Raw genomic sequence first — 115343 nt, forward strand, 5'->3', positions numbered from 1 at the left:
TCTTATATAAAATGGCAACTGGGTGACGAAAAGAAGTAATATTTTACCATTTATTGAAATTCTCTCATCCCGGCCGAAACATGATATCACGTGATATTCGCAACAAAATACACGATAAAAGGAGTTTCTTACGGTGCAGGAAGAATGGAACCCATTGATGAAAAATCGTTGCATCATCTGGTTAGTCACGGGAATTTGCTTAACGGTCATCTTTCAATTTCCGCTGCAAAGCGTCGCTTCATCCGCAGACAAATACGCCAATTTTGCCGAGCTTGCCGAACATGAAACAGAAGGAGAAGATTATCAAATCGAATATACAGACATGGGCACCGAACTGTTGATTCTTTCGCCGCACGGCGGAGGAATCGAAGGAGGTGTCAGTGAACTTGTCCGCGCCTTCAGCGCCGATTATTCCACTTACTTATTCGAAGGAATCAAACCCTCGCAAAACTGGGATCTTCACATCACAAGCAACAATTTTGATGAACCGCAGGCCGTCAAAGCGGTCAATGAGCACAACTATACGCTGGCTTTTCATGGATATCATGACATCGTTGAACATACGCTTGTGGGGGGAACGGATACCGGAGGGGCGAAAGCGATTGTCAGAGCGCTGCAGACCAAAGGTTTTTCAGCGGAGCTGGTCAGCTCAAGCCACCGGCTTGCAGGGGGAAATCCTGAAAATATCAATAATCAATGCAAAACAGGTCAAAGCATTCAATTGGAAATCAGCACGCCTCAACGAGAGGCTTTTTTTTCGGAGTTCGGCCTGTGGACGCGGGCAAGTTCTAAAAATGAGACGTTCCAAGCGTATGTCTCAGCTGTTAAAGAAGTTTTGGAAACACGGTATAAATAAGATTGTCTATTTGGGTCACATTAAAACTAAAGACATTTAAGAGGGTGAGTATGTTGATCTATATATACAACTGTTACGGCGGTACTCATTCATCTGCGCTTGCCGCCGCTTATCATCTGAAAAAGCTCCCATTCAGCAGAAAACCGACGAAAAATGAAATTTTAAGTACCGACTGTTTTAATCAATTAAGTCCGAAGGAAATGGGGAAATTAATTTTTCACGGTCTTGATGAAGAAGGCCACCAGGTGTACACGATCGGCCGAGGGTCATCAAAAGCGGTTATTCCAGCAATGCTTGGCGTTTTCGAGCTGTTTGAAAAAAACGGAAAACTGCAGGAAAAAGTCATTTTTTCGAACACGTCTCCGACTGTGCCTATTGCGATGACATTCGGCGGTTTATTTTCAAGGAGGCTGAAAATCGATCCGATCGGGGTTCCTTTGCTGGTGCTCGGAGCGCAGCAGGCATACCGAGACATCATCAAACTGGTACAGCAAACAAAAGACCGTTCAAAAACGACTTCTTCGGTGATCGAAGTGCTGGATAACAATTTCATAAAAAAATGAACATCTAAACAGCTTCCGGTATGCTGAGTCTTTCGGCTTCCATGTCGGAAGTGTTTTTTTATTTTCTTGATATAGTAATTGCTTTTTGAAAAGGACATTTTCTAAAAAATTGAATATAAGATAGAGGATATTGTTGAAATAGGACGAATCTATAACCTTAGAATTACTTTTCATAAATTTACTTCTTTGTAAATTTGAAGGGGAGGGATCGGGGATTTCCCTTCCACTTTGCTAGAGAATACTATCTAAAAAGAAGAAACGGGGGGTTAAAAAGACGGCTGCAATCGTTATGAGAAGCAGCGATTTTATATTGGGAAATTCAATCTGCGACACTTTAAATGATAGAAGTGTAGTTTTAAAAATGAAAATCAACGTGATTAGAGACGGAAAATTAGAATGATGTTATTTTTTTAGAATAACGAATGAGCCGTCTGTCTCAATCTAAATTAGGAGGCGCCTATGAAAAAAATGTTTTCTATTTTTCAAAATAAAAATTATGCGCTGCTGTTCTTCGCATCCTTTACCTCACAAATGGGAGGGATCATCGGACTCACTGCCCTCTTGTTTTACCTGCTAGACCGTTTTTCCAATCAGCCTGCATATGCCACAATGACCGAGCTGATGCTGTCATTGCCTACATTGGCTGTATTTTTTCTCGTCGGTGTTTTCGCAGATAAGTTTGACCGGCAGAAAATCGCCAAAAACTGCGACTGGATTTGTATGGGACTATCCATTGTATTACTGCTGTCTCTCTATCTTGAATGGATGCCGTTTACATTTGCCGTTCTTTTTTTAAGAAACGCCGTTAAAAGTTTTTTCACCCCTGCCCAAACTTCTCTTATTCAAGGAATATTATCTGAAAACGAATATTCTCTGGCCGTCGGATTGAATCAAATGGTAGCCAGTTTATTTATGCTGTTCGGAAACGGGCTTGGCGTATTTTGTTATTGGACGCTTGGAGTTGAAGGAGCTGTTATGGTTGATGCAGCCAGCTTCGCACTGAGCGGGCTTTTGATTCAAGCCTGCCGGATCTCCGATGCCGTCCGCATGCCAAATGGAAAACATTCCATTAGACAGTTGAATATCGCTGGTATATGGAAAGATTTCACACTTGGTTTCACTTATATTCTCAACCATAAATTGCTGCTTGCCCTCGTGTCCGGATTCGTCCTTTTCGGAGTTGTCAATGGGGGGCTCTCGGTCATGCAGGTGTTTATACTAAAATACAAGCTTGCACCTGGAAACTATGAAGAGATGTCGATTGTACTCGGCATTGTTTTCGGTGCGGGGTTTTTGGCGGGAAGCATCGCCGCATCTTTGCTTTCTCAAAAATTGAAGCTTTATCAACTTTTGATCCTGGCGCTGATTGTTTGCGGATGTGCCACGATTTCCGGCTCCCTGGTTAAAAGTTTGTGGCTGTATATGGCCTGCTCCTGCTTTATCGCGGTTTCGCTTCCAAGCATCAACGTTGCCATCGGAGGATGGATACCAAACATCGTCAATCCGAAAATGATGGGAAGGGTGCAGGGGTGGATTCACCCGCTTATGATGCTCTCACAGTCGCTAACCCTTCTGTTTATTGCGTGGCTTTACCCGGCATGGATCGCGCTTGAAAGCCTGTATTGGCTAGTCGGGGGAAGCCTGATTGCTGTTGGCGTTTTCTACATGATCATCCTTCCGAAGTTTTTAGCACTGAACCGGACGGCTGACGTATCTGTCGATTAACGGCTTATTCACCAAAAAATATCTGCAACGAAAGGGAATGATAGAAATGAAATTATTTTGCCTGCCTTACGCCGGCGGATCCGAATCCGCATTTTATTCCTGGAAAGGCCATATGCAGCCCGACATTGAGATTTGTCCGATTCAGCTGAAGGGAAGGGGTCGGCGTTTCAATGAGCCTTGTTACGAAAGCCTTGAAGAAGCGGTTCATGACATTTTTGAGCAGGTTCAAGCTGAACGAAAAGGTGACGACTACGCTCTTTTCGGGCACAGTATGGGAAGCCTTTTGGCATATGAACTTTACTATCAAATGAGCGGGGCGGGAGCTGAAAAACCGGTTCACATTTTTTTCTCAGGCTATAAAGCGCCAAACAGGATCAGAAAGAAAGAAAAACTCCATACTTTGTCCAATCCTATTTTTAAGAAAAAAATTGTCGAGCTCGGGGGAACACCTGAGGAGCTCATCAATCATGAAGAGCTATTTGAATTGTTTATCCCCATTCTCAAAAACGACTTCAAAATGGTAGAAAACTATATCTATCAAAAAAGAAACAGCAAAATAGATTGCGACATCACCGTTCTCAACGGAAAAGAAGACGCCATGACCAAGGAAGATGTATCCGATTGGAAACATCATACTTCAGGAAACTTTACAGCCTATTACTTTGACGGGAATCATTTCTTTTTGCACCATCACGTTGAAAAGATCACCGACATCATCAATCATTCACTGACAGCCAGCCGGACGTTTTAACCTACGATTTCGGCGAGATTCAAGACCGGGTCTAATCTCTTATTCCTTCTTCCGCCGCTTCAAAAATTACTTTTATTATAATCGGAACAGTGTTTTTTTAGGTCTTTTGGTCTGGTTGGTGTTTATCTTGTCTCATAAATACATGTTTAAACAATGTAAAATATAAAATATCCAATTCATAAAAAATTAACCATTATTAAACAATATTCCCATGGAAAATAATGATTATTTTTGATAATCTGTTTTCACAAGACGGAGGTTCAATAAAAAATCGGTAAAAGAGCAACTACAGACCAATATTATGGTGAATATTTTATCAAAAAGGAGAATTTTTATATGGTTGCTAAACATTCATTAGAAAATGGGGTATTTCACAAAATGACAGAGAATGAAAAAGAACTGATCCTACATTTTAACAACACAAAAACCGATTATCCAAAAAACAAGACGCTTCATGAGCTTTTTGAAGAACAGGCCATGAAGACGCCTGACCATACGGCTCTTGTGTTCGGTGCTCAGCGCATGACCTACAGAGAGCTGAATGAGAAAGCAAACCAAACCGCGAGACTTCTCAGGGAAAAAGGGATCGGCAAAGGCTCGATTGCCGCGATCATCGCGGACCGCTCCTTTGAAATGATCATCGGCATCATCGGTATTTTAAAAGCGGGAGGTGCGTATCTGCCGATTGACCCTGAAACGCCGAAAGATAGAATGGCCTTCATGCTCAGCGACACGAAAGCCGCGGTGCTGCTAACGCAAGGAAAAGCGGCAGACGGAATCGATTGTGAGGCCGACATCGTTCAGCTGGACAAAGAGGCTTCAGACGGATTCAGTAAAGAACCGCTCAGTTCTGTCAATGATTCCGGCGATACCGCCTATATCATCTACACATCAGGTTCTACAGGAACGCCAAAAGGCGTCGTCACCCCGCACTACAGTGTCATAAGGGTCGTTCAAAATACCAATTATATCGATATCACAGAAGACGACGTGATCCTCCAGCTGTCCAATTATTCGTTTGACGGATCGGTGTTCGACATCTTCGGTGCTTTATTAAACGGAGCGTCGCTGGTCCTGATTGAGAAGGAAGCGTTATTGAACATCAATAGACTTGGAAGCGCTATCAATAAGGAGAAGGTCAGCGTGATGTTCATTACGACGGCATTGTTCAACATGATTGCCGACATTCATGTCGACTGTCTGTCGAATTTGCGAAAAATCCTTTTCGGCGGGGAAAGAGCGTCGATTCCGCATGTGAGAAAAGTGCTGAATCATGTCGGCCGGGATAAATTGATTCATGTTTACGGCCCGACGGAAAGCACGGTGTATGCGACGTATTATTTCATCAACGAGATAGACGATGAAGCGGAAACAATCCCGATTGGCAGCCCGCTGGCGAATACGTCGGTTTTGATCATGGACGAAGCCGGCAAGCTCCTTCCGATTGGGGTTCCCGGAGAGCTGTGCATCGCAGGCGACGGTTTAAGCAAAGGATATTTAAACCAGGAGGAACTGACAGCGGAAAAATTCATCCCGCATCCGTTCATTCCGGGAGAAAGGCTGTACAAGACGGGCGATTTAGCGAAATGGCTGCCTGACGGCAACATCGAATTCATCGGCCGAATCGACCACCAGGTGAAAATCCGCGGTTTCAGGATCGAACTTGGCGAAATCGAAAGCCGGCTGGAGATGCATGAAGACATCAATGAGACGATCGTCATCGTCAGGGAAGACGAAGAAAGCCGCCCGTACATTTGCGCCTATATCACGGCGACTCGCGAGATTTCCCTTGATGAGCTGAAAGGATTTTTAGGTGAAAAGCTTCCGAAATACATGATTCCCGCATATTTTGTCAAATTGGACAAGCTGCCACTCACCAAAAACGGGAAAGTCGACAGAAAAGCTCTGCCGGAGCCAGACAGAACGGCGGGGGCGGAAAGCGAATATGAAGCGCCGCAAAATGAAACGGAAGAAAAATTAGCTGCCATTTGGTGCGATGTTTTGCATATTGAAAAAGCAGGCATTCATGATCATTTTGCACAAATGGGCGGACATTCATTGCATGCGATGGAGCTCATCGCAAAAATAAAGGAAAAAATGAATGTTGAAATTCCGCTGCATCAGCTATTTAAGCTTGCGACCATAAAGGAATTGAGCGCTTTTATCGAAGCTAATCAACAAGAAGACAAGGGAGACGGCTTCGTGACAAGGGCTGCCGATCCGGAAAATATCCATGAAACATTCCCGCTTACAGGCATTCAGCTGGCTTATTTGGTTGGCAGGGATGAGACGTTCGAAATCGGCGGAGTCGCTACGAATTTAACTGTCGAATTTGAAGCTGATGTCGATTTGAATCGATTTCAGCTGACACTGCAAAAACTGATTGACAGGCATCCGATTCTCCGCACGATCGTATTTGAAAACGGAACGCAAAAAATTCTCGAAGCAACACAACGTTATACGATCGAAACTCAGGATTTAAGAGGTTTCACAGAAGAAGAAATCAACGCCAGAATTTTAGAACAGCGGGAGAAGATGACATCAAAAATCATTGATCCAAGTGTATGGCCTTTGTTTGAACTCAAAACGTTTATGCTGCCTGGAGAGAAAAAATATTTTTTCCTCAATGTGGACCCGCTCATTTGCGATGACAGCAGTATGAAACGATTAATCAGAGAGTTTAAACAACTATATGAAAACCCCGGCCTCCAACTGCCTTCACTAGAATACAGCTTCAGAGATTATGTTTTGGCCTCAATCGATTTTAAGCAAACAAGCAGATATCAAAAAGATCAACAATATTGGCTGGATAAACTGGATCATTTTCCAAGTGCGCCTGAGCTGCCTCTTAAATCTGATCCAGCCCATGTATCGAAACCTTCGTTCAAGAAGTTTTCAACGTTTTTGGATGGACATACATGGAATGAATTAAAAAAGAAAGCCCGGCATCATCATCTCACGCCGACTTCCGTCCTTTGTGCTGCATATGCCTATATACTAGCTTATTGGAGCCGGCAAAATCATTTTGCTATTAATTTAACCGTATTTAACAGAATCCCGTTTCATCCGGATGTCAAGAACATGATCGGAGATTTTACCTCTTTAATGCTGCTGGATATCCATGCCGAAGAAAACATGAGCTCTTTCTGGAGATTTGCTTTAAATGTTCAGGACACGCTTTTGGAAGCACTGGAACACAGACATTATGACGGGGTTGATGTGATCAGAAACATCGCCAAAAAGAATGGCATGAATAAAAAAGCGGTCATGCCGATCGTATTCACAAGCGTGCTGAGTGAAAATCCCGACGACTCATTTGACAGTCTTGTCGATTTTGACAACATTCATTTCTTTAGCACGAGAACGTCGCAAGTATATATTGACAACCAAGTTTATGAAATAAACGGCGGCCTTTATATTACATGGGACTATGTGGAGCAAATTTTTGAACATGAAGTAATTGAATCGATGTTTGACCAGTATATCGCTGTCATCCAGAAAGCCGTATCTGGCGAGGACGTTTCAACCATCCAAATGAATGAAAAAAGCCGCCAAATGATCAGCGCCTATAATGACACAGACCAATCTTTCGATACCAAGCCCTTGCACGAATTGTTTACCGGCCAGGTTAAAGATGGACCTGACAGAATGGCCCTCAAGCATCATGATGAGGTGATGACCTATCAGGAGCTTGACGAAAAATCCAACCAGGTCGCAAGATTTCTCATTGGAAAAGGGGTTGAAAAGGGCGACTATATCGGTGTCATCGGCAAAAGAAGTCTGGGGACGATTGTCAATTTATTGGCTGTATTGAAGACTGGAGCAGCTTATATCCCTCTCGATCCGGATTATCCGGAAGAAAGAAAGGCGTATATCCAATCAAAAAGCAACTGCAAATTCTTCATCAGCCATGACGTGTATGACAAAGAACATATCGAGCGCTTCTCAAAAGCGCCGGTTGACCGAAAAGTCGATTTGGATGACATGGCATATGTCATCTTTACGTCAGGAAGCACAGGCAAGCCAAAAGGCGTTCAGATTACGCATGGTGCCGCAGCGAATACCATTCTCGATATCAATGAAAAATTCAACGTCACAGAACAAGATAACATAATGGGCATTTCCTCATTGTGCTTTGATTTATCTGTGTATGACGTGTTTGGCGCTTTAAGCAGCGGGGCCTCACTTGTCATCATTGATGACCAAAGGGATGTATTCAGTCTGAAAGAGACAGTCGAAAAAGAACGGATTACGATTTGGAATTCTGTTCCGGCGATTATGGGAATGACGGCTGATTTATACAAGGAAAGCGAGCTCAATCATCATCTCAGACTCGTCCTGCTAAGCGGAGACTGGATACCGCTTCAGCTGCCTGAAACAATCAGAAAGACGTTTAAAAACGCAGAAGTAATTAGCTTGGGAGGCGCAACAGAAGGGTCCATCTGGTCGATCTACTATCCGATTCAAAAAGTAGAGGAAGACTGGAAAAGCATTCCTTATGGAAAACCGCTGGCCAATCAAAAAATATACGTATTGAACCAGAATAAGCAATTATGCCCCGTCGGTGTCGAAGGAGAGCTGTACATAGGCGGAGCTGGGGTAGCAAGCGGGTATATTCATGATCAAGAAAAAACGGATCATTCATTTATCCAGCATCAGGAATTAGGTTACATCTATAAAACGGGTGACTATGGCGTCTTGAAAGAGGACGGTTATGTAGAGTTTCTCGGAAGAAAAGACAGCCAGGTGAAGATCAGAGGCTACAGAGTGGAAATGGGGGAAATTGAAAACACCCTCTTAAACCATCGCGAGATCACGAAGGCATCGGTTATTGATTATACAAGCCCGGACGGAATCAAAAACTTATACGCTTTTGTTGTAGCCGAGAACGCGATCAGCCAATTAGATGTAAAGGAATTTTTGCAAAAAACGCTGCCTGACTATATGATTCCTGCGAAATTCGTGCAAATTGAGGAAATCCCGTTAACTGTAAACGGAAAAGTCGATAAGCGCACGCTCCATGACTTGGCTGAACAACATACCGCAGATGAAGGTCAACGAGGCGGACCGATGCTGCCGGAGAATGAAACACAAGCCATGCTTCTGGAGATTTGGAAAGATATATTTGGCCTGGACAGCATCAATCTTGATGTCAGCTATTATGAAATCGGCGGAGATTCACTCAAAGCGATATCCATCATCACGGAAATCAACAAACGAATGAATGTTGAGATGCCGATCAGCGAAATCTTTAAAAATGATACAATCATCGCTTTGGACCACTATTTGAAAAACAGAGAAGAAAGCGATATGGAACATCCGATTCAAAAGGCTCGCGAAAAAGAGTATTATCCGACATCCCCTGCCCAACAAAGAATGTATATGCTGTCGATGCTGGAAAATGAAAGGGGAGCTTACCATATTCCGATGGCCCTTCTTGTCGAAGGCCGGATCAACGCCATACAGCTCGAAAACGCATTGAAGACATTTTTGCAAAGACATGAAATATTGCGAACCGGGTTTGAAATCCAAAACAATGAACTCATCCAAAAAATTTATGAGAATGTCGACTTCCGCCTGGAATACGAGTGCTTAGACGCTTCGATTACAGATCAGCGTGCTTTAATGGAGATTACAAGCACGTACTGTAAAGAATCTATCAAGCCCTTTGATTTAAGCCGGCCGCCTCTTATGAGGGCCAAGCTGATCAAAATCGACGATATGAGGCATATACTGGTCATAAATTTCCACCACATCATCAGTGACGGGGTTTCTCAAGGCATCCTGATGAATGAAATATTGGAACTTTACAGCAATGTGCCATTGCCGGAAGTAAATGTGCAATATAAAGATTATGTGGAATGGAATCATACATTTAATCAATCAGACGCGATGAAAAAGCAGGAAGCCTATTGGCTTGACGTTTATCGCGATATACCGTCAAAGCTGGACTTTCCTTATGACTATAAACGTCATCATATTGACACGTTTGAAGGAAGCAGCGTGTTTTTGGACATGGAGCGGGAAATGTCAGATCATATAAGGAAGCTGGCGAAACATACCGGAACAACTCTTTATACGGTGATGCTGAGCGCATATTATGTGCTTTTAAATAAATATACAAATCAAACAGATATCGTTGTCGGAACCGCTGCTGCGGGAAGGCTGCATCCTGATCTGCAAGATGTATTCGGCGTTTTTGTTAATACACTTGCTTTGCGGAACGAGGTTGATACTTCCAACAGTTTTAAAGAATTTTTGCAGCAGACGAAAGAGCGTACGATAGCGGCCTTTGACAATTCCGAGTATCCGTTTGATGATTTGATCCGCAAACTCAATGGTGTACGGGAGTCTAACCGCAATCCTTTATTCGATACAATGTTTGTTCTGGAAGATGCCAGGATGTTTACCAAACAGAAAGGCGATGTCAAGCTAAGTCCGATCATCTTTGAACTGGACAATGCAAAATTTGACATGATCTTTAATGTGTTGGATTTTGAAGAAAAGATCGTATTGAACATTGAATATTCGACAAGTCTTTTCAAGGAAGAGACGATTCAAAAGATAGCGGAAGATTATTTCAGGATTTTAGAGGAAGTTTCAGAAAACCTTGATGTTGCTTTACATCAAATCGACATGATATCCCGTCAAGAAAAACGGATACTTTTAGAGTCCTGTAACGATACAAAGACGGCATATCCAAAAGGAAAAGCAATCCACCAGCTGTTTGAGGAACAGGCAAAACGAATACCAGATCACACTGCAGTTGTTTTTGAAAATCAAAAACTGACGTACCGACAGTTGAATGAAAAAGCAAATCAAGCGGCAAGGCTGTTGCGAGAAAAAGGTGTCAAGCCGGATACGTTTGTCGGGATCATGATGGAGCGTTCGTCCGATATGATCGCAGCGATTCTCGGTGTGCTGAAAGCAGGCGGCGCCTATTTACCGATTGATCCTGAGTATCCTCTGGAGCGTATGAAATACATGGCTTTTGACAGTGAAGTCAAAGTCATCATCTCTGACGTTCCGCTTGCCGAGGAGCTTACGGCGGAATCGATCGAGTTGATTCATATGGATGATGAGAGGATTGCCAGGCAGGATCGGTCAGACATTGACAATGTCAATCAAAGCGGCGACCTTGCATATGTCATCTATACGTCGGGTTCAACGGGAAAGCCAAAAGGCGTGATGATCGAACATCAATCATTGATCAACTTGTGCAGCTGGCATCAATCCTGTTTTGAAGTCGGACAAAACGACAACAGCTCGATTTATGCGAGCATCAGTTTCGACGCTTTTGTCTGGGAGCTGTTCCCTTATATAACAGCGGGAGCCACCGTTCATGTCCTCAATCAGGAGACAAGGCTGGATATTGAAAAGCTGAACCGGTATTTTCATGATCATCATATTACGATCAGCTTTTTGCCGACACCAGTCTGCGAACAATTTACAGCGCTTGACAATCATTCGTTAAGAACGCTGTTAACGGGCGGAGATAAATTAAACGTCTTTAAAGAAAAAAGCTATCAAATCGTTAACAATTACGGACCGACGGAGAATACAGTCGTCGCTACAAGTTTTCCAATAGACAAATCGCATCAAAATATTCCAATCGGAAAACCGATCGATAACGTCAAAGTGTATATATTGAACAAAGACCTGCAGCTTTGTCCGCTCGGAGCCAGCGGCGAGCTCTGCATCGCCGGGGAAGGGCTGGCCCGAGGGTATGTCAACAGACCGGAATTGACTCGGGAAAAATTCATCGAAAATCCGTTTGTACCTGGGGAAAGAATGTACCGTACAGGTGATCTTGCCAAAATGCTGCCGGATGGAAACATTCAGTTTTTGGGACGGATTGACCAGCAGGTTAAGATTCGCGGCTATCGGATCGAACCCGGCGAGATCGAGAACCGGCTGCTTAAATATGAAAAGATTGAAGAAGCGGCGGTCATCGCAAGAGAAGACGGAGATCATGACCCGTATCTTTGCGCATATGTAACGGTTAAAAAGGAAGTTGAACCGGAGAAGATCAGAACGTTTTTAAAGAAAAGCCTTCCGGATTATATGATTCCCCAGCACTTTGTCCAGCTTGATGGGCTGCCGCTTACCGTGAATGGAAAAGTGGATAAGAAAAGCCTTCCGGTTCCTGAACGGAGCGTCACAATGGATCGCCGCTATGAAGCGCCGCGGGATCAGATGGAAGAAAAACTTGTTTCCATATGGGAAGAGGCTTTAGGGATCAATAAAATTGGGATCAACAGCCATTTCTTTGAAGCCGGCGGGCATTCGCTTAAAGCCGCCGCTTTAGTATCAACCATTCATAAAGAACTGAATGTCAAGCTGCCTTTAAGACAAATATTCGAAACCCCGACGATTAAAGGGCTGAGGGAATTTATCGGTGCGGCGAAGGAAAGTGTTTTTACATCGATAGGAAAAACGGAAGAAAAACTATATTACCGATTGTCTTCAGCGCAAAAAAGGCTCTATATCCTTTCTCAAGCAGGCAGTCATGTTGCATATAACATGCCTTTTGCCATGACGCTCGAAGGCGATTTTGATATCCGCCGATTTGAGAATACATTAAAAAACATGGTCAAAAGACATGAATCATTTCGAACTTCATTTGTCATGATCGACGGTGAGGTGATGCAGCAGATTGAAAACGAGATCGATTTTCAAGTCGCATACAGTGACATCGGCAAAGAAAGCGCCGAAGAAAAAATCAAAAGCTTCATCAGGCCGTTTCATTTGGAAAAAGCACCGCTTTTAAGGGCGGAGGTCGTCAAAGTGAATGAACGTGAGCACTTGCTGATGTTCGATATGCACCATATCATTTCCGATGGCGTGTCCACCGACATCTTCGTTCAAGAGCTGGGAGCGCTGTATGAAGGGAAATCACTGGAGCCGTTCGATATTCAATATAAAGATTACGCACAATGGGAAAATAGCCATGCCCGCAGCGATGAGCTGAAAAGACAGGAAGCATACTGGCTGAAGACGTATAAAGGCGATATCCCGGTCCTTGATCTCCCGACAGATCATAAAAGGCCGCTGACGAAAAGCTCTGAAGGTGACACCGTCACTGCAGCAATCGAAAGTGAAACATTCCGCAAGCTTCAGCATATGGCGAAAGAAAACGGCGTTACGATGTACATGCTTCTGTTGGCCGGTTATACAGCACTGCTTTCCAAATATACAGGTCAGGAAGATATCATCGTCGGGACCCCGGCTGCAGGGAGAAATCATGAGGATATTCAACATCTCATCGGCATGTTTGTCAATACCTTGGCGATCAGAAACCATCCGGAAGGGAAAAAGACGTTCAGACATTATTTGCAAGAGGTAAAAGAAAACACGCTTCAAGCTTATGAAAACCAGGATTATCCGTTTGAAGAGCTTGTCGAAAAAGTAAACATCAAACGCGACATGGCCCGAAACCCGCTCTTTGATACGATGCTCGTGTACCATAACACAGACGTAAAGCCGTTTGAAGCAAAAGGGCTGAGAAGCAGGCTGGTGGAGATCAAGCGCGGCATTTCCAAGTTTGACATCACAGTGACTGCGAGTGAAGCGGCAGACGGATTAAGATTGGAAGTTGAGTATTCAACGACGCTATTCAACAAGGAAAGAATGGAAAGACTATCTGAACACCTGATCAGCCTGTTGGAACAAGCGGCGGATCATCCGGACGTTGCCATCAATCAGATAGATGTCCTGACAAAGGATGAAAGACATCGGGTTCTGTATGATTTTAACCGAACAGACGGTGTGTTCTGCAAAGAGATGACGATACCGGAACTGTTTGAAAAGCAGGCGGAAAAAACGCCTGATTATCCGGCGGTTGCCTTCGGGGATGAAACGATTTCTTACAGGGAGCTGAATGAAAGGGCGAACAGCCTGGCTTTCACCTTGCGTCAAAAAGGAGTAGGCCCTGATGTGATAGCAGGGATTCTCACAGAACGGTCAATCGAAATGATCGTCGGTATGATGGGTATTTTGAAAGCTGGCGGCGCCTATCTGCCAATCGATCCGGCGTATCCGCAGGAAAGAATAAGCTACATGTTAAAAGACAGCGATGTCAGCGTATTATGCGCGGCAGGCAATGTGGACCCGGTTGAAGCATATGCCGGAGACATCATCCGGATTGAGCAAACCGGGCAAAATGACCACGTGGAAAACCTTAAACATGACATCAAGCCGCAGCATTTGGCATATGTCATCTATACATCAGGATCCACTGGAAAACCGAAAGGCGTCATGATCGAGCATCACAGTGTGAACAATCTTGTTCATGGATTAAATGAAAGAATTTATCAGCATCTCGATTCCCATTTAAATGTAGCACTGGTTGCACCTTATATATTTGATGCCTCTGTCAAACAAATATTCGCAGCGCTTCTCTTCGGGCATACACTTTGCATCGTCCCGCGCGAGACAGCCTGGGACGCCATGAGTTTAATTGAGTACTATTCGCAAAACAACATCCATGTATCTGACATGACGCCTGCTCATTTAAACATGCTGGCTTATTTGGACAAATCGGAGCACGAATTCGATCTGAAGGAATTGATTGTCGGCGGAGATGCATTAACACCTGATGTCATAGGCGGCCTATTTCATAAATTCCCGAATCTGTCATGCAACATCACGAATGTATACGGTCCGACAGAGTGCTGTGTGGATGCTGCTTCATACAAAATAGAATATGGAAAAGTGCCGCAAACACCGTCCATTCCGATCGGCAGACCGCTTCTCAATACAAGCATCTATATTGTGGACAAAGAACTCCGCCCTCTGCCGGTCGGGATTGCCGGAGAACTATGCATAGCAGGTGAAGGGGTTGCCAGGGGGTATGTAAACAGACCTGAGCTTACGGCGGAAAAGTTTGTCGACCATCCGTTTGAGCCAGGCAAAAAAATGTACAAAACCGGAGATTTGGCGATGTGGCTTCCGGATGGACAGATTGAGTTTTTAGGACGGGCCGATCATCAAGTGAAAATCCGCGGCTATCGCATAGAGCTCGGCGAAGTGGAACAGCAGCTCTTGACACATGAGAAAATCAAAGAAGCGGCGGTGATCGCCGAAAAGGATCAAAACGGCAACAGCTATTTATGCGCCTATATCGCCTCTGACAAGGAATTGCCTGCAGCTGATGTACGACAATTTCTTGAAAGGGAAATGCCTGATTATATGATTCCGTCCTATTTTGTGAAGCTTGACCGGCTCCCGCGCACCCCAAGCGGTAAAGTGGACAGAAGCGCACTGCCTGAGGCGGACGGCAATTCAATAGAAGGAACTCGGTACGAGCCGCCCCGCAATGAAATCGAACGAAAACTCGTGCAAGTCTGGAGAGAGATTCTCGGTGCCGAGGACATCGGGATCAGCCACCATTTCTTTGCGGCAGGGGGAGACTCGATCAAGGCGCTCCAGATCGTATCCAGGCTGGCAAAAATGAACCTGAAACTTGAGATGAAGGCGCTGTTCGCCAATCCGAAAATAAAAGATCTCAGCCGATTGATCACAGAAGAAACAAGACATCGCAAACATAACAAACCCGTTACAGGTGAGACGGAACTGCTTCCTATCCAAAAGAGATATTTTACGAACAACAAAGAGGAGCTTGACCATTTCAACCAGTCATTTATGCTCTTTAGAAAAGACGGCTATGACGAAAACTTCGTCAGAACAGCCTTCAATAAAATACTGGAGCAGCATGACGCGTTAAGGATGATCTATGAAGAAAAAGGTGGGGACTTCATTCAATACAACAGAGGCTATCGTGAAAACTTGTTCGACCTGGATGTTTATGATGTAAGAAGCCTTGGCAATCAAGCGGAAAAGGTGTTCGAGCTGGCGACAGGCATTCAAAAAAGATCATCGATTAGAAAAGGAAAACTCGTTCATCTCGGCATCTTCCGGGCTGATGAGGGCGATCACCTGCTCATTGCGATCCATCATCTTGTCGTTGACGGCGTATCGTGGAGAATTTTGTTCGAGGATTTTGAAACATTGTACCTTCAGGCATTGAAAGGCGAACCTCTCGACATCGGATATAAAACGGATTCATACCAAGAGTTCGCCCGACAATTGAAGAAGTATGCCCAAAGCCGCAGGCTGTTAAAGGAAAGGGAGTATTGGCAAAAGGCTCTGGCAGCTGATGTTCCATTCATTCCTGCTGAAAAGCTTGAGCGAGACACGTTTGAACACAGCACCACTTTGAGCATCAGAATCGGCCCAGACGTGACAGCGAAACTTTTGCGAAACGCAAACAAAGCCTACAACACGGAAATCAACGATCTTTTGCTGACGGCATTAATCGCCGCAGTCAGGGATATCACCGGAGAAAACAAATTGAAGGTCATGATGGAAGGGCACGGCAGGGAGGATATCTTAGACGGTGTTGACATCACGAGAACGATCGGCTGGTTTACGACGGTTTATCCGGTCTTTATCGATTTGGGAGAAGAAAAAGAAATATCGCAAAATATCAAAATGGTCAAAGAAACGTTGAGAAAAATACCGAATAAAGGGATCGGCTACGGTGTTTTAAAATACATGACAGAAGAGCTTCAGAAAATACAAACACAGGCTCCGCTTTCTTTTAACTATTTTGGAGAAATGAAAAATGACATGAATAGAAAAGTATTTTCCCAGTCGCCATTTTCACCGGGAGAAAGCATCGGCGGAAAAATCGTAAGACACTGCGCCATCGACATGAATGCGATCTCTTTAAACGGCGAATTGACAATCTATACGACGTTCAACCAGGACCAATACCAAACAAACACAATCGAACAACTCAATCAATCATTCAAAGAAAACCTGGAAAAGATCGTCGATCATTGCGTTGATAAAGAAGGATCGGACATGACGCCTTCCGATTATGGCGATGTCTCGCTTAGTCTTGAAGAGCTGGAGCGAATTAAAGATAAGTACAGCGCTTTTCAAATCGAAAAGATCTATCCGCTGGCCAACATGCAAAAAGGAATGCTATTTCATAACGCTATGGATCAGACATCAGGGGCATACCTCCAGCAAATGGTCATCGAATTAAAAGGACGTGTCCATCCGGACATTTTAGAAGAAAGCTTTCACGAGATCGTGAAAAGGCATGAAATCTTAAGGGCGTCTTTTGAATATGAAATCACAGCCGAACCGAGACAAATCATAGCTAGAGAACGGAAAACGCCTTTCACATCAATAGATCTGACAGGAGAAAATCGGACCCGCCAGCATAGGTTCATAGAAACATATTTAAAAGAAGATCAAGAAAAAGGCTTTGATCTGAGCAGTGAAGCCCTCATGAGGATTTGTTTGATCAAAATGAATGATGAATCGTATCGGCTGATTTGGAGTCATCACCACATCCTGCTGGACGGCTGGTGTCTGGGTATTGTTATGAGCGAGCTGTTCAGCCTATATGGAAAAATAATGAAAGATGAATCCCGCCAATTAAAAGAGCCAAAGCCATATGGAGACTATATCAAATGGCTGGAAAAACAAGATCAAGAAGAAGCTGCGGCATACTGGAAGGAATATCTGAAAGGGTATGAGACGCGGGCGGAACTTCCGGTGTTCAATCGCAGCGCAACGTCAGAAGAATATGGCGGCAAAGAAAAAGTCATATCGTTTTCAAAAGAACTGACAGCAAAAATCGCACGGATCGCCAAGACGCATCATGTCACCATCAATACGGTTCTTCAAGGAATTTGGGGCTTGATTCTCGCCAAATACAACAATACCGATGAAGTTGTATTCGGAACCGTCGTTTCGGGACGGGAGGCTCCAGTTGACGGCATCGAAGAGATGGTCGGCTTGTTTATTCATACAATACCGACCCGGATCAGCTTTGAAGGCGCGAGAAGCTTTAAAGAGGTGTTAAAGAAAACACAAGCCGAGACTATCGAAAGCAATCGATACAGCTATATGAATTTATCGGAAATTCAGGATCTGAGTGAAATGAAAAGAGAGCTGATCACTCATGTCATGGCCTTTCAAAATTATGCGTTTGATGAAGAGCTGTTCAGAAGCCAATCCGGGGAAACCGGTTTTGAACTGGAAGGTGTTCATGGAAAAGAGCGGACCAACTATGATTTTAATCTGACCGGCGTTTTAGAAGATGAGCAGCTGAAGCTCAAATTGACATTTAACGAAAATGTGTATGACAACACCATCATCGAAACATTAGAAAAGCATATCATCACCGTCGCAGAACAAGTGGCGGAAGATGAGACACAAACATTACGAGACATCAACCTTGTGTCAAAAGAAGAACAACACAGGATTTTACACACATTCAACGATACAAAAACGGATTACCCGAAAGACAAGCCGCTTCATGAGCTTTTTGAGGAACAGGCCATGAAGACGCCTGACCATACGGCTCTTGTGTTCGGTGCTCAGCGCATGACCTACAGAGAGCTGAATGAGAAAGCAAACCAAACCGCGAGACTCCTCAGAGAAAAAGGGATCGGTAGAGGCTCGATTGCCGCGCTCATCGCGGACCGCTCCTTTGAAATGATCATTGGCATCATCGGGATTTTAAAAGCGGGAGGCACGTATTTGCCGATCGATCCTGAAACGCCTAGGGACAGAATCGATTATATGTTGAAAAATAGCGGTGCGGCATTGTTAGTAACAACAGATTCGCTTCTTCAACCTTTTGATATCAAAACCGTTGATTTGTGTTCGGGCGAGTTGCACTTACTAAGCGAAGAGAATCTTCCGCGTGTGAATCGCTCAAGCGATACAGCGTACATCGTCTACACGTCCGGCTCAACCGGAACGCCAAAAGGAGTGGTCATCCAGCATTACAGTGCGGTAAGAGTCGTTAAAAATACCAATTATATCGACATCACAGAAGATGACGCCATCCTCCAGCTGTCCAACTATTCGTTTGACGGATCGGTGTTCGACATCTTCGGAGCGCTCTTAAACGGAGCCTCACTCGTCCTGATCGAAAAAGAGACGGTCTTGGATACACATGAGCTGGCCGAAGTGATAAAAAAAGAACAAGTAAGTGTGATGTTCATTACGACGGCGCTGTTCAATACGCTCGCCGACATCAATATCGGCTCCCTTGCCAAGCTGCGGAAAATCCTCTTCGGCGGGGAAAGAGCGTCGATTCCGCATGTGAGAAAAGTGCTGGATCATGTCGGCCGGGATAAATTGATTCATGTTTACGGCCCAACGGAAAGCACGGTATATGCGACATATTATTTCATCAACGAGATAGACGATGAGGCGGAAACGATTCCGATCGGCAGCCCGCTGGCGAATACGTCAGTCTTGATCATGGATGAAGCCGGCAAGCTCCTGCCGATTGGGGTTCCCGGAGAGCTGTGCATCGCAGGAGATGGTTTAAGCAAAGGATATTTAAACCGCGAGGAACTGACGGCGGAAAAATTCATCCCGCATCCGTTTATGCCGGGAGAAAGATTGTACAAGACGGGCGATTTAGCGAAATGGCTACCTGACGGCAACATCGAATTCATCGGCCGGATCGACCATCAGGTGAAAATCCGCGGCTTCAGGATCGAACTCGGCGAAATCGAAAGCCGGCTGGAGCTGCATGAAGACATCAATGAGACGATCGTCATCGTCAGGGAAGACGAAGAGAGCCGCCCGTACATTTGCGCCTATATTACGGCAAATCGCGAGATTTCCCTTGATGAGCTGAAAGGATTTTTAGGTGAAAAGCTTCCGGATTACATGATCCCCGCCTATTTTGTGAAAATGGACAAGCTGCCGCTCACCAAAAACGGGAAAGTCGACAGAAAAGCCCTGCCTGAGCCGGACGGAAGCGCAGGAACTGAAGCAGAGTACGAAGCGCCAAGAAACTATGTTGAACAGCGCATCATTTCCATCTTGGAGGACGTACTCGGAACAGAGCGGATGGGTATTTCCTGCCATTTCTTCGACAAGGGGGGGAATTCGCTGAAAGCGATGCAAGCTGTCCATTCCATTAACAAAACGTTTGGCATTGATATGAGGATCAGCACGTTCTTTAAACATCCGACTGCCAAATCATTAGCGCGTTTTGTATTAACCGCTGAAGCCGAATCGGCTGTTAGTGAGGAGTACGCGGAAGAGGAAGTGTGATGGAATTGCACTGTACAATCTATCATTTGAAATGATAGATTGTACAGCTGCCCCATTTTCTGCAAAAAACCGATTCTGATATTGGCAGCAAGTCTGACGAATGGAGTGAGATGAGTATGAGCATAATGGACTTCATAAATGATTTGAAAAAGAAAAATATCACCTTATACCATAACAAGGGAAAAATCAAAATCATCGGTCCTCAAGAATTATTGACAGCTGACTTAAAACAGCAAATCAAGCGGTATAAAGAAGACATCATCGCAGCGCTGGAAGCGGGCGAAACAGACATTGAGCGAAGCTTTCCGAAAGCGGCGCCGTCTAAAAGCGGAACCTACCCGTTGTCAAGGGAACAAAAAAGGATGTTCATTTTAAATCAGCTTGATGACAGCAAAACGGCCTATAACATGCCGCTGGCGGTAAAAATAAGCGGTGAAGTTCAAATCAGCCGACTTGAACAGGCATGGAAAGCGCTCATCAAACGGCATGAATCGTTAAGAACTTCTTTTGTTATGCTCGATGGCGAACCGGTGCAGAAAATCGAACAGGAAGCCGAGTTCCGACTTGAATACAGCGAGTTGGGGGATCAAAGCATTCAGGAGAAAATCAGCCGTTTCATCAAACCTTTTCAATTAGAACAAGCCCCGCTTTTAAGAGCGGAAATCGTAAAAGTGGATGAAGCTGAGCATATGATGATGGTTGATATGCATCATATCATTTCAGACGGTGTCTCTATCGGAATATTAATGAAAGAATTCGCCGCCTGCTGTGAAGGCAAAGAATTGTCTCCGCCGGCGGTTCAGTATAAAGATTATTCAGAGTGGCAGAGAGACATCGAGCAGCAGAGCCGGTTGAAGAAGCAGGAAGCGTATTGGCTCAATACCTTCCGGGGAGACATTCCGGTATTGAATATGCCGCTCGATTTTCCGAGACCGAAAATCCGAAGCTTTCAAGGAAACAGAACAGTTGTTGAATTGGATCAGGGCACCACAAAAAAACTGAAGACGATCGCCGCCAAAAACGGCGTCACAATGTACATGCTTCTTTTGGCAGGCTACACCATTCTGCTGTCAAAATACACCGGACAGGAGGATATCATTGTCGGCTCGCCGATTGCCGGAAGACCGCATGCCGATTTAAACGGGACAATCGGGATGTTTGTCGGCACCCTTGCACTGAGAAACCGGCCAAAAGGGAACATGACATTTAGCGAATATGTCCAAACGGTTAAAAACAATACGCTGAACGCCTATGAAAATCAAGATTATCAATTTGATGCATTGATCGAACATCTGGGCTTGACACAGGACATGAGCAGAAACCCGCTGTTTGACACGATGTTTGATCTGCAGCATGCGGATGATTTCGCATCTGAAGCCGGCGGGGGGCATTTTGAAACGTATGATATTCCATTTCATGTCGCGAAATTCGATGTAAGCCTGACGGTATTTTTGCATGGAGACAACCTGAAATTCGATTTCCAATATTGCACTGATCTGTATAAAAAAGAAACGGTTGAAAGAATGGCCGGACATTTTTTGAATGTTTTAAAAGACGCTGCTCATCACCCTGAACTGGCGTTAAGCGAGATTAGGATGATGTCGGAAGAGGAGAAAGACATCATCTTACATACATTCAATCATGAGAAAACAGATGGTCCGAAAAACAAGACACTCAGCCGGCTGTTTGAAGAGCGGGCTGAAAAAACACCCGATCGCCCCGCTGTTATATTCGAAGATCAGCAATTGACATATCGAGAGCTGAACGAAAAAGCCAACCAATTGGCCTGGCTTTTAAGAGAGAAGGGCGTAAAGCCGGATACAATTGTCGCGATCATGACAGACCGATCACTCGAGATGATCATCGGAATTATCGGAATTTTAAAAGCCGGCGGAGCCTATTTGCCGATTGATCCGGATTATCCCGAGGACAGAGTCAAATATATGCTGGAAGACAGCGGAGCTGATACGGTCGTCATCCAGGAGCACTTAAAGACGAAAATAGACGGCCATCAAATGATAACCATCGAAGACATCCGATCTTTCGGCAAAGAAAATCCTCCAGATGTCAACAATGCTTCTGATTTAGCATATGTGATTTATACATCGGGCTCTACAGGCAGGCCGAAAGGTGTCATGACGACTCACCGCAATGTCGTCAACTATGTTGATGCTTTTACGAAAAGGATTCCTTTAAGCGAACATGATACAGTCCTGCAAGTCGTATCCTTTTCATTTGATGCATTTTCTGAAGAAGTCTACCCTATTTTATCCCGCTCAGGGCGCTTGGTGATCAGCAGAAAAGTAAGCGATCTGAACATTGATGAACTGGTGAAAACGATCAATAAGCATCGTATCACACTTGTCAGCTGCTCCCCGCTTCTATTAAATGAAATCGATAAAAGTCAGCACTTAACCTTTCATCCGCAGATGAAATTTATCAGTGGGGGCGACGTATTAAAATTCGAGTACGTCGAAAATATCATCAAAGGCGCTGACGTTTACAATTCCTACGGTCCAACGGAAGCGACAGTTTGCGCTACCTATTATCAACTAAGCAGCGCAGACCGCAAAAAAACGAGCATTCCTATCGGCAAGCCTTTAAGCAATTATAAAGTATACATTGCAGATCAATACGGCCGGCCGCAGCCGATTGGAGTACCGGGCGAACTGCTGATCGGCGGCGAAGGGATCGCAAGGGGATATTTGAATCATGAAACATTGACGGAAGCGGCCTTTGTGCTGGACGAAGCAGGCGAGATAGTATATCGAACAGGCGATTTAGCAAGATGGCTGCCTGACGGAAACATCGAATTTTTAGGCAGAATCGACAACCAAGTCAAAATTCGCGGCTATCGGATCGAACTGGAAGAAATCGAACACAAGCTGTTAAAAAACGGTGATATTAACGAAGCCATCGTGGTGGCGAAGGAAGATCAGGAAAACAGCAAATATTTATGCGCCTACATTACATGCAAAAACAAAGACGCAGACATGGAGCAGATTCGAGAACGTTTGGCAAAGGAGCTTCCGGAGTACATGATTCCGTCATGCTTTATCAAGCTTGATCAAATTCCCCGCACGATCAATGGAAAGGCTGATCTTAAGGCATTGCCGGAGCCTGATCGAAGGGCATTTGCCCAAGCCCGCTACGAAGCCCCGTGCAATCAAACGGAAGCCTTACTTTTATCGATCTGGCAGGATATCTTGCAAGCGGAAAAAATCGGGATTAACGACCATTTCTTTGACATCGGCGGACACTCGTTAAAAGCTTTTTCAATGGCCGCGAAAATTCAATCGGCATTAAAAGTCGAAGTGACACTAAAGGAAATCTTCAGCCATCCGACGATTAAAGACATCGCAGCTTATATCGAACAAAAACAAAAACAAGTTCAATCAGACATTCAAAAAGCGGAAAAGAAAGAATACTACCCGCTTTCTTCCGCTCAAAAAAGGCTGTACATCCTCAATCAGATCGAAGAAGGCCAAACCGCCTACAATATGCCTTTTGCGATGAAAATAAGAGGTGGGCTCCAAACGGAAAAGGCGGAGAAGGCCTTCAGAACGCTAATCAAAAGACATGAGAGCTTAAGAACATCCTTTACCACCATCAATGGTGAACCCGTTCAGAAGATCAACGAGGATGTCCCATTTGCAATCAAATACAGTGAAGCCGACAATTGCAGCCTTCGGGAACGGATGAATCACTTTATCAGACCGTTTGACCTGGAAAAAGCCCCTCTTCTGAGAGCCGAGCTGGTGAGGGTGAACGCAGCCGAACACATTCTCCTGCTTGATATGCACCATATCATTTCCGATGGCGTGTCAATCGGGATCTTGCTGAAAGAATGGGCGGCTTTATATGAAGAAAAGGAACTTGCACCGTTAAAGATCCAGTATAAAGACTATTCCGAGTGGCAGCGAGAGTCCTGGCAAAAAGACCGGTTGAAAAAACAGGAAGAATACTGGCTATCCGTTTTTCAAAACGACATCCCTGTTCTGAACATGCCGACAGACTTTCCAAGGCCGCAAATGCAAAGCTATGAAGGAGATCGAATCGCATTTGCAATCGAAAGAGAGCTGACGGATAAGCTCAAAAAAACAGCGAAAGAAAATGGAGTCACGATGTATATGCTGCTGTTGGCCGGGTATACAATACTCCTTTCGAAATACACCGGACAGGAAGATATCATTGTCGGTTCACCGATTGCGGGGCGAACCCGGGAGGAGTTGGAACAGACGGTCGGGATGTTCGTAGGCACCCTTGCGATGAGGAACCATCCAAAAGGCGGCAGGACATTCATTGAGTATTTGCAAGATGTAAAAGAAAATACGTTAAATGCCTATGAAAATCAAGATTATCCTTTCGATGAGCTCGTTGACAAATTAGATTTGGAACGGGACATCAGCAGAAATGCCTTATTCGACACAATGTTTGATATGCAGGCGCTGGATGATGCAGAGCCTGATATAGAGGGATTGCATGTTGAACCCGTCGATTTGGAGTTTCAGATTTCAAAATTCGATTTGTCGCTGGCAGCAGCAGAGTCCGCAGGCATCATTACGTTTCACATGGAATTCTGCACAAGGCTGTATAAAAAAGAAACCGCCGAAACGCTGGCGCAGCATTTCGTGAATATCCTAAGAGATATTTCCGATCGCCCGCAGAAGACATTAAACGACATCAGCATGCTTTCAGAAGAAGAAAGACACACAGTGCTGTATCAATTTAATGATACGAAGGCCGAACACCCGTCAGGGATTTTTTCTGAGCTGTTTGAAGAGCAGGCCGGAAAATCACCGGATCATCCGGCGGTGGTCTTCAAAGACCAAATATTGACATACCGTGAATTAAATGAAAAAGCGAATCAATTGGCCAGAACATTGCGGCAAAAAGGGGTTCAGCGGGAGTCTGTAGTCGGAATCATGACGGAACGGTCATTGGAGATGGTGACCGGGGTATTGGCGATTCTAAAAGCCGGAGGGGCATACCTGCCAATCGATCCGGGACTTCCAAAAGAGCGTATCCAATATCTTCTCACGGACAGCGGAGCCGACCTTTTGCTGACACAGCACCAGCTTGTCAAGAGCATCAGCTTTGCCGGAGAAATCATCCAAATCGATCAGGCCGATGCTTACGACCCCGATGGAAGCAATCTGGAGCATCTTAATTCCCCCGGTGATTTGGCATACGTCATCTATACCTCGGGTACGACGGGAAACCCAAAAGGCGTGATGGTCGAGCACATAAATATCATTCATGCCCACTATACTTGGAGAAAGCACTATGAATTGGCATCATTTTCAGTTAACCTGCTACAGCTTGCCAGCATGTCGTTTGATGTATTCGCGGGTGATTTATGCCGTAGTCTTCTCAACGGCGGAACAATGTATATAGTCCCGGATGATGTCAAACTGGAAATGAATCTGCTGTATGACATGATCAAAAAACACAGCATTCATATGTTGGAATCGACGCCAAGCCTGATCATTCCTTTGATGAAATATATCGATCATCATAAGCTTGATCTTTCAAGCATGAAGTTGTTGATCATGGGTTCTGACACTTGCACGATCAAAGATTATAAATGGCTCGCTGAACGGTTCGGACAAAGGATGAGAATCATCAACAGCTATGGCGTCACAGAAGCTTCTGTCGATTCCGGCTATTATGAGGAAGCTTTAGATCGGATTCCAGAGATTGCGAATACGCCGATAGGAAAGCCGCTGGACAATACAGCATTTTATATATTGGATCCCTCATTAAACCCGCAGCCGGTCGGCGTTTATGGCGAGTTGTACATCGGCGGTGAAGGGATCGCGAGGGGATACTTAAACAAACCGGAACTTACGAAGGAAAGGTTTGTTCCAAATCGTTTTGCCGCCGGGGGGAACATGTATAAAACGGGAGACTTGGCAAGATGGCTGCCTGATGGAAATGTCGAATTCCTCGGGAGAATCGATCACCAAGTCAAGATTCGCGGTTTCAGAATCGAAACAGGCGAAATTGAAACGAAGCTTTTGGGAAATCAAAACATCAGCGAAGCTGTCGTTATAGACCGGGAAGACAAGAAAGGACATAAGTACTTGTGCGCCTATATTGTCGCGCGAGCGAAAATAAACGCAAATGAACTGAGGGAATATTTGTCCGATCACTTACCGGACTATATGCTCCCGTCCTATTTTATTCAAATCAACAAGATGCCTCTCACACCAAACGGAAAGATCGATCGAAAAGCGCTTCCTGAACCTGCCGGAGACGCGACAGCAGCGAGCGAATATGAAGCCCCGCGTAATGAAACTGAAGAAAAGCTGGCCGCTGTTTGGCAGGAAGTGCTGGGTAGGGACAACATCGGAATCAACGATAATTTTTTCGAAATCGGGGGAGATTCAATTAAGGCCCTGCAAATCGTTTCAAAATTATCAAGAGCCGATCTCAAGCTTCAGGTTAAAGATCTGTTTACCAATCCGTCCATCAGACACCTCAGTAAATATGTCAAAAAAGAAACGAAAGCACGCACCAGCGAAATCGTGCAAGGGCAAGTGCCGCTGACCCCTGTGCAAAGGTCGTTTTTTGAAGCAAATCAAAGGGAGCAAAACCATTATAATCAAGCATTTATGCTCTACAGGGAAAACGGTTTTGCTGAAAAGATCGTCGAAAAGGTTTTCCGTAAACTCACAGAACACCATGATGCATTACGGATGGTCTATCGGGAGAAAAACGGTGACATCATTCAGCATAACCGCGGCTTGGAAGACAGCGTCTTCGATCTGTATGTCTATGATTTGAAAACGGAAAAAAATCTCGAGGAAACCGTTTATCAGATAGCGACGAATATTCAAAAAGACATATCCATCAGCGAGGGCAAAATGATCAAGCTCTGCGTGTTCAAAACAACGGAGGGTGACCATCTGCTGATTGCGATCCATCACCTTTTGGTAGACGGCGTGTCCTGGAGAATATTGTTCGAGGATTTTGAAGCGGCATACGGTCAAGCCCTGCAAGGCAAACCGATAGAGCTCGGTTATAAAACGGATTCGTACAAAACGTTTTCCGAAAAACTGGCTGAGTACGCAAGCAGCAAAAAGCTCCTGAAAGAACAAGAATATTGGCGGGAGATATCCAAAGGAAAGATGGCATTCCTCCCTAAACATCGCCAAGCGGCACATGATACCTATGAAAATAGCAGAACACTCAGAACATCCCTTAGTCAAACGGAAACGGAGCAGCTGCTGAAAGAGGCGCATAAAGCATACAATACGCAGATCAATGATCTCCTGTTAACGGCTTTGTTGATCGCCTCAAGGCGGCTGACGGGGGAAAACAGGCTGAAAATTCTTATGGAAGGTCATGGAAGAGATGATATTTTGCAAGATGTGGATATCACGAGAACGGTCGGCTGGTTCACCGCAATGTATCCGGTATTCATCGACTTAGAAGATGAAGCAGACTTGTCTGTGATGATTAAAATCGTGAAAGAAACTTTGCGGAAAATACCGAATAACGGAATTGGATACGGCATCCTTAAGTATTTGAGAAAAGACGAAGGGCTTTTAAAGGATGAAAAGCCTCCGATCTTATTCAATTATCTTGGTGAGCTCGATCATGATCTGACGACTGAACAATTTTCATCGTCAAAGCTTTCGACAGGTCAAAGCATCGGAGAAAAAAGTGCAAGAGATGCTTCTGTTGAAATCGATTCAGTCGTGGCAGACCGGCAATTGATGATCAGTACGACATTTAACGAATACGAGTATTCTCCAGATACGATCAGCGAATTGAATCAAGCATTCAAAGAAAGTTTGCAAATGGTCATCAGCCATTGCACGGGCAAACATGAAACCGAAAAAACGTCCTCTGACTACGGTTATGACAAACTCTCATTGGAAGATCTTGAAGAATTATTAAATGAATATGAATCTGTCGACAGCTAGAAATCCTGACAAAAGAGCTGAAAAGTGGTTAACCTGCTGCTTAAAAAATGGGCGGCCCATGTGGATCTGAAAACAAAAGGAATTCTAGGAGATGAGATGACGATATGAAAACAAAAGTTGAGAAAATATATCCGTTATCAAACATGCAAAAAGGAATGCTGTTTCATGCCATGAAAGACGAAGCGTCACACGCATATTTTGAGCAGTTCATCATTGAATTAAAAGGTGATGTGGATGAGCGGATGTTTGAAGAAAGCCTAAATGAAGTCATGAAAAGGCATGAGATCCTAAGAGCATCATTTCATCACAGATTGGATGAGCCGCTGCACGTCATTATCAAAGATCGGCACATGAAGTTTGACTATCTTGATATACGAGGCCGGCATGATCAAGACGGCGTTTTGGAGAGATATTTGGCAGAAGATAGACAAAAGGGTTTTGACCTAGCCAAAGATACGTTGATGAGAGCCTGTCTCATCAGAACGTCTGATGATTCGTATCAATTTGTCTGGACGTATCATCACATATTGCTTGACGGATGGTGCCTTGGCATCATCCTGGATGAGCTGTTGACGATATATGAAATGAAGCGGAAAGGCCAACATCATCAATTGGAAGACCCAAGGCCGTACAGCGATTACATCAAATGGCTGGAGGATCAGGATAAAGAAGAAGCTCAGAGCTATTGGGAGAGCTATTTGAGCGGCTATGATCAAAAAAATTCGCTTCCAAAGCTCCGCACATCTTCTGAGAAGGGTTTTAAAAGAAGAGAGAAAACGATTGAATGTTCCAAAGAATTGACAAATCGTCTGATTAAATTGGCCAACCGGAATCATGTGACGATCAATACCGTGCTGCAAAGCATTTGGGGCGTGATTTTGGCGAAATACAACAACAGCGAGGATGTGGTGTTCGGAACCGTTGTTTCCGGCAGAGATGCCGAAGTGGAAGGTATAGAAACAATGGTCGGCGTCTTCATCAACACCATCCCGACCAGAATCAGGCTGGACAAAGATAAGCTTTTTAAAGATGTTCTGCGCCAAACCCAAGCGGACGCTTTGGAAAGCAGCCGCTACAATTACATGAATTTAGCGGAGGTTCAAGCGCAAAGCGAGTTGAAAAACGATTTGATCGACCATGTTATGGTTTTTGAAAACTATGCTGTTGACCAAAAAGCGTTTGAAGAAAAAAATGATGTAGGCTTTGAAATGGTGAATGTCAGCGGGGAAGAACAGACCAATTATCATTTCAGCATTTCCGCGGCTCTTGATGATCAATTAAAACTGCTCTTCATCTATGATGAACATGTATATGACGACACCATCATCGAAACATTAGAAAAGCATATCATCACCGTCGCAGAACAAGTGGCGGAAGATGAGACACAAACATTACGAGACATCAACCTTGTGTCAAAAGAAGAACAACACAGGATTTTACACATATTCAACGATACAAAAACGGATTACCCGAAAGACAAGCCGCTTCATGAGCTTTTTGAGGAACAGGCCATGAAGACGCCCGACCAGACGGCGCTTGTGTTCGGCACCCGGCGCATGACCTACAGAGAGCTGAATGAAAAAGCAAACCAAACCGCGAGACTCCTCAGGGAAAAAGGGATCGGCACAGGCTCGGTTGCGGCGATCATCGCGGACCGCTCCTTTGAAATGATCATCGGCATCATCGGGATTTTAAAAGCGGGCGGCGCATATTTGCCAATTGACCCTGAAACGCCGAAAGACAGAATGGCCTTCATGCTCAGCGACACGAAAGCCGCGGTGCTGCTTACGCAAGGAAAAGCGGCAGCTGGAATCGATTGTGAGGCTGACATTTTATATCTGGACAAAGGGGCAGCAGACGGATTCAGTAAAGAACCGCTCAACCTAGTCAATGATTCCGGCGATCCCGCCTATATCATTTATACATCAGGATCTACGGGAATGCCTAAAGGCGTTGTGACTCCTCACTACAGTGCGGTACGGGTCGTTCGCGGAACCAATTATATCGACATCACAGAAGATGACGCCATCCTCCAGCTGTCCAACTATTCGTTTGACGGATCGGTGTTCGACATCTTCGGAGCGCTCTTAAACGGAGCCTCACTCGTCCTGATCGAAAAAGAGACGGTCTTGAATACACATGAGCTGGCCGAAGTGATAAAAAAAGAACAAGTCAGCGTGATGTTCATTACGACGGCGCTGTTCAATACGCTCGCCGACATCAATATCGGCTCCCTTGCCAAGCTGCGGAAAATCCTCTTCGGCGGGGAAAGAGCGTCGATACCGCATGTGAGAAAAGTGTTGAATCATGTCGGCCGGGATAAATTGATTCATGTTTACGGCCCGACGGAAAGCACGGTGTATGCGACGTATTACTTCATCAACGAGATAGACGATGAAGCGGAAACAATTCCGATCGGCAGCCCGCTGGCGAATACGTCGGTTTTGATCATGGACGAAACCGGCAAGCTCCTGCCGATCGGGGTTCCCGGAGAGCTGTGCATCGCAGGAGATGGTTTAAGCAAAGGATATTTAAACCGCGAGGAACTGACGGCGGAAAAATTCATCCCGCATCCGTTCATTCCGGGAGAAAGGCTGTACAAGACGGGCGATTTAGCGAAATGGCTGCCTGACGGCAACATCGAATTCATCGGCCGAATCGATCACCAGGTGAAAATCCGCGGTTTCAGGATCGAACTCGGCGAAATCGAAAGCCGGCTGGAGCTGCATGAAGACATCAATGAGACGATCGTCATCGTCAGGGAAGATGAAGAAAGCCGCCCGTACATTTGCTCCTATATCACGGCGAATCGTGAGATTTCGCTTGATGAGCTGAAAGGATTTTTAGGTGAAAAGCTTCCGGAATACATGATTCCCGCCTATTTCGTGAACATGGACAAGCTGCCGCTCACCAAAAACGGGAAAGTCGACAGAAAAGCCCTGCCTGAGCCGGACAGAACGATGGGGGCGGAAAATGAATATGAAGCGCCGCGAAATGAAACCGAAGAAAAGCTGGCAGCGATATGGCGTGATATTTTAAAGGTGGAAAAGGCCGGTATCAACGATCATTTCTTCGAGATGGGGGGACATTCTCTCAAAGCGGCTGCAATGGCGGCAAGAATCCGCAAGGAGCTGAAAGCGGAAATCCCTCTTGGGCAAATCTTTAAAACGCCGACAATCAAAGGATTGGGAGAATATATCAGATCGACAAAAGATAGTGTCTATTCATCTATTCAAAAAGTGGAAGAAAAAGAATACTATCGTCTTTCATCCGCACAAAAAAGACTATACATTTTAGATCAAATCGAAGGGAGCGGATTGTCCTATAACATACCATTTACTATGAAAGTCAAGGGCCGCTTCGATATCCGCAGGTTTGAGAACGCATTGAAAACCATCATTCAAAGACATGAAGCGCTTAGAACGTCCTTCTTGATGGCGGATGGAGAGCCTGTTCAAAAGATTGAAAAAGAAGTAGATTTCAGGATCAAATGCAGTGAAATAGAGTCTCTATCGATTCAGGAGATCATCAAACAATTTGTCAGACCGTTTGATTTAAAAAAGGCCCCGCTTTTTAGAACAGAGGTGGTCAAGGTTGATGACGAGGAACATATCATTCTGTTTGATATGCACCATATCATTTCAGACGGCGCATCGATGGGGGTTTTGACAAAAGAAATTTGCGATTTGTACGGCGGAAAAGAACTGGAGCCGCTCAGCCTCCAATATAAAGACTATTCAGAATGGCAAAGGGATTTTTATCAAAAAGATGAGATGAAAAGACAAAAAGAGTACTGGCTCAATATTTTCAAAGGCGAGATTCCAGTCCTCAACATGCCGACGGATTACCCGAGGCCGCAAATGCACAGTGTTGAAGGCGATAGACTCGGTTTTGCAATCGACAGCGAATTGACGAAGAAGCTCAAGCGGATCGCCAAAGACAACGGAGCCACCATGTATATGCTTCTTCTGGCGGCGTATACGGTTTTGCTTCGAACATATAGCGGGCAGGAAGATGTGATTATCGGAACGCCGATTCAAGGAAGAAAACATCACGAGCTAAAACATGTGATCGGGATGTTTGTCAATACGCTGGCGATGAGAAATCATCCGAAGGGCGACAAGACATTCGCTGAATATTTGCAAGATGTAAAAGAGACGGCGCTGAAGGCGTATGAAAACCAAGATTATCAATTTGACGATCTTGTCGAACAGCTTGACCTTGAACGCGACATGAGCAGAAATCCGCTGTTTGATACGATGTTTGTCCTGCAAAACCTGGAAACAGCGGATGCTGAAATAGAAGGGCTGACATTTGAACCGTTTGAAAGCGACATCCACATTTCAAAATTTGACCTCACGTTATCGGCAATCGAAAAAGGCTCGAAGATAGAATTTGATTTGGAATACTGTACAAAGCTGTTTAAAAGAGAAACGGTCGAAAGGATGGCGGCGCATTTCGTCTGTGTTTTAGAAGATATTTCCAAACAGACGGACAAGCGGCTGGATCAAATAGAGGCCATGTCAGAAGACGAAAAAAACACATTGTTATATCGGTTTAATGATACAAAAACGGATGCTCCAACAGCCAAAACCATTTGTCAGCTGTTTGCGGAGCGGGCGGAGACATCGCCTGACAAAACCGCAGTCGTGTTTGAAGATCAAAAGCTGACATATCGACAATTGCATGAGAGGTCAAATCAGCTGGCCCGGTTTTTAAGAGAAAAAGGGGTTCAACCGGACACAGCCGTCGGCATTATGGTGGACCGCTCTCCCGAGATGATCATCGGCCTTCTGGGAATTTTGAAGGCCGGAGGCGCGTACCTGCCGCTTGATCCGGCATATCCTGAAGACAGGATCAAATACATCCTGGGCGATAGTCAAACAAAGTTTCTTCTGTCAGAAGAGGTGCTCATCAAAAAACGGGCCTTTATCAAAGAGGCCGGCATGATCAACATTGATATTCACGACAAACAAATTGCTGCACAGGATGCGGCTCGATTGGAGCCTGTCAGCCACAGCGGGGATTTGGCTTACATCATCTATACTTCAGGGTCCACAGGAAAACCGAAGGGCGTTTTAATCGAACAAAAAGGGCTGAGCAATCTCGTTTCAGCGGTTGTCAAATTGATGCATTTAAACACGGAGAGCAGAGTGATTCAATTTGCTTCACTATCATTTGATGCGTCAGCATTTGAAATCTTTCCGGCGCTGGCAGCCGGGGCGGCTTTGGTTCTAGGGCGGCAGGAGGAAATGATGCCGGGGCAGCCGTTAACAAGCTTTCTAAGGCAGCATGACATCACTCATGCGACCTTGCCGCCGACCGTACTGAATGTGTTGGATGAATCCGGATTGGAAAACCTCAAAGTAATCGTTTCCGCGGGTTCTGCCTGCAGCGAAGAACTCGCAAAAAGATGGTCTGGAAATCGGCTGTTTATCAATGCCTACGGACCTACGGAAACGACGGTCTGTGCAACGGCGGGGGTTTACGGAGGATCCGGGCGTCCTCATATCGGCAGTCCGATTGCCAATACAAACGTATATGTGTTGGATCAAAACCAGAAGCCTGTGCCGACAGGCGTTGTTGGAGAGCTGTGCGTCGGCGGAATCAGCCTTGCGCGCGGATATTTAAACCGGCCGGAACTGACAACTGAAAAGTTTATTTCACATCCGTTTGAATCAGGGGAAAGATTGTACCGGACGGGTGATCTGGCCAGGTGGCTGCCCGATGGACATCTCGAGTTTTTAGGAAGAATAGACCATCAGGTGAAAATTCGCGGATACCGGATTGAACTGGGGGAAATTGAGAATCAATTGCTCAAGCTAGACAAAATCGATGAAGCGGCCGTTATAGCCAGGAAAGATGACGACAACAGCGATTATTTGTGCGCTTATATCGTTTCCAAAGAAGACTGGACGTCAACCGAGCTCAGTGAATGGCTCGAGAAAGAGCTGCCACACTATATGATACCGGCTTATTTTGTCAGACTTGATAAGCTGCCGCTCACCGCAAACGATAAAGTCGATCGAAAAGCGCTTCCTGCACCTGACAGACATGTCGCAACAGGAGCGGAATATGAAGCACCGCGAAATGACACAGAAGCTAAGCTCGTTGACATCTGGAGGGATGTTCTCGGTGCCGGAGACATCGGTATCAGCCATCACTTCTTTGCAGCAGGAGGAGATTCGATCAAGGCGCTGCAAATCGTCTCAAGGCTGTCCAGGCTTGGCCTGAAGCTTGAAATGAAGGATTTGTTCGCAAATCCGAGAATCAAGGATCTTGCCAAATATGTCAAAAAACAATCACAGAGGCAAAATGCCAATACAATCGTCACAGGACATGCAGAACTCGCTCCGATCCAAAAATGGTATTTTGCTCATAACAAAGAAGAACTGGATCACTTTAACCAGTCATTTGTACTCTTCAGAAAGGGCGGATTTGACGAAAGCTGTGTCAAAAAGGCTTTCAATAAATTAATGGAGCAGCACGACGCGTTAAGGATGATCTATGAAGAAAAAGGCGGGGACTTCATTCAGTACAACAGAAGCTTTCGGGAAGATCTGTTCGACCTGGATGTTTATGATGTAAGAGGTCTTGATCGTCAAGCGGAAAAGGTATATGAGCTGGCGACAAGCATTCAAAAACAATCATCGATTAGAAAAGGAAAACTTGTTCATCTCGGCATCTTCCGGGCTGATGAGGGCGACCACCTGCTCATTGTGATCCATCATCTTGTCGTTGACGGTGTATCGTGGAGAATACTGTTTGAGGACTTCGAAACATTATACAGTCAGGCATTAAAGGGGCAAACGCTCGAGATCGGCTACAAAACGGATTCCTATCAAGAATTCGCCCGCAGGTTAAAAGCATATGCCCACAGCCGAACATTATCGAAGGAAGCCGAGTATTGGCGGAACATTGCCAAGGCTCGTGTCCGGTTTATTCCGCCAAAGAACGTATTAAAGGAAGATGTATACGAAAACAGCACGACGTTGAGCATCAAGCTCGGCAAAGAGGCAACAGCGGACCTTTTGCGAAACACGAACAGAGCCTACAACACCGAAATCAACGATATTTTGTTAACGGCATTACTGACCGGAGCAAGGGACATGACAGGGGAAAACAAACTGAAGGTCACGATGGAAGGCCACGGCAGGGAAGATATTTTAGAAGGCGTTGACATCACGAGAACAATCGGCTGGTTTACGACGATGTATCCGGTGCTTCTTGATGCAGGAGAAGAAAAAGACCTCTCCCAACAGATCAAAATCGTCAAAGAAACGTTGAGGAAAATACCGAATAAAGGAATTGGCTACGGGATATTAAAGTATATAGCCGAAAACCCTGATTTCGATGACGAAGAAAAAGCCCGGATTTCATTCAACTATTTAGGCGAAATCGACGCCGACATGAACCGCGGTGAATTTTCCGGGTCCAGCTTTTCTGAAGGCGAAAGCATCGGCGGAAAAATTGCGAGAAATCATTCTATCGAAATCAACGCCATCGTGATGAATCATGAGCTGGTGATTCATACAACCTTTAATCAAATGGAATACGAAAAAGATACGATCAGCCGGCTGAATGAACAATTGAAAGCAAGCCTTGAAAACATCATTAAGCACTGTAAACAACAGATTCAAAGCGAAAGAACGCCGTCCGATTATGGAGATACAAACATCAGTTTAGCCGAACTTGCAGAAATCAAAGGAAAATATAGAAGCGCCATTGAAAAAATCTATCCGCTCGCCAACATGCAAAAAGGTATGCTGTTCCATGCCATCGAGGATCATACCTCAGATGCATATTTTCAGCAGACGGTCATGGATATTGAAGGATATGTCGATCCGGCGATTCTTGAGGCAAGCTTTAATGACATCATGAAACGGCATGAAATCTTAAGGGCCTCTTATGAATATGAAATCGTTGAAGAACCGAGGCAGATCATCATCGAAAACCGCAGCATCAATTTCACCTATTTCAATATCGCGAAAAGCTCCGCACAGCAACAGGAAATGTTCATTGAAAGATTGCTCAATGAAGATCGAAAAAAAGGCTTTGATTTAAGCAGAGATGTACTGATGAGGGCTTATTTGCTGAAAACGGCGGAACGCTCGTACCGGCTTGTCTGGAGCCATCACCATATTTTACTCGATGGCTGGTGCCTTGGCATCATCATGCGCGAGCTGTTTGTCATCTATGAAAATCGGATGAACGGCAAAGCCAGTCCATTAAAGGAGACGAAGCCGTACAGCGATTATATCAAGTGGCTTGAAAGACAGGATCAGGAAGAGGGCCGTAAATATTGGCGCGAATATTTGAAAGAGTATGAGGAACAGGCGCAGCTGCCTACATTAACAAAACGCAAAAAAAGCAGCCGCTATGACCGCCGGGAGAAGGTCATCCATTTGTCAAAACGGTTGACAAAACAATTGAAAGAGCTCGCTGCCAAAAACAGCGTTACGCTTCATACGGTGATTCAAACGATTTGGGGCCTGATGCTAACGAGATACAACAAGATCGATGATGTCGTGTTTGGAACGGTCGTATCGGGCAGGGAAGCAAACGTAGACGGAATCGAAGACATGATCGGTCTGTTTATCAACACCATCCCGACAAGAATCAGATTCAATGAGCAGGCGCGTTTTAACGATTGTTTGCAAAAGGTTCAGGAAGATGCGATTCAAAGCAACCGCTACAACTATATGAATCTCGCTGAAGTCCAGGCATTGAGCAGCTTAAAGAAAGATCTGATCGATCATATTCTCGTATTTGAAAACTATGAAGCTGATGAACAGGACTTTGAAGAGAGTCAGATGAAGACAGGCTTTAAGGTGAATGAGATCAGCGCTGCGGAACAAAGCAATTACAGCTTTAGCATGTCGGTCACTCCAGGCGAAGAGCTCACCCTTGTTTTGACATATGACGGCAATGTCTATGACAGGGATATTATCAACAATATCGAAGGTCATATTAAAAGGGTCGCTGAGCAAGTGACGGCAAATGAGAACCGGAAAATCGCAGAGATTGACATGCTGGCGGAGGAAGAAAGAAAGACGCTTCTATATGAGTTCAACCGGACAAACGCAGATTATCCAAGGAATCAAACGATCCATCAATTATTTGAAGAACAGGCGGAACGGACGCCTGGGCATACTGCGATTGTATTTGAAAAAGAGGAGCTCTCTTACAAAGCATTGAATGAAAGGTCAAATCAGCTGGCGGGACTGTTAAGGGAAAAAGGCGTCAAACCTGACATGATCGTCGGCGTTATGGCGGAACGCTCTGTGGAGATGATCGTCGGAATGCTGGCGGTGCTGAAAGCCGGAGGCGCATACTTGCCGATCGATCCCGAATATCCGGAAGACCGGATCAGGTACATGATCGAAGACAGCGGTATCAGCATCCTGCTGAAAAAGGCGGACAAACCGATTGACGTTGATTTCACCTGTATCGATATGAACGAAAAAGGGCTGGCAAAAGACATGGCCACAGAGAACTTAGCGCACACGAGCGGCTCCGCCGACATGGCTTATGTCATCTATACGTCAGGTTCGACCGGAAAGCCGAAGGGTGTCATGGTCAACCATCAATCAATTGTTAATACGCTTTATTGGAGGAAACAATCGTATGGCTATAGTACAGCCGATGCCACCCTTCAAGTGCCGTCCTTTTCATTCGACAGTTCTGTTGAAGATATTTTCACGACGCTTATATCTGGGGCGAAGCTTGTTTTAATAAGAGATTTGCGGATGAGTCCGCGTGAGATCATCGGCACACTGCGAATGCATAAAGCGACAAACTTGCTGGCCGTTCCAAGCTTTTATCTAAGCCTGCTCGACACGATTGAGCAGCCTTTAGAGGATCTAAGATTTGTCACAGTCGCAGGGGAAGGCTTCAATGAAAGTCTGATCCGGCTGCATTTTGAAAAGCTGCCGAACGTCAAATTGTTTAATGAATACGGACCGACGGAAAACAGCGTTTGCTCAACGCGGGGCGAGCTGCGAAAAGATGACGAAAAAGTCGTCATCGGCCGGCCGATCAGCAACCACAAGGCTTATATTTTAAATCACAACCAGCAACTGCTGCCGTTGGGGACGCCCGGTGAACTTTGTCTGAGCGGGGAAGGCCTTGCCCGCGGATACTTAAACAGACCTGACCTCACGATTGGAAAATTTGTTCCAAATCCGTTTGTTCCAGGAGAAAACATGTACCGTACGGGGGATCTCGCAAGATTTTTGCCTGATGGTCAAATCGAATATTTAGGAAGAATCGACCACCAAGTCAAAATCCGCGGATTCAGAATCGAACTGGGCGAAATCGAAAACCAATTGCTGAAAATAGAAGGCATTGACGCGGCGGCAGTCATGGCGCGGGAAGATCAAGCCGGCGGGAAATACCTATGCGCATATATCGTCGCGGACAAAACGGCCGGTGTTGCAGACGTCAGAAAATGCTTGTTAAAGGAACTGCCGGATTACATGGTGCCGTCATACTTTGTCAAGCTCGATCAATTGCCGCTTACGGCAAACGGCAAAATCGACAGAAAAGCGCTCCCTGAACCTAGCGGCACAATCAGTGAAGCGACGTACGAAGCACCGAGGAACCGCACAGAGGAAAAGCTTGTCTCAATCTGGGAGGACGTTTTAGGGATCGAAAACATCGGAATCAGCCACAATTTCTTTGAACTTGGCGGCCATTCCTTAAAAGCTGCGGCATTGACTGCAAAATTGCATAAAGAAATGAAAGTTGAAGTCCCTTTAAGACAACTATTCGAAACACCGACAATCAAAGACATCGCCGATTTTATCGAATCCATGAAAGAAAGTCCTTATGCGTCTATCGCACAGGCGGAAGAGAAAGAGTATTACGCATTGTCATCCGCACAAAGAAGGCTGTATATCCTTAATCAAATCGAACCAGGCGGCCTCTCTTACAACATGCCTTTCGCCATGAAAATTGCAGGAGATTTTGATGTCGACCGGTTCGAGGATGCTTTTCGGCAATTGATAGAAAGACATGAAGCCTTGAGGACGGCCTTTGTGATGGTTGACGGCGAACCTGTACAGATAATCGAAAAAGAAGTCGATTTTAAAGTGAAGTACGGGCGACTCGGGCAGGACCCGTTAGAAGAAAAAATCAAAGCGTTCATCAAGCCGTTTGCTTTGGAAAAAGCGCCGCTTTTAAGAGCGGAAGTATTAAAAGCGAGTGGTGATGAACATGTACTGATGCTCGACATGCACCATATCATTTCAGACGGGGTATCCATGGCCATTTTCACAAGAGAGCTGGCCGAGTTGTATGAGGGGAAAACATTGCCGCCGTTAACGATTCAGTACAAAGACTTTTCAGAATGGCAAAAACTTTTTTATCAAAAAGATGAGGTTAAACACCAGGAAGACTACTGGCTCAACGTTTTTCAAGGTGAAGTGCCGGTGCTGAATTTGCCGACGGATGAAAAACGTCCGCAAAAGCGTTCGATTGAAGGAGATATCGTTCAGTTTGAAATAGACGGCGAAACGTCCGCCATGCTGAACAAACTGGCGAAAGAGAACGGCGCGACGATGTATATGTTGCTTTTGGCGGGGTACACAACGCTTTTGGCAAAGTATACGGGCCAGGAGGATATCGTTGTCGGCTCACCGATTGCGGGAAGGCATCACAGCGATTTGAAACATGTCATCGGACTGTTTATCAATACGCTGGCGATGAGGAACTATCCAAAAGGAGACATGCCATTTGCCGACTATTTAAAGGAAGTGAAAGAAACAGCGCTGAAAGCTTATGAAAATCAAGACTATCCATTTGATGAACTGGTTGAAAAACTTGATGTCAAACGGGATATGAGCAGACACCCGCTGTTTGATACTATGCTTGTTCTGCAAAACTTCGACGGCGATGAAGCGGACATCGACGGCTTGACATTCCAGCCGCTCCAAACCGAGGTGAACATCTCAAAATTTGATTTGACGCTGACAGCCGCTGAGACAAATGAAGGCATTCAATGTGTTTTCAACTACAGTACAAAATTGTTTAAGCGGACCACGATTGAAAGAATGGCGGGCCATTTGATCAATATTTTAAAGGAAGCGGCAAACGATCCGTACATGCCGTTGAGCGACGTCAACATGCTGTCAGATGAAGAAATGAACGCGCTCTTGAATCAAAATCAAGGAAAACAAGCTGATTATCCTCAAGATCAAACGGTTCATCGGCTGTTTGAGCAGCAGGCTGGCAAAACGCCGGAGCAAACAGCGGTGGTCTTTGCCGATGAAAAGCTGACGTACAGGGAACTGAACGAAAGAGCAAACCAATTGGCGCGGCTTTTGAGAGACAAAGGAGCAGACGCCGATCAGCCTGTGGTGATCATGATTGAACCATCGCTTGAGATGATCATTTCCATGCTGGCGGTACTGAAAGCCGGAGCGGCTTACGTGCCGATCGGGCCGGAGCAATTGGCCAAACGGACGAATGAGATTTTAAGTGACAGCAGAGCCGCAATATTGCTTGTCAAAGGCTCTGTCAAAGAAAACGTCGCGTTCGCTGGAGAAATCGTCAATGTTGCCGACGGTTTGATTGATGCGAAGGCCGCGTCAAACCTGTCTGCATCGGGTTCAGCCGATCAGAATGCATATATTATATACACTTCAGGCTCCACCGGAAAGCCGAAAGGCGTATTTGTCAGACACGGGAATGTGGTGAATTATACAACATGGTTTATGAAGGAAGCGGGTCTTACAGAAAACGACAAAGCCATGCTTGTGTCCTCATATGCGTTCGATTTGGGGTATACTAGCATCTTTTCGGCATTGTTAAGCGGAAGCGAACTGCATATCGCACGAAAAGAATGTTATACAAATGCGCACCGGGCTTTAAAGTATATCAAAGAAAACGGCATCACCTATATCAAATTGACGCCGTCTCTGTTTAACATTTTTGTCAATGATCCGGGCTTTTCCGCCGAAAAACCTTGCGCTACGCTCAGGCTGGTCGTCTTGGGCGGGGAGATGATCAATACAAGGGATGTTGAGACATTTTACAACCAATATCCGGATCATGTAGTCATGAATCATTATGGCCCGACGGAAACGACAATCGGCTCAGTCTTTAAAGTGATCGACCCGGAACACCTCGATTCTTTCAAAGAATATCCGGTGATCGGCACTCCAATTCATAATACGAATGCGTATGTGCTGGATGAAAACATGAAACTGCTTCCGGAAGGTGTGTACGGAGAGCTTTGCATCGCAGGAGCCGGAGTGACAGGCGGCTATGTAAACAAACCGGATATCACGAAAGAAAAATTCGTCGAAAATCCGTTTGCACCGCATACAAAAATGTACAGAACCGGAGATCTCGCCAGAAGGCTGAGCGATGGAAATATCGAACTTGCAGGCCGGATGGACAGCCAAGTAAAGGTAAGGGGCTACAGAATAGAACCGGAAGAAATCAAAAACAGACTGTTGGCTCATGATGATATCAAGGAAGCCTTTATTGTTGCAAGGGAAGACCATAAAGGTGCAAAACAGCTGTGCGCCTATTTCACAGCAGACGCCGAATTGCCGTTCGAGGACATCAGGACGTATCTGATGCGTGAGCTTCCAGAATATATGATTCCGTCTTCTTTTGTCCAAATTGAGAAGATGCCGCTTTCAGCCAATGGAAAGATCGATACGGCTGCATTGCCTGAACCGCAGCCGGGAAAAGAGACGGAATACGAACCGCCGCGGAACGGGACGGAAGAAAAGCTTGTTCAAATATGGGAAGAAGTACTTGGCATTGACAAGATCGGGATCACTCATCACTTTTTTGCAGCAGGCGGCGATTCCATCAAAGCGCTGCAAATGATCTCAAGATTATCAAGAGAAGGCCTGTCACTAGAAATGAAAGATCTGTTTGCAAATCCGCAAATCAAGTCTTTGAGCCGATATGTCAAAGCTGAATCTGACAAATCAGCATCATATGAAACGGTAGTGGGCGAGGTTCTCTTGACCCCGATTCAACAAGAGTATTTCTCGTTGAACAAAACGGACAGGAACCATTACAACCATGCGGTTATGCTTTATCGGAAAAACGGATTCGACGAGAGCATCGTCAAACGTGTGTTCAAAGAAATCATCAAACATCACGATGCACTCCGGACGGTGTTTACAGAAGAAGACGGAAAGATCATTCAGTACAACCGGGGACCGGACAAACAGCTGTTTGACCTATTTGTCTATGATGTCTCGAGCGAAAACGATCAGCCTCAGAAAGTGTACCAATTGGCCACGGAGCTTCAGCAAAGTATCGATATTGAAACCGGCCCTTTGGTCAAACTGGCGCTCTTCAAAACGAATAATGGGGATCACCTGCTGATCATCATCCATCACCTTGTGGTCGACGGGATCTCCTGGAGAATATTATTTGAAGATTTGGCGATCGGGTACAGCCAGCTAGCGAATGGAGAAAAACTCGAATTTTATCCGAAAACGGCTTCCTACCAAGCATATGCGCGGCACATAGCGGAATATGCAAAATCCGCCAAACTGCTTAGTGAAAAACAGTATTGGCTGAAGGCTATAGCTGAGGACGTCGAATTCCTGGATATGAATGAAAATGCCGGAGCCTTCAAAGTTGAGGACAGCCGGACATTCAGCACGGAACTCGAAAAAGAGGAGACGAAGCGGCTTTTAAGAGAAACAAACCGAGCTTATCATACCGAAATCAACGATATTCTGATCACAGCGCTTCTGGTGGCGGTAAGGGATATGACCGGGCAAAATCAATTAAGAATCACGCTGGAGGGGCATGGAAGAGAACAGGTGGCTGATGGCATCGACATCAGCAGAACGGTCGGATGGTTTACCTCGAAATATCCGGTATTCATCGATCTGGGACAAGAAACAGACATGTCCAGGACGATTAAAATGGTGAAAGAGCACTTGCGAAACGTGCCGAACAAAGGCATCGGCTACGGAATTTTAAAGTATCTCACCCGGGACAGTGAGATCGCTAAAGGCGCAGCATCACCAATCTTGTTCAATTACCTGGGGCAGCTTGATGAAGACATCAACAGCGGAGAATTTTCTTCATCTCATCTCCCGCCGGGAGAAGCAGCCGGAAAGGGCATCACAAGAGAACATCCGCTCGAAATCAATGCGGTGGTCTTCAGGGGAAAACTGGCCATTCAAACGACCTATAACACAAGAGCATACAGTGAAGACGTCGTCAGAGCTTTTGCTCAAAACTATAAAGAAGCTCTTAAAGCGGTCATTCGCCACTGCGCGGAACGAGAAGGGACGGAAAAAACGCCGTCCGATTACGGAGACAAAGGCATCAGCTTAGATCAGCTTGAGGAAATCAAACTGAAATATAAAGGGATGGAAATCGAAAAAATCTATCCGCTTGCCAACATGCAAAGGGGCATGCTGTTCCACGCACTCGAAGACAAGGAATCACAGGCGTACTTTGAACAAATGGCCATCAATATGAAAGGTTTGATCGATGAGCGTCTGTTTGCAGAAACGTTCAATGACATCATGGAAAGACACGAGATTCTAAGGGCTACTATAGAGTATGAAATTACGGATGAACCAAGGAATGTGATCATCAAGGACAGAAAGATCAATCTTGACTATCATGACTTGCGAAAGAAGAGCCCGGCGGAACGGGAGCAAGTGATTCAAGCGTATCGCAAAGCAGATCGGGAAAAAGGTTTTCGCTTAAACAGCGAACCATTGATCAGAGCCGTGCTGATGAGAACCGAGGATGACAGTTATACGTTCATATGGACAAATCACCATATTCTGCTTGACGGCTGGTCCCGGGGAATCATTATGGGAGAGCTGTTCCACATGTATCATATGAAAGAAGCCGGGCAAAAACACCAGCTTGAAGAGGCAAGACCGTACAGCGATTATATCGGGTGGCTACAGCAACAGGATAAAGAAGCTGCAAAAGCGTACTGGAGAAACTATTTATCAGGATTTACCGAAAAATCGCCGATTTCGGTTTTGGCGGGTTCTTCCGGACATGCGAAATATAAGCGAAAAGAGGCCGTCATCGAATTCCCGGAACAATTGACCGGCCGGATCACAGAGCTTGCCAGCCGTAACAATGTCACCTTCCATACTGTTTTACAATGCATTTGGGGAATGCTTTTGGCAAGATACAGTCAAACGGATGATGTCGTATTCGGTACAGTCATTTCCGGAAGGGATGCACAAGTAGCCGGAATTGAAAAAATGGTCGGATTATTCATCAACACTGTACCGACGAGAATTAGACTGGAAAAAAGCCAAAGCTTTAAGGAACTCATCAAAAGCGTTCAGGAACAGGCTCTGGAAGGCAGGACATATCATGACATGAATTTGTCGGAAGTACAGTCGCTCAGTGAATTAAAAAGAGAGCTGCTGGATCATATCCTGATTTTCGAAAATTACGCGGTTGATCAGAGTGCATTTGAGACAAGCGGCAAACGCGGTGCTGGTTTTGTGTTTGAAGAAATTCACGCCGAAGAACAAACAAATTACGGATTTAATATTGTGGCAGTCCCGGGCGAACGTTTGGTCATCAAATTGACTTATGACGGAAATATCTATCATGACCACATCATCGCAGGTATCAAAGGACACCTTCAACAAGTGATGGAACAGGTCGTCCAAAATGAAGATCAGTCATTAAACGACATCACAGTCCTTTCGGAAGCTGAAAGAAACAGGCTGTTGTACGAATGGAATGACACGAAAGCGGAATATCCGAATCAGACGATTCATCAGCTGTTTGAGGAACAAGCCGAAAAAACCCCTGAGCTTGCTGCGGTTGTCTCAGGAAATGACAAACTGACATACCGTGAGCTCAATGAAAAATCAAATCAGCTTGCCAGATACCTCAGGGACAAAGGGGTCAAAGCGGATGCGATTGTTGCCATCATGGCAGAACGCTCACCGGAAATGGTGGTCGGAATCATGGGGATTTTGAAAGCCGGAGGAGCCTATTTGCCGATTGATCCCGATTATCCGGAAGAAAGGATCAAGTATATGCTTGAAGACAGCGGCGCGGCCATCATCCTTGCGGATCACAAGCAGGACTTGGGCACACTTCATCAAGAAGCCGTCGAATTAACCGGAGATTTCAGCAGTTATCCGGCTGACAATCTGGAACCGGCGGGTAACGCCGACAGCCTTGCATATATCATCTACACGTCAGGTTCTACAGGCAAACCGAAAGGGGTCATGATCAGGCAAAGAGGGCTGGTCAACTATATTACCTGGGCTGACCGTGTATATGTCCAAGGCGAACAGCTCGATTTTGCCCTCTACTCATCCATTGCCTTTGATTTAACGGTGACATCGATATTTACGCCATTAATCTCAGGCAATCGGGTGATTGTGTATCAGCATAGCGGGGACGGAGAACCGCTGATTCGAAAAGTATTCAGAGACCAAAAAGCCGGGATTGTCAAATTAACCCCGTCTCATTTAAGCCTTGTCAAAGACATGGATGCCAGCGGATCAAGCATCAAACGCCTGATCGTCGGCGGGGAAGATTTAAAAACGGAACTGGCCAAAGAAATCACGGAGAGATTTCATCACAACATTGAAGTCTACAATGAATACGGTCCGACCGAAACGGTTGTCGGCTGCATGATCTATCAATATGATGCCGGACGGGACCGCCAAGTTTCTGTCCCGATCGGCAAGCCGGCCTCCAATGTCCAGCTCTATATTTTGGATGAGCGTCAGGAAGTGCAGCCGGTCGGAATTGCCGGAGAGCTGTATATCAGCGGAGACGGAGTCGCAAAAGGCTATTTGAACAAACCGGAGCTGACGTCTGAAAAATTCCTGCCAAATCCGTTTTTACCGGGTGAAAGAATGTATCGCACAGGAGATCTTGCGAAGATGAGACCGGATGGACATATTGAGTATCTGGGCCGGATCGATCATCAAGTCAAGATTCGGGGCTACCGTATCGAGCTTGGCGAAATCGAGCATCAATTGTTAAGGCACAGCGATATAAAAGAAGCGGCGGTTGCCGCTAAAACAGATCAAAGCAACAATCAAGTTCTTTGCGCATACGTCGTTTCCGAAAGAGACATCACACAGGAAGACATCAAAGCGTTTTTGGCGAAGGAGCTTCCGGAATATATGGTGCCGTCCTATTTGCTGAAGCTTGATGAGCTGCCGCTGACACCAAACGGAAAAGTCGACTTGAAGGCCCTTCCAGAGCCAGATCGAAGCGCGGGCGCTTTACTGGAATACGAGCCTCCAAGACATGAGCTGGAAGAAAAAATGGCCGCCATTTGGGAAGACATCCTGAATATCGAACAGATTGGCATCAACGCCAACATATTCGATATCGGAGCGAATTCTTTAAGCGTCATGTCATTTGTCTCTAGGCTATATGCAGAGCTTGGCTTCAGAGTTCCGTTTAAGGACATTTTCTCCAAGCCGACCATTAAAGAGCTGTCTGATTTTCTGAAGCATGCACAAGACCTGCTGAAAGACTACACAGATGATTGCATGCAGCTGACCAGGACGGAAGAAGGCGGGAAAAACCTGTTCTGCTTCCCGCCGGCCGCGTCGATGGGCATTGCCTACATGGGCTTGGCCAAGCATCTAAAGCAGCATTCGGTGTACAGCTTCAACTTCATTCCATCTGCAAACAGGATTCGCAAATACGCGGACATCATCAAAAACATTCAAGGTGAAGGGCCATATACATTAATCGGCTATTCATCCGGCGGAATCCTGGCATTTGATGTGGCGAAAGAATTGAACCGGCAAGGATATGAAGTCGAGGATTTGATCATCATCGATTCAAAATATCGGACAAAAGCCGAGAAACATCAGTTCACAGAGGAGGAATACAGAGAAGAGATATCCAAAACATTTGAACTTGAGAAATACCGCGACGCAGAGAAATTATTGAGCGACTATTTAGTGGACTTGGTGATGAAGTCTTATGTATATATACAAAACACAGTCACAGCGGGCGCAATTGACGGACATATCAGCTATATCAAGTCAAGCGACAATCAGCGGGATGAAAACATGATGATGTGGGAAAAAGCGGCATCTAAAACCTTTACAGTCGTTCAAGGAGCCGGAACCCATATGCAAATGATCTCCAAGTCCCATCCCGACATTCTTGAAAGAAATGCAAGATTGATCCATGATATCATCAATAAGACTGTCAAAATATGAACAAAACGGCATCCTTTTCAGGGTGCCTTTTGTTTGCCTTATCAACTCTCTGTTATAATGAAAGGCAAAGAAAAGAGAGGAAATATTTCAAAAAACAAGCAGCAGCGGGTGCTGCGGTGTGAACATCTATCAAGACAAAATAAAAGCGGGTGAACCAAATGGAAGCCATTCGAGTGCTCATAGCGGATGATGAAAAAGAAATCAGAGATTTATTGAAAACCTATTTAAAAAGAGAGTGTTATGAGGTTGACGTGGCAGTTGACGGAGAAGATGCGTTAAGGCTGTTTGAACAAAACCATTACCACCTCGTGATATTGGATGTGATGATGCCGAAAATCGACGGCATCGAGGTTTGCAGAAGAATGAGGAATCATACGAATGTTCCGATCCTGATGCTGACCGCCAAAGACCTTGAAGGCGATAAAATTTTAGGACTGTCCATCGGTGCCGACGATTATATAACAAAGCCCTTCAGCGTGAACGAAGTGCTTGCGCGGATCAAAGCCATGCTGAGGCGCTTTTTGGTCCTCGGCAGCGAAAGCCGCTCCGATGAACAATCGCTGATTCAATTTAAAGGATTGACCATCGATTTGAAAACATATACGGTCACCGCAGGCGGACAGGAGATCTCCCTGACGGCGAAGGAGTTTGAACTGCTGAAGTTTTTCGCCTCAAATCCGGGGCAGGTATTTACGAAAACGCAGCTGTTTCGAAACGCATGGAGCGACCAATACATAGAAGATGATAATACGGTCATGGTGCATATCAGAAGGCTGAGAAAAAAAATAGAGCCGGACCCTTCCGATCCACAATTTATTCAAACCGTTTGGGGAATCGGCTATAAGTTTGTAGGTGAGAAAGATGCTGACCGATAAAAAGCTGCTGCTTCTCATTCTGCAATGTGCGGCGATTGCAGCACTTTTGTTCATCTATATGAAAACGGCTTCCCTTGGGGTTTTCAGCACAATGCTGTTTATTTTTCTGTTTGCCGTTACCGCGCTGCTGTTTACGATGAGGCTTCGCTTCATTGATCGCTTAAAGCTGATTGAAACCGAGCTGAAGCGCGTGGCGGATGGAAATTTAAGAAGAAGATTGCTGGCGAAAGGCGGTCAGCCGTATAATGAAATCATTTTTTCCATTAACGAATTGATAGAGCAGCTTGAAAAAGTTCAAATCAACGCCGCAAAATCGGAAGCGGCCAGAAAACGGCTGCTGTCTAATATTTCCCACGATATCCGAACGCCGCTCACATCAATTATTGGCTATGTTGATGCATTAAAAGACGGGGTCGCGTCTTCAGAAGAAGAGAAACAGGAATATCTCAATATCCTTTCTAAAAAATCCAACAGCCTCAAGCAATTGATCGATGAAATATTCAACATGGCGAAATTGGACGCGAATGAAGTCCAGTTGAAAACAGAGTTTTTTGACCTTGCCGAAGTCGCTAGGGAAACGCTGATTGACTTTTTGCCGGAACTGAAAAAACATGACATTGATTTGAATGTGCAGATTCCGGAAAAGAAATGCTTTGTTATCGCAGATCGGCTCAGCTTGATCCGCGTGATCGAAAACATCGTGAGAAACGGCATTCATTATGGAAAAGCGGGAAAAGTACTTGGAATCGAACTGACAGAATCAGAGCATGAATATCAGCTTCTCATCTGGGATCAAGGTCCGGGAATTCCGGAAAACGAGATTGAAAACGTGTTTGATAGAATGTACCGCAGAGACCGGTCGAGAAGCCTTGATGACGGGAGCGGTCTGGGGCTTGCCATCGCCAAATCGCTCATCGAAAAAAACCGCGGACGCATATGGGCACAGAGCGTCCCATGGAAAAAAACGACGTTTGGTTTTTCGCTGCCTAAACAAAACCATCTTCAATCATTTAAGAATTAATTAAGAATTGGTTAAGAAGAAGTTAAATCCTTCTGTTTATGATGTAGTTATTAGGCTAGTGAAAGAGAGTGGATCAACTTTGAGCACAATTATTAAAACGACGGATCTCACGAAAATGTACGGGCCGCAAAAATCTGTAAACCATCTCAATATCAATGTAAAACAAGGAGATATATACGGCTTTTTGGGACGGAACGGCGCCGGCAAGACGACGACGATCAGAATGCTGCTGGGTCTGATCAAACCGACCAGTGGGCAGATAGAAATTTTCGGAGAAAACTTTTTCAAGAATAAAAAAGAAATTTTAAGAAGAATCGGATCTATTGTGGAAGTGCCCGGCTTTTACGCGAACTTGACGGCGAGGGAAAACCTGCTGATCAATGCAAAAATCATAGGTATCCATAAAAAAAATGCGATCGATGAAGTATTGGAGATCGTGGGCCTGCAGCATGAAACGAAAAAGCTCGTCGGCAAGTTTTCCTTGGGCATGAAACAAAGGCTGGGAATTGCAAGAGCCTTGCTTCACTATCCGGAGCTGTTGATACTGGACGAGCCGACAAACGGTTTGGACCCGATCGGGATCAAAGAAATGAGAAGACTCATTCATTCTCTCGCCAAAGAAAGAAACATCACCATCTTTATATCAAGCCACATTTTGTCTGAAATCGAACAGCTCGTCGATCATGTCGGGATCATTCATGAAGGAAAACTGCTTGAAGAAATTCCGTTTGACCATCTTAAAAAAAGAAACCGCAAATATCTGGAATTTCAATTATCCGATCAAAATAAAGCGGTCGTTCTGATGGAACAGCATTTTGATATTCATGACTACGAAGTTCTCCAGGACGGGATCATCCGGGTATACTCCCATTTGGGCCAGCAGGGAAAGCTCAATAAATTGTTTGTCGAAAACGGAATAGATGTATTGAAGATTACGATGAGCGAAGACAGTCTTGAAGACTACTTCGTGAAGTTGATAGGGGGCGGGACGATTGGCTAATTTGCTATATACCGAATTGCTGAAGCTGAAACGTTCACAGATGTTTCTGGTCAGCATCTTGGGAGCGGCGGCAGCCCCTTTCATCTGTTTTATATCGTCTTTGGCTAAAAAAGCCAAGTACCCTGATGTACCGATTCGCTTCAGCGAGACCTTTTCCGATACCAACCTGTATATTGTGCTTTTGATCGGAGTCCCGTTGTATGGCGTGATTACATCATATTTATTCAATCGGGAATACGCTGAAAGCACGCTAAAGAATCTATTGACGATTCCTGTTTCAAGAATCAGCCTGATTGTCAGCAAATTGGTTCTGCTCCTCATTTGGATCATGATGCTGACGTTGATCGCCTGGGTGCTGACGCTGCTGTTCGGGCTGATCGGTCAGTTTGAAGGGCTCAGTTCGGCGGTTTTAATAGAAGGGTTTAAACAATTTATGATAGGCGGGGCACTTCTTTTCTTCCTGGTCAGTCCGATTATATTTGTGACACTGCTGTTTAAAAACTACGTGCCCACCATTATCTTTACGATCATTATATCAATGGTCAGCATTATGGTATACGGCACGGAATACAGCGCTTTATTCCCTTGGTCGGCGGTATGGGTGATCGCTTCGGGTACGTTCTTTCCGGAATATCCGCCCGAATATTCTTTTATTAGTGTTGCCGCCACAACCGTTCTTGGATTAGCCGCGACAATCGTTTACTTTAAAAAAATCGATATTCATTGATGCAAAGGAGTTCAAGGGAATGTGCGACACATGTTTGCACATTCCTCATTCCGATAAGGCTTTTTTGCACAATTTAAATGGATATATTTAGAATAAAAGTATAAAAAAGGAGATCGAAACATGTCTTTTTCAGAATTAAATATTGATGCTTTTCGTTTCATTAATGATTTGGGAAAAGAGTATTCGATGCTGAATCCGGTCGTTTACTTTCTAGCCGAATATATGATGTACTTCCTCGCCTTGGGTCTTGTCGTTTATTGGCTGACCCGGACGACAAAAAACAGATTGATGGTCATTTATGCAGTCATCGCATTTGTGATTGCCGAAATTCTCGGGAAAATCATGGGCTCTCTGCATTCCAATTATCAACCGTTTGCAACGCTTCCGAATGTCAACAAGCTGATAGAGCATGAAATTGACAATTCGTTTCCGAGCGACCATACGATTTTGTTTTTTTCAATTGGTTTTTTAATCTTCCTGTTTCACAAAAAGACGGGCTGGCTGTGGCTTGTACTTGCGTTTGCCGTGGGAATTTCCCGCATTTGGTCGGGCGTTCACTATCCGCTCGACGTTGCGGCGGGAGCCCTTCTTGGCGTGTTGTCAGCTCTGTTTGTATTCTGGACAGCACCGAAGCTGTCATTTATTCATCAAATGCTGTCCCTTTATGAAAAGGTGGAACAGCGGATTGTTCCTTCCAAAAGCAAATCGAACGATAAATCGAAGAACTTTTAAAGGATGAGGCTGCCTTGGATTAGGCAGCCTTTGCTATGTGCACTCACAAATAAACGCTCGGCTTCCTCATCCTCCAAATCGAAGGCGGTTCCGGGCAGTAAGAGTATATGACCGGAACCATGAAGGAAGACGGTCTGTCGAGTGCTTTGTTTTTTACGAGTAGGAATTTTCAGCTGTTGAATCGCATTCCAGGTAGTATAGGTTCCTCTTCTTCCTCCTTTTTTCATTCTCATTATAAAAGGTGCGAGCTGTCAATGACAAAAATTCCAAATAATAGTAATTGAATACAAGTAAAAATATGGTATAATATCAAATACACAGGAGGTGATAATTTCCAATAGGTAATGATAAAATGGTCCATTCTTCTAGAAATCTATTTTTTCATCCATTAAAATGAGAGAACTCGGACCTCAAATTGTTTTGGATGCGGCAGTAGCTTATGGATGGCAGCTGAAGACGTACATACGAATATGATCAAAAATACGGAGGGAAACGAAATGAAAAAAGCGATTTTAGGTTTTTCTTTGTCTGCGGCGCTCCTGGTTCCATCCTCATTCGCTGCGGCTGCTGAGGACGGGCAGCTGACAAGTAAGCAAAAGGAACTGCTTGAAGCCAAGACAGAATACGTGCAATCACTTCCTGAACAGGCATCTGTCCAAAGCGGTGTGACGGCATATGCAGGAAAAAGGCTCACAATTAAAAGGGGAAGCTTCCTCGCCTGGTCGAAAGATTATATCGACTGGTACTACAACGGCAAAAAAATATCGAAAAGCAGCGGATCGCAGGATGTCGGCTACGTCTTTCCAAATGTCGTGAGGGCAAAGGGGATTAAAAGGTATTACAAGTCTTCAGGGCTTCACAAATGGAGAGCGAAAAAAACGCTGAGCTTCGGTACCGTTACACCGTGGGGAGATGTTGAATTCGCCAGCTCAACCTTTACAGACAGAAGGTGGGTCAATAAAAAAGGAAAATACGGAAATGATTAATTTGCCGTAAGCCATTTCATACAACGCTGCTAAAAGACTATTTTGAAATTAATGGCAGCGTTGTATAATGGAGAATGTTGCAACACCATCCTGATGCAAGAAAGGGTTTTTTAAATTGATCAAAATCGATGACCTGACGAAATCTTATGGAAACAAAACGGTATTCAACCGTCTCAACATGAATATCGAAAAAAACAAAGTCACCTTCTTGATGGGGGAAAACGGCGCCGGGAAAACGACGCTCCTGAAATGCCTGCTCAAGCTGGAACATTTCGAAGGCGGCATTCTGTACGACGGCGAGCCGCTTGAAGCCGTCAGGAGCAAAGTGCACGTCATCTATGACGATTCCCCGTTTTACGATCATCTGAGCGGCTATCAAAATATTAAACTGTTGATCAATAAACCTGCCGGCAAAGAAGAGCTAGAACAATTATCGCAAAAGTTCCTCGGCCGGGCGCTGCTGAAAAAAAAGGTTAAGACCTATTCATACGGACAAAAGAAAAAGCTGGCTTTAATGATCGCTGCATTAAACAAACCGTCATACTTGTTTTTGGATGAGATATCAAACGGGCTTGACTACCGGTCCATGATGGAGCTTCAGAAGCTGATCAATGACTGGTCGAGCACGATGACGATTGTTGCCGCCGGCCATCAGTTTGAGTTTTATTCTTCAATCGTCGATCAATTATATGTGTTGAAAGACGGTTCAGCTATCCATATAGACAATTTTAAAACGAATGGAGCAGAATTGGGCGATGTCTATAAAGAATATTTATAATATTTTCAAAAAAGAGCTTGCATTTCAATCATATTCTAAAATGCTCATCATTTTATTGCTTCCTCTATTATTCATTTCATCCGGATACATATATGTTCATTATAAAAATACAATTGACAGCTATCAGCAGTTTAAAAAGACTGAAGACGAATATAAAGAACTAGGCATCGATATTAAGCAGGCGCTGGCGTCGCCCGTCAAGGTGAAGGAAGGGGAGCTGAAAAGCGAGGGTGGCGACGGAGAGATCGTCGAAAATATTTTAAGGTTTGACTATGAGAATTTCGTCTTGTCTCTCCATCATCTGGAGCCCAAGCAGTCGGTTATCATGACGCTTGAGCTGATGGGCTTCATCATTTTTCCCTTGGCTTTTACGCTGTATGCCATCTATATCTCCTCTTACGACATCAGGTTCAAGACGGTGAAAGTGAAAGCTGTCAGCCATGATTGGAAATCCGTTCTGTTGGCCAAACAGTGTTCGGTTTACATGGTGATGGCTGCCGCCGTGATCGCCGTTGTATGTACGGCATATGTGTCAAGCCTCGTCTTTTATTCCCTGGCTTCAAGGGCCATACCGGTCGGCGAGTTCACAATACCCGCTGTTTCAAAAAGCAATATCCCGCTTCAGCTCGTTGTCGTTCTGGCGGTCAGCTTCATTTTTTCGACGATCGGATTTTATTTGGGCGTCCTCTTCAGAAGCTTTATTACGCCTGCTTTGCTTTATATCGTTTACAGCCTGCTTATCCCTGCTTTGGGCAGGTTCGATTTGAAAAACCTGCTGTCTAATCTCGGGCATGCGGTTTTCAGTTTCAGCGGCGGCTTTAAACTGTTTACACCGGTGAAGGTGGACATGATTCCGGTCGTCATCATTTTAGCCGCATCCGTCGGCTTGCTGTCTGCGGTTACTTATTATATGGCGCACAGGCAAAGCAAATATGTCGTTTGAAAAAAGAGCGCAGGCACTTGCGCTCTTTTTTCTTTTGCAAGCGACTGATGCCCGTTGGCTCAGGTTTGGCAGTCGAGTGTCAAACAGTTGGAACAACAGAATCTGCCGTCTCTGGATAAGGCGGTTTTTTTGATTGAAACCTTGTTCCTCGTAAATATTCGAAAAATTCTATATAATAGTAAAGCGGTCTCAGGAATTCATGAACTTTTTAGTAAACAGCTTTTGAACAGAGGGCAGGTGAGAACAATGGCGAATCAGGATTTGAATTTGCACACGTTATATACGAGTCATACCCGCGATGCCTGGGCAAATCTCGGCGGGCATATGACGGTAGAAATGACCGAAGAGGAAGTAAAAAGGCTTGAAGGTTTAAATGACTATCTGTCTTTGGAAGAAGTCGAAACCGTTTATGTTCCGCTGGCGAGGCTGCTTTATTTACACCGGACAACTCAATATGAACGGAACACCCGGGTGAACGGTTTTTTGAACCATCCGCACGCGGCCAAAATTCCGTTCATCATCGGGATTGCCGGAAGCGTCGCGGTTGGAAAAAGCACGACGGCCCGCATCATTCAGACTGTGCTCTCCCGTTTGCAGGAACGGCTGAAAGTCAGTCTGATCACAACCGACGGTTTTCTTTACCCCAATGCGGTGCTGACAGAAAAACAGATGATGTCGCGGAAGGGGTTTCCGGAAAGCTATGATGTCAAAGCATTGCTTGAGTTTTTAAACGATTTAAAATCCGGCAAGGAAATCGTTCGCGCACCCGTTTACTCCCATTTAACGTACGACAGATTGGAAGGGGTTTACGAAACGGTTGAACAAGCGGATATCGTCATCATCGAAGGCGTCAATGTGCTGCAGACACCGACGATCGAAGACGACCGGACAAAACCGCGGGTTTTCGTTTCCGATTTTTTTGACTTCTCGATTTATGTGGATGCCGAAGAAGACCTCATTATCAAATGGTATCTTGAACGCTTTCGCATGCTCAGAGAGACGGCTTTTCAAGATCCGAGTTCTTATTTCCATAAATTCAAAGACCTTGCGGACGAAGAAGCGGACCATATGGCAAAGTCAATATGGGAGACCGTCAACCGTCCGAATTTGTATGAGAACATTCTGCCTACAAAATTCCGGTCTGATTTAATCTTGAGAAAAGGTGAAGGCCACAAGGTGGAAGAGATTCTCGTCAGACGGGTATAGAAGAGGAGGCTTGCATGATCCATCATATTGAACTGTATGTTTCAGAGTTGGAAGCGTCGAAGCGCTTTTGGGGCTGGTTTCTCGGCGAGCTCGGCTATGAGGTTTTTCAACAATGGGAAGACGGGATCAGCTGGAAAGCAAACGGCGCCTATCTCGTGCTTGTGCAGGCGAAAGAGCAGTTTGTCAAAGCGGGTTATCACAGGTGCCGCGTCGGCTTAAACCATCTTGCTTTTTACGCGGCATCCAAAGAACAGGTCGACGAAATGACAATGAAACTGAGGGAGCGGGGATGCCGCATTTTATATGAAGACAGACATCCGTTTGCCGGCGGAAGCGGGCATTATGCCTTGTATACCGAAGATCCCGACCGCATCAAAGTCGAACTTGCGGCGCCTTGAGACGGGCGTCCGCCGGAAGGCCGGCCTTTGACCGGGCCGGCCCGTTTTCAATTAATGCTCCATCGTTTTTTTCGAACTTAATTTGACTTTTGCATCATCTATTTTGAGCTTCCGGAAGGCTGCCACCAGGAAAGGAACGCCGCAAATGGTGACAGCAGACAGGATTGCAAAAGTGAAAAACGGCTTTTCCGCTCCAAAGGCGTCCAGCAGCATTCCCCCCGCCCAAGGGCCGACCACGCTTCCCAGCTGGGTGAAGCCCATAGCCCCGAAGTAGGTGCCTTTCAGCTCAGGCCGGGCAATCCGATCGACCAGTAAATCCATCATCGAAAAGAGAAGCACTTCCCCGATCGTAAACACGATAATGATCAAGACGATGGACCATAGATCGTGGAAAAACGAGAGGCTGAACAGGCTTCCGCTAATCAGCACATTTCCGGCAATCAGCGATAAAATTGGTGAAAACCGTTTGGCGATATGTACGATCGGGTACTGTACGGCAAGCACGGCCAAGGCATTCAGCGTCAGCATCATGCCGAACACTTTCGTCCCGTCTTCGATGAACGGGCTGGCCGCCATGTATTGTGCGAGCGTCGATGTGAAGTGGGAATACCCGAATAAACAAAGAATCGAACCGATTAGTGTAATCGTAAATACCCGGTCTGTTTTTGTCACCTCCAGCGCGTCCCGCACTTTTATACGCTTATTCCGCTCAGTTGCCGGTACGGTGTGGTGTTTAAATTGAATGACCAGCACCGCCGCATAAATAAAATAAATGAAAGCTGCAATGAAAAACGGCAGCGTCGTTTTCGAAGATCCGAGGTACAGTCCTAAAAGCGGACCGAAGACGACGCCGAGGTTGATCGCGGTATAGCGGAGATTAAAGACGAAAAGGCGCGTTTCGGGTTTGGATACGTCTGAAAGCAGCGCTCTTGAAGTCGGTTCAAACAAGGCGCGGCATAATCCGTTTAAGGCATTCATGACAAAGAATGTCCAGACATGATCGGCGAGTGCAAAACCGGCGAACACGAACGTCCAGCCGAAAATCGAAACGAGCATGATGGTTTTCCGGCCGAACCGGTCTGACAAGTACCCGCCGTAAAAGCTTGCCGCAATTCCGATCAGAGAGCTCGCTGCAATAACGGCGCCGGCAAAGCCTGAAGAGGCGCCTTTCACTTGTGTCAAATAAATTGCTAAAAAAGGGATGCTCATGGCTGTGCCCATACGTCCGAAAATGGTTCCGACAATAATGGTCCAGCTGAGCGGGTGGATGTTCTGCCATTTTTGTTTCATGATAAATTCTCCGTTACGTTTTTATTTGTTTATCATACATGAAACAGATGGCGGTGAATAGAGGAATTTCTATATGCTGGATGATCAAAGGCTTTCTGCATAAAGGAAGCCGAAAGGAAAAATCGATTTATGATGAGAACAAGCCTTGATTTGTGACGTAATCATAGATGACATCCTCGATATGGGCATGCAGCCCCTCATTCGGTTCCTCGATCCGCCTTTCCTGCAAAGCCAGCTTCAGGATTTCTTTTTCGCCGGGGCTGAGCGGATCGGTTGCAACATTGCGCCCGTACTGCTTCAGCGCCTGTCCGAGCATTTTTTCAATCAGTTTCTCATCCATTTGTCTTCTCCTTTAGGAGCGCTTTTTCTTTTATCTTACTAGGAAAAAACGATGTTCTCAAGGGAGCTTTCAATTTGAGCCATTAAACCGAATGCGGCAGCATTCCGAACTGGAATGATCCGCCATGTCACCTTCTTTCCAAAGAAGGTGTTTTTTATTGCTTTCAGCCAGGATTTTCTTTGGATAAAATTACGCCTGGAAATCGAACGTATATTCGGAGTATAGTATTCATACACTAATTGTGCGAACATCAGTTCTTTTTGGAGGGAGAGAGATGGATTACGGTCAATATCCGTCGCGTTCGGTTTTGTGCGTTGATATGCGGAGCTTTTATGCAAGCTGTGCCGCAGTCCTGTTCGGACTTGATCCGATGACTTGCCTGCTGGCGGTTGTCGGAAACACGGAGCGGCAGGGGAGCATCGTTCTCGCTGCTTCTCCGGCTCTGAAAAGAGAGTTCGGCGTTCAAACGGGAACAAGGCTTTATCAGCTGCCGGATGATCCGCGCATCAAGCTGGTCAATCCGAAGATGGGGTTGTTTGTCCGTGTTTCTACAGAGCTCACCCGGTTGTTCTGCCGCTATGTGCCGCCTGATGCCATTCATACGTACAGCGTGGATGAAAGCTTTATTCAGGTGGACGGTGTTGAGAGCATGTGGGGAGACGCCCGAACGATTGCGATGAAAATTCAAGATGACATGGAAAGGGAGTTTGGCCTTCCCTGTGCTGTCGGAATCGGACCGAATCTGCTGATGGCAAAGCTGTGCCTTGACCTTGAAGCGAAAAAATCAGCAGACGGGGTGGCCATCTGGGGCTACGAAGACGTGAAAACGAAGCTGTGGCCGCTGTCTCCGCTGCGACGCATGTGGGGAATCGGCTCCAGGCTGGAAAAGACGTTAAACCGGATGGGGATCTTTACAGTCGGCCAGCTGGCCCACTATGATCTCAAGCGGCTTGAGAAAACATTCGGGGTGATGGGAAACCAGCTCTATTATCACGCCTGGGGCATCGACCTTTCGGCGATCGGAGCGCCGATCCTGGAAGGACAGGTCAGCTATGGAAAAAGCCAGATTTTGCTTCGCGATTATCCGAATCCGGAGGAAGTCAAGCATGTCATTCTTGAAATGTGTGAAGAAGTGGCTAAAAGGGCACGCGCTCACCGCCAGGCGGGCCGGACCGTCAGTCTTGGCGTCGAATACAGCCGCGATGAGCTTGGCGGCGGGTTTTACCGTTCAAAAACAATGGAAAGCCCTTCAAATATCACCCTTGATCTCTACCACACATGTCTGGCACTGTTCGAGCGGTTTTATGCCGGCAAAACGGTTCGAAAAATTTCCGTCTCTTTGTCCAATATTCAAGATGACACCAATATGCAGCTTGATCTTTTTCGCCCCGATCAGGAAAAGAAGCGGCAGCTCGGGTATGTGATGGACGGAATCAGAGAACGGTACGGATCAACAGCGCTTTTGCGGGCCGTTTCCTATACAAACGCCGGGACGGCCCGGCTGCGGTCAAAATTGGTCGGAGGCCATCAGGCATAGAAAGGAGAATCATTTATGCTTCGCGACAGAGGCAGTATCAAATGGGTTTCCATGATGCTGCCTGAGCACGTGGAATTGCTCAGGGAATATCATGAAAGCTTTCAAAAACTCAAAAAACCGATCCTGGATGAACAAAAATATGAAGAATTCAATGAAATCATTTGTGAAGCGATGGCAGAAAACAGCGTTTTGCAATTTGCCTATTATCGGCAGGGGGAAGTGAAAACGCTCGCCGGCCGGATTCACTATGCCGACGCCCTGAAAAGGGAGCTGCGGATCGTAAGCCGAGCGGATGAAATATGCATTTTAAAGATGGAGGATATCATTGAGATTGAATACGATTGTCGTTTATAATAGAATCAGTATTCGGAGGTGGATAAAATGGTAAATGACATTCATTTGCCGACTGCAGCGTCTCATGCAAAGCCTGTTATCTTGAAAGGCGATACTTTGCATGAGGCGGGGTTATAAACAAATCGCCTAAAAAAAGCAAGGTATCATTTCTGATCATCCGGCTTTGCACCTTATTTTTAAATATAGATCCATAAATAAGGAGCTGGCAGAAATGAAGACACCTTTTATCAGAAATGACCAATATAATTTTATTAAGTTTCAAACGGACAGCCTTGTCCAGGGACATGCGAACATCAATGACGAAAACGTACTTGACGCTTTGAAGTGCAATGCGCTCGATCAAGTGTTCAACCTCTTTTCTGATCTCAGCAGCGATCAAAAGTCTTTGCTGCAGAAGATGGCAGAAGTGGAAGACAGCGGTGAAGCGATGCGCTTTTTAGCCGAATTAAAGCTTCATGTCATTCCATTTCAGCGTGTAACGGTAAAAACGGCTAAAAAGCTGTTCTCTAAAGTGAAAAAGTTAAAGACGCCCGATTTTGAGCAGATGGATTTCAGCGGATATTCCTACCTGGGATGGAATGATGCAGGATCAGGCAGGAAGTACATGATTGTGGATGTCGGCGGAAAGCTGACCGGAATACACGGCACGATCAAATCCAGCAATAAAAAAGGAATCTGTGCGATATGCAACAGGACCGAAGAGATCGGACTGTTCATGGCCCGGGTGAAAAGTGGGAAAGAAACCTATACGGACAGAGGCAATTATATTTGCTGTGACAGTGAAACATGCAATCAAAATGTGATGACGCTGGATCATCTGAACCAATTCGTCGCACAATTAACGAAAGAATAAACGTGAACACCCCGGCTAAGCTTTAGCCGGGGTGTTTTATGATTTGGCTTTTAGCCTGCCTCTCTCGCAGCACTTCGCTCTCCGAAGAGACGGGTGGTCAGCCCGGGAACAGCCATACATAAGAATACGGAACGTCCAAGGCTGAATAAAAGAAAAGCGAGCCACAGCCCATGGTTTCCGAAAGCAGGCACAGCGGTAAAAAAGGCGGCCAGGAAGACGAGAACAGCCAAAAACATTGAATTTCTGACCGGGCCTATTTCGGTGGCTCCTGTGAAAATCCCGTAAAAAACGAGTCCAAAACTTGCGGTCAAAGGAAAGAGAGCGATCCAAATATCGTAAGTTTTCGCTGCTTCCAAAACGCCTTCAAGCGGTGTAAACAATGGAAGGATTGCACCTTTCAAAAGAAAGTAGCCGACTGAAAGCAGCGCGGCCGAGATCAGCGACCACTGGATCGAAAGGGAAAGCGTACGGGAATATAGTTCCCGATCCATTCTTCCAACGGCTTTCCCGGCAAAAATGCTCGATGCATTGGCAAATCCGTCAAACACATAAGCCATCATATAATGAATTTGAATCAAGATCGCATTTGCGGCCAATACTTCAGCTCCGAAGCCTGCTCCTTTAGCCGTGAACAAATTAAAAACCGTTAAAAGGCACAATGTCCGAATCAATAGATCGCGGTTGACAACCATCATTTTTTTAAACGGTTTCGGGTCGAACAAAACCTTGACGGACGGCAGCTTAAACCGCATGGCGGCATTCGATTTCACAAGCCAGCAGCCGATCAGGCAGCCCGTCACTTCCGCAATCAAAGTGGCTAGAGCGATGCCGTATACTTCCATGTGAAAAACGTAGACAAAAACGATGTCAAGCACGATATTCAAGACGTTCATCGAAATCTGCAAAAGCAATGTCACTTTGATAAGGGACATTCCCATCAGCCAGCCGAGAATGCAATAGCTGATTAAAGCAAATGGAGCGCCCCAAATCCTCAGCGAAAAATACTGCGAGGCGAATTCAGCGGTATGGCGGTCGGGCTGTATGAGCGTCAGCGCTGCGTATTCAAGCGGTTTTTGCAAGAGGATGAACATCAGTCCGGCAAAAACCGCGATGCAAACAGGCCGGGCAAGAGCCAAAACGCTCTCTGATCTGTTTTGGGAGCCGAGCGACTGAGCGGCGAACCCCGATGTGCTCACCCGCAAAAAGCCGAGGAGCCAATATATCGTATTAAAAATCATCGTTCCGACTGCAACACCGCCGATGTAAGCGGGGGAGGAAAGCTGGCCGGCGACCGCCGTATCAACCGCCCCCAGCAAAGGAGTGGTGATCGTTGAAATGATCAGCGGAACGGCGAGCGCTAGATAATGTCTGTGATTCATCTTTTATGCCCCCCCTTAGGATTCAAACACTTGAAGCAGCTTTTTGGCATATGGGTGCCTTTCGGCGGAAAAAAGCTCTTCTTTTTTAAATTGATCGGCAATCTGCCCGTCTTTCATGACCATGATGCGATGGCTCATGAAGTGGACAGCGGCCAGATCATGGGAAATAAACAAATAGGAAAGCCCCATATCATCCTGCAAATCTTTGAGGAGGTCGAGGATCTTCGCCTGACTGGTGACATCCAGGCTTGCCGTAGGCTCATCAAAGATGATTAAAGACGGGTGAGTGCTGATGGCTCTGGCGATTAAGGCCCTTTGGAGCTGCCCGCCGCTTAATTCGTGCGGATAGCGGTCAAGGAGGCTCGAGGGAAGGCCGACCATTGAGAACAGACGCTCAGCCGTCAGACGGCGGCTGCCTTGGAAGTCCTTTAAAAATGACGGGATGTCTTGTTTGGAAACATCAAGCGGCTCCATAACTGAATCGATAATATTGAGCTTTGGATTCAATGATGCGGCCGGATTTTGGAAAACAGCCTGCAGCTTTCGGCGCAGTCTTCGGGTCTCTTTTTGGTTTATGCCGGGAAGCGGATGTTGATGAAGCCGAATCTCTCCGTGATCGATTTTTTCGAGCAGCAGAAGGCAGCGCGCAAGGGTGCTTTTTCCGCTGCCGCTCTCGCCGGCGAGCCCGAGACATTCGCCTTTTCGAATGGAGAGCGATACATTGTCAACCGCTTTGTGGCCGCAAGCGTAATGTTTTGTCAGATTGCTGACAAAAAGAACGGTTTCTGCTGAATGGGTCATCACGCACCTCCTGTTCCCGCCAGCGCCCGTTCCTTTGTTTCAGGCGCGGCTGTCAGCCTCGGCGGAGGATTTTTCAGCGGCGGGACGGCTGCGAATAAACGCCTTGTACATTCATGTGTCGGTTGTCTGATTAAATCAGCGGTTAAGCCGCTTTCGACGATTTTTCCGTTTTGCATGACGGCGGTTTGATCGGCGTACCTTTTGACAAGCCGGAGGTCATGAGTGATAAAAAGGATGGCGCAGTTTGTTTTGGCGCGCATCACGGTGAGCTGTTGCAAGACGTCCGCGGCCGTGATGCTGTCTAAAGCCGTTGTCGGTTCGTCTGCGATGAGAAGCTTCGGGCGGAGCACCATCGCTTGAGCAATCGCGGCCCTTTGGAGCTGCCCTCCGCTCAATTGAAACGGGTAGCTTTCATATACTCTGTTTTCCGGCAGAGAAACCTCCTGAAAAGCGCGGAGAATCGCTTCTCTTCGCTTGTTCTTAGACCAATCGGTATGCGTTTTGACCATTTCGTCAATTTGTCTGCCGATCCGTATAAATGGGGTGAATGCTCCGTGACAGTCCTGAAAAATAAAGGCGATATCCTTTCCGCGCATGCGTCGGAGCGCTTTGCGGCCTGCTTGAAGCATCTGGCGGCCCTCAAATATCACGTCTCCGCCGGACACCGTTAGTCCGTCCGGAAGCAGCCCGGCTATGGCCGAAGCGGTCAGGCTCTTTCCGCTGCCGCTTTCCCCGAGCAGCGCGAACCATTCCCCTTCATGAATCGAGAAGGAGGAATTTTTGACAATGGTGTGCTGTCGGGAGCGGATTGATAAGCCCTCAATAGATAACATCGGCATGCTAAGAAACTCCTTTCTTGTGTTTAACGTCAAACCTGTCCCTTAAACGGTCACCGTACAGGTTGGATAACAGAACGATGAACATGATCGCAAGACCGGGAATCACCATAAGCTGAGGCGCATGCAAAAAGTAATGTTTTCCGTCATTCAGCATGGCGCCCCATTCCGGATATGGAGGCTGAGCACCCAGTCCGATATAGGACAGGGCAGCAATCATTAACACCGTCTTTCCGATATCAAGTGTCGCAAGTACGGAAACGTTGCCGAGAACATGGGGCAGCAAGTGCTTTTTTAAAATCGCCCCGGAGCCTAAGCCCGTCAGCTCGGCCAAGGCGATGTAATCTTTTTGTTTTTCCGAAAACACCGTGCTGCGGACCAGCCTTGCATAGCCGACCCATTTGACAGCGACGACGGCCAATATTAAGTTCATCAGCCCCGGGCCAAGCAAACCGCTTAAAACAATCGCGACAATATAGTCCGGAAACGCCATAACCGCGTCAACAATTCTCATGATCATCCGATCCAGCCGTCCGCCGAAAAAGCCGGAGACAAGCCCGACGGGAACACCTATGAAAACGGAGAGCAGAATCGCGGCCAAGGCGGTGCCGACCGTCGCTTTCGCACCGGCGATCATCCGGGAAAATATATCTCTGCCCAAATGGTCCGTTCCGAGCCAATGCTGCATGCTGATCGGCTGAAGCCGGTTGGCCATATCTGTGCGGAGCGGATCGAACGGCAAAAAGAAGGGGACGGTGAAGAGCGCCGCGGAAAACAGCAGCACAAACCACAGTCCTGTTTTGGTTCGGAATATATATTTGACGTTTTTTCTCATCGGCGTCCAGCCTCCTTTAAGCGAATTTCCGGATTGAGGTACCGATAGGAGAGGTCGACTAAAAGATTGATCAGGACAACCGTGATCCCCATGAAAAGAATGTACCCCTGAATGATCGGATAATCACGCTGAACGATGGCGTCAACGACAAGCTTGCCGACGCCGGGATATGCAAACAGGACTTCAATAATCACCGTGCCGCCGAGCAGGCTGCCGAGGCTGACCCCGAATATCGTGATGACAGGGATAAGACAGTGGCGAAACGCGTGAAAGAAGAAAATTCTAGCCTCGCTGATACCGCGCGCCCTGGCTGATCTGATGAAATCCTGACCAAGGCTTTCGATCAAGCTTGACCGTACAAGACGGACATAAACGCCCGACATCGCGATCCCAAGCGTGAGAGAGGGGAGAATCAAATGTTTAAACGTTCCGGCTCCCATTGACGGCAGCCAATTCAGCCTGACGGAGAAGAGATCGATCAATATCAATCCGAGCCAAAAGCTCGGGAGCGCGGCTCCCACTAAAGCGAGCAAGCGGCCGAGATGATCGATCCACCGATCCCGGTATAAAGCGGAAAGCGTTCCGACCGGCACGGCAATCAGCAGCATGACGAGAAGCGATGCGCCGGTCAGAAGCAACGTCGCCGGGAATTTCCGGCTGAGCTCGTCGATGACGGGTTCGTGTGTTGTATAGGAGTTTCCCAAATCAAACTGGAAAAAGCGCTTGAACCAGTTCCAATATTGAATATAAACCGGTTTGTCCAAACCGAGTTCCTCTCTGAAAGCCTCGATCTGCTCGTCTGTTACCGCAACATCATCTACGCGAAGCATCTGTTTCACCGGATCACCGGGAGCCGCTTTCATAAACACAAAGCTGATAAACGAAAGCAGTAATAAGAATAGAACCAGTTCAAACAGCCGCTTAGCGATCTGCTTCATTTCGTTTTCACATCCAAATCTTTCGTCAGCATATAATATTCACTTTTGCTCGTTTCCCAATTTAATACACCATCTCGGTATGCCGTGATGTTTTCGGGGGTGACGATAAAAGAGTTTAATGTCTCCTTCTCGATCAATTCAGCTGCTTTTTTGGCAAGGCGGTTCCGCTTCTCTTTGTCGATCGTGCGGTTGAATTCCTCAATCCATTTGATCAAGGTTTGATTTTCGATGCCGCTGTAGTTTAAAGCGCCATTCGGCATATAGGCGGTGTTCAGCAAATAGCCGGCATCGCCTCTGGGCGCGGTCATCGAGCTGTATGTCGCCAAATCCCAATCATCGTTCTTCGCCAAATACTCATCGATATTTTCGACTTGCTGAATCTTAATCGAAATGCCCAGTTCCTTCGCATTTGATTCAAGAATCTGCGCGATTAAGGGCAATTCCGGACGAGACTGATAGGTTAGCAGTGTAAAAGATAAGGCTTGTCCGTCCTTCACGGCTTTGCCGTTTTCAAGCTCGTAGCCGGCTTTTTTCAGCTCAGTTTTTGCCGCTTCCAGTCCGCCCGGCTTTTGAACCGCACCGGCGGAAAATGGGAAATCCGCTAAGAAAGGGCCGTCTGCCGGCTGAGCATGCCCGTTCAAAATGCTTTCAGCGATTTCTTTGCGGTCCAGTAATGCGTCGAAGGCGCGGCGCAGGTGACGGTCAGCGAAATGATCCTTCTTTGTATTGTAGAGAATCTGGTGAACGCGCAAGCTCGGCACCGAATCAACGGTAATTGATGAATCTTTTTGAATTTGGTCAATATCCTCCACGCTCGGTCTGTAAATGATGTCGGCATCTTTTGATTGGAGAGCCATGACGCGGGCGTTTGCGTCTTCATTAAACGAAAATGTGACGTGCTTCAGCTTCGGTTTGCCGTCCCAATAATCGTCATACCGTTCTAACTCTATTTTATGGCCGGCCTCAAAAGAGGAAACTTGAAAAGGACCCGTTCCGACGGGCTGTTGAGAAATGTTTGCTGCGCTGACGTCAATGATCGATGTGTTTGGATGAACCAATTCTGAAGGGAATTCGGGAAATGGCTCCTTCGTTGTAATCGTCAATGTTTGTCCTGCAGCTTTGATTTCTTTGATTTTTAAGGCGTTCTTCATAGCTTTGCTCTCGCGTATCGTCCGTTCTAAAGACGCTTTTGCCGCTTTGGCATCCGCTTTTTTGCCATTTTGAAACGTCAGATTGTCTTTAAGGGTGAAGACCCATGTTTGTCCGTCTTTACTTTTCCAATCCTTGGCGAGCCAAGGTTCGATGGAAAGGTCAGCGCTGATTTTGACGAGCGTTTCGCTGATGCCGGCGCGGACCGCCGTATAATTGACATCGAGATTAGGGTCAAGGGTTTGACTTGGAATATTGAAAAGAAAAGTGAGTTTCTTCTCATCACCTTTCGCCGAGTCCGCGCCTCCGGAGGAGCAGGAAGCGAGAATGACGAGAAAAATAATCGGTATGATCATGCGTTTTGCTATGTAAGCCATCGGTTACACCTCCAAAAAGTAATGGTTTCGATTTACCCTCATTATCATAGGGGATATTTCCTTTGTTGTAAACAGGAATGTTTGCTCATGTTTGGTGAAAGTGCGGGGACAAATTTTTTGAAGTTCTGCCTGCTTTTCCATATAAAATAGGTCTGCAAAAAAGAAAGCCCGAATAATTTGAAACAAGGGATTTAATGGAACGATTTACAGGGGAAAAAAATATGCTGTTAATAAGATGTTCAAACAGCAAGTGAAAGGAGCCAAAAAGCGATGATGATTACAGTAAAAATACGCCATACAGCTGAAACCGAAGGCACAGACATAGGTGACTTCACTCCTGCTGAACTCGATAGCATCGTCCAGACGATCAGAAAATACGGAGCTTGGCTTTCACCTGATGCCGACACAGATGATTATAAATTTACATTCCAGGATGCTAAATACAACCTCGAACAAAGAGTCTTTGAAATCATTGTGGAATAATCATATATCGGACACTGAATGAACGGTCGGAAAAGGCGTTTATTTAGAGTCCTTTTTTATTTTTGCCCGGGCGGGAAAACAGTCCTGATAAATGAGGAGCCTTGAAGAGGTCTCAGCCCTTCAAGGTTCCTTCGCTTTTACTGCCCGCTGGCGGTCAGCCCGTCTTTAATCAAGGCATTCACTTTGCTGCTAAACAAAAGACCGACATGGCTTACGCCTGAGATTTGCACATTGTTTGCACCATCAAGTTTGGAGAGGCTGTTTAAGACGATATAGTCGCTTGTGCTGTAAATCGAAGTGTATGAGATTTCGTTTCCCTGAGGCGCCGTGTTTGTAACCAGACGGTTAGCGCCCCCAAGGGTAACGACATGTCCGACTTTATGTGCGCCGTCCAGATTTTTAATATAATAGAGCGTATTGGCCCCGCCCATGCTGTGAGCGACAATATCGACTTTTGACGCTCCTGTTTGATTCAGCACATGCTTGATGTATTCGGATAATCTCGGCGCATTGTTTTTATTATTTCCCGTTTTATCGATAAAGTTGATGGCGTAAAGCTCACTGCTCGTCCAGCCTTGAGATTGTAAATACGATTTAATGCCGATAAAGTTATAATCGGCTCCGCCGATGCCGTGAACCATGACGACCGGATTGCGGGAAGCGGCGGAAGCTGTAGCAGGCTGGAACGAAAAGACGGATACGGCAGACAGCATGCAAATCAATAGAATAGATAAAAATGAATGACGACGCATTGTTTCTCCTCCTAAAAAAGTAATAAATTCACAACAACGACAATTCTATAAAACGAACATATGAAAACGAAGTGTAATTTTATCTATTTTTCGCCCCGAAAAAAGAGCAGTATATGAAACGGTTTTTTGCCGCTCCGTATGTCGGCTGCCTGTAGGGTAAGGAGAGTGAAGCTTTCCTGAGAGATGGCAAATCGATTTGTGCTCTTGAATGAGGACTAAGAACATTCTCCTAATAAATCTACAGACAGATTAAAATGGTAAATTGGGAGCGGAAAACGGTATAATAAGGAAACATATCCATTACTGAGTTGCAGAACGTTTTGGCCGATGGTCAGGTCAATGTTGAAAAAGAGAGGTTAGATCTTAATGAAAGCATGCAGCGTGCAGGATGCAGAGCGGTCCGCTGCATGTCAACAAAGTATCGATTGCTTATCAGCGGGAAAGGGGGTTTTCGGTTGAAAAAAGTGACGTTTTGAATGATGACAGACCGGATCAGGATCAAGTCCTGTTTATCAAAGAACTGTGAATCAAAGGGGGATGAACATGATTTCAAAAACGCCGGAGCCGCCGTATTACGCGGTGATTTTCACATCGGTCAGAACAAACGGTGATCATGGCTACAAAGAGACGGCTGCGAACATGCTAAAGCTTGCCGCAGCACAGCCAGGCTTTTTAGGAGCAGAAAGCGCAAGGGACATGAACGGAAAAGGAATAACGGTTTCCTATTGGGAAAGCCTTGAAGCGATTGAAAAATGGAAGTTTCACAGCGAACACCTGCAGGCGAAGGAAAAAGGCCGAACGGAATGGTATTCCGACTTTGCCGTGCGGGTTGCAAAAGTTGAAGACGCGAGAATTTCAGAGCGGCACGGCCGCCCCCCGTCAGACGGCACCAGCCGGGAGGAAATGCAATGATTCAATTGTTAAATCATAAAGACCCGCACACGGCCCGCTGCATAGTAAATGTTCAAAAGCCGGCTTATGAAAGAGAAGCGGAGATCATTCAATTTCAGGGCATTCCGCAGCTGAATGAAACAGCTTTTGATGTGATGGATTCCCGTGAAACTTTCATCGGCTGGTTTGAGGGAGAAGAATTAGCCGGAATCGCTTCCTTTATACATACAGCAGATAAGCTGACGATCTGCAGGCTGGCCGTTCATCCGGTTCATTTTCGAAAAGGAATTGCGATGGCATTGCTTCGTTATATGTTGATAAAGAAGGAAGCTGAATCATTTGAAGTGACGACGGGAGCGGGGAATGAACCGGCAAAAGCGCTGTATCAGAAGTTGGGATTTTCTGAGATTGAACAGTATGAACCTGAAAAAGGAATTGTTCTTTCAAGGCTGATGCTGCATGCGCCGAGAAAGGTTAAAGTCGTCTCCTATCAAGAGGAGTGGAAAGGCGAATTTTTCAAAGAAAAAAAGCAGCTTGAAGCGCTTTTCCAGAATGAAGTCTTGCATATTCACCACATTGGAAGCACGTCAATTCCGGGGATGAGCGCCAAGCCTGTCATTGACATGCTGATCGAAGTGAAAGATCTCGGCTCCGCCGCCGGCTTCGAAAAGGGGATGAAAATGCTCGGCTATGAACCGAAGGGGGAAAACGGCATTCCGGGGAGAAGGTTTTTTCAAAAAGGGGGGCGGAAGCGTACACATCATGTCCATCTGTATGAAAGCGGGCATCCCGATATCAGGCGGCATCTCGCGTTTCGGGATTATTTAATCTCGCATCCGGAGCGGGCCGAAGAATATGCTGCTCTGAAGATGAAGCTGGCGGAGATGTTTCCGCTTGACATGGCAGGCTATATTGACGGCAAAAACGGCTGGATAAAAGAGACTGAGCGCTTGGCTGAACAATGGAAAAAGGCAGGGGAGAACAGGTAAGCCCCCTCCTGCTTAGGCTCTGACACAAGAGTCAAACGTTCCTTTATGGCTTCCGTCACAGTAAGGCATTTTCAGCGATTTTCCGCATCTGCAGAGCGAAAAAGCGGGTTTTTCAGGGAACGGGTTTCCATCCATATCGATCAGGTCGACGTCTCCCGTGACCCGGAAACCGCCGTTGTCCATCACTTTAATCTGCACTTTTTTGGGCATCATTCCACCTCCGAATCTCTTCATATTTATGCCTGACAGCCGGAAACGATGCGCTTTTTCCCGCTCCTGTGGTACAATGTCCGTAAACGAAACAAAGAAGGATGATATCATGCAGCTTGAAATCACTGCACAGGCAAAACAAGCCATTCAGCGGACAACAGAGCCTTACCCTGATAAAAAGATCCAGCTCCGCTATGATTCCGAGGGCTGCGGATGCGCGGTCAGCGGCGTGCCGGTTCTGTGGCTGACGGACGAATTATCGGGAAGTTGCGAGCCCCTTGAGACAAACGGGCTTCCGATTTATATTCAGTCATCGCAAAAAGTCTTTTTTGATGAAGCGATGACTATCGACTATTATGAGAAAGCGGGTGCCTTGATGTTGAAAAGTCCGGCACAGGTGCTTTCTCCCAGAATGAGTATTTTAGTGAAATAGGGTGGCGTTCGATTTGAATCAAAAGGTAAAATCTTTAAAGCAAACCGCTCAAAATAAAACATGGGCGTCCTTTTTACATCAAAATCATCCGTATACACTCCTTCATTGGTCAATCGGAGGGACAGAGTCCGTCAAAAAGGATGTCTGGCTTCTTCAGGATGAAATGACTTTTGAAACAAAGGAATTCGATACAATTGAGACGGCCATCTCCTGGATCGGCGATCATATGAGCGACATTACGGATATTTTGTAGCATCAAAAGAAGGCGGACGAGACTTATGCTCGTTCGCCTTCTTTGCGCCGGTTTGTGATCTCTTGAAGAAAGTCCCGCACCGTGTTTTTGTAGCTGTTTCTGTTTTGGGTGTAGCTCATCGCGTGCGCACCTTTTTCAGCGATATAAAGCCTTTTCTCCCCCGGCTTCTTCTCGTAAAGCATTTCGCTCGATTCAGCCGGGATATAGTCGTCGTGTTTGCTGTGAATGAACAGCACCGGTTTTTTGATCTTCCCGACGACGGATAAAGGGGAGACATCACGGATGCGGTAGCCGTCCCGCCATCTCAAAAAGAGGCTGGCAAGCGGCAAAATGAAAGCTCCCGGAAGATGAAAATCTTCTTTCAGCCGGTAAACGAGCTGATCCTCAAATGTGGCAAACGGACAGTCGGCCACATAAAAATCAGCATCGGCATCGTCCATTCCCGCGTAAAGAAGCGTCGTGACAGCTCCCATCGATTCGCCGTGAATGCCGATCAGCGCGTGTTCGCCGTGTTTTTCCCGAAGCCAATTGACCACCGTTTTCAAATCGTTTTTTTCATAATATCCGTAGCTCGTCGTTTTCCCGCCGCTTGTGCCGTGCCTCCGGTGGTCATATATGACGGCGTTCCAGCCGAGGTCAAGAAACAGATTCATATATTTGATCGAATTCAGCAGATTCATCGTCACCCCGTGGCAGATAATCACGGTGTTTTTCGTTTTGTGCGGGTGGACGTAGTATCCTTTAATATTGTAGCCGTAAGAAGAAGCGAGGATGATTTCTTCTTTCGGGAGAGCGGCAAAAGCTTTTTCGTCATAATGGCCGTCGGCCGTTTCCCGTTCGATAATGTATTCATCGGTCCGTTTTTTAATGTACATGATTTGATTCGTAAAATAGATTCCGAGCGCGGCAATAAACAGCAAAACCGCCCCGATAGCAGCCAGCCAAATCAACATCTGATGTATTCTTCCTTTCTTAAATGCTTCTTTCTTTATCATACCACACAACGATTGGCATTTGCCGAGAGAGGCGGCTCACGAGTGACGGCTTGCCTGAACTTTTAGATTCCTGATAAACTATCATCACAAACAGGGAGAACGGAGGACAGGATATGGGAAAGAAAAAACAAGACCCAAATGCCCCGCAGCTGCTGAAAGATGCGCTCGCCGACGATTTGAAAGATAAACTTCAGCAAATGAAGAGTGAATTGAAAGAGGAGGACGAAAAAAGAAAAGAGCGAGAGAAAGAGCGGATCATCAAGGAAAGACAGGAAAGGGAAAAAAATAAAAGTTTTGAAGAACTCCTCAACGAAAGCGGAATTGACGACTGGAGGAAGTATAAGTAAGAAAGCCCCGTCTGACCAAGAGACGGGGCTTTCTTATTGCTTTATTCGCGATGTGCGGTGTACACGCCTCGTTTTGTATAAAAGCGGAGCGCTTTGATTTCCTGTTCTGTCAGACCGCGTCCGCCGACAGATTCAGCGTTTTCCCGAAGCTGGGAGATTTTGCTCGCCCCGGGGATGACCGCGCCGACAGCCGGCTGGGCGAGAATATACTTCATCGCGGTTTCGGTCGCGGATAAATCAGGTGCCGTTTTTTCAATGTCCGCTTTTGTTTTAACGAGTTCATCGTAGGAATATGATAAATAGCCGTTTTTCTTGATCGCGGCGTTTGCGTCTGACAGAGGTTTTTCTGTCAGGATTCCTTTTGCCAAAGGTCCTCTTGCAATCACGCTGATTCCATGTTCTTCAAGGAGAGAAAGCCATTCCTCAGGCCGTCTGTCCAACAAGCTGTATTGCATCATGACCGTGACGATGTTTGATTTTTTGACGTATTCCTTAATGACGTTCGGCCGAATTGAAGAAATGCCGTAATGGCGGATGACGCCTTCCTGTTTTAATTCTTCAAAGGCTTCGATCGTTTCGTCGATATTGTCTTCAATCGTGCCGCCGTGCAGCTGATAAAGATCGATGTAGTCGGTCTGCAGCCGCTTTAAGCTGTGCTTGACGGCTTCTTTTATGTACGCTTTCCGGGGATCCCAGAACCAGCCCGGTTTTCCTTCCTCCCAGCGGTTTCCCGCTTTTGTCGCAAGGATCACGTCTTGGCGCCTTGATTTGATCGCTTCACCGACAATCTCTTCGTTGCGTCCAAAATCGTACAGGTCAGCAGTATCCAAATAATTGATGCCAAGCTCCAAAGCTTCATCCAAAATTGACAGTGCGTGCTTTTTGTCTGTTCCGAGAGACATGCAGCCGAGGCCGACTTCACTCACCTGTAAATCGGAATGTCCGAGCGTCCTTTTTTTCATAAGCTTCACTCCTTTTTTTCTTACTTTGAACGTAATACAAAGGAGCGAAGTTTTCAACCCATCGGCATCGGTCTCAGAAGTACAGCTCGAAGATGATCACGCTTAGGGCGCAAATCAAACAAACCGCGGCAGGGATGGCCGTGAAAAAAGGCTGCCGCGCCCGGAATAGGTGGGCATGAATGGCGCCTGTCATAAGCAGGGAGAACAACAGCCCTGAGCCGACAGCCAGATGCACATTCCAAATCCCGGCGATCATGCCGAGCGCTCCGGCGATTTCGAGAAATCCTGTAACTGAAAGAAACCACAGCGGGTATTGATAATGGCGCCAATGTTCCACTTGAAAAGGAACGTGCAGCGCTTTGATTACGCCTCCGGTCAGCATAAATGCCGCCAATCCTGCTTTTACAAAAATAAATGCCACCATGTTCACTCCGTTTCTGGATGTTGCGGATTAACGAGCATCCCGTGGATCAAAAGATCCGTGATTTGTTTTGCGAGACTTGAAGGGTCTTTTGATCCGTCAAGCAAATAGGTATCGGCAAGGTGCTCAATCATGCCTGTCAGACATTCGGCAACGGTCTCCATTTCCAGGCCGGACCGGAAGTAGCCAAGCTCCTGCTCTGCTTTCAAGTTTTCTTTCAAGGCCAGTGTTAAATCTTTTTTCATTTTGCATGCGTCCGGGCTGAGAAAAAAACCGATGCGGGTCAAATCCGGGTCCTCCGCCAAAAAACGAAATACAGCCTCTACAGCGGCCGTCACCCGTTTTGAGACGTGTTTTTTCTCGATTCCTTTTTCTAAACGAAACGATTCGATCAGATTTTTTAAGTTCGCGTGAAAGCCATCGATCAGCTCGTTATAGATGGCGTCTTTGCTTGGAAAGTATAAGTAGAAAGACGGCTGAGTCAGCCCCGCTCTTTTGACAATCGTACTTACTTTCGTCTCATGGAATCCCCGGTTTGCAAATTCGTTTGCAGCGACTGCGAGCAGCCGCTTTCGGCTTTCTTTGCCTTTGCGGCCTTTTTCATTTCCCACATCCATCCGCCTCCAAAATAATACTTATAAGTAACATTACTCATAAGTATTATTTCATGCGATCCTTCTTGATGTCAATGAAAATCAGGCGATTTTCTTTTTCGGAAAGCCAGTCTTTCACATAGTGATACGTTCGTCCGTATTCCTTCAGCTTGGCGCGGATTTCCCATGCTTTCCCCGACATGACGATGCGATTGTTCAGCCGGTAGACCTTCATGGCGCGTCCCCCTTCCATGGTGTATGATAAAATGTATGGGATCAAAAGCCAGAGCAGAACTTAGGAGATGATCAAACTGAAGCATTTAGAGGAGAAAACCATATGTAAAGAAAAACTTTTTTCAGGCAAGGTGATCGATCTTTATCTTGAAGACGTCGAACTGCCGAACGGTAAAACGGGAAAGCGCGAAATCGTGAAGCATCCGGGCGCTGTTGCGGTGCTTGCTTTGACTGATGAAGGAAACATCATTTTGGTGAAGCAGTACAGAAAAGCGCTTGAACGGACGATCGTTGAAATACCGGCGGGCAAGCTTGAAAAAGGAGAGAAACCTGAATATACCGCGCTGCGGGAGCTTGAGGAAGAGACGGGATACACGGCGGCGAAGCTGGAGAAAATCACCGCTTTTTACACATCGCCGGGCTTTGCGGACGAATTGGTGCACCTGTATCTTGCCGAAGAGCTGACACCGCTTGAAGAAAAGCGCGAACTTGATGAAGACGAATTTGTAGAAGTAATGGAGGTGCCGCTTACAGGCGCGCTGAAACTGATGGAAACTCAGGACATCTATGATGCGAAAACGGCTTATGCCGTGCAGTATCTGGAGCTGAAAAAGGCCCTGCAAGCAAAAAAATGAAAGAAATATTCGCAGACATGCATATCCATATCGGGCGGACGGAATCAGGCCGGCCCGTTAAGATAACGGCTGCCAGAACGCTTACGCTCGACGAAATTTTGATTGAAGCAAGCGAGCATAAAGGAATGGAACTGATCGGCATTATAGATTGTCATTCACCGGAGGTGCTGGCGGAAATTGAAAAAGGGGTGTCTTCAGGCCGTTATACAGAGCTTGAAGACGGCGGAATCAAGTATAAAGATACCGTGCTTCTGTGCGGGTCTGAATTGGAAATCAATGATGACAGATGCCGCGGCCCGATTCATGTGCTGGCATTTATGCCGTCGATCTCCGCAATGAAGCAGTTTTCCGCCTGGCTCTCAGAAAGGGTAACGAATATCCACCTGAGCTCCCAGCGCATCTATGAGACGGGCATCGGTCTTCAGCGGAAAGTGAAAGAACTCGGCGGCTTGTTCATTCCTGCGCACATTTTTACACCGCATAAGAGCCTGTATGGAAAAGGAGTCAAATTTTCGCTGCAAGAAGTGTTTGATCCGAAGATGATTGATGCGGTTGAACTCGGGCTGAGCAGCGACACCGATATGGCTTCACACGTATCTGAACTGAATCCTTATGCATTTTTGACCAATTCGGACGCCCATTCTCTTGGGAAAATCGGCAGGGAGTATAATAAGCTCCACATTAAACATGCCAGCTTTCAAGAGTTTTCACTTGCTTTAAAAGGACAAGAGGGGCGCTGCATTGCCGCCAATTACGGAATGAATCCACAGTTGGGCAAATATTTTCAAACCGCTTGTGAAAGATGCGGCCGTTTGCAGGAGGCAGGTGAAACGGTGTGTAAAGCGTGCGGAAGCCGAAAGTTTACAAAAGGCGTCAGCACACGTCTAATGGAGCTTTACGATCAGGATGAAAGCCCGGTCAAGCGCCCGCCGTACGTTCACCAGGTTCCGCTGCAGCTGATCCCCGGCATCGGTCCGAAAACGATTCAAAAACTGAAAGATGCTTTCGGCACTGAGATGAATATCCTTCACCGGGTAAAAGAAGACGAACTAAAAGAAACCATTCGTCCGCAGACGGCTGAGCTCGTGATCAAAGCAAGGAACGGGGATTTAGAGCTTAAAGCCGGAGGCGGCGGAACCTATGGAAAAGTGCAGAGCTAAAGGGGGCTTTAGAAAAAGGGATGGAGTGGAAACTAAAATCGTATGAGGAATTGTCGAAGGAAGAGCTGTACCGCATCATCAAGCTTAGAATAGACGTCTTTATCGTTGAACAAAACTGTCCGTATCACGAGCTTGATCACTTAGATGAGCGGGCACACCATTTATTTCTGAGCCAAGAAGGAGAGATCACTGCGTATTGCAGGCTGTTCCCGAGCGGCACGGCTTATCCTGAGGCATCAATCGGCCGGGTGATCGTCCGCAAAGAAGACAGGGGAAAGGGATATGCGCAGACGCTTCTTGATCAAGCGCTCCGCTTTTTGGAAGGCGAGCGCGGAGAGACAAAGGTCAAGATCAGCGCCCAGAATCATTTGCGTTCCTTTTACGGCTCCTTCGGATTTAAAGCAATATCAGACGTCTATATGGAGGACGGCATTCCGCATGTGGATATGATCAGAACGGCAGAAACCGAATGACTTGCGTTCAGCCCCACGCCTTTCTATAATAGTAAGGTAAAAATTTGACAGGAGAGTGGGGAACATGGCCAAAAGCAAGGCAAAGAAAAAGCGCGAACACATGTTGAGAAACTCAGGCAGAGATGCCGCCGCATCAAGAGGCAAGGCGCCTGATTTCAGCACGCACGTCAGAAAAACGAAAAGCAGGCGGGAAGTGCTTGCAAAGCTGCATATGAAACATAAACGAAAGAACCCTTATGATTTGCTTCATGAAGATCATAAGGGTTCTTTTTTTAGAAGATGCGCGAATACATGCATGTGTCCCGATGTTCGCTTAAATCATTCGAAAGGTCATCGCTTTGTAAAACGGCCTCCAGCTGAAAACCGAGGCGCTCCGCCATTTTTCTGCTTTTCGTATTCATGCTGTCACAGCATATCTCAAGCCGCTTGGCTCTAATGTGTCCCCTCGCGAAATCAATCAGTCCGATAAGCGCTTCTGTCATGTACCCCTGTCCGGCAAATTCAGAACTGCGCCAATAGCCGATTTCAAACCGTTTCGCTTTCCAATTCATGCGGTGAAGGCCTGTGCTGCCGACGAACTTTCCCGTTTCTTTATGGAAAATATGCATCCGTAAATCGTTGCGCAAAATAAAATCGGCCTGTGCCTGCCTGACGTTGATTTCTACATGTTCTTCCTCGGGCATCTCCCTTGCAAACGGCATCCACGGCTTGAGCTCTGAAAACGAAGCTGTAATAGCGTCATATACAGCCTTGCCGTCGCCGGCGCGCGGCGCTCTGATCAGCAGACGCTCCGTTTCAAAGCTGTCCGGAAAATCGAGCAGTATCGGATTCATAGCGTATTCCTCCTGCAGACGTTATTCATGGAATCTTGCCATCGCAACGACGTGATCCGAAACGGCCTAACTGCCGCACTCGGCTCCCGTTTGCATCGTCTCTTTCAGTAGAATTGTGGAAAATATCTGATAATATGAGTCTATCATAAGCGGCCTCTGAAAAAAAGCGGACAGAAGAAAAGGCGTTTTTCTCTAGCAAAAAATCTTTTTCCCATATTAATTATCCGCTTATTTTTCTTCCGTCTTCGTATTGAGCCGTTTCGCTTAAAATGGAGGCCGGCGGATGGATGCGCATCAAAAGGATATAGGCGAAGGAAGCGATCAGCACGCCCGAAAACCAGGAGATGTCATAAAGCGGCTTCATGGCGGGGATGTAAGAGCCGATCAGAGACATCAGCGCGCCGAGAGCAACCGCAGCAAAAGCCCTGTAATTATAGCCTTTATAATACATGTACTGCCCGCTTGCAGAATAGAGATCTTCGAGGCAGAGCGTGCGCTTCCGGATGATAAAATAATCGGCAAGCATTACGCCTGCGACCGGCCCCAATATGCCGCCGATTGTGCCGAGAAAAGAAAACACGCTCGCTTCATTCTCCATCAGCTTCCATGGGAAAGTGAACAGGGCCAAAACAGCTGTCAAATAGCTGCCTCGCTTAAAATCGATGTATTTCGGCAAAAAATTGGCCAAGTCATAGGCCGGCGAGACAATATTTGCCGCAACGTTTACCGAAATGGCGGCGATGCAAAGTGTAATGACCGAAAGCGCGATCACATACGGGTTGTCAAAATGGGCGAGAATATCGACAACATCCCAAATAGGCTCCCCGTAGGCAGCCTGTGAGCCGGAGGTGACGGTAATGCTTGCAAATGCAAACAGTACGAATGTGCCCGGCAAACCGTAAAACTGCCCTCTGATTTGTTCTTTTTGAGAGGCTGCAAATCTCGTAAAATCGGGAATGTTCAAAATGAGTGTCGCCCATATGCCGATAATCCCCGTCACACCGGCAAGAAACGGCCAAATCAATTCGCCGAATGTCTGGAATTTTCCCGGCTGCGAATAAATCGGACCGAGTCCTCCCGCAATATCGACCGCCCACCACACCATTCCGCCAAAGACGAGATAAACGAGCGGGCCGGCCCAGACTTCAAACTTTCTAATCGACTCCATCCCGTGGTGAAGGACGAGCAGATGAATTCCCCAAAAGAAAACAAATGACAAAAGACCCGATAGATGCAATCCAAACAAGTTCCAATCGCCGCCGATGTCTTTCCAGCCGTTCCACACATTTAAGATCAGGATGTTGATCGCCGTGCTTCCCGCAAACGCTTGAATGCCGAACCACATAATCGCTACAAAACCTCTGAGAAGCGCCGGAATATTGGCCCCGTATATCCCGAAAGAAGATCTGATTAACACGGGAAAAGGCACACCGTATTTTGCGCCTGCATGTCCATTTAAAGCGAGGGCTGCATAGAGCACGATCGAAGCGACAGCGATAATCCCAAGCACCTGCCACGGAGAAAGTCCGATCGCAATCAGCCCGCCAACCGTTGCGTAAGTGGGGATGTTATGGATACAGCCCATCCAGATCGATGCGAAATTGACCGCTTTCCATGTGCGTTCCTCTGGCTTCAGTGGCTGCAGGTCGCTGTTTGAGAGTGTGCTGTCTGTTTGAACTTTTTCATGATAAACAGATTTCATGTAATCCCTCCGGTTATTTTTAAGGGAAAATATAACTTATTATTCTGAAAAATTCATTAGATAAACTAAACAAATGTTTCAAGGCGTTTGTTGAGGTTAACTAAACGAGCCGTTTGAAACCGTTATAAAAATATTGATTTTTATGAAACAGTTGTCTATCTCGATCATAGGATAAAAGACCAGGTTGAAATATGACTCCGCACTATAATGAAAGCGTTTTCTGAATAGCGGAGAAAAAGGTGAAGCTGAAGGGGGTTAACAAATAATGAAGAAAATTTTATTGGTTTGCGCGGCAGGCATGTCAACGAGCCTGCTTGTCAGCAGAATGAAAAAGCATGCCGAGACACTGAACGAAGAAGTCGACATCATCGCACTGCCGGTATCCGAAGCCGGGACTGCCGCGTCAAGCGCGGACGTCGTATTGCTGGGGCCGCAAGTCAGGTACCAAAAGTCACAGGTTGAGGCGAGCGCGGGAGACACGCCGGTTCAGGTAATCGACATGCGCGACTACGGCACCATGAACGGCGAAGCTGTGCTGCAAAAAGCGCTGCAGCTGATGAAATAAAAAGGAGGGGAGACAGGGATGAGCGGATTTATGGAGAAGTTTGAGCGGAACGTGGAACGGTTTTTGGTTCCCGTTGCTGCAAAACTGAACTCACAGCGCCATATATGTGCGATCAGAGATGCTTTTATTCTATCATTTCCGATTATTATGGCAGGATCGATTATCATTTTATTAAATTTCGCTATTTTATCTCCGGACGGGTTTATCGCCAACATTTTGTTCCTTGAAAAGATATTTCCGAACTTGGCTGATTATCAGTCGGTCTTTACCCCTGTACTGCGGGGGTCGCTCGATATTATGTCGATATTTGTCGTGTTTCTTGTCGCACGCAATTTAGCCATCTCAATGAAAGCGGATGAACTGCTTGCCGGATTAACGGCCGTATCCTGTTATTTTATCATTTATTCACCTTACCGCCTGATCGAAAACGAGAGCTTTTTAACGACGAAGTGGCTTGGCGCGCAAGGACTGTTCGTCGCCTTAATCATCGGGATCATCGTCGGTGAAGTGTTCAGCAGGCTTTCAAATGCCAAGCGCCTGCAAATTCATATGCCTCCGCAGGTGCCCCCTGCGGTTGCCCGGACATTTAAAGTGCTGTTTCCGATCATCTTCATTACGATTGGTTTTGCGGTGTTAAGCTTTGCCCTGATGTCTCTGTCGAAAAACGGTTTGCATGAATTGGTGTACACCGTGTTGCAGGCGCCGTTGAGAGAGATGGGAACGAATATTTTCACCGTTGTTTTTCTTGGAATCGTCGCCAACTTTTTATGGCTGTTCGGCATTCACGGTCCGAATACAATCGCGGCGATCAGAGAAACGATTTTTGCCGAAGCAAACCTTGAAAATCTCGCTTTTGCCGCCAAAACAGGCTCTGCCTGGAACGCTCCGTTTCCTGAAACATGGGCGCTGAATGACGCCTTTGCAAACTACGGGGGATCGGGCATGACGCTGGGGCTTTTGATCGCAATATTCATCGCTTCAAAGCGCCGGGATTATAAAGACATCGGCAAGCTTTCGATCGGTCCGGGGATATTTAACATTAATGAACCTGTTATTTTCGGACTTCCGGTCGTGCTCAATCCGATCTTCATGATTCCCTTTATCATCGTTCCGGCAGTCAATACTGTCATCGGCTATTTGTTCATCAAGTTTCAGCTGATTCCGCCGATCGCATACGCTGTTCCGTGGACAACGCCCGGGCCGTTGATACCGTTTCTCGGGACAGGAGGGAACTGGCTTGCGCTCGGGGTCGGCTTTCTTTGCCTCGCCATTTCAACGGTGATTTATCTGCCGTTTGTAATGGCCGCCAACAAGACTGTGAATACGGACAGGGAGCATTCTGCAGAAAACAGGGAGGAATCATAACGTTATCGGGGCGCCTTTTACGGGCGCCTGTCTTTTTTCAAAAAAAGTCATGCGGCTCTCTTTTCTCTCATACAATCTATTAAAATCAAAAGCACGTCTGGGAGGAAGATACATGCGGAAGCCCACAATCAAAGAGCTCATCTTTCAACATATGAAGGATCATCTGTCGATCTATTTATTTGTTTCAGTGCTGTTTTTAATGGGTGTGATTTTCGGCGCGGTCATCGTCAACAGCATGACGATCGGTCAAAAAGAAGATTTGTTCTACTATTTGAATCGATTTTTTGGACAGCTTTCCGAAGGAAAAGCAGCCAGCTCAAAGGAAATGTTTTTGCAGAGCTTTCTTCATAATATGAAATATTTAGGCTTAATGTGGATTCTCGGGATTTCCATCATCGGCTTGCCCGTCATTTTTATCATGGTCTTCTTAAAAGGGATCGTTGTCGGATTTACAGTCGGCTTTCTGGTCAATCAAATGGGAATCAACGGCTTTTTCCTGTCTTTTGTCTCCGTGCTCCCGCAAAATATTCTGCTGATCCCGGCTTACTTGATCATGGGGACTTGTGCCATTGCTTTTTCGATGAGGCTCATTCGCCAGCTTTTTGTCAAACGCAGCCTTGCAGAAGCGCCTGTCCATTGGTTTGGCCGGTACGCTTTCGTGCTCGTCCTGATTCTCGCGATGTCTCTTATATCCTCTTCCTATGAAGCATATCTTTCGCCGGTGTTGATGGAAAAGCTGACAGAGTACGTCTTGCCGAAACAGCATTAATTTATAATGATTATTAAAAAATATTCATTTTGTTTATCAATTTATAATGATTATAGTTGGCTCCCTGCGCTTGTTTTGTTATAATAAGCTAGGTAATGCGGCGTAGGAGGGAAAGTCAATGGAAACACGTATTGATCGGATTAAAAAGCAACTGCATTCTTCCAGCTATAAACTCACCCCTCAGCGCGAGGCTACTGTAAGGGTGCTGCTTGAGAATGAGGAAGACCATTTAAGCGCAGAAGATGTATACCTCCTCGTAAAAGAGAAATCTCCTGAGATTGGTCTTGCGACAGTATATCGGACTCTTGAACTGTTAACTGAATTAAAAGTAGTGGATAAAATCAATTTTGGCGACGGTGTGTCAAGATATGACCTCCGTAAAGAAGGTGCCGCCCATTTCCATCACCACCTCGTTTGCATGGAATGCGGTTCGGTTGTTGAGATTGAAGAAGATTTGCTTGAAGACGTGGAAGAAATTATTGAAAAGGATTGGAAATTTAAAATAAAAGACCACAGGCTGACGTTCCACGGCATCTGTCATGACTGTCAGCAAAAGGAATCGGAATAGTCTAAACCGGAGAGAACCCTTTCAGCCATGAGCGGGTTCTTTTTTGATTCAGACGTATAAAACTTGTCTCATTTGGCATAAGTTTTAGTAATCGAATCAAAAGAAGGGACCTGAAACCGTATGAAAATGCTGAAAACGGCTGCCGATATGATCAAGGTGTTCGTGCTGTTTACCGGTTTTACCGTCTTGTTTTATTATGCTATGATATGGATAAATTCAGAGTATGAAAACTATCATCGGTATGATAAACCTGAAGGAGCAGCCCTCAAGGTCGCCTCGATGGAAGGGGACGAGCAGGGCAGCTGGTTTAACCGGTTAATCTTTTTTTATTTAAACGGGGAGTAGGATAGCGTGAAAGTTCATATTAAAGACTTTATCCACTACGCCGTTGTTGAACGGGGGCTTTCCCACAACACGGTTGTGAGCTATGAACGGGATTTGAACAGCTACGCCGCCTATTTAGAGGAACAGGAGCAGCTGAGCTCTTTTGACCAGGTGACAAGGCTTACCATCATCCAGTTTTTAAAGCATCTAAAAGACGCCGGAAAATCCGGTAAGACGATTGCGAGGCATCTCGCTTCCATCCGCAGCTTTCACCAGTTTTTGCTGAGAGAAAAAGTAACGGCCCAGGACCCGTCCGTCCATATTGAGTCACAAAAAACGGAACGGACGCTCCCGAAGGTGCTGTCATTACAAGAAGTCGAAACGCTTCTGGATACGCCGAAGCTGACGGGGCCGTTCGGCTATCGCGATAAAGCGATGCTGGAGTTATTGTATGCGACAGGAATCCGCGTCAGCGAGATGATCGCATTAAAGCTGTCCGATGTCCATTTATCGATGGGTTTTATCCGATGCTTCGGTAAAGGAAGGAAGGAGCGGATCGTTCCGCTCGGCGAAGCGGCGTCACATGCGGTCGGCGAATATCTGTCAAAAGCGAGGGGAAAGCTTTTGAAAAAAAATACCGAAGACGCCCTGTTTCTGAATCACCACGGCAGACAGATGAGCCGGCAGGGATTTTGGAAAAATTTAAAGAAAATCGCCTTGGAAGCGGGAATTAATAAAGAGCTGACGCCGCACACGCTGAGGCACTCATTCGCCACACACCTGCTCGAAAACGGAGCCGATCTCCGGGCCGTTCAGGAAATGCTCGGACACGCCGACATTTCGACGACGCAAATTTATACGCACGTGACGAAAACAAGGCTGAAAGACGTATATAAGCAGTACCATCCCCGTGCATAGCCTAAAAGAACAGGCGAAAGCACGGTTTTTCATGTTGAGTGAGCAGCAAATTGCGGGAAGTTTCTCACTATTCCCGTTCGTATTGTCAACTGTTGTGTAAACGGTTTATACTTGGCTAATAGCGGTATTTTGGTTTTTTTATGCCAAGCGTGACAGCCTACAGCTGACAGAAAGAAAAAAAGGAGGCCGACAAATGCCTGCATTTGATTACAACCGCGTATTTTTAATTGTGATGGATTCCGTTGGAATCGGCGAGGCGCCTGATGCCGATAAATTTAATGACAAAGGCGCAGATACATTAGGCCATATTGCCGAACATATGGGAGGCATCAGCCTGCCGAACATGTCGAAGCTCGGACTCAGCAACATCCGAGAAATCAAAGGTGTCGAAAAGGCAGAAGAGCCGCTTGCCTATTACGGCAAAATGAAAGAAGCCTCAAACGGAAAAGATACGATGACTGGTCATTGGGAGATAATGGGGCTTTACATAGACAAACCTTTCCGGGTGTTTCCCGAAGGTTTTCCGGACGAATTGATCCATGAACTTGAACAGAAGTCCGGAAGAAAAGTGATTGGAAACAAGCCTGCATCAGGCACTGCGATTTTGGATGAGCTCGGTGCGGAGCATATGGAAACCGGTGCGCTGATCGTCTACACCTCAGCGGACTCCGTTCTGCAGATTGCCGCACACGAAGAAGTCGTGCCTCTCGAGGAACTGTACAAAATCTGCGAGATCGCGCGCGAGCTTACGCTTGACGAGAAATATATGGTCGGACGCGTCATTGCGAGGCCGTTTGTCGGCGAGCCGGGCGAATTTAAACGGACGCCGAACCGCCATGATTATGCGCTGAAGCCGTTCGACAGAACCGTGATGAATGAATTGAAAGATGACAGCTTTGATGTGATTGCGATCGGCAAAATCTCCGATATTTACGACGGCGAAGGTATTACGGAATCGCTTAGAACGAAATCGAATATGGACGGGATGGACAAGCTGGTGCAAACGCTTGACAAAGATTTTACAGGGATCAGCTTTGTAAACCTCGTGGACTTTGACGCGCTGTTCGGACACCGCCGCGATCCTGAAGGATATGGAAAAGCGCTTGAAGAGTTCGACGCGCGCCTTCCTGAAGTATTTGAAAAGATGCGTGAAGACGATCTGCTCATCATTACCGCCGACCACGGCAATGATCCGGTTCACCATGGCACAGATCATACAAGGGAATACGTACCGCTTCTTGTATACAGCAAAAAGCACGAAAAGCCCGGTGCGCTTCCGCTCGCAGATACATTCGCGGACATCGGCGCGACGATCGCCGACAACTTTAAAACGAATATGCCAAAGTACGGAAAAAGCTTTTTATCCCTGCTGAAATAGGAGGAAACGACGTGAAACAGATGATTGCAAATGCCGCAGACTATATTAAAAGCAAAACAGAAATCAAACCGGCAATCGGCCTGATTTTGGGATCGGGCCTTGGCGTGCTTGCTGATGAGATAGAAGACGCCGTTCGCATTAAATATGAAGACATCCCGGATTTTCCTGTTTCAACCGTTGAAGGGCATGCCGGACAGCTTGTCATCGGCAGGCTTGAAAATGTGCAAGTCGTTGCCATGCAAGGGCGTTTTCATTTTTACGAAGGGTATTCAATGGACAAGGTAACCTTCCCCGTACGTGTCATGAAAGAGCTCGGAATCGAGACTTTAATCGTGACCAATGCCGCAGGCGGCGTCAATGAATCGTTCCGTCCCGGCGATTTGATGATCATATCTGATCATATCAATTATATGGGAACGAATCCGCTGATCGGGCCGAACGATTCCTCGCTGGGCGTCAGATTCCCTGACATGTCATCCGCATATGATAAGGAACTGCGCCTCTTGGCGAAAAAAACAGCCGATGAATTGAACATCAGTGTACAAGAAGGGGTTTACACAGCCGTCACAGGACCTACATACGAAACGCCTGCCGAAGTGCGCTTCCTCAGAACGATCGGATCGGATGCCGTCGGCATGTCGACGGTTCCAGAAGTCATCGTGGCAAAACATGCGGGCCTCCGCGTGCTCGGTATTTCGTGTATATCAAACGCGGCAGCCGGAATCCTCGATCAGCCGCTCTCCCATGACGAAGTGATCGAAGTCACCGAAAAAGTAAAAGCCGACTTTTTGCGGTTTGTTAAAGCGGCCGTCGCCAAAATCGGCTAAAACCGCAGCGAAATTGAAACGTGAGCCAATGCAAGTTCAAATGAGAACCTGTATTGGCTCTTTCTTTTTGACTCGGGAGAAATTTTTTCCAATCGATCCGTATAAATCCAAACGAATTGGAAAAAATAGAGAGGATTACGAAATGGAGGTCTGGGTGATGAAACGTCATTTATCCAAATTGCTGATTTTTACGATAATCCTGATGACTGCGCCGTCGGCGTTTGCAAAAGTGAGCGCAAAGAAACCGTCGGAGCTTGCTGATGACGCAAAATCTGCCGTTTTAATCGAGCGGGATACCGGTAAGGTGATGTATGACAAGAACAGCCGTGAAAAGCTTCCCCCGGCCAGCATGACAAAAGTGATGACCATGCTGCTGATCATGGAAGCTCTTGATGAAGGCAAGATCAAAATGAAAGACAAAGTCAGAACAAGCGAGTATGCCGCTTCAATGGGGGGCTCGCAAATCTTCCTTGAGCCCGGCGAAGAAATGACGGTTGAAGATATGCTGAAAGGAATCGCCATTGGATCGGGTAATGATGCCTCTGTGGCAATGGCAGAGCATATTGCCGGATCTGAAGAGGAATTTGTCAAAAGAATGAATGAAAAAGCCGCTGAGCTCGGCCTCAAGGATACATCTTTTCAAAATACGACAGGTCTGCCTGAAGAAGGCCATTACAGCACAGCCTATGACATGGCACTTATGGCGAAAGAGCTTTTAAAATATGAAAACATCACGAAATTTACGGGAACGTATGAAGACTATCTGAGAGAAAACAGTGACAAAAAATTCTGGCTCGTTAATACAAACCGCCTCATCAAATTTTATCCCGGCGTTGACGGAGTCAAGACAGGCTTTACAAATGAAGCAAAGTACTGCCTGACAGCTTCAGCGAAAAAAGGAAACATGCGCGTTATCGCTGTCGTTTTTGGAGCCAGTACGCCAAAAGAACGAAATGCCCAAATCACAAAAATGCTTGATTTTGCGTTCAGCCAATATGAAACGCATCCAATGTATAAACGCAATGAAATCATTTCCGATTTGAAGGTCAATAAAGGCCGTGAGCAAAAAATAAACCTTGTCACATCAGAACCGATTTCCCTTTTGACGAAAAAAGGCGAAAATATCGAATCTGTTAAAAAAGAAATCAAACAGAAGGAAGATATCCAGGCCCCTGTCAAAAAAGGCACAGAGCTTGGGACGCTCGTATTGAAAAAGGACGGAAAGGTTCTCGCTGAAAGCCCTCTTGTCGCGGAAAAAGACATGGATAAAGCAGGGATGTGGACGATGTTCAAGCGGACGATGACCCACTGGACGAAGTGGAGTGAATAATGCCGAACGGTCACTAGTTTTGTCATGGTGAAGGAATTTATAAAGTCTGAAGCGAAACACTCATTATCCGATTTAAACCAAGGAGGAATGAGGATGAGCCTCGGAATCGATATTCACATCAAAGAATCCGTACTATGCATTCGGTTGACAGGTGAACTCGATCACCATACAGCAGAAACCTTGAGAAAACAAGTCAGTGACCATCTGGAACAATCCGGCATTCGCCATATTGTCATGAATCTTGCAGACCTTTCGTTTATGGACAGTTCAGGGCTTGGCGTCGTGCTCGGCAGATATAAGGAGATTAAACAGCTCGGCGGAGAAATGATCGTCTGTGCCATTTCTCCTGCTGTCAAACGTTTATTTGATATGTCCGGGCTGTTTAAAATCATTCGTCTTGAGCAATCAGAGCAGCGTGCACTTGAAACGTTGGGGGTGGCGTCATGAAAAATGAAATGAATATCCAGTTTACGGCACTCAGCCAAAACGAATCGTTTGCACGGGTGACAGTCGCTGCTTTTATCGCTCAGCTCGACCCGACGATGGATGAACTGACCGAAATTAAAACGGTCGTTTCTGAAGCGGTCACAAATGCGATCATACACGGTTATGAAAACTCAGGGCAGGGAGACGTATACATTTCCGTCACCCTTGATGATCATATCGTCTACTTAACGATTCGTGACGAAGGAGTCGGCATCCCTGATCTTGAAGAAGCGCGCCAGCCCCTGTTCACGACAAAGCCTGAACTCGAGCGGTCGGGAATGGGCTTTACGATCATGGAAAATTTCATGGATGATATCTCGATCGACTCCTCACCTGAGATGGGAACCACAATACACTTAACAAAGCACTTATCAAAAAGCAAAGCGCTTTGCAATTAAGGGAGATTTGTTATGGATGTGGAGGTTAAAAAAGAAAACCAGAACACTCAGCTTAAAGACCATGAAGTGAAAGAACTGATTAAAAACAGCCAGAACGGCGATCAAAAAGCAAGGGACCTCCTCATAGAAAAAAACATGCGTCTTGTTTGGTCAGTCGTTCAGCGTTTTTTGAACAGAGGCTATGAGCCTGATGACCTCTTTCAAATCGGCTGCATCGGCCTCTTGAAGTCGGTGGACAAATTCGATCTTTCCTATGACGTTCGGTTTTCCACCTACGCCGTCCCGATGATTATCGGCGAGATTCAGCGGTTTATCAGAGATGACGGAACCGTCAAAGTGAGCCGCTCGCTGAAAGAACTCGGCAACAAAATCCGGCGGGCAAAAGACGAGCTTTCCAAGTCAAACGGCCGGATTCCGACCGTTCAGGAGATCGCCGATTATCTCGAAATCAGTTCGGAAGAGGTCGTGATGGCCCAGGAAGCGGTCCGCTCTCCCTCATCCATTCATGAAACGGTTTACGAAAACGACGGAGACCCGATTACACTTCTGGATCAAATCGCCGATCAGTCGGAAGAGAAGTGGTTCGATAAAATCGCTTTGAAGGAAGCCATCAAGGATTTGGATGAACGGGAAAAGCTGATTGTTTATTTAAGGTATTACAAAGACAAGACGCAATCTGAAGTTGCCGACCGCCTCGGCATATCCCAGGTGCAAGTGTCGAGGCTTGAAAAAAAGATTTTAAAGCAAATCAAAAACCAGATGGATCAATTTGAAAGCTGATGCTGCTCGGATGTCTAATGAAAAACCGGAACGCTCCAAAAAAGAGCGTTCTGGTTTTTTTGTGGTAATTTATGGTCTTTTGCCGCTTGCTGAATGATAAATGGGATGTACTTCATACTACAACTATAACCATCATATAGGAAGTGACCCAGATGGAACGTCAAGTTTTTATCAGACTCCGCCACCGGCTTGAGGCCGATCCCGATGAATTGATTCTGCTCGGCCATATCGCACAGGTAGCGGGCGACCGCCGATACAAAGAAAAGCTTGAACGGCTGCCTATTTATCAGGTCAGCAAAGCGGATCAAAGCATGGTAGTGTTGGACGTGATGAAGGTGATTGAAGCTGTACATAAATCGTTTCCTGACCTTGACGTCCAAACCGTCGGCGGTTCTGAAACCATCGTGGAGATCCAATATCCGAAAAGGGGTCTGTCTCCCGTACTGTTCGTCGGCGTCTGGCTGCTCCTGTTCGTCGGTGCCGGCCTTGCCGTCATGAACTTTCATGAAGATGTCAGCATGAGGGACGTACACATCTTGCTTTACGAAATGGTGACGGGCAAGGAGAACCGCTATCCATACCTTTTGCAGATTCCGTACAGCATCGGTCTCGGTCTCGGCATGATTTTGTTTTTTAATCATTTATTTAAAAAACGGTTTAACGAGGAGCCGAGCCCTCTGGAGGTCGAGATGTTTAAATATCAGCTTGATTTGGACCATTATGTGGCCTTGCACGAAAACAAAGAAACGACAAAGGATATTCATGATCATTAGCGTAATCTTTATCATCTTTCTCGGACTCGCAGGAGGGATTGCGGTTGGATCCGGCTTTGTCGCTTTTCTTACCGTGCTTGGCATTATCCCGAGACTGACTCAGCTGACGAAAACGCAAGGGTTCATCCAGGCGTATGAATGGGCTGTCATTCTGGGCGCGGTTTTCGGAGGATGGGAATCGCTGAACATGTCCCGCTTTTTTTTATCCAAATGGCTGCTTGTTCCGCTCGGCCTTTTTGCGGGCGTTTTCATCGGAATGCTTGCAGCGGCGCTGACAGAAGTGCTGAACGTGCTGCCGATACTGGCGAAACGCATTGGTATGGGGGACAGGATTTTGATTCTTTTAATGGCCATTGTGTTCGGGAAGATCCTTGGCTCGATGTTTCAATGGCTCATTTTTGTTCATCTGTCATAAAAGGAGGAATATGATGTCAAGTTTGAAAGATAATTACCAATCGAAAGTCAAAGCTTATCAGCCTACGCCGCCTTATGTCCTGAACTGTATCAAGGCTTTTCTCGTCGGAGGCCTGATCTGTGCAATCGGCCAGGCGTTCCAGAATTTTTATATGGCCGTGTTCAACTTTGATGAAAAAACGGCGGGGAATCCGACGGTTGCCACGCTCATCTTAATCTCCGCTCTGTTAACGGGTCTTGGCGTCTACGACAGAATCGGCCAGTTTGCCGGTGCGGGTTCTGCTGTTCCGATTACAGGGTTTGCCAACAGTATGACGAGCGCCGCGCTTGAGCACAAAAGCGAAGGATACGTCCTCGGCGTGGGAACCAATATGTTTAAGCTGGCGGGAAATGTCATCGTCTTCGGCGTTGCGGCCGCTTATATTGTGGGAATGATCCGCTTTGCTTTTGACAAGCTGTTTTAGGAGGAAAACATCATGAAATTAACAGGAAAACAAACATGGGAATTTGAGAACCCGCTGTTTGTTAACTCGAGCGGAACAGCGGTCGGTCCCAAAGAAAAAGAAGGGCCTCTAGGACACTTATTTGATAAAACGTATGATGAAATGCACTGCAACCAGAAAAACTGGGAGATGGCAGAGCGCAAGCTGATGGAGGATGCGGTTCAGTCCGCGTTATCAAAACAAAATCTTAAAAAGGAAGACATCGATATCTTTTTAGCGGGCGATCTGCTCAATCAAAACGTGACAGCTAACTATGTGGCGAGGCATTTGAAAATACCTTTTCTTTGCTTGTTTGGAGCATGCTCGACATCAATGGAATCGATCGCAATCAGTTCGGCATTGATTGACGGAGGTTTCGCAAATCGTGCCTTAGCGGCAACAAGCAGCCATAATGCGACGGCTGAAAGGCAGTTTCGCTACCCGACGGAATACGGGGGTCAAAAGCCGGGAACTGCTACATCCACAGTGACCGGAAGCGGAGCAGTCGTCCTCAGCCAGCAGCCCGGCGGCATCAAAATCAGCAGCGCAACCGTCGGAAAGGTCATCGACTTGGGGATTACCGATTCCCAAGATATGGGATCAGCGATGGCACCCGCTGCGGCGGATACGATCAAGCAGCATTTGGAGGATCTGGGACGCACCCCTGATGATTACGATCTGATTTTAACCGGCGACCTTTCAGGTGTCGGCAGCCCGATTTTAAAGGATCTGTTAAAAGAGGAAGGAATCAATGTCGGGACCAAACATAATGACTGCGGACTGATGATCTATACGCCTGACCAGCAGGTTTTTGCAGGCGGAAGCGGATGTGCTTGTTCCGCTGTCGTCACCTTTGCCCACATTTTTAAAGAAATTGAAGCGGGCAGGCTAAACAGAGTGCTTGTTGTAGCGACAGGCGCTCTTTTAAGCCCGACGATCATTCAGCAAAAAGAATCGATTCCATGCATTGCCCATGGCGTCGTATTTGAACGAGCCGAAAGGGGGAACGCCTAAGATGGAATATGTCATTGCTTTTATTGCAGGCGGGCTGATTTGCGTCATCGGCCAGCTCTTGCTTGATGTCTTTAAAATGACGCCGGCTCATGTGATGACAACTTTTGTCGTATCTGGAGCGATCCTTGACGGTTTCGGCATTTACGACCGTTTTATCGAATTTGCCGGTGCCGGGGCTACGGTTCCGATTGTCAGTTTCGGCCACTCCCTTTTGCACGGTGCAATGCACCAGGCTGAGGAACACGGCTTTATCGGGATTGCCATGGGGATATTCGAACTGACGTCTGCCGGTATATCCTCCGCTATTTTGTTTGCTTTTCTTGTTGCCGTGATTTTTAAACCGAAAGGATAAAGGATAATGCCAGCAAAACGCAAAGTCATTTTGGTCACAGACGGCGATATATACGCTGCAAAAGCAATCGAATATGCAGCAAGAAAAACGGGTGGCCGCTGCATTTCCCAATCGGCGGGGAATCCGAGCGTTAAAACAGGACCGGAGCTTGTATCCATGATCCTAGAAACCCCTCATGACCCTGTATTCGTCATGTTTGATGATTCCGGACTTCAAGGCGAAGGGCCGGGAGAGACAGCGATGAAATATGTAGCGATGAATCCCGATATCGAGGTGCTCGGGGTCATCGCCGTCGCTTCAAAAACTCATTATGCAGAGTGGACGAGGGTCGATGTATCAATCGATGCAGAAGGCGAGCTGACAGAGTACGGCGTCGATAAACACGGCGTCAAAGAGCTCGATGTCAAACGAATGAACGGTGATACGGTCTATTGCCTTGACCAGCTGGATGTTCCGATCATTGTCGGAATCGGTGATATCGGTAAGATGAACAGAAAAGACGATGTGGAAAAAGGGTCGCCGATTACAATGAAAGCGGTCGAGCTCATTTTAGAAAGGAGCGGGTATCATGAGTGCTCAAAAGCAAGAGAAGACGAACATATTCCTTGATCCTTCTAAGAATGAAGCGTATTTCAAGAATCGGGTCGGCATGGGAGAAAGCTTTGACCTTGGCGTACGCAAGGTCTTTATCCTCGGCCATGAAGTTCAGCTTTATTATGTCAACGGGTTGTGCGACACACAATACATCATTCACCTGTTAAGGGAACTGGTGCATCTCAATGATAAAGAAAAAGAGTCGGGAGAGGTCGAAGACATCGTCGAAAACAGGCTTTTGAACCAGCAGGTTTCAAAAGCAGAAACGCTTGATGAAGCGGTCGACCAAGTGTTGTCGGGACTGGTTGCCATCATCGTCGAAGATGCGGGCTTTGCTTTTATCATCGATGTCAGAAGCTATCCGGGCAGAACGCCGGAAGAGCCTGATACAGAAAAAGTCGTACGCGGTGCAAGGGACGGATTCGTCGAGAACATCATTGTCAACACAGCCCTGATCAGACGCCGGATCAGAGATGAACGCCTGCGCTATAAAATGCTTCATATCGGTGAACGCTCCAAAACAGACATCTGTCTCTGCTATTTGGAAGATGTCGCAGATCCCGATCTTGTTGAAGTATTAAAAAAAGAGATTGAAAATGTGAAGATCGACGGGCTGCCGATGTCGGATAAATCGGTAGAGGAATTTCTTGTAGGCCAAGGTTTCAACCCGTTTCCGCTCGTCAGGTTTACGGAAAGGGCGGATGTAGCCTCAAGCCATATTTTAGAGGGGCATGTCATCGTGATCGTCGATACGTCGCCAAGCGTCATCATCACGCCGACCACTTTGTTTCACCATGTACAGCATGCTGAGGAATACAGACAGACGCCGGCTGTTGGAACGTTTTTAAGGTGGGTGCGGTTTTTTGGCATTTTTGCCTCCACCTTTTTGCTGCCGCTTTGGCTGCTGTTTGTCATTCAGCCGTCGCTTTTGCCTGATAATTTATCGTTTATCGGTTTAAACAAAGACACTCATATTCCGATTATCATGCAAATTTTCCTGGCGGATCTTGGCGTCGAATTTTTAAGAATGGCCGCCATTCATACCCCAACGACACTTTCAATTTCAATGGGCTTGATTGCCGCTGTGTTGATTGGGGACATAGCAATCAATGTCGGCTTGTTTTCTCCGGAAGTCATTTTATACGTGTCCCTCTCGGCAATCGGAGCTTACACGACACCAAGCTACGAGCTGAGTCTCGCGAATAAAATGGTGAAGCTGTTTATGCTGATATTGGTGGCGCTTTTTAAAGTAGAGGGATTTGTCATTGGATTAACGATCTTAACTATAGTGATGGCTTCGATCAGGTCATTGCGGACTCCTTACTTATGGCCGCTCCTCCCGTTCAACGGAAAAGCGTTTTGGCATATTCTCGTGCGCACTTCCGTTCCCGGGGGAAAAGTCAGGCCGAGCATCGTTCATCCGCGAAACCGCTCCAGACAGCCGTGAAGACGGTATTCCAAGAGGCTTTTCCCCGGGGAAAAGCCTCTTTTTCAGTAATCGAATCTTTGGATCCCGATGCCTCTGTATTCGTTCGCAGAGATCGCGACCGCCCGGAGGCTGCAGATGTTGTTCTGTCTTCTGATCGGATAGACGACATACAGCATTTCGCGGCCGGACGGGTCAATCGTTGACGAATGAAGGAAAACCTCCGTTCCTCTCCGCCAAAATCTCGTATTCGCCGGAGCTGTAATAATCTGCCCTTCATAAGGCTCGTAAATTCGCTGTTCATGATGTACAGCCGGCTGATAAGGTCCGTATACATCTTCCGGTGTATAGCCTGGAGCCGGGGTGTAGGGGTAACGGTTTGGATACATATGATAACCTCTTTCGTTTTTTTAGGTTTCATCTTTATGATTATATTCAGGTAAATGCCTATTTGTATGGGCGAAAATCTCGGTTTTTCAGCTCTTTTTTTTAATTGAATGGACGTTGTGTATGCCTATTTCTATCAAGTGCTGTTTTCTGTTATTCTATAATCAATAGAATGGATTGGTTTTTTAGGGAATCATTCCCTTTGTAAATCAAGAAAATTTGGACAAATGGTGGTTTAGTTTTTAAAACGAAATGTTATAATACAACATAAGAATCGCACTATCATGAAGCCGGAAGATGCATCGGGCAGCAACCGGACCGCCCCTTGCACCTTTGTAGATAGAGAAAGAGGGAATGACAATTGTTTTTACATGGTACTAGCAGACGAAATGAAAGTGGACACCTCGAAATCGGCGGTGTCGATGTTCTATCATTGGCAGAAAGATACGGAACACCTCTTTATGTATACGATGTCGCGCTGATAAGAGAGCGCGCCCGAAAATTCCAGAAGGCATTCAAGGAAGCCGGTTTAAAAGCGCAGGTAGCGTATGCAAGCAAGGCGTTTTCATCGGTCGCCATGATTCAGCTTGCCGAACAAGAGGGGCTGTCTCTGGATGTGGTATCGGGAGGAGAGCTTTTTACTGCGATCAAAGCAGGGTTCCCGGCTGAACGGATTCATTTTCACGGAAACAATAAGAGCCCTGAAGAACTAGCCATGGCTCTGGAGCATCAAATCGGCTGTATCGTGCTCGATAACTTTCACGAGATCGCCATTACAGAAAAGCTTTGCAAGCAATCAGGACAAACTGTAGACGTTTTGCTCAGAATCACGCCGGGAGTTGAAGCGCACACGCACGATTATATTACGACGGGACAGGAAGATTCGAAATTCGGTTTTGATCTGCACAATGGGCAGGTCGAACAAGCCATCGAACAAGTCCTTCGCTCATCTGCGTTTAAGCTCCTCGGCGTGCACTGCCACATCGGTTCGCAAATTTTTGATACGGCAGGATTTGTTCTTGCGGCAGACAAGATCTTTGAAAAGCTCGCTGAATGGAGGGAGACTTACTCATTCATTCCGGAAGTGCTCAATCTCGGCGGGGGTTTCGGCATCCGCTATACAAAAGACGACGAGCCGCTCGCAGCCGATGTCTATGTTGAAAAAATCATCGAGGCGGTCAAAGGAAATGCCGAGCATTTCGGCTTTGACATCCCTGAGATTTGGATCGAACCAGGCAGGTCTCTCGTCGGAGATGCGGGGACTACGCTGTACACGACCGGTTCGCAAAAAGAGGTGCCGGGCATTCGCAAATATGTGGCCATTGACGGCGGCATGAGCGATAATATCAGGCCGGCGCTTTATGAGGCAAAATATGAAGCGGCCGTCGCCAACAGGATGAACGATGCTTGTCATGATACCGTATCAATCGCAGGAAAATGCTGTGAAAGCGGAGATATGCTGATTTGGGATTTGGAAATCCCTGAAGTTCGTGACGGAGATGTGCTCGCCGTTTTCTGCACCGGTGCATACGGCTACAGCATGGCCAACAACTACAACCGCATTCCGCGCCCGGCCGTCGTCTTTGTCGAGGATGGAGAAGCGCAGCTCGTCATTCAGAGAGAGACGTATGAGGATATTGTCAAGCTGGATCTGCCGCTGAAATCGAAAGTAAAACAATAAAAAAATGGAGATTCCCTAAGAGGGGAGTCTCCATTTTTTATTCAAGCATGAAAAACACTTCCCGGCCATCGGGAGGTGTTTTTTGTAAAAAAGATCATGACATGCATAGAACAGCGACCGGGCTGATTGTATATAATATTGGGAATTTAACAAAAATTTAACAAAGGAGATGGTAAAGGCAATGATCAAGGTGAAAAGGATGAGATTTGCTGATTTCGCGGATTTAGAGGCGGAGTAGATGAAACCGGCCAAAGTATCCCTACTCCACCGCATGCTCCAGTGCCTGAAGCAATGTGTTGATTGTAACATAGTGAAGTGTTTTACAGCAATAAACAGTTCTGTGAATATTTTATTAATTTCAGCTGTGATTTCATTCCCGTGTTCTGCTGCGGCTCATAGTGCAACACAGTCTACTGATAAATATTCAAGCTTTGAAGAATTGGAGCGGAATGAAGATCCGGCGTCTTACCGAATGACGGAGAAGGACGCAAAAGTGCCGATGCTCATCATGGCCATCCATGGAGGCGGCATCGAACCCGGAACAAGTGAAATCGCCAATGAAGTGTCGAAAAATTATTCCTTGTACTTGTTTGAAGGGCTGAAATCATCAGGCAATAGAGATCTTCACATTACAAGCACGCGTTTTGACGAGCCGGCGGCGCTCGCCATCACTGCGAGCCACCAGTATGTCATGTCGCTTCACGGCTATTACAGTGAAGACCGCACGATTAAAGTGGGCGGGACAGACCGCGTTAAAATCAGAATATTGGTTGATGAGCTGAACCGCTCGGGGTTTGCCGCTGAAATGCTGGCGACAGACGACAAGTATGCCGGAACCCATCCGCATAACATCGCCAACAAGTCGCTTTCCGGGCTGAGCATTCAGCTTGAAATGAGCACAGGATTCCGCCGATCTTTATTCGATCGGTTCACACTAAAAGACAGGGCCGTGACGCAAAACGAAACGTTTTACCGATTTACAAAACTGCTGACAGATTTTATTCATGACAACTATGAAGAAGACGGAGGGGACTTCCCCTCTGCAAAAATAAAACACCCCCTTCAATTGAAAAAGGAGGTGTTTTGGTTGTGTTAACCGTTGGACTCTGAGGTGCCGCCGCCGGTGAATACGGAAACGATGGCGTTCCACAGAGACACAAAGAAGTCGATCAGTTTTTGAAGGAAATTTTGTCCTTCTTCAGAATCCAGGAATTTCGTGATTTTATCTTTTGCTTTGTCAAGCTGGTCTCCAACCTGGTTCCAGTCGATATTAATATTTTTCATGTTATTAAATAAAGACATGAGAGATTTTTTCTGATCCTCTGTGAGCGTCACGCCCAGATCGGAAGCAGCCGAATCAATCGTTTTCTCCAATTCCTCTTTTGATTCGGGAACCCCGTTTTTCGAGATTTCTTCCTTGACTTTGGCCATCAGCGCCGATGCGTTCTCACTGCCGATTTTCTCGCCAAGCTCTGAAGTAGTGACTAGCTCTTCATTCGCGACTTTTTTCACGTCTTCGGAGATCTTTTCGCCCGAAGTCGTTTCATAGGCTTTCATTAAGCCGGTCAAAGCGGCCGTGCCTGATACTTCAAATGGTGCGGTGATATAGACTTTAGCGTCTTTTACACCGGCTGTCATCAGCGCGTTTAAATACATTTCATCCGTAATTCTGCTGATATTGTGTGTCTGCACTTCCAAACCGGTGCCTTTTTTCGCTACGGTAATCGAAGAAGAAGAAATCGCTCTTGTTCCGATTTGTGCTTTCGGTATATAATCCCCTAAATATTTATGCTCCTCATCATTTGTCACCTCGATGATGGTCGCATTTTCAGGCGCATTCATTTCTTTTAATACCTTTTGTCTGTCCTGGCTTGACAAGTCTTTCCCCAGCGTGACGATCACATCACCCACTGCGGCGTCAGCAAAGCTGACCTGCGGGAAAATGAGCAGACACAATGCTGTAAAGATTCCTAGTATCGATTTTTTCAAGCTCAATGCCCTCCTTAAAAATGCAGGCTTCAGGCAGAATTGCTGTACTTTTAAAGAAGCCTGCCGGAACGGAAATAATGCGTTCCGAAATATAGACGGATGAAAGATGAGAGAGGTTTCAAAGAAAAAAAGAGATCAATTTCTCTTCAAGTCAAATGCCCTCCCGGTATCGGATCACACCGCCCTTTTATCATTCATGATTTTCACAGGCGATTCAACCTTTTTTTAAAATCTTTTACAAAAGCGATACAAGAGCGCCGTTTATTTCAGGTTGATTGGCTCTGTGCTTCTTCGATATGATATAATGACCCTTGTGAAATGAAAGGAGAGAATCAAGATGGCTAAAAAAGGATACATACAACTGACAAACGGCAAAAAAATCGAGTTTGAACTATATCCGGAAGCGGCGCCGGGAACTGTCGCCAACTTTGAAAAACTTGCAAACGAAGGATTCTATGACGGGTTGAAGTTCCACCGCGTCATTCCGGGCTTCGTCAGCCAGGGAGGCTGTCCGAACGGCACCGGAACAGGCGGACCTGGATATACGATTAAATGCGAGACAGAAGGGAATCCGCATAAACACGAAGCCGGTTCTCTCTCAATGGCTCACGCAGGAAAAGATACCGGCGGCAGCCAATTCTTTATCGTCCATGAGCCTCAGCCGCACTTGAACGGCGTTCACACTGTTTTTGGAAAAGTCACATCAGGTCTTGATGCTGTCACTTCAATGGATCAGGGACAAGGCATGGAAAAAGTCGAAGTATTTGACGCATAATCAGAAAGCGCAGAAACAGCCCGCTAAGCCGGGCTGTTTTTTTGTCTGAAACGGTGTTCATTTTCCAGTTGCAACAGGACCAGGGACCGATTCTTCGACCGCATTCTGCTAGGAAATGACGATGCTAATAAATAAAATAATTGTGAAAAAATGACCCTTTATGTAAAATATATTCAAGTGAAGAGCTAGATAGAGAACGCAATCTGTAAAAAAGGAAGGGGCGTAAGGGGTGAGCGTAAAAATCCCATCGACGGCAGTCGGCGTAAAAATTAATGACTGGTATAACGCGATACGCAAATTCAATGTTACGGACGCCGAAATGCTGAAGGCAGAAATTGAGCGCGAAATTTCTCAAATGGAAGAAGATCAAGACTTATTATTGTATTACGCCTTAATGGAATTCAGACACAGAATCATGCTTGATTACGTAAAACCATTGGAAGAAGGCGAAACCCCGCCTGACTTTTCTGAAATATTAAAAGATATCGAAGATGAACAAGGAAAACTGACAGGCCTGCTTGAATATTATTTCAACTTTTTTAGAGGGATGTATGAATATAAAAACCATGATTATATTAAAGCGATCTCTTTTTACAGGCGCGCTGAAAAAAAGCTGCTGCATGTCGAGGACGAAATAGAGAGAGCCGAGTTTCATTTTAAAATGGCTGAAGTGTTTTATCATATGAAACAGAGCCACGTGTCGATGAACTATGCGCTTCAAGCGATTGAAACCTACCAGGCGCATGAAACTTACACGGTTCGGAGAATCCAATGCGAGTTCGTCATCGCAGGGAACTATGACGACCTGGATTCGAATGAAAAGGCGCTTTCGCATCTTGAAAAGGCGCTGAAGCTTTCACAGCAAGAAGGCCAGCTCATATTGGAAGGACACACTTATTACAATTTGGGAAACTGCTATTATAAGATGGGTGATTTCAATCGGGCGGCTGAATACTTCAACAGAGCTGCTGCGATTTATCAAGAAGAGTCATCAGATATTCTTCCAAAAGCGTTTTTTAGTCTTGCACATGCATATTTCAAGCTGAAGCAGCTGCAACAGGCGGATGACGCGTTAAACAAAGGGATTGACATCGCCCGGCGATCAGACGATTCGATCTATCTATCAAAATTTCATTTTTTGAAAGCCTTGTATCTTGATGATGACGGAAGAGCTCAAATGCTGGAAACTTTTCAGCTGCTCGGGTCAAAAAAGATGTATCCCGATATTGAGGACTTGGCATTGGAAGCAGCTGAATACTATAATGAAATTGGGCGCTTGAGCGACTCTGTTTATTTCTATCAAACGGTATTCAGTGCTCGAAAACAAATGAAAAAAGGGGACTGGTCGTATGAAATCTAAACTGTTGTTAACCGCCGCTGCTTCAGTAGCAGGACTTTCTCTGGCAAGTGCTGTGCTGATGACGCAAACAGATGGTATGAAAGTCGCCGAGAGAAATGTAACGTCCACACCGATGCAAATCGCCGAGAGAAACGTAACGTCCGCACCGGTGAAAATTGCTGAGAGAAATGTAACATCCGTACCGGTAAATGTCGCTGAGAGAAACGTAACATCTGTCAAAACGTCACCGATTCATATTGGAGAACGAAATGTAACATAATATTCCGTCAAAGGGCAGTGCTGGTATATATCAGCACTGCCTTTTTTATGTCCGATAAAAAGAGGATAGATGTGAAGTTTCATTAAGAACACGTAAAAAGTCCCTTTTAGGGGATCTGTTTTTGAAACAAAATGCAAATAAGGACGTATATTCTTGGAAGGAATGCTAAATTTTTTTATAATAAAACTTATCAGAACTGAATAAGGAGATCAATCATGAGGACTTTGGTACTGCTTAGAGGCTGCCCCGGCACCGGAAAATCAACCTGGATCAGGGACCATCAATTGAATCAATATACGCTGTCTGCGGATCAGCTGAGGCTGATCCATCAGTCACCCGTGTTAAATTTGGAAGGGAAATACGACATTTCCCAAAAAAATGACGGCAAGGTATGGAAGCTTTTGTTCACCCTCCTTGAAGAAAGGATGGAAAAGGGGGAATTCACCGTCGTTGATGCCACACATGCGAAACCAAGCATGATTTCAAGCTATAAAACTCTCGTTTTAAAGTATCGCTATAGAGCGTATGTGGTGGATTTTTCCGATATTCCGCTTGAGACGGCTCTGTTGAGAAACCGGGAGAGGGCCGAGCATAAGCGGGTGCCCGACAGCGTGGTTCACACCATGCACGAGCGGATTTTAACCGAACCGGCGCCTTCCTGGACAACGGTCATCAAGCCGGAAGAATTTGACGATGTGATGCAGTATAAGCCGAGGCGGCTCGACAGCTACAAAAAAATACATGTGATCGGGGATGTGCACGGCTGTTTTACGGTGCTGGATTCTTATTTGAAAGGCAGACTCGAAGATGACGAGTTATATATTTTTACAGGTGATATGCTTGATAGAGGAATAGAAAACGCAAAAGTTCTTCAATTCCTGCTCAGTATCAAAGATCGTAAAAATGTGATTTTGCTCGAAGGAAATCATGATAAATACTTGAAGCAATACGGCCATGATGAAGAGACAAGAAGCAGCGTATTCAACAAGAAGACAAAACCGGAATTAGACGAAGCGGGCTTTGACAAAAAAGATATCAGGGAACTGGCCAGACGCTTCCACCAAATTGTCTACTTCACGTATGGAGAAGATGCTTACATCATCACGCACGGAGGCATTTCCGCGCTTCCTGACAACCTTCTGCTTACGGCTACCAGCCAGCTGATCAACGGTGTCGGCGGATATGAGACAGATATCGACCATGTCTTTACAAAAAATATGGAAGGGCGGAACATCATTCAAATCCACGGGCACCGAAACATGTTCCGGCTTCCAGTGCATGCAGCCGCAAAATCATATAACCTGGAAGGGCAGGTGGAGCACGGCGGGCATTTAAGGGTTGTCACCATCGATCGGTCGGGAATTCAAACACATGAGATAAAAAATGATGTGTTTAAAACGTCCGTTCCTTCGCTTGATTCTCATCACGAACACGAGGAGCTGACGGTCGACCATTTTCTAAAGCATTTGGACGAACACGATTATGTGTCTGAGCAAAAATTAGCCGGCGGCATTTCCTCTTTTAACTTTACGAGGAAGGCTTTTCAGGAGAGAAAATGGGACGGCGTCAGCATGAAGGCAAGAGGGCTGTTTATCAACAGAAACACCAAGGAAATCGTCAGCAGAAGCTACAACAAATTTTTCAACATCGATGAGCGCCTGACGACGAAAATGCATGTTCTCGTTAACACGCTGCGCTTTCCGGTCACTGTTTATGATAAAGCGAATGGATTTTTGGGAACGGTCGGCTACAATTCTGAAACCGATGAGCTCGTTTTCACCTCAAAATCTTATACATCGGCAAGCGGACAAAAAGACAGCCATGCGAAATGGGTGGAAGAGCTGTTTCACAAAACGTTTGACGCATCTCAGATAGAGGATTTAAAAGAATATGTAAAAAAACGCAATGTTTCGTTAGTATTTGAAGTCGTGCTGCCAGAAAAAGATCCGCACATTATCGAGTACAAATCGGATAAGCTTGTCCTTCTCGACATTGTCAAAAGACAGATGAAATATGAAAAGCTGCCGTATGAAGATGTCCTCTGTTTTGCGGAGACATTTCGCGTAGAATGTAAGCAAAAAGTCATTTCTTTTGACCAGTGGACCGATTTTTATAAATGGTATCTGTCTGTGTCAAATGACCCGTCGATTGAAGAGGAAGGATATGTGATTGAAGACTCGGCAGGATTTATGACAAAATTAAAACTGCCTTTCTATCAATATTGGAAGTTCGTGCGCGGTATCAAGCACAGACTCGGCGCGGCTGCTGCTCGCTCGCCCCATCACGAGGCCCTGTTCCATTCCGAACATGTGAAGTTGCTCGCCTGGGCCAAAACGAAAGACAGCGAGTATTTTAAAAATCAGTCTGTTATTGCCATCCGAAACGACTTTTACAGCGAAACATAAAGCGAAGAAACCAGAACAAACGGTTTCTTAAAACATAGTTATTTAGACTCAATTTTCAAGCTTGTTTTCACATACACCCCTAAACCAGAATGTACATTCGTAGGTTATAAGTAGTATTTCGTCTGTATATGAAACGATTTCCCTTCATTTTGCGTTATACTTAAAAACCACATATTTTCCGTCTGAATCGAACATGTTTTATTTCATCATTCACAGGAAATAAACATAGGATAGTTCAGAACGTGTTCTGGAGGTTTTGATCATGGGGAAAATAAGATTCAAGCTCACGGTTCTGCTCGTTTTGGCTGCCGTACTGGCCGGAGGCTTTTATTATTTAAAAAACGGAAGCGTTCAAGATGTCTCAACGGCGCTCAGCCAAACCGTCTCATCTGAGGAAAAGAACTATACCATTTATCAATATAAGATCACCAAAATTGACGGCACTGAATACCACGGGGTATCAGATAACGGAACGAAGATCATTTTTAATGCGAAAAATCTCAACCAGGATCTGTCCGACATTAAAGAAGGAGACAAAGTAAAGGCCTACTTCTCTAATGCAAACAGAATCGACGGATTAATCAAAGTCGTCAAGGTGGCAGATTAAAAACCCTCTGAGAAACAGAGGGTTTTTCTGTGCAAGCAGTTTTCATTGCAATTTTAATATACGGCGGCTATAATTACGCATAAGGACAAGTAAATATCGATTGTATCCTTCGGGGCTGGGTGAAAATCCCGACCGGCGGTAATAAAGCGAGAGACAGCTTTAGAGCCCGTGACCCGCTGTGCTTCGTGCAAAGCGGTGGATTCAGTGAGAAGCTGAAGCCGACAGTGAAAGTCTGGATGGGAGAAGGATGAAGAGACTATGTGAAAAATTATGATGATGCATAGTTTTATTTCTCATGCACAAAAACAAACCCCCGGATCGACATCCGGGGTTATTTTTTTGGAAGAAGGGAGGGAAATTCATGACAGATGCGCATTATATGAATCTTGCATTGGAGCTTGCGAAGCAGGGCGAAGGTCAGACAGGGGCCAATCCGCTTGTCGGAGCCGTTGTCGTCAAAGACGGTGAAGTGGTCGGGATGGGGGCTCATTTAAAATACGGCGAAGCGCATGCAGAAGTGCACGCCATTCAAATGGCAGGCCGCCATGCGGAAGGAGCCGTCATTTATGTGACGCTTGAACCGTGCAGCCATTACGGCAAAACCCCTCCTTGCGCGGAACTGATTATTCGTTCCGGTTTGAAGCGGGTAGTCGTGGCAGCCGTAGATCCGAATCCGCTCGTTTCCGGAAGAGGAATCGGGATGCTGAGAAGCGCCGGGATCGAAGTCGAAACAGGCGTTCTCAAAGAACAGGCGGAAGAGCTGAACGAAAAGTTCATGCATTTTATGCGGACAGGCCTTCCGTATGTGACATTAAAAGCAGCTGCCAGCCTTGACGGCAAAACCGCTACCGCAACAGGCGACAGCAAATGGATTACTTCTGAAGAAGCGCGGATGGACGCTCACCAATACCGAAAAAACCACCAAAGTATTTTAGTTGGATCGGGCACAATAAAAGCAGACGACCCGAGTTTGACATGCCGTCTCCCCGGTGCAGTGAATCAGCCGGTGCGTGTCGTTCTCGATACGACGCTGTCAATCCCGCTTCAGTCAAAAGTCATTCAGGATAAAGCAGCGGAAACCTGGATTTACACGACGTCCAAGGCAGATCCCGAAAGGGTTCGGAACCTGGAAAAAGAAGGTGTACAGGTAACCGTGCTGGATGCGGATGAACTTCCGGTGCGCGACGTGCTTCTGCACCTTGCAGACCGAGGAATCGCTTCAGTCTTTGTCGAAGGTGGTGCGACGGTTCACGCAAGCTTCGTCAAAGAAGGACTCTATCAGCAAATGATCTTCTATCTTGCCCCTAAATTAATCGGAGGGCTGCAATCTCCCAGCATCCTCTCCGGTGAAGGCTTTCAATCGATGAAAGATGTCCCCTTACTGCATTTCACAACCATTACCAAAATCGGCCAGGATATAAAGCTGGCGGCAAAACCGATAAAAGAATAAGGCGGTGGCATATGTTTACAGGCATCATTGAAGAAGTCGGAACGATTTTAGACATGAAAAAGGCGGGAAGCGCCATGTCTTTAGTCATCCAATCCGACAAAGTGACCGAAGATGTGAAGCTTGGCGACAGCATTGCTGTCAACGGAGTCTGCCTGACCGTAAATGAGTTCGGTTCCGGCAGTTTCACGGCGGATGTCATGCTTGAAACGCTGAAAGCGACATCACTCGGCACATTAAAAAAAGGAAGCCGCGTCAATCTTGAACGGGCGATGGCGGCAAACGGCCGCTTTGGCGGGCATATGGTGTCGGGGCATGTCGACGGCACCGCGTCTATCGTGCGCATAGAAAAAGCGGCTAACGCCGTATACTATGATTTAAAACTTGACCCTTCACTGGCCAAAATGCTTGTGTTAAAAGGTTCGATCGCCGTAGACGGCGTCAGCCTCACCATTTTTGGACTGACGGAAGATCAAGTAACAGTCTCGCTTATCCCGCACACATTGGATGAAACGATTTTTTCGGAAAAAAAGCCCGGAAGCATCGTCAACATCGAGTGCGATATGATCGGCAAATACATTTACCGGTTTCTCCACCAAACAAAACAAGATAAACAGGCAAAACCATTGACTGAATCATTTTTTAAAGAAAACGGGTTTTAAATGAAAGGAGGCTGAGCGCCTATGTTTCACACAATTGAAGAAGCGATACGCGATTTGAAGCAAGGAAAAGTCATCATCGTGGTCGATGACGAGGACAGGGAAAACGAAGGCGATTTCGTTGCGCTGGCAGAATACGCAACACCTGAAGTGATCAACTTTATGGCTTCGCACGGAAGGGGGTTGATCTGCGCGCCGCTTAATGAAGAGATCGCTTCACGGCTTGACCTCCATCCGATGGTGGACGAAAATACCGATTCTCATCACACGGCATTTACGGTCAGTGTGGATCACCGCGATACAAAGACGGGGATCAGCGCTCAGGAGCGGTCGTTGACCGTCATGTCGCTGATTGATGATCACGCGCTCCCGGGCGATTTTAAAAGACCGGGGCACATTTTCCCCTTGATTGCGAAAACAGGCGGCGTTTTAAAAAGAGCCGGACATACGGAGGCGGCCGTTGACCTTGCGGAGGCGTGCGGTTCCGCGCCTGCCGGCGTCATCTGCGAAATCATGAATGAAGACGGCACGATGGCCAGGGTACCCGAACTCAAAAAAATAGCCGTCCAGCACGACTTGAAAATGATTACGATTAAAGATTTGATCGAATACCGCTACAGCAAGGGAACGCTGATCAACCGAGAAGTGAAGATTACGCTGCCTTCCGAATTCGGCACATTCAAGGTTTACGGCTATACAAATGAAATCGATGACAAGGAACATATAGCACTCGTCAAAGGCGATATACCTTTCGGAGACGAACCTGTCCTTGTCCGCGTACACTCAGAATGCCTGACGGGTGATGTTTTCGGCTCTTACCGCTGCGACTGCGGCCCGCAGCTTGCTGCTGCGCTTGCGCAAATCGAACAAGCGGGCCGGGGCGTGCTCCTGTATTTGAGACAGGAAGGAAGAGGAATCGGCTTAATCAATAAACTGAAAGCATACAAGCTGCAGGAAGAAGGATATGACACCGTGCAGGCTAACGAAAAGCTCGGTTTTCTCCCGGATCTTCGCAACTACGGGATCGGCGCCCAAATCTTAAGAGACCTCGGCGTGAAACAAATGAAGCTGCTGACGAACAATCCGCGCAAGATTGCCGGTCTCGAAGGCTACGGACTGACGATCGCAGACAGGGTGCCGCTGCAGATGGAGACAAAAAAAGATAATGAAAAGTACTTAAAAACGAAAAAATCAAAATTGGGGCATATGCTTCATTTTTAAACTAAAATCAATCACAAAAAAGGACGGGATTCATATGAATAAAATAGAAGGTCATGTAATTGGAACAGATTTGAAAATTGGGATCGTTGTGTCAAGGTTCAACGATTTTATTACAAGCAAACTTCTAAGCGGTGCAGAAGATACGCTGTTGAGACATGGGGTCAAAGCTGATGATATTGATGTCGCCTGGGTTCCCGGCGCATTCGAGATTCCGCTGATCGCCAAAAAAATGGCTGAAACGAAAAAATACGACGCCGTGATTACACTTGGCACGGTCATCAGAGGAGCGACAAGCCACTATGACTATGTCTGCAATGAAGCGGCAAAGGGGATTGCGGCGAGCAGCATGTCAACAGGCGTTCCGGTAATCTTCGGCGTATTGACGACAGACACGATCGAGCAGGCGGTAGAACGCGCCGGAACAAAAGCCGGAAATAAAGGTGCAGAAGCTGCCGCGGCAGCGATTGAAATGGCGAACCTGACCCGGTCGCTTCAATAATTACCGAAAAAGAGTTTAAAAAGGTTATAAAAATGTTTATAATGTGATGTGAAGCGACTAGCCTTCGTTAGATCCACATTTTGATATATTGAGGGGTATTTATGTTAATTCGTTATAAAAAGTCATTCGAAAAGATTGCGATGGGGCTCCTTTCGTTTATGCCGAATGAGAAGGACGTCAAGCAGCTTCAGCAGACAATTAAAGACTATGAAACGGACACTGAAAGGCAGCTGTTCCTATGGAAAGAAGGCGAGGATATTGTCGGCTGTGTAGGAGTAGAGAAAAGAGAAGAAGAAGTTGAGATCAAGCATATCAGTGTAAACCCGTCTCACCGTCATCAAGGAATCGGCAAAAAAATGGTGTCGGCCATTTCGCAAATGTTTGCACCTAAACCGCTGGTTCCGAATGAATTAACTAAAGGATTCTTTGCGCGCTGTCAGGATCACGAAAATGAAGACATCACATATAACCAATGAGCAGAGGCTTCTAGCCTCTGCTCTTTTTTCGCCGTTCGATTTGTTTTTCCCTCTCGGCAACCACTTCAGTCCGGTCTCTCAGCAGGTGTTTATCGATGATGAAGGTGTCGGGTGGATCGTTTGCTCCCCACTCATACGACCTTTTTTCACATTGTTTCCGGCATGCTTTGATCAAAGCTTCATCTGTGATCGGAAGCATGATGCTTTCATAAGGAGAATGGGCTTTAATTTTTTGGTAAGTCTTCCTTAACAGCTTGATGAAGCGGCTGTAATCCAATCCGAGCGATTCGACTGCGTCTTTTTCGGCCGCCAGGATGCGGATGCTGTTCGCCATTAATCTCTCTGCGCCGGCAAAATTGTTTCTCCGCTGATGATAGAGTGCGACAGCCAGCTGAATCAACCCGACCCAGTATGATTTCCGCTCGCCGGGAGGGTCTTTTTTCCAATGGTCCTCTAAAATTTCGTGGCATTCAAAATAATCCCTTGCCCCGTGGAATTCGGCCAGGTAATCGATATAAGCTTGGGGATACATCTGACATCCTCCTTTAAGTTTCCGTTAAAGTGTATCATAAGAACGGAACGGAGGAAAAACGGCTGATATATCCAGGCTATGAAAAAAGCGCCCGGTAACGGACGCTTCTCATTTTTATGTTAATAGATCCATGCCGCTCCTACAATAATCAACAAAATAAACAGAACGACAATCAAAGCAAATCCTCCGCCGTAGCCGAAGCCTTTACCTCCCATGTTGTTCCCTCCTCAGGTTTAAGATTTTACACAGTATTTTATGCAGCATACGCTCAAATCGTATAGGCGAATGCCAAAGCTTCTTAAATTATATTGGACTTCATGCAGACGCGTAATTTATACTAAAGGGTAGCCAGTTTTAGCCGGCTTAGAAGCGATTTTGAAAATGGTGAGAAATGAACATGGAATATCAGGTGAAAATCGAGGCGTTTGAAGGGCCGCTGGATCTGCTGCTGCACTTAATCAACCGCCTTGAAATAGACATTTATGACATACCTGTTGCGAAGATAACCGAGCAGTATTTATTATATGTGCATACGATGCGCGAACTTGAGCTCGACGTGGCCAGCGAATATTTGGTGATGGCTGCGACCCTTCTCAGCATTAAAAGCCGAATGCTCCTTCCAAAGCAGGAAGAGGAGCTGTTTGACGAAGAGTTTCTCGAGGAGGAAGAGGACCCGAGAGAAGAATTGATTGAAAAATTAATAGAGTACAGAAAATACAAAAGTGCCGCGCAAAATTTGAAGGAGCGCGAGGAAGAGCGGCAAAAAGCATTCGCGAAGCCGCCGAGCGATTTAAGCGACTATGCCAAGGAAATCAAACTCAGCGAGCAAAAGCTGTCCGTCACCGTTTACGACATGCTCGGGGCGTTTCAAAAGGTGCTGAACCGCAAAAAAATCAGCCGGCCGTCTGAAACTAGAATTTCAAGACAGGAAATACCGATAGAAGAACGAATGACGCAAATCGTCGATTGTTTGAAATCGTCCCGCAAAAGGATGCATTTTATGGAACTGTTCCCGTACGAACAGAAAGAGCATCTCGTTGTGACGTTTTTGGCGATTTTGGAGCTGATGAAAAACCAGCTGATCATCATTGAACAGGAACACAACTTTTCAGACATTTACATAACAGGGAGTGAAGCGATTCATGACGCTTGATATCGTGAATTGGAAAGCCATTGTCGAAGCGCTTTTGTATGCCGCCGGCGACGAGGGCCTGACAAAAAAACAGCTATTATCCGTTTTGGAGATCGATGAAGCCGAGCTTCAGGATATTATGCTTGATGTCAAAGAAACCTATAAAAAAGATGACAGGGGCATCGAGCTTGTCGAGTACGCGGATACGTACATGCTTTCGACCAAAAAAGAATTCGCCGTCTATTTGAAAAAGCTGATTGAAGCCCCTTCAAAAGGGCTTTCTCAGGCTGCCCTCGAAGTTTTGGCCATCGTCTCATATAAGCAGCCGATTACAAGAGCGGAAGTCGAGGAGATCAGAGGGGTCAAATCTGAACGGATTCTCCAGAGCCTTGTCGCAAAAGCGCTGTTGTGCGAAGTAGGCCGGGCGGACGGACCGGGCCGGGCAATCTTGTACGGTACAACCGAAACATTCCTTGAACAATTCGGTTTAAAAACGCTTGAAGAACTTCCGCCGCTGCCCGAAAATGTAGAAGAAGACGGGGTTCAGGAAGAAGCCGATCTGTTCTTTGAGAACTTTAACCAGACGTTCGAAGATTTAAAATAGACTCACCTTAAGGACCGAAGTATGATAATATATATTATCGTATTTTTTATGTTTAATTTCATTCATGAAAGAATACGATTGTAACAAAGCGATGAGGAGAGGGTGCCGACACCAATGGGAAAATCTATGGCAAGAGCCCAAACCGAGCAGGCAGGCGAATTTTTAGCACAGACCGTTCAGACGCTGAGCGATTATTTAAACGAAACGACGCTCTCATCCCTTGAAGCCGAAGAGCCCGGGAGCAGAGATTATTATCGCGATGTCCTCAGCAACTTGAGAAAGCTGGCGGTTTACTGTGAAGAAGGGCTTCTGGCCTGCCGAATCAGACTGCAGCAGAATCCTTTTCAGGACGCTGCCGCCGAAAGGACGCTCTATCAGATCTATCATCGATGCATAGAAGAATTTTTTACGCCGAAAAAAGATACTTGGTACGAAGACAGCAGAGCGGCCTACACCGGAAAAAACGCCATTTGCTTTCACGAACCAGCGCCGGCCTCATTAAAAAAATTGATGGCTTCGCTTGAAACAGAATATCAATCGATGAGAGAAGAATTGGAATACTATGCGACTGACTATCGGGTGAAGATGGTTCAGCCGAGATCATAGCTTAAAATGAACCGTGAGCCGGAACTCCCCCTTTCATGAAAGGGGGAGTTTTTAAGTTGCTTTTAGATTTTTCTCGGAGAATCATCCAATTGGTGTTCATAACGGAAAGACAAGCGCATAAACTTGTACAAACAACCACAAGGACGTGAGAGAAAATGCGCTTTTTTCTAAAACAGGCTGCAGCAGCCATCATCATATGCTCTCTTTTATGCTCTTCATACCAAATCGCTGAAGCACAGCCTTCCCTTCATGTCAGCGCAAAAAGCGCGATTGTCATGGACGGGCAATCCGGACGGGTATTGTTTGCGAAGGATGAGCATGAAAAACGGCGCATTGCAAGCATTACGAAGATTATGACAGCCATTTTGGCCGTAGAATCGGGCAAATTGGATGAAACGGTCACGGTCAGCGACAGAGCGGTCAGAACGGAAGGATCATCGATCTATTTGACAAGCGGGCAAAAGGTGAAACTGAAGGACCTTGTTTACGGTTTGATGCTGAGATCGGGAAATGACGCAGCCGTTGCGATTGCCGAGCATGTGGGCGGAAGCCTGGAAGGCTTTGTCTACATGATGAATCAAAAAGCGGCCGACATTGGCATGGAAAACACCCTGTTCCGCAATCCGCACGGACTCGATGACCACCCTGACCACTATTCCTCGGCCTATGATATGGCGCTTTTGACGAAATATGCGATGACAAACGAAACGTACCGAAAAATCGCCGGAACGAAGCGCTATAAGGCAGAAACGATGCAAGGCATCTGGAGAAATAAAAACAAGCTTTTAACAGGGCTTTACGAATACAGTACAGGCGGAAAGACGGGATATACCAAGCTGGCGAAGCGCACGCTCGTCTCCACTTCATCGAAAGACGGAACCGATTTGATCGCCGTCACCATCAACGCCCCTGACGACTGGAATGATCATATGAACATGTTCAACTATGTATACGGCCACTACAAAACATATATCATCGCCAAAAAAGGCGAGGTTCCGAAATTAAGAGACTCATTTTACGGGAATAAAGCTTTTATTAAACGTGATGTCACATATCTGTTAAACGAAGAAGAAAAAGAAGACGTAAAGGTTGACATCGAGCTTCTTAAACCGAAAAAATCGTGGCGTAAAAACAAAAAAGAAATCCCGGACATCATCGGGGAAATGAACGTCATGTTCAACGGAAAAACGATTGCAAGCGTACCGATCTATTATGAAAACGAACGCAACAAAAAGCCGAAAAAATCGTTTTTCGAGACCTTTCAATCCGTATTCCAAAAAGCGGCAGGCGGTTCATCATGGTCAATATAATCTGGGTCGGCTTAACGGTGATCGGTCTGGTGTTTGCGCTTTTCAACGGAACGGTTCAGGAAGTCAATGAAGCCGTATTTAAAGGTTCGAAGGAAGCCGTCACGATTTCGATCGGCCTGATGAGCGTCCTTGTTTTTTGGCTGGGGCTGATGAAAATCGCCGAACAATCCGGGCTTCTCGAAAAATTCAGCAGGTTGTGCCGGCCGTTCATTTCAAAGCTGTTTCCCGAGATCCCTCCGGATCATCCGGCGATGGGGTATATTTTATCCAATTTAATGGCCAACTTTTTCGGATTGGGCAATGCGGCGACACCGCTCGGCATTAAAGCGATGGAACAGATGAAGGCGCTCAACCGGAACCGCAGGGAAGCGAGCCGCTCAATGATCACTTTTCTGGCCGTCAATACGTCAAGCATTACCTTGATTCCGACGACCGTCATCGCGGTCAGGATGACATATGATGCAAAGGCGCCGACAGACATCGTCGGGCCGACCATTTTGGCGACTTTAATATCGGGGATCTTTGCGATCTTCATTGACCGATACTTTTATTATAGAAGAAAAAAGAAGGGGTGAGCATGTGGAATTCATCAATTGGCTTTCTCTGGCTCTTATCCCGTTTATCATCGCCACGATTCTGCTGTATGGCACATTCAAAAAAGTTCCGACTTATGAAGCGTTTGTTGAGGGAGGGAAGGAAGGAATCCAAATTGCGTTTTCCATTATCCCTTATCTGGTCGGTATGCTTGTCGCGATCACCGTTTTCCGTGCTTCAGGGGCGCTCGATTTTTTTATGAATCTTTTAAAGCCGGTGTTTTCCGCCGTGGGAATTCCGACGGAAGTGGTTCCGCTGGCTCTGATCCGGCCGATTTCGGGAACGGCGGCGCTCGGCATGACGACCGATTTGATCGCAGTTTACGGACCCGATTCGTTCATCGGCCGGCTGGCCTCTGTCATGCAGGGATCGACAGACACGACGCTGTATGTTTTGACCGTCTATTTCGGTGCGGTCGGAATCAAGAAAATGGGGGATGCTTTAAAAGTGGGACTGCTTGCTGATTTAGCGGGAATTATTGCGTCTGTGATTATTGTAACATTGCTGTTTGGAAGCGCCTGATCAAGAGGCGCTTTTTTGCTTTTCTGCCAAAACTGTTTTACTTTTGACGTGAGAAAGGATACATTTAAGGGCGGAGTGCTTCTTTCCTAAGGAAGAAGGCGCCCGCAAACTTGTTTGTTGGTCTGGAAAAAAGTAAGATAATACATGAGGTGAAAGATATGGAACGACTTCAAAAAGTAATCGCCCACGCCGGTATTGCATCAAGGCGGAAGGCGGAGGAACTTATAAAAGAAGGGAGAGTCACGGTCAACGGCAAAACCGTCAGAGAGCTCGGCGTCAAAGTATCAAGCTCCGACCGGATTGAGGTAAACGGCGTCCAGCTCGAAAGCGAAGAACCCGTTTATTTTCTCCTGTATAAACCGAGAGGGGTTATATCAGCAGTCAAAGACGACAAAGGCCGGAAAGTTGTGACCGACTTTTTCACAGAAGTGGAAGAGCGGATCTATCCGATCGGAAGGCTTGATTATGACACAAGCGGCCTCTTATTGTTAACGAATGACGGGGACTTCGCTAATAAATTGATGCACCCGAAATACGAAATTAATAAAACGTATGTGGCAAAGCTGAAAGGCATTCCTTTAAAGGAGAATTTAAAAAAACTTGAGCGGGGCGTACGCCTTGAGGAAGGAAAGACAGCTCCGGCAAAAGTGAAGCTTTTGTCACTCGATAAGAAAAAGCAGACAAGCATCGTCCAAATCACGATCCATGAGGGGCGAAACCGCCAGGTCAGAAGAATGTTTGAAGCCATCGGGCACGAAGTGCTTAAGCTGAAAAGGGAAGAGTACGCTTTTTTGAACCTGGCGGGCTTGAAAACTGGGGAAAAAAGAGAGCTCACGCCTCATGAAGTGAAAAGGCTCAGGGCATTGGCCGAACACGGTAAAGCGGCTTTCTAAATTTTCACACAACCTTCAAAAAAGGCAAATGGCAGGCAGTCATGAGATGATATAATGATACTGAATGTCTAAATGAGGGGGCGGATCATGAAAAAAAAGCGTTTTTACATTCGGACAGGCATCCTCCTTGTGCTGCTTGCAGCGCTTGGCTACACGCTGTACAGCGCCGTGTTTCAAAAGACGGAGAGTGTGGCGGTGGGGGAAAAAGCTCCCAATTTTTCGCTGGAGGATGTTGACGGCAACCGTCTCAAACTGGACGAGCTAAAAGGCAAAGGGGTATTTTTAAACTTTTGGGGAACATGGTGCGAACCATGCAAAAGAGAATTTCCTTACATGGCGAATCAATACAAAGTGTTTAAGGATCAAGGGGTTGAAATCGTCGCCGTCAATGTCGGCGAATCAAACCTTGCCGTCCGAAACTTTATGAAAGACTACGGCGTCAATTTTCCGGTTGTGCTTGATAAAGACAGGCAGGTTCTGAACGCCTACGATGTCACACCGCTGCCGACCACGTTTCTGATCAACCCTGATGGAGAGATTGTCAAAGTCGTGTCGGGCACGATGACAGAACGGATGATCCATGATTATATGAATATGATCAAACCAGAGGGATCGTCATGATGAAAGAAATCAAGTGCGAATGCGGCCACGTGAATCCGACGGGTACCGTTTTGTGTGAATCGTGCGGAAAGCCGCTCGTCAAACAGGATGCCAAACTCCTTGACATGCGGTATGACGGAAGTGCGAGACGCTCTCAAACATATAACAAAACAATCGTAGATAAAATATGGAATTTCTTTTCGTCTGTAAAGGTCGGCGTCTGGCTGATCGTCATTACGCTGACAGCATCTGCTTTTGGAACGATTTTCCCGCAGGAAATGTTCCTGCCGCCGGGTGCGCAGGCTGATACATACTACAGCGAACAATACGGGCTTCTCGGACAAATCTATTATGCTCTCGGTTTTCACAATCTTTACGGTTCATGGTGGTTTATTATTCTGGTTGCCTCAATCGGCATATCGCTTGTGATCTGCAGCCTTGACCGGGTCGTTCCTTTGTACAGGGCGCTGAAAAATCAGGGCGTCACGCGAAATCCGAACTTTATGGAGAGGCAGCGCCTTTTCAGCCGGACGGAAGCGGATTTGTCTGAAGACACCAGATCGCAAATCGTCGGTAAACTGAAGAAAAAACGATACCGCGTCAAGGAAGAAAACGGCAACCTGTTCGCGGAAAAAGGCCGTTTTTCAAGGTGGGGCCCATATGTGAACCATATCGGGCTGATCATATTCCTCATCGGTGTAATGCTCAGATTTGTTCCGGGCATGTATGTCGACGAAACCCTTTGGATCAGGGAAGGGGAGACCGTGCCCATCCCGGGAACTGACGGCCATTACTACTTGAAAAACAACCGGTTTACAAAAGAAATGTACGACAGTGAAAAAGAAAAAGACGTATTTTCAGAGGCGATTACTAAAGCGGGTGACGGGACTGTCGCAAAAACATATCAAACCGATGTTGAACTGTATGAAAGAAAAAATGACAGCCTGCCGGGTGAAGCGCCTGAATTGAAGAAAGTGAAAAGCGGCCAGATCAGGGTCAATGACCCGCTGAAATTCGGTTCATATGCACTCTATCAGCTGACTTACAAGGAAGGCGAGCTCGACAAAATGGTGTTTCAGCTGATTGAAAAAGACAGCGGGAAATCTTTCGGCAAAGTGGCAATCGACCTCTTGGAGCCGAAACCGGAATATGATCTTGGCAACGGTTACAAAGTTCATATTGCAAGC

At 46.2% G+C, this 115343-nt stretch carries 90 protein-coding genes, 2 pseudogenes and 1 riboswitch (1 of these 93 only partly in view); of the genes and pseudogenes, 71 read left to right on the forward strand and 21 right to left on the reverse strand.

All coding sequences use genetic code 11. The annotated features are described in order from the left end of the window. The first annotated feature begins 133 nt into the window (after positions 1–133). The 17 genes from MST20_RS15570 to MST20_RS15650 all read left to right on the forward strand — a co-directional run bounded on the left by MST20_RS15570 (position 134) and on the right by MST20_RS15650 (position 55780). Positions 134–856: a poly-gamma-glutamate hydrolase family protein gene (locus MST20_RS15570; protein WP_243943265.1), complete on the forward strand. Its 723-nt coding sequence runs from the start codon at positions 134–136 to the stop codon at positions 854–856. A 53-nt stretch (positions 857–909) separates the two neighbouring features. Then, positions 910–1419: a DUF3189 family protein gene (locus MST20_RS15575; protein ID WP_243943438.1), complete on the forward strand. Its 510-nt coding sequence runs from the start codon at positions 910–912 to the stop codon at positions 1417–1419. A gap of 459 nt (positions 1420–1878) precedes the next feature. Continuing rightward, a complete protein-coding gene (locus tag MST20_RS15580; RefSeq protein ID WP_243943267.1) occupies positions 1879–3144 on the forward strand; it encodes an MFS transporter in 1266 nt (421 codons plus the stop codon). 46 nt (positions 3145–3190) lie between these two features. Continuing rightward, positions 3191–3895, forward strand: coding sequence for a thioesterase II family protein (locus tag MST20_RS15585; protein WP_243943269.1), 705 nt, complete (start codon positions 3191–3193; stop codon positions 3893–3895). A gap of 336 nt (positions 3896–4231) precedes the next feature. Further along, positions 4232–19996, forward strand: a complete 15765-nt coding sequence (bacA, locus tag MST20_RS15590) for a bacitracin non-ribosomal peptide synthetase BacA (RefSeq protein WP_243943271.1) — start codon at positions 4232–4234, stop codon at positions 19994–19996. Positions 19997–20112: 116 nt separating this feature from the next. After that, positions 20113–27930 carry a bacitracin non-ribosomal peptide synthetase BacB gene (gene bacB / locus MST20_RS15595; RefSeq protein ID WP_243943273.1) on the forward strand — a complete coding sequence of 2606 codons (7818 nt, stop codon included), beginning with the start codon at positions 20113–20115 and terminating at the stop codon, positions 27928–27930. A 104-nt stretch (positions 27931–28034) separates the two neighbouring features. Continuing rightward, on the forward strand, positions 28035–47114 hold the full coding sequence (gene bacC, locus MST20_RS15600) for a bacitracin non-ribosomal peptide synthetase BacC (RefSeq protein WP_243943275.1): 19080 nt from the start codon (positions 28035–28037) through the stop codon (positions 47112–47114). Between the two features lie 158 nt (positions 47115–47272). Then, positions 47273–47989 (forward strand): response regulator transcription factor, encoded by a 717-nt coding sequence (locus tag MST20_RS15605; RefSeq protein ID WP_020452076.1) that lies wholly within the window; start codon positions 47273–47275, stop codon positions 47987–47989. Continuing rightward, on the forward strand, positions 47976–49010 hold the full coding sequence (locus MST20_RS15610) for a sensor histidine kinase (protein ID WP_243943277.1): 1035 nt from the start codon (positions 47976–47978) through the stop codon (positions 49008–49010). The genes MST20_RS15605 and MST20_RS15610 overlap by 14 nt, the downstream gene beginning before the upstream one ends. 79 nt (positions 49011–49089) lie before the next feature. Beyond that, entirely contained in the window at positions 49090–50010 is a 921-nt protein-coding gene (bcrA, locus tag MST20_RS15615) for a bacitracin resistance ABC transporter ATP-binding subunit BcrA (protein ID WP_243943278.1), read from the forward strand. Then, positions 50003–50737 carry an ABC transporter permease gene (locus tag MST20_RS15620; RefSeq protein ID WP_020452073.1) on the forward strand — a complete coding sequence of 245 codons (735 nt, stop codon included), beginning with the start codon at positions 50003–50005 and terminating at the stop codon, positions 50735–50737. The genes bcrA and MST20_RS15620 overlap by 8 nt, the downstream gene beginning before the upstream one ends. A 120-nt stretch (positions 50738–50857) precedes the next feature. Then, entirely contained in the window at positions 50858–51469 is a 612-nt protein-coding gene (bcrC, locus tag MST20_RS15625; RefSeq protein WP_243943280.1) for a bacitracin resistance undecaprenyl-diphosphatase BcrC, read from the forward strand. A gap of 443 nt (positions 51470–51912) precedes the next feature. After that, positions 51913–52455 (forward strand): hypothetical protein, encoded by a 543-nt coding sequence (locus MST20_RS15630; RefSeq protein ID WP_243943282.1) that lies wholly within the window; start codon positions 51913–51915, stop codon positions 52453–52455. A 115-nt stretch (positions 52456–52570) separates the two neighbouring features. Next, positions 52571–53233, forward strand: a complete 663-nt coding sequence (locus MST20_RS15635) for an ATP-binding cassette domain-containing protein (protein WP_243943283.1) — start codon at positions 52571–52573, stop codon at positions 53231–53233. Continuing rightward, positions 53211–54176: an ABC transporter permease gene (locus tag MST20_RS15640; protein WP_243943285.1), complete on the forward strand. Its 966-nt coding sequence runs from the start codon at positions 53211–53213 to the stop codon at positions 54174–54176. Before MST20_RS15635 ends, MST20_RS15640 begins: the two co-directional genes overlap by 23 nt. 246 nt (positions 54177–54422) lie before the next feature. After that, a complete protein-coding gene (coaA, locus tag MST20_RS15645; protein WP_243943287.1) occupies positions 54423–55382 on the forward strand; it encodes a type I pantothenate kinase in 960 nt (319 codons plus the stop codon). Between the two features lie 14 nt (positions 55383–55396). Then, positions 55397–55780 (forward strand): VOC family protein, encoded by a 384-nt coding sequence (locus tag MST20_RS15650; RefSeq protein ID WP_243943289.1) that lies wholly within the window; start codon positions 55397–55399, stop codon positions 55778–55780. 51 nt (positions 55781–55831) lie between these two features. On the opposite strand, the gene MST20_RS15655 is transcribed toward MST20_RS15650, so the two are convergent. After that, on the reverse strand, positions 55832–57070 hold the full coding sequence (locus tag MST20_RS15655) for an MDR family MFS transporter (protein WP_243943291.1): 1239 nt from the start codon (positions 57068–57070) through the stop codon (positions 55832–55834). Between the two features lie 127 nt (positions 57071–57197). After that, the gene (locus tag MST20_RS15660) at positions 57198–57410 is read right to left on the reverse strand and encodes a YqzH family protein (protein WP_003183240.1); all 213 of its coding nucleotides are present in this window, start codon (positions 57408–57410) and stop codon (positions 57198–57200) included. A gap of 274 nt (positions 57411–57684) precedes the next feature. On the opposite strand from MST20_RS15660, the gene MST20_RS15665 reads away from it, so the two are divergent. The 3 genes from MST20_RS15665 (at position 57685) to MST20_RS15675 (ending at position 60154) form a co-directional block, all read left to right on the forward strand. After that, positions 57685–58947 carry a Y-family DNA polymerase gene (locus MST20_RS15665; RefSeq protein ID WP_243943293.1) on the forward strand — a complete coding sequence of 421 codons (1263 nt, stop codon included), beginning with the start codon at positions 57685–57687 and terminating at the stop codon, positions 58945–58947. 15 nt (positions 58948–58962) lie between these two features. After that, complete coding sequence (locus MST20_RS15670; RefSeq protein ID WP_243943295.1) at positions 58963–59301, forward strand: YolD-like family protein; 339 nt, start codon at positions 58963–58965, stop codon at positions 59299–59301. Between the two features lie 211 nt (positions 59302–59512). Beyond that, positions 59513–60154, forward strand: a complete 642-nt coding sequence (locus tag MST20_RS15675; protein ID WP_243943296.1) for a FusB/FusC family EF-G-binding protein — start codon at positions 59513–59515, stop codon at positions 60152–60154. Between the two features lie 50 nt (positions 60155–60204). Here MST20_RS15675 and MST20_RS15680 read toward each other — a convergent pair whose 3' ends face one another. The 6 genes from MST20_RS15680 to nikA are packed head-to-tail and all read right to left on the reverse strand — an operon-like array spanning position 60205 to position 66469. Next, positions 60205–61533, reverse strand: coding sequence for an MATE family efflux transporter (locus tag MST20_RS15680; RefSeq protein WP_243943298.1), 1329 nt, complete (start codon positions 61531–61533; stop codon positions 60205–60207). 15 nt (positions 61534–61548) lie between these two features. Then, complete coding sequence (locus MST20_RS15685) at positions 61549–62334, reverse strand: ABC transporter ATP-binding protein (RefSeq protein ID WP_243943300.1); 786 nt, start codon at positions 62332–62334, stop codon at positions 61549–61551. Continuing rightward, entirely contained in the window at positions 62334–63173 is an 840-nt protein-coding gene (locus MST20_RS15690) for an ATP-binding cassette domain-containing protein (protein WP_243943302.1), read from the reverse strand. Before MST20_RS15690 ends, MST20_RS15685 begins: the two co-directional genes overlap by 1 nt. A 1-nt stretch (position 63174) precedes the next feature. Further along, positions 63175–64005 (reverse strand): nickel transporter permease, encoded by an 831-nt coding sequence (gene nikC / locus MST20_RS15695; protein WP_243943304.1) that lies wholly within the window; start codon positions 64003–64005, stop codon positions 63175–63177. Continuing rightward, positions 64002–64943, reverse strand: coding sequence for a nickel ABC transporter permease (gene nikB, locus MST20_RS15700; RefSeq protein ID WP_243943306.1), 942 nt, complete (start codon positions 64941–64943; stop codon positions 64002–64004). The genes nikC and nikB overlap by 4 nt, the downstream gene beginning before the upstream one ends. Continuing rightward, positions 64940–66469: a nickel ABC transporter substrate-binding protein gene (gene nikA / locus MST20_RS15705; RefSeq protein WP_243943309.1), complete on the reverse strand. Its 1530-nt coding sequence runs from the start codon at positions 66467–66469 to the stop codon at positions 64940–64942. Before nikA ends, nikB begins: the two co-directional genes overlap by 4 nt. A gap of 270 nt (positions 66470–66739) precedes the next feature. Here nikA and MST20_RS15710 point away from each other — a divergent pair, with 270 nt between their 5' ends. Then, complete coding sequence (locus MST20_RS15710; RefSeq protein ID WP_243943311.1) at positions 66740–66952, forward strand: hypothetical protein; 213 nt, start codon at positions 66740–66742, stop codon at positions 66950–66952. A gap of 137 nt (positions 66953–67089) precedes the next feature. Here MST20_RS15710 and MST20_RS15715 read toward each other — a convergent pair whose 3' ends face one another. Then, positions 67090–67704, reverse strand: a complete 615-nt coding sequence (locus MST20_RS15715; RefSeq protein ID WP_020452056.1) for an esterase/lipase family protein — start codon at positions 67702–67704, stop codon at positions 67090–67092. A gap of 388 nt (positions 67705–68092) precedes the next feature. Here MST20_RS15715 and MST20_RS15720 point away from each other — a divergent pair, with 388 nt between their 5' ends. Genes MST20_RS15720 through MST20_RS15730 form a run of 3 tightly spaced genes read left to right on the forward strand, consistent with a single transcriptional unit; the run spans position 68093 to position 69584 of the window. Further along, positions 68093–68230, forward strand: a complete 138-nt coding sequence (locus MST20_RS15720; protein WP_243943313.1) for a hypothetical protein — start codon at positions 68093–68095, stop codon at positions 68228–68230. Between the two features lie 17 nt (positions 68231–68247). Beyond that, positions 68248–68616, forward strand: a complete 369-nt coding sequence (locus MST20_RS15725) for an antibiotic biosynthesis monooxygenase family protein (protein WP_243943315.1) — start codon at positions 68248–68250, stop codon at positions 68614–68616. Next, positions 68613–69584, forward strand: a complete 972-nt coding sequence (locus MST20_RS15730) for a bifunctional GNAT family N-acetyltransferase/GrpB family protein (protein WP_243943317.1) — start codon at positions 68613–68615, stop codon at positions 69582–69584. The genes MST20_RS15725 and MST20_RS15730 overlap by 4 nt, the downstream gene beginning before the upstream one ends. Before the next feature lie 12 nt (positions 69585–69596). Here the strand turns inward: MST20_RS15730 and MST20_RS15735 are convergent, their stop codons facing one another. Next, positions 69597–69794: a CDGSH iron-sulfur domain-containing protein gene (locus tag MST20_RS15735; RefSeq protein WP_165427479.1), complete on the reverse strand. Its 198-nt coding sequence runs from the start codon at positions 69792–69794 to the stop codon at positions 69597–69599. 109 nt (positions 69795–69903) lie between these two features. On the opposite strand from MST20_RS15735, the gene MST20_RS15740 reads away from it, so the two are divergent. Both MST20_RS15740 and MST20_RS15745 read left to right on the forward strand, forming a co-directional pair. Continuing rightward, positions 69904–70227 (forward strand): iron-sulfur cluster biosynthesis family protein, encoded by a 324-nt coding sequence (locus MST20_RS15740; protein WP_243943319.1) that lies wholly within the window; start codon positions 69904–69906, stop codon positions 70225–70227. Positions 70228–70240: 13 nt separating this feature from the next. Next, the gene (locus MST20_RS15745) at positions 70241–70480 is read left to right on the forward strand and encodes a YqkC family protein (protein WP_003183211.1); all 240 of its coding nucleotides are present in this window, start codon (positions 70241–70243) and stop codon (positions 70478–70480) included. A 23-nt stretch (positions 70481–70503) separates the two neighbouring features. On the opposite strand, the gene MST20_RS15750 is transcribed toward MST20_RS15745, so the two are convergent. Beyond that, complete coding sequence (locus MST20_RS15750; protein WP_243943321.1) at positions 70504–71433, reverse strand: alpha/beta hydrolase; 930 nt, start codon at positions 71431–71433, stop codon at positions 70504–70506. Between the two features lie 155 nt (positions 71434–71588). Here MST20_RS15750 and MST20_RS15755 point away from each other — a divergent pair, with 155 nt between their 5' ends. Next, complete coding sequence (locus MST20_RS15755) at positions 71589–71822, forward strand: YqkE family protein (RefSeq protein ID WP_243943323.1); 234 nt, start codon at positions 71589–71591, stop codon at positions 71820–71822. A gap of 41 nt (positions 71823–71863) precedes the next feature. Here MST20_RS15755 and MST20_RS15760 read toward each other — a convergent pair whose 3' ends face one another. The 4 genes and pseudogenes from MST20_RS15760 to mciZ form a co-directional block, all read right to left on the reverse strand. Continuing rightward, a complete protein-coding gene (locus MST20_RS15760) occupies positions 71864–72784 on the reverse strand; it encodes an aldo/keto reductase (protein ID WP_243943325.1) in 921 nt (306 codons plus the stop codon). 73 nt (positions 72785–72857) lie between these two features. Further along, positions 72858–73205, reverse strand: coding sequence for a DoxX family protein (locus tag MST20_RS15765; RefSeq protein ID WP_025811204.1), 348 nt, complete (start codon positions 73203–73205; stop codon positions 72858–72860). A gap of 5 nt (positions 73206–73210) precedes the next feature. Continuing rightward, complete coding sequence (locus tag MST20_RS15770; RefSeq protein ID WP_243943327.1) at positions 73211–73816, reverse strand: TetR/AcrR family transcriptional regulator; 606 nt, start codon at positions 73814–73816, stop codon at positions 73211–73213. Between the two features lie 100 nt (positions 73817–73916). Continuing rightward, a pseudogene (mciZ, locus tag MST20_RS15775) lies at positions 73917–74033 on the reverse strand (Z-ring formation inhibitor MciZ); the annotation flags it as partial. 76 nt (positions 74034–74109) lie between these two features. Between mciZ and MST20_RS15780 the strand changes: the two are divergent. The 4 genes and pseudogenes from MST20_RS15780 to MST20_RS21415 all read left to right on the forward strand — a co-directional run. Then, the gene (locus tag MST20_RS15780; RefSeq protein WP_243943439.1) at positions 74110–74667 is read left to right on the forward strand and encodes an NUDIX hydrolase; all 558 of its coding nucleotides are present in this window, start codon (positions 74110–74112) and stop codon (positions 74665–74667) included. Beyond that, complete coding sequence (locus MST20_RS15785; RefSeq protein ID WP_243943329.1) at positions 74664–75827, forward strand: TIGR00375 family protein; 1164 nt, start codon at positions 74664–74666, stop codon at positions 75825–75827. The genes MST20_RS15780 and MST20_RS15785 overlap by 4 nt, the downstream gene beginning before the upstream one ends. A gap of 20 nt (positions 75828–75847) precedes the next feature. Beyond that, complete coding sequence (locus MST20_RS15790; protein WP_243943331.1) at positions 75848–76300, forward strand: GNAT family N-acetyltransferase; 453 nt, start codon at positions 75848–75850, stop codon at positions 76298–76300. A gap of 64 nt (positions 76301–76364) precedes the next feature. Then, a pseudogene (locus MST20_RS21415) lies at positions 76365–76574 on the forward strand (hypothetical protein); the annotation flags it as partial. On the opposite strand, the gene MST20_RS15795 reads toward MST20_RS21415, so the two are convergent. Beyond that, positions 76573–77133 (reverse strand): GNAT family N-acetyltransferase, encoded by a 561-nt coding sequence (locus MST20_RS15795; protein WP_243943333.1) that lies wholly within the window; start codon positions 77131–77133, stop codon positions 76573–76575. The pseudogene MST20_RS21415 and the gene MST20_RS15795 sit on opposite strands and share 2 nt — an antisense overlap. 220 nt (positions 77134–77353) lie before the next feature. Continuing rightward, entirely contained in the window at positions 77354–78835 is a 1482-nt protein-coding gene (locus MST20_RS15800; protein ID WP_243943335.1) for an NCS1 family nucleobase:cation symporter-1, read from the reverse strand. A 265-nt stretch (positions 78836–79100) separates the two neighbouring features. Between MST20_RS15800 and MST20_RS15805 the strand changes: the two genes are divergently transcribed. From MST20_RS15805 to MST20_RS15895, 19 genes are all read left to right on the forward strand, one after another. Then, positions 79101–79400 (forward strand): PTS sugar transporter subunit IIB, encoded by a 300-nt coding sequence (locus MST20_RS15805; protein ID WP_020452040.1) that lies wholly within the window; start codon positions 79101–79103, stop codon positions 79398–79400. A gap of 18 nt (positions 79401–79418) precedes the next feature. Beyond that, positions 79419–80765 (forward strand): PTS sugar transporter subunit IIC, encoded by a 1347-nt coding sequence (locus MST20_RS15810; protein WP_020452039.1) that lies wholly within the window; start codon positions 79419–79421, stop codon positions 80763–80765. 112 nt (positions 80766–80877) lie between these two features. Further along, positions 80878–81534 (forward strand): stage II sporulation protein M, encoded by a 657-nt coding sequence (gene spoIIM / locus MST20_RS15815; RefSeq protein ID WP_243943337.1) that lies wholly within the window; start codon positions 80878–80880, stop codon positions 81532–81534. A 118-nt stretch (positions 81535–81652) separates the two neighbouring features. Further along, the gene (gene fur, locus MST20_RS15820; RefSeq protein WP_003183178.1) at positions 81653–82102 is read left to right on the forward strand and encodes a ferric iron uptake transcriptional regulator; all 450 of its coding nucleotides are present in this window, start codon (positions 81653–81655) and stop codon (positions 82100–82102) included. Positions 82103–82222: 120 nt separating this feature from the next. After that, positions 82223–82447 carry a YqzK family protein gene (locus MST20_RS15825; protein ID WP_023855929.1) on the forward strand — a complete coding sequence of 75 codons (225 nt, stop codon included), beginning with the start codon at positions 82223–82225 and terminating at the stop codon, positions 82445–82447. A gap of 6 nt (positions 82448–82453) precedes the next feature. Beyond that, entirely contained in the window at positions 82454–83344 is an 891-nt protein-coding gene (gene xerD, locus MST20_RS15830; RefSeq protein WP_020452037.1) for a site-specific tyrosine recombinase XerD, read from the forward strand. Positions 83345–83537: 193 nt separating this feature from the next. Beyond that, positions 83538–84722 (forward strand): phosphopentomutase, encoded by a 1185-nt coding sequence (gene deoB / locus MST20_RS15835; protein WP_243943339.1) that lies wholly within the window; start codon positions 83538–83540, stop codon positions 84720–84722. Between the two features lie 20 nt (positions 84723–84742). After that, positions 84743–85549, forward strand: a complete 807-nt coding sequence (locus tag MST20_RS15840) for a purine-nucleoside phosphorylase (RefSeq protein ID WP_243943441.1) — start codon at positions 84743–84745, stop codon at positions 85547–85549. 157 nt (positions 85550–85706) lie between these two features. Further along, complete coding sequence (locus tag MST20_RS15845; RefSeq protein ID WP_243943341.1) at positions 85707–86879, forward strand: D-alanyl-D-alanine carboxypeptidase family protein; 1173 nt, start codon at positions 85707–85709, stop codon at positions 86877–86879. Positions 86880–86972: 93 nt separating this feature from the next. Beyond that, on the forward strand, positions 86973–87326 hold the full coding sequence (spoIIAA, locus tag MST20_RS15850; RefSeq protein WP_243943342.1) for an anti-sigma F factor antagonist: 354 nt from the start codon (positions 86973–86975) through the stop codon (positions 87324–87326). Beyond that, complete coding sequence (spoIIAB, locus tag MST20_RS15855) at positions 87323–87763, forward strand: anti-sigma F factor (protein WP_165427471.1); 441 nt, start codon at positions 87323–87325, stop codon at positions 87761–87763. The genes spoIIAA and spoIIAB overlap by 4 nt, the downstream gene beginning before the upstream one ends. Positions 87764–87775: 12 nt before the next feature. Next, positions 87776–88543: an RNA polymerase sporulation sigma factor SigF gene (sigF, locus tag MST20_RS15860; protein WP_020452031.1), complete on the forward strand. Its 768-nt coding sequence runs from the start codon at positions 87776–87778 to the stop codon at positions 88541–88543. 152 nt (positions 88544–88695) lie between these two features. Next, positions 88696–89316 carry a stage V sporulation protein AA gene (locus MST20_RS15865; protein WP_020452030.1) on the forward strand — a complete coding sequence of 207 codons (621 nt, stop codon included), beginning with the start codon at positions 88696–88698 and terminating at the stop codon, positions 89314–89316. After that, positions 89306–89731, forward strand: coding sequence for a stage V sporulation protein AB (locus MST20_RS15870; RefSeq protein WP_145653094.1), 426 nt, complete (start codon positions 89306–89308; stop codon positions 89729–89731). The genes MST20_RS15865 and MST20_RS15870 overlap by 11 nt, the downstream gene beginning before the upstream one ends. A gap of 13 nt (positions 89732–89744) precedes the next feature. After that, on the forward strand, positions 89745–90194 hold the full coding sequence (gene spoVAC / locus MST20_RS15875; RefSeq protein ID WP_154994246.1) for a stage V sporulation protein AC: 450 nt from the start codon (positions 89745–89747) through the stop codon (positions 90192–90194). A 12-nt stretch (positions 90195–90206) separates the two neighbouring features. Then, the gene (gene spoVAD / locus MST20_RS15880; protein WP_243943345.1) at positions 90207–91226 is read left to right on the forward strand and encodes a stage V sporulation protein AD; all 1020 of its coding nucleotides are present in this window, start codon (positions 90207–90209) and stop codon (positions 91224–91226) included. Between the two features lies 1 nt (position 91227). Further along, a complete protein-coding gene (spoVAE, locus tag MST20_RS15885; RefSeq protein ID WP_154994250.1) occupies positions 91228–91578 on the forward strand; it encodes a stage V sporulation protein AE in 351 nt (116 codons plus the stop codon). Between the two features lie 6 nt (positions 91579–91584). Continuing rightward, positions 91585–92187 carry a stage V sporulation protein SpoVABEA gene (gene spoVAEA / locus MST20_RS15890; RefSeq protein WP_243943347.1) on the forward strand — a complete coding sequence of 201 codons (603 nt, stop codon included), beginning with the start codon at positions 91585–91587 and terminating at the stop codon, positions 92185–92187. Continuing rightward, on the forward strand, positions 92147–93619 hold the full coding sequence (locus MST20_RS15895) for a spore germination protein (protein WP_243943349.1): 1473 nt from the start codon (positions 92147–92149) through the stop codon (positions 93617–93619). The genes spoVAEA and MST20_RS15895 overlap by 41 nt, the downstream gene beginning before the upstream one ends. Before the next feature lie 44 nt (positions 93620–93663). Here MST20_RS15895 and MST20_RS15900 read toward each other — a convergent pair whose 3' ends face one another. Then, on the reverse strand, positions 93664–93987 hold the full coding sequence (locus MST20_RS15900) for a hypothetical protein (RefSeq protein WP_243943351.1): 324 nt from the start codon (positions 93985–93987) through the stop codon (positions 93664–93666). A gap of 359 nt (positions 93988–94346) precedes the next feature. Here MST20_RS15900 and lysA point away from each other — a divergent pair, with 359 nt between their 5' ends. Together lysA and MST20_RS15910 are read left to right on the forward strand one after the other, a co-directional pair. Beyond that, positions 94347–95666 carry a diaminopimelate decarboxylase gene (gene lysA, locus MST20_RS15905; protein WP_243943353.1) on the forward strand — a complete coding sequence of 440 codons (1320 nt, stop codon included), beginning with the start codon at positions 94347–94349 and terminating at the stop codon, positions 95664–95666. A gap of 238 nt (positions 95667–95904) precedes the next feature. Next, complete coding sequence (locus MST20_RS15910) at positions 95905–96762, forward strand: poly-gamma-glutamate hydrolase family protein (protein ID WP_243943355.1); 858 nt, start codon at positions 95905–95907, stop codon at positions 96760–96762. Here MST20_RS15910 and MST20_RS15915 read toward each other — a convergent pair. Beyond that, a complete protein-coding gene (locus tag MST20_RS15915; RefSeq protein WP_020452020.1) occupies positions 96759–97655 on the reverse strand; it encodes a DUF1002 domain-containing protein in 897 nt (298 codons plus the stop codon). The two genes, MST20_RS15910 and MST20_RS15915, sit on opposite strands and share 4 nt — an antisense overlap. A gap of 337 nt (positions 97656–97992) precedes the next feature. On the opposite strand from MST20_RS15915, the gene MST20_RS15920 reads away from it, so the two are divergent. The 10 genes from MST20_RS15920 to MST20_RS15965 all read left to right on the forward strand — a co-directional run bounded on the left by MST20_RS15920 (position 97993) and on the right by MST20_RS15965 (position 107363). Further along, positions 97993–98430 carry a peptidylprolyl isomerase gene (locus tag MST20_RS15920; RefSeq protein ID WP_165427460.1) on the forward strand — a complete coding sequence of 146 codons (438 nt, stop codon included), beginning with the start codon at positions 97993–97995 and terminating at the stop codon, positions 98428–98430. A 229-nt stretch (positions 98431–98659) separates the two neighbouring features. After that, positions 98660–99790 carry a response regulator aspartate phosphatase gene (locus MST20_RS15925; protein WP_243943357.1) on the forward strand — a complete coding sequence of 377 codons (1131 nt, stop codon included), beginning with the start codon at positions 98660–98662 and terminating at the stop codon, positions 99788–99790. Next, complete coding sequence (locus MST20_RS15930) at positions 99780–100049, forward strand: hypothetical protein (protein WP_243943359.1); 270 nt, start codon at positions 99780–99782, stop codon at positions 100047–100049. The genes MST20_RS15925 and MST20_RS15930 overlap by 11 nt, the downstream gene beginning before the upstream one ends. Before the next feature lie 215 nt (positions 100050–100264). Continuing rightward, a complete protein-coding gene (locus tag MST20_RS15935) occupies positions 100265–102454 on the forward strand; it encodes an RNA ligase (RefSeq protein ID WP_243943361.1) in 2190 nt (729 codons plus the stop codon). 262 nt (positions 102455–102716) lie between these two features. Beyond that, positions 102717–103061, forward strand: a complete 345-nt coding sequence (locus tag MST20_RS15940) for a hypothetical protein (RefSeq protein ID WP_020452015.1) — start codon at positions 102717–102719, stop codon at positions 103059–103061. 101 nt (positions 103062–103162) lie between these two features. Continuing rightward, positions 103163–103313: riboswitch (FMN riboswitch) on the forward strand. Positions 103314–103422: 109 nt separating this feature from the next. After that, positions 103423–104511, forward strand: coding sequence for a bifunctional diaminohydroxyphosphoribosylaminopyrimidine deaminase/5-amino-6-(5-phosphoribosylamino)uracil reductase RibD (gene ribD / locus MST20_RS15945; protein WP_243943363.1), 1089 nt, complete (start codon positions 103423–103425; stop codon positions 104509–104511). 11 nt (positions 104512–104522) lie between these two features. Beyond that, on the forward strand, positions 104523–105170 hold the full coding sequence (gene ribE / locus MST20_RS15950) for a riboflavin synthase (RefSeq protein ID WP_243943365.1): 648 nt from the start codon (positions 104523–104525) through the stop codon (positions 105168–105170). Between the two features lie 21 nt (positions 105171–105191). Next, positions 105192–106388 (forward strand): bifunctional 3,4-dihydroxy-2-butanone-4-phosphate synthase/GTP cyclohydrolase II, encoded by a 1197-nt coding sequence (locus MST20_RS15955; RefSeq protein ID WP_165427453.1) that lies wholly within the window; start codon positions 105192–105194, stop codon positions 106386–106388. 34 nt (positions 106389–106422) lie between these two features. Then, positions 106423–106887, forward strand: a complete 465-nt coding sequence (gene ribH, locus MST20_RS15960) for a 6,7-dimethyl-8-ribityllumazine synthase (RefSeq protein ID WP_003183115.1) — start codon at positions 106423–106425, stop codon at positions 106885–106887. 101 nt (positions 106888–106988) lie between these two features. Continuing rightward, on the forward strand, positions 106989–107363 hold the full coding sequence (locus MST20_RS15965) for a GNAT family N-acetyltransferase (protein WP_165427452.1): 375 nt from the start codon (positions 106989–106991) through the stop codon (positions 107361–107363). A gap of 10 nt (positions 107364–107373) precedes the next feature. Here the strand turns inward: MST20_RS15965 and MST20_RS15970 are convergent, their stop codons facing one another. Then, positions 107374–107895, reverse strand: coding sequence for a DUF309 domain-containing protein (locus tag MST20_RS15970; protein WP_243943367.1), 522 nt, complete (start codon positions 107893–107895; stop codon positions 107374–107376). Positions 107896–108014: 119 nt separating this feature from the next. Further along, the gene (locus MST20_RS15975; protein ID WP_003183108.1) at positions 108015–108110 is read right to left on the reverse strand and encodes a YjcZ family sporulation protein; all 96 of its coding nucleotides are present in this window, start codon (positions 108108–108110) and stop codon (positions 108015–108017) included. Positions 108111–108292: 182 nt separating this feature from the next. On the opposite strand from MST20_RS15975, the gene MST20_RS15980 reads away from it, so the two are divergent. The 9 genes from MST20_RS15980 to resB form a co-directional block, all read left to right on the forward strand. Further along, positions 108293–109048 (forward strand): segregation/condensation protein A, encoded by a 756-nt coding sequence (locus MST20_RS15980; RefSeq protein WP_075754113.1) that lies wholly within the window; start codon positions 108293–108295, stop codon positions 109046–109048. Then, positions 109038–109631 (forward strand): SMC-Scp complex subunit ScpB, encoded by a 594-nt coding sequence (gene scpB / locus MST20_RS15985; RefSeq protein WP_243943368.1) that lies wholly within the window; start codon positions 109038–109040, stop codon positions 109629–109631. The genes MST20_RS15980 and scpB overlap by 11 nt, the downstream gene beginning before the upstream one ends. 114 nt (positions 109632–109745) lie before the next feature. Beyond that, positions 109746–110237, forward strand: a complete 492-nt coding sequence (locus MST20_RS15990) for a YpuI family protein (RefSeq protein ID WP_243943372.1) — start codon at positions 109746–109748, stop codon at positions 110235–110237. Positions 110238–110392: 155 nt separating this feature from the next. Continuing rightward, positions 110393–111547: a D-alanyl-D-alanine carboxypeptidase family protein gene (locus MST20_RS15995; RefSeq protein ID WP_243943374.1), complete on the forward strand. Its 1155-nt coding sequence runs from the start codon at positions 110393–110395 to the stop codon at positions 111545–111547. Beyond that, positions 111535–112122 (forward strand): nucleoside recognition domain-containing protein, encoded by a 588-nt coding sequence (locus MST20_RS16000; RefSeq protein WP_020452005.1) that lies wholly within the window; start codon positions 111535–111537, stop codon positions 112120–112122. Before MST20_RS15995 ends, MST20_RS16000 begins: the two co-directional genes overlap by 13 nt. Before the next feature lie 4 nt (positions 112123–112126). Next, positions 112127–112663: a spore maturation protein gene (locus tag MST20_RS16005; protein ID WP_023857485.1), complete on the forward strand. Its 537-nt coding sequence runs from the start codon at positions 112127–112129 to the stop codon at positions 112661–112663. Positions 112664–112821: 158 nt separating this feature from the next. After that, positions 112822–113556: a 23S rRNA pseudouridine(2605) synthase RluB gene (gene rluB / locus MST20_RS16010; protein WP_043054363.1), complete on the forward strand. Its 735-nt coding sequence runs from the start codon at positions 112822–112824 to the stop codon at positions 113554–113556. Between the two features lie 84 nt (positions 113557–113640). Next, entirely contained in the window at positions 113641–114177 is a 537-nt protein-coding gene (gene resA / locus MST20_RS16015) for a thiol-disulfide oxidoreductase ResA (protein WP_095323640.1), read from the forward strand. After that, positions 114177–115343, forward strand: the 5' portion of a protein-coding gene (resB, locus tag MST20_RS16020) for a cytochrome c biogenesis protein ResB (RefSeq protein ID WP_243943376.1). 474 nt of this gene lie beyond the right edge of the window; the window shows 1167 of its 1641 coding nt (coding positions 1–1167); the start codon lies at positions 114177–114179; its stop codon lies off the right edge, out of view. Before resA ends, resB begins: the two co-directional genes overlap by 1 nt.

The sequence above is a fragment of the Bacillus sp. B19-2 genome, assembly GCF_022832475.1.
GTDB lineage: Bacteria > Bacillota > Bacilli > Bacillales > Bacillaceae > Bacillus > Bacillus paralicheniformis.

What these genes read in the sequence shown, in the direction of transcription:
- MST20_RS15965 (WP_165427452.1), top strand. Translation starts at nt 106,989, where the DNA reads ATGTTAATTCGTTATAAAAAGTCATTCGAAAAGATTGCGATGGGGCTC.
- MST20_RS15895 (WP_243943349.1), top strand. Translation starts at nt 92,147, where the DNA reads ATGAGTGCTCAAAAGCAAGAGAAGACGAACATATTCCTTGATCCTTCT.
- spoVAC (WP_154994246.1), top strand. Translation starts at nt 89,745, where the DNA reads ATGTCAAGTTTGAAAGATAATTACCAATCGAAAGTCAAAGCTTATCAG.
- MST20_RS15920 (WP_165427460.1), top strand. Translation starts at nt 97,993, where the DNA reads ATGGCTAAAAAAGGATACATACAACTGACAAACGGCAAAAAAATCGAG.
- MST20_RS15760 (WP_243943325.1), bottom strand. Translation starts at nt 72,784, where the DNA reads ATGAAAAAAAGGACGCTCGGACATTCCGATTTACAGGTGAGTGAAGTC.
- MST20_RS15940 (WP_020452015.1), top strand. Translation starts at nt 102,717, where the DNA reads ATGGGGAAAATAAGATTCAAGCTCACGGTTCTGCTCGTTTTGGCTGCC.
- MST20_RS15935 (WP_243943361.1), top strand. Translation starts at nt 100,265, where the DNA reads ATGAGGACTTTGGTACTGCTTAGAGGCTGCCCCGGCACCGGAAAATCA.
- MST20_RS15585 (WP_243943269.1), top strand. Translation starts at nt 3,191, where the DNA reads ATGAAATTATTTTGCCTGCCTTACGCCGGCGGATCCGAATCCGCATTT.
- ribE (WP_243943365.1), top strand. Translation starts at nt 104,523, where the DNA reads ATGTTTACAGGCATCATTGAAGAAGTCGGAACGATTTTAGACATGAAA.
- MST20_RS15750 (WP_243943321.1), bottom strand. Translation starts at nt 71,433, where the DNA reads ATGTTGATTTGGCTGGCTGCTATCGGGGCGGTTTTGCTGTTTATTGCC.
- spoVAE (WP_154994250.1), top strand. Translation starts at nt 91,228, where the DNA reads ATGGAATATGTCATTGCTTTTATTGCAGGCGGGCTGATTTGCGTCATC.
- MST20_RS15865 (WP_020452030.1), top strand. Translation starts at nt 88,696, where the DNA reads ATGGAACGTCAAGTTTTTATCAGACTCCGCCACCGGCTTGAGGCCGAT.
- MST20_RS15805 (WP_020452040.1), top strand. Translation starts at nt 79,101, where the DNA reads ATGAAGAAAATTTTATTGGTTTGCGCGGCAGGCATGTCAACGAGCCTG.
- MST20_RS15605 (WP_020452076.1), top strand. Translation starts at nt 47,273, where the DNA reads ATGGAAGCCATTCGAGTGCTCATAGCGGATGATGAAAAAGAAATCAGA.
- spoIIAB (WP_165427471.1), top strand. Translation starts at nt 87,323, where the DNA reads ATGAAAAATGAAATGAATATCCAGTTTACGGCACTCAGCCAAAACGAA.
- MST20_RS15990 (WP_243943372.1), top strand. Translation starts at nt 109,746, where the DNA reads ATGGGAAAATCTATGGCAAGAGCCCAAACCGAGCAGGCAGGCGAATTT.
- MST20_RS15980 (WP_075754113.1), top strand. Translation starts at nt 108,293, where the DNA reads ATGGAATATCAGGTGAAAATCGAGGCGTTTGAAGGGCCGCTGGATCTG.
- MST20_RS15725 (WP_243943315.1), top strand. Translation starts at nt 68,248, where the DNA reads ATGATTTCAAAAACGCCGGAGCCGCCGTATTACGCGGTGATTTTCACA.
- MST20_RS15785 (WP_243943329.1), top strand. Translation starts at nt 74,664, where the DNA reads ATGAAAGAAATATTCGCAGACATGCATATCCATATCGGGCGGACGGAA.
- nikC (WP_243943304.1), bottom strand. Translation starts at nt 64,005, where the DNA reads ATGAGAAAAAACGTCAAATATATATTCCGAACCAAAACAGGACTGTGG.
- MST20_RS15900 (WP_243943351.1), bottom strand. Translation starts at nt 93,987, where the DNA reads ATGTATCCAAACCGTTACCCCTACACCCCGGCTCCAGGCTATACACCG.
- MST20_RS15665 (WP_243943293.1), top strand. Translation starts at nt 57,685, where the DNA reads ATGGATTACGGTCAATATCCGTCGCGTTCGGTTTTGTGCGTTGATATG.
- MST20_RS15800 (WP_243943335.1), bottom strand. Translation starts at nt 78,835, where the DNA reads ATGAAATCTGTTTATCATGAAAAAGTTCAAACAGACAGCACACTCTCA.
- MST20_RS15650 (WP_243943289.1), top strand. Translation starts at nt 55,397, where the DNA reads ATGATCCATCATATTGAACTGTATGTTTCAGAGTTGGAAGCGTCGAAG.
- MST20_RS15730 (WP_243943317.1), top strand. Translation starts at nt 68,613, where the DNA reads ATGATTCAATTGTTAAATCATAAAGACCCGCACACGGCCCGCTGCATA.
- fur (WP_003183178.1), top strand. Translation starts at nt 81,653, where the DNA reads ATGGAAACACGTATTGATCGGATTAAAAAGCAACTGCATTCTTCCAGC.
- MST20_RS15735 (WP_165427479.1), bottom strand. Translation starts at nt 69,794, where the DNA reads ATGCCCAAAAAAGTGCAGATTAAAGTGATGGACAACGGCGGTTTCCGG.
- MST20_RS15640 (WP_243943285.1), top strand. Translation starts at nt 53,211, where the DNA reads ATGTCTATAAAGAATATTTATAATATTTTCAAAAAAGAGCTTGCATTT.
- nikB (WP_243943306.1), bottom strand. Translation starts at nt 64,943, where the DNA reads ATGAAGCAGATCGCTAAGCGGCTGTTTGAACTGGTTCTATTCTTATTA.
- deoB (WP_243943339.1), top strand. Translation starts at nt 83,538, where the DNA reads ATGCCTGCATTTGATTACAACCGCGTATTTTTAATTGTGATGGATTCC.
- MST20_RS15845 (WP_243943341.1), top strand. Translation starts at nt 85,707, where the DNA reads ATGAAACGTCATTTATCCAAATTGCTGATTTTTACGATAATCCTGATG.
- MST20_RS15995 (WP_243943374.1), top strand. Translation starts at nt 110,393, where the DNA reads ATGCGCTTTTTTCTAAAACAGGCTGCAGCAGCCATCATCATATGCTCT.
- MST20_RS15825 (WP_023855929.1), top strand. Translation starts at nt 82,223, where the DNA reads ATGAAAATGCTGAAAACGGCTGCCGATATGATCAAGGTGTTCGTGCTG.
- MST20_RS15795 (WP_243943333.1), bottom strand. Translation starts at nt 77,133, where the DNA reads ATGAATCCGATACTGCTCGATTTTCCGGACAGCTTTGAAACGGAGCGT.
- scpB (WP_243943368.1), top strand. Translation starts at nt 109,038, where the DNA reads ATGACGCTTGATATCGTGAATTGGAAAGCCATTGTCGAAGCGCTTTTG.
- MST20_RS15675 (WP_243943296.1), top strand. Translation starts at nt 59,513, where the DNA reads ATGAAGACACCTTTTATCAGAAATGACCAATATAATTTTATTAAGTTT.
- MST20_RS15670 (WP_243943295.1), top strand. Translation starts at nt 58,963, where the DNA reads ATGCTTCGCGACAGAGGCAGTATCAAATGGGTTTCCATGATGCTGCCT.
- MST20_RS15660 (WP_003183240.1), bottom strand. Translation starts at nt 57,410, where the DNA reads ATGGATGAGAAACTGATTGAAAAAATGCTCGGACAGGCGCTGAAGCAG.
- MST20_RS15685 (WP_243943300.1), bottom strand. Translation starts at nt 62,334, where the DNA reads ATGACCCATTCAGCAGAAACCGTTCTTTTTGTCAGCAATCTGACAAAA.
- rluB (WP_043054363.1), top strand. Translation starts at nt 112,822, where the DNA reads ATGGAACGACTTCAAAAAGTAATCGCCCACGCCGGTATTGCATCAAGG.
- MST20_RS15910 (WP_243943355.1), top strand. Translation starts at nt 95,905, where the DNA reads ATGAAACCGGCCAAAGTATCCCTACTCCACCGCATGCTCCAGTGCCTG.
- MST20_RS15870 (WP_145653094.1), top strand. Translation starts at nt 89,306, where the DNA reads ATGATCATTAGCGTAATCTTTATCATCTTTCTCGGACTCGCAGGAGGG.
- spoIIM (WP_243943337.1), top strand. Translation starts at nt 80,878, where the DNA reads ATGCGGAAGCCCACAATCAAAGAGCTCATCTTTCAACATATGAAGGAT.
- sigF (WP_020452031.1), top strand. Translation starts at nt 87,776, where the DNA reads ATGGATGTGGAGGTTAAAAAAGAAAACCAGAACACTCAGCTTAAAGAC.
- MST20_RS15610 (WP_243943277.1), top strand. Translation starts at nt 47,976, where the DNA reads ATGCTGACCGATAAAAAGCTGCTGCTTCTCATTCTGCAATGTGCGGCG.
- MST20_RS15840 (WP_243943441.1), top strand. Translation starts at nt 84,743, where the DNA reads ATGATTGCAAATGCCGCAGACTATATTAAAAGCAAAACAGAAATCAAA.
- bacA (WP_243943271.1), top strand. Translation starts at nt 4,232, where the DNA reads ATGGTTGCTAAACATTCATTAGAAAATGGGGTATTTCACAAAATGACA.
- MST20_RS15720 (WP_243943313.1), top strand. Translation starts at nt 68,093, where the DNA reads ATGCAGAGCGGTCCGCTGCATGTCAACAAAGTATCGATTGCTTATCAG.
- ribD (WP_243943363.1), top strand. Translation starts at nt 103,423, where the DNA reads ATGACAGATGCGCATTATATGAATCTTGCATTGGAGCTTGCGAAGCAG.
- nikA (WP_243943309.1), bottom strand. Translation starts at nt 66,469, where the DNA reads ATGGCTTACATAGCAAAACGCATGATCATACCGATTATTTTTCTCGTC.
- MST20_RS15930 (WP_243943359.1), top strand. Translation starts at nt 99,780, where the DNA reads ATGAAATCTAAACTGTTGTTAACCGCCGCTGCTTCAGTAGCAGGACTT.
- MST20_RS15790 (WP_243943331.1), top strand. Translation starts at nt 75,848, where the DNA reads ATGGAGTGGAAACTAAAATCGTATGAGGAATTGTCGAAGGAAGAGCTG.
- MST20_RS16000 (WP_020452005.1), top strand. Translation starts at nt 111,535, where the DNA reads ATGGTCAATATAATCTGGGTCGGCTTAACGGTGATCGGTCTGGTGTTT.
- ribH (WP_003183115.1), top strand. Translation starts at nt 106,423, where the DNA reads ATGAATAAAATAGAAGGTCATGTAATTGGAACAGATTTGAAAATTGGG.
- coaA (WP_243943287.1), top strand. Translation starts at nt 54,423, where the DNA reads ATGGCGAATCAGGATTTGAATTTGCACACGTTATATACGAGTCATACC.
- MST20_RS15955 (WP_165427453.1), top strand. Translation starts at nt 105,192, where the DNA reads ATGTTTCACACAATTGAAGAAGCGATACGCGATTTGAAGCAAGGAAAA.
- bcrC (WP_243943280.1), top strand. Translation starts at nt 50,858, where the DNA reads ATGTCTTTTTCAGAATTAAATATTGATGCTTTTCGTTTCATTAATGAT.
- MST20_RS15630 (WP_243943282.1), top strand. Translation starts at nt 51,913, where the DNA reads ATGGCAGCTGAAGACGTACATACGAATATGATCAAAAATACGGAGGGA.
- MST20_RS15740 (WP_243943319.1), top strand. Translation starts at nt 69,904, where the DNA reads ATGCAGCTTGAAATCACTGCACAGGCAAAACAAGCCATTCAGCGGACA.
- spoVAD (WP_243943345.1), top strand. Translation starts at nt 90,207, where the DNA reads ATGAAATTAACAGGAAAACAAACATGGGAATTTGAGAACCCGCTGTTT.
- MST20_RS15975 (WP_003183108.1), bottom strand. Translation starts at nt 108,110, where the DNA reads ATGGGAGGTAAAGGCTTCGGCTACGGCGGAGGATTTGCTTTGATTGTC.
- MST20_RS15680 (WP_243943298.1), bottom strand. Translation starts at nt 61,533, where the DNA reads ATGAATCACAGACATTATCTAGCGCTCGCCGTTCCGCTGATCATTTCA.
- MST20_RS15690 (WP_243943302.1), bottom strand. Translation starts at nt 63,173, where the DNA reads ATGCCGATGTTATCTATTGAGGGCTTATCAATCCGCTCCCGACAGCAC.
- bacB (WP_243943273.1), top strand. Translation starts at nt 20,113, where the DNA reads ATGAGCATAATGGACTTCATAAATGATTTGAAAAAGAAAAATATCACC.
- spoVAEA (WP_243943347.1), top strand. Translation starts at nt 91,585, where the DNA reads ATGCCAGCAAAACGCAAAGTCATTTTGGTCACAGACGGCGATATATAC.
- MST20_RS15655 (WP_243943291.1), bottom strand. Translation starts at nt 57,070, where the DNA reads ATGAAACAAAAATGGCAGAACATCCACCCGCTCAGCTGGACCATTATT.
- MST20_RS15580 (WP_243943267.1), top strand. Translation starts at nt 1,879, where the DNA reads ATGAAAAAAATGTTTTCTATTTTTCAAAATAAAAATTATGCGCTGCTG.
- MST20_RS15810 (WP_020452039.1), top strand. Translation starts at nt 79,419, where the DNA reads ATGAGCGGATTTATGGAGAAGTTTGAGCGGAACGTGGAACGGTTTTTG.
- MST20_RS15715 (WP_020452056.1), bottom strand. Translation starts at nt 67,704, where the DNA reads ATGCGTCGTCATTCATTTTTATCTATTCTATTGATTTGCATGCTGTCT.
- spoIIAA (WP_243943342.1), top strand. Translation starts at nt 86,973, where the DNA reads ATGAGCCTCGGAATCGATATTCACATCAAAGAATCCGTACTATGCATT.
- MST20_RS15710 (WP_243943311.1), top strand. Translation starts at nt 66,740, where the DNA reads ATGATGATTACAGTAAAAATACGCCATACAGCTGAAACCGAAGGCACA.
- bacC (WP_243943275.1), top strand. Translation starts at nt 28,035, where the DNA reads ATGAAAACAAAAGTTGAGAAAATATATCCGTTATCAAACATGCAAAAA.
- MST20_RS15755 (WP_243943323.1), top strand. Translation starts at nt 71,589, where the DNA reads ATGGGAAAGAAAAAACAAGACCCAAATGCCCCGCAGCTGCTGAAAGAT.
- MST20_RS15970 (WP_243943367.1), bottom strand. Translation starts at nt 107,895, where the DNA reads ATGTATCCCCAAGCTTATATCGATTACCTGGCCGAATTCCACGGGGCA.